Raw genomic sequence first — 115,343 nt, 5'->3', positions numbered from 1 at the left:
AATGTGGGAACCAATGTTCTTTTGGAATTCCCAGCGCATTCCTGATTTTTTCTCTTGCAGATTTTGCTGATTGAGCAGATTCATGATCTTAGATTAATTTAAAATCTTATTAAAAATATATTCATAATAACGAAATCTGCGTCATCTGCAAAATCTGCGAGAGAGTAAAAAATATTCAATAGAAGCGGGTTTTAACCCGCTTACAAAAAATAATCAAAATCCTTCGGCTTTAGCCAAAACATACCAATTCAAACATAATTTCAAGGAATGAAAAAAGTTCTAATCAAACTCTAATGTTGAACTAACCGAATTTTAATTTCCTTTACAATTCCCTCTAATATGAGGCAAATAGCTTTGTGGTCTTAAAATAAGAGACCTTGAAGAAGCTATTTTTTACACTATTTTATATTCATTGTTTCAGTTTCTTTTCAGCACAGATTTCAGATACCCTGAAAATTGGAAGAAAGGAAGCTGAAACTATCTTTTTGGCTAAAAACCTCGACCTCATTGCACAGAAGCTTGAAATTTCACAAGCCGAGGCAAGAGCTGTTCAGGCTAAATACTGGCCTAATCCTACATTAAGTATCAGCGAAGTTAATTTATGGAGAACTTATGACATAGAAGAACAGCCGGCATTGATCGGAAACTGGGGAAAAAACACCCAGATTTCTGCGGAGATAGAACAGGTGATTCAGACTGCAGGTAAAAGGCGAAAAAATATTGAACTCCAGAAAATAGAAGTGGAAGGAGAGAAGTATGAACTACAGGAAGTTTTACGTGAACTTAAGAAGACCCTCAGAAATACCATTACCGAAGTTCTTTACAATCAGGAACAGCAGAAAATCTATCAGGGGCAGATCACTTCCATTGAGAAATTAACAAAATCCTACAATAATCAATTAAACCTTGGTAATATCAGTAAAGCTGAGTACGTCCGCTTAAAAGCACAGGAAATTGAATTCAAGAAGAAGCTGATTTCATTAAAACAGGAAATCGAAGATCAGCAGGTAGAGCTTAAAGCCTTATTGATGCTGCCTTCTCAATCTTATCTGGTGATAACAGATTCATTTGTCATGCCTGAAAAACAACTTTCTGAGTTGGAAGTGAATCAATGGATAGACAAGGCAAAAGAAAACCGACCCGATATCATGATCTCGAAAAATAAAGAGAAACATGCTGCCAAAAATCTGGAAATTCAAAATGCCATGAAAACTCCTGATGTGGCGGTTTCTATAGGATATGACCGTGGAGGAAATATCATGAAAGACTTTATAGGATTAGGTGTTTCTATGGATCTTCCCATTTTCGACCGTAATAAAGGGAATATCCAGGAAGCAAGGCTTGAGATTGAGAAAAGCAAACTGGAAACCCGCAAAAACATGTTGAAATCTGAGAACGAAATTGTTTCTGTCTTTAGAAATTATATCAGAACACAGCAGGTTTCAGAAGAGATCGATGACAATTACGAGTCTACACTGGATGGTTTGCTGGTAAGCCATGAGAAAAATTTCAGACTAAGAAATATCAGCATGCTGGAGTACATGGATTTTCTGGATACCTACATTGGAAATAAAATGATCATCCTGGATACTAAAAAAGAATTGAATCAATACTACGAAAACCTGCAGTATGTTGTAGGACAAGATTTATAAGATATGAACAAAAATATTACTAAATACACTGCTGCAGCTTATCTGTCTGCCCTCATTATTTTTACAGGCTGTGCCGGAAAACAGGAAAATAAAGAAGCTGAAAAAAGTTATTGCATCAGCAAAGAGCTTAAAAAAGATATTAAACTGGCCAAAGCAGAACTGCTTCCCATAGAAGAAAGTATCACCCTTACCGGAGAAGTGGAAAGCAATTCTGATAAAACGGTTCCCTTTGTAAGTCTTGTAGACGGAGTGGTGATGGATACTTATTTCTCACTTGGTGATTATGTAAAAAAAGGGCAAACGTTGGCAAGCGTAAAGAGTACAGCTGTGAATGAAATGCAGGATGATACTCAAACTTTGCAGGCTCAGCTGGCTGTTGCGAAAAGAAAACTGTCTTCCGTAGAAGCCATGTATAAAGATGATATTGCCTCTCAGAAAGATTTGCAGGAAGCGCGTTCTGAAGTAGCCATACTGCAATCCAATATTTCCAAGACGCAGAAAAATATGCAGCTGTATTCAGCGGGAGGAAATACCATTCAGATAAAAGCTCCGGCAGACGGATATGTTATTTCAAAAAATATTTCTAAAGGAATGCCTGTTACTGCAGGAGGAGATCAACTGTTTACTATTTCCAATCTGGATAAAGTATGGGTAATGGCCAATGTATATGCTACCAACATGAGACATGTGTATGTAGACCAACCCGTAGTGGTCAAAACGCTTGCTTATCCGGATGATAGTTTTTCAGGGAAAATCAACAATATTTCTCAGGTTTTTAATGAAAATGAAAGAGTGCTTAAAGCCAAAATCATTATGGATAATAACGGGATGAAGCTGAGACCGGGAATGTCTGCAGATGTTGTATTACCGATCAATTCACAAAATAAATCCGCATTGGCGATTCCTGCAAAGGCTTTAATCTTTGATAACAACCAGAGCTATGTGGTTGTGTATAAAAAAGATTGTGAACTTGAGATCAGACCTGTAACGGAAATTGCTTCCAACAGCCAGTATATTTATGTAGAAGGTAATTTAAAACCAGGTGAAAATGTCATTGCTTCCAACGGACTGCTGATCTATGAAAACCTGAAAAACCAATTAAATAACTCCACGAAGTAATGCGAAAGTTTGTACAGAATATAGTTTCCTTCTCATTAAAAAATTCATTGATTGTTCTTTTGGGAACTTTTCTTTTGCTGGCCGGAGGAATCTATTCCTATATGCATACTCCTATTGAAGCATTTCCGGATGTTACCAATACAAGGGTGAGAGTGATTACCCAGTGGCCGGGGAGAAGTGCTGAGGAAATTGAAAAATTTGTCACTTTACCTATTTCCAAAGAAATGAATGCCATCCCGAATAAAACTTCGGTGCGTTCCATTTCCTTATTCGGATTGTCTGTGGTGACAGTTATTTTTGATGATCATGTGAATGATTTTTATGCACAGCAGTATGCTTCCAATAAACTCGGAAATGTAGAGCTGCCTGCCGGAGCAGAATATAGTATTGAGCCTCCTTCGGGAGCTACAGGTGAAATTTACAGATATATTATCAAGAGTAAACTTCCCATCAAAGAAGTAACCGCTATTCAGGATTGGGTGGTGGAAAGAGAATTGCTTGCCGTTCCCGGTGTGGCAGATGTGGTAAGCTTTGGTGGAGAAGAGAAAACCTATGAAATAAAAATTAATCCTACGGAATTACACAATTACGACCTTTCCCCCCTTGATGTGTATGAAGCGGTTTCGAAGAGTAATATCAATGTAGGAGGAGATGTGGTGGCAAAAGGTGATCAGGCTTATGTAGTGAGGGGGATTGGTCTTTTGGAGAAAAAAGAAGATATTGAAAACATTCAGATCGAGGTAAAAGGTTCTACGCCTATTCTGGTGAAACACGTAGCAGAAGTAAAAGTATCTGCAAAACCGAGATTGGGACAGGTAGGATACAACAAAGAAAATGATGTTGTAGAAGGAATTGTGATCATGCTTCGGGGTGAAAATCCAAGTGAAGTGATTGCCAGACTGAAAGACAGAATAGAAGAACTGAATGGGGGAGAACTTCCCGGTGATGTTCAGATTGTTCCCATCATTGACCGTACAGAACTTGTGAACACAACGGTTCATACCGTTTCCAAAAACCTTATTGAAGGAGTTATTCTGGTTTCCATCATTGTATTTATTTTCCTTTACAACTGGAGAACCACTTTTATTGTAGCATCAGTGATTCCTCTGGCTTTCCTGTTTGCTATTATTATGTTGAAAATTCAGGGTCTGCCGGCCAACCTGATTTCTATGGGAGCACTGGATTTTGGATTGCTTCTTGAAGGAACACTGGTTATTGTGGAACACGTCTTTGTCGCTCTCGAGCTTAAAGCGAAAAAGATTGGGCTGCGTAGATTCAATAAAATTTCAAAACTGGGAATCATCAAGAAAAGCGCAGGAAGTGTGGCAAGTTATATTTTCTTTGCCCTGTTGATTCTGATCGTTGCGTTGATGCCGATTTTCTCTTTCCAGAAAGTTGAAGGAAAAATGTTCTCACCATTAGCATTTACACTAGGGTATGCATTATTGGGATCACTGATCTTAAGTTTGACTTATGTTCCGGCAATGTGTAAACTGTTATTGACCAAAAATATTGAAGAGAAAGAAAACTTTATTTCAAGATTCTTCAGAGTTAATATCTATAGAATTTACGAATTCAGTGACCGTCACAAAAAAGGATTTATCATTGGTTTCGTTGCTTTGCTTGCTGTTTGCGGATGGAGATTCTCTAATTACGGATCCGAATTTTTACCCAAACTGAACGAAGGAGCCATCTACGTAAGGGCAACCCTTCCCAACAGTGTCAATCTGGATGAATCTGTACGATTGACCAAAGAGATGAAGGAGATTCTCATGAAGTATGATGAAGTAAAATTTGTTATGACCCAGACAGGTCGTCCGAATGACGGAACAGATCCCACCGGATTTTTTAATATCGAATTTAATATTCAGCTGAAGCCGGAAAATGAATGGAAGAAAAAAATATCCAAAGAAGAACTCCTTGAAGAAATGAGAGTTTCCCTTGAAAAATTTCCGGGTATCAATTTTGGATTCAGCCAGCCGATACAGGATAATGTGGAAGAATATGTGGCAGGAGTAAAAGCTCCGCTGGTGATTAAAATTTTTGGAAATGATCTTTTCGAACTTGAAAATTATGCCAATAAAGTAGCCAATTCTATCAGAACAGTTCCGGGAATATCCGATGTAAATGTTTTCAAAAATATCGGACTTCCGGAGTTGAGAATACAGCTTCACGATTCTAAAATGGCAAAATATGGTGTTTCTACAGCAGATGCACAGGCCGTCATCGAAATGACGATCGGAGGACAGGCAGCTACCAAGTTCTACGAAGAAGAAAGAATGTTTGATGTAATGCTTAGGTTTGAAAAAGATTACAGAGATACGCCTGAAAAGATGGGAAACATTCTCATCCCTACTCAGGACAATAAAAAAGTTCCGCTGAAAGAAATTGCAACCATTGATTATCATACCGGACCATCATTTATTTACCGTGAAGGAAACAGCAGATATATTGGAGTTGGATTCAATATTGAAGGTCGAGATTTAGGAAGTACCATTCAGGAAGCCAAAGCCAAAGTAGATAAGGAAGTAAAGCTTCCGAAAAATCATAAAATGACGTGGGCTGGAGAATTTGAAAGTAAAGAAAGAGCCGCAAAACAGCTGGCTATGGTTGTACCGATTTCTTTAGTTCTTATTCTGATGCTGTTGTATTTCAACTTCGGAAACATAAAAGACACGCTGATTTCTTCCATCACACTGGCATTTGCGTTTATCGGAGGATTCTTATCCCTTTGGTTTACGGGAACCATCTTCGGAATTTCAGCGGGAATCGGTTTCATTATCCTTTTCGGAGTGGCAACCATAGACGGTATCGTTCTGATCGGGGTCATGAAAGAAAACCTACAAAACAGGATGTCCCTCAAAGAATCCATAGCTGAAGGAGTGAAAAGCAGAATCCGTCCGGTGGTGATGATTGCCCTGATGGGATCTATGGGACTTCTTCCGGCAGCCATGTCAAACGGAATGGGCTCTGAAATTCAGAAACCTTTAGCCATTATGATTGTAGGCGGGTTGATCGTCTGTATGCTGCTTTCATTTACAATATTACCTATCATTTTCCATTATGCCTACCGTAAAAAGCATAAGGAAGCAATATAGTTTCTTTTATTTTGTTCATTATGAGGCCGGGATCCGTGAGGAAGATCCCGGCCTTTTTATTATGAGTTTTTTGTAGATTCTAAAATCTCAATATTCTTTACTACATCACTGCTTTCACATTTTTTTAATTCTTTTAAAAGAGCAGGAGTGAGGATTTTCGGGTTCAGAATTTGGGTAGCAACTTTAGCGGCTGCGTAATCTACAATACCAATCACCGATTCTCTAAGGAAATTCGGGGTGTTGGAGGTTATGACTGCCGTGGCCCATGAAGTATCTCTTGCTTTGGAAATGGCAAAATCCAATACAGCATTATCTTTTCCATTTGAGAGTTTGTCCACAAGATCCACAGGATAGCAGATTTTATTCAGAGAATCCTGAACGTTCTGATTAATGGAAGCAATGACATTATTAATGTTCTCAAAATCTTTTTTCAACAGATTTATTTTCCGGTAAGGCATAATAGAAGCGGCAGAAACACCGAGATCCAGATTGATGTGAGCATTCATCCCAAGGAATATATGCTGCAATATCAAAAGGTTTTTGTTTTTAGTGGCTTCAAAAGCAGTATACCAGGAATTGGTACATCTTTCTCCTTTGCTATAGCTTTCCCATGCCTGAAGATATCTTTGTGCAAAAGCAATATCAAGCAATGTCATTCTGGGATTATCTTCAAATTTTTTCTGCTGAATTCCTTTCAGAACCTGTGCGGTCATGATCCGGTAAGTACAGGCAAAATATCCTGCAGGACTCTTGTTTTCCTTACACCAGATAATAATTTCATCCAGTTTTTTCAGAACTTCCTCAATGGTTTTCATGATGGTTTTTGTTTACTTAAAGATACTAAAAAAGAGGCGTCTTAAAATTGTCATTCTGAACACAGACTAAAGTCTGCGAACGTAGTTCATCAATGCAGTGAAGAATCTCATGTAGTTGTTTATCAATAAGATTTTTCCTTCGTCAGAATGACAAAAGCCAATTGTTTGACTTTTGGAGACAGCCTCTTTATGTATTGTTTATTCTGATTCTGATTATGGGATGATGGTTATCGGATCAGTGGTGATAATCGGATCGGGAAAAGGTTCAAGAACAAGAGGTTTGCACATGGCTGCCGGTTGGCAGGTTCCTCCCATGCATATAAAGTTAGTCATTGTGGTAGTACCGTCAGGACATCTGATCATGCCTTCTCCAGGGCATCCTCCCGGACATTCCGCCGGATAGAGTGTTCCACCGAATACATCTTTCAGTTCTGTTCTCGAAAGTTTTGTAATGTTTAATTTTTTCATGAGTTTAATTTTTAATTATGGTATTGGTTTGTTGTAACCCGCTCGTCATTAATAGAGTGAGTTGCTATAAGCTAAAATAATTAAATTAATTCATTGATAAAAGAAATATATTTTAAATTTTTAATTCATTTTGTGTGTAATCTTTTGAAATAAAATTGGTTGTATTTTTAAATATGTATTTATTTCTATTTAAAGAGAGATAAATTATTGCGATTTTCTATTGTTAACGTTCTATTAATTCCCTTATTCATGATTTATGTCATTCTGGTTTTGAATGCAAAGAATTAAGTTTGTGCACTTAAAATAAAAATATGAAAAAACTAAGTTTCTTTTTTACCAGTATTGTTTTGCTGTTTTTAACATCTTGCTCTACTGAAGAATTTGAAAATTCTAACCAAAATGAAAACTCAAAAAAAAGTTCAGGGAGAAATTCGGCTAAATTTGCTGGTGATGGCGCTTATGACATCTTAGGATATGGTTATAACGCAACTGGAGAATATGCAAATTCAAACTCCTCAGGATATCAGGTAATTGATCTTGAAAAGTTCAAAAACGAACAGGCCGGAAGATTGATTACTGATAATGTATTTTCTCAGGAATATCTTGAAGAATACGGTGAAAATGCAGAAGCGTACTCAAAAATGGTATCTACGAAGGTAGGAGCAACAGCAGGATTCTCTTTATTTAAAAAGCTCATTTCTGTTACTTTTAGTTCTTCGGTGAGTAATACTACAACCAATAAATTTGATGCTAAATATATTTATGGAAGCTATAATCTTTTAATTAAACAAAGAAGATTCAGATTTAATGCTACTCCTGTTTTATTATCAGATTATCTGACTCCGGAGTTTACGAGTGATCTACAGAACAACAGCCCTGCACAGATTGTAAACGATTATGGAACCCACGTTGCGGTAGATATTTATACCGGTGCTAAGCTAGATGTAATGTTCCAATCTGAAACAACGAATCAAAGCCGTGAAAAGGCAGCCAGAGTGGGTGTTAAGGTGGGTGTAAAAAGTATTTTTGATGCCAATGTTGATAACGATGTAGATACTTCAGAATCCAATAAAAACTTTTCCAGAAAACTATCCTTTAAAACAAGAGGAGGAGATCCGTCTAAGAGTTTGGTAGGAGAGTTGGACCTAGATCAGGCGAATCCTAAAATTAATATTTCCAGCTGGCAGAACAGTTCAACACCAACGAATGCGGTATTGGTAGAGTTTGGAAGCAATGGTTTGGTTCCTCTTTATGAACTTATTAAAGATCCAGTGAAGAAAGCTCAATTGAAAGCTTATATCGATCAATATTTAATTGATAATCAGGTGAGATTAGATTATACCAATACGGCAAACCTTGTCAATGGTAATTTTGTTAGAAATCCTGCAACCAACCAGATCTTTTTTATGTTTGAAAACAAACTGAGATATATCCAAAGCCCTATGACTCTTTATGGATTATTTAATATTACCAGTGGTGAAATTGCTACGGTGAGCCCAAGCAATTTATCAACAGTAGAACGTGGAGCAGATTTAACGCCTGATAATGATCTTAAACAGGACAATTATACCAATAAGATTTATATGAGAGAAGGCAATACTTTAAGATATATTCCAAATATTGGTATTTATAATAAATATAGATTTAATAATAATGCAGTTAAAAAAATAAATGGTACAAATGGCTATACAATAGGTAGCGATATTTTTTAATTTAAAATGATAACTGTAAAAAGAGACTGTCACAAAAGACAGTCTCTTTTTTATTTCTCAAATGTTTGCAGATAATGATTTGAAATGTAGTGGATTTAAAAATAAATTGTATATTTATTTCCAGGTAAAGAGAAATAATAAAGAGGAATCCGAAAATCTTAAAGAGTAGGAAATTAAACTAAATTAATCATGAAAAATTTAAAAAGCTTAAACAGAAAAGAGTTGAAAACTGTTTTAGGTGGCGCAGCATTAGCTTGTGAAACACCTGTAGATGGAGGCTGCCCGGCAGGATATATATTCTGCAGCAATCCTTATTGCTGTTATCCACCAAGAAAACCCTATATCTGTTTTGATTAAGAAAAAAATCCCTCAACTGAGGGATTTCTTATTTATTAAGGATTTTCTTTTGAGATTTCATCGTGATGCTTTAGATACAAAGGTAGCGCTGCTGAACCATACCAAGGGAAAATTTCATAGCTGAAAACACCAGCCTGAACCGCAGGATCGGTTTTTACCCATTGTTCAGCTTCTTCCTTAGATTTGGTGTTGAAAATAAACATGCCGCGGTAGTTTTCTTTATTCTTTTCAAGAAAAGGTCCGGCAACAACAATTTTGCCTTCATCTGCCAGTTTCCCGATATTCATCATATGGCCTTTCATGAGTTCTCCCATTTTAGCTTTGTCTTCAATTTTAGCAGAACCTGATGTCAGCATGACAATCGTATAAGGTTTCATTCCATATTTGTCAGCTCCTAAAGAATTGGCCAGTTCCTGATTATATTTAGGCTTTTCCGTTTTCTTTTCCTGAGCAAAGGAAAAAGCTGATATGAGAAGACCTGCGAGTAGTAATGTTCTTGATTTCATCTTGTTTTATTTTGATAAATATAATAAATCCTTATAGATTTTTGAAAACTGAATTTTAAGTGATGATATAAAACAAAAAACCTCGATAACTTCGAGGTTTGTATCTAATTGTTCTGATGAGGTTACTAATCTTTAATTCTTAAAAATTCTTTCGCCAATTCAATCATCTTTGGATCTCCGGTATATTTACCATGTTCATCGGAAAGTTTTACCGTAGGAATCCATTCCTTATTGGGAGCCTGTACACCGATGAGTTTCATGACGATGTTCATTGGCTTCAATCCTACATCATTGGTAAGATTGGTTCCGATTCCGAATGAGATACCAATTTTTCCTCTGCAGTAATTGGTGATTTCCTCTACTTTTTCAAGATTTAAGGCATCAGAAAAAATAATATATTTAAACATCGGATTAATCCCGTTTCTTTGATAGTGGGCAATGGTCTTGTCAGCAAATTCCAAAGCATCACCACTGTCATGACGAACCCCATCGAAAAGCTTCGCAAATTTTTTGTCGAACTGTTGGAAGAAAACATCGGTAGTATAAGTATCAGACAAGGCCACTCCAAGATCACCTCTGTAAACGTCTACCCAGTGTTCCAGGGCCATTTCATTAGCCATCTTGAATCCATATTCGGCTGCGTGGAACATAAACCATTCGTGAGCATGCGTTCCGATTGGTTTTACGCCGTACTTCATTGCAAAATGAACGTTTGAACTTCCGATAAATGTAGATTCTTTTTTCTGAGTTAAAGCTTCCATTACAAGATTCTGTACCTTGTAAGAGTGTCTTCTTCTCGTTCCGAATTCTGCAAACGTTACTCCAAGTCTACCCAATGAGTCAGCCTTTTCGATTGTTTTGCTCATCACCACTTCGTTGGAATCTCTTTCCATGTGGTTCATTTCGTAATGCAGCTCACTGATCAGTGCCAGCAACGGAACTTCCCAAAGTATGGTTCTGTACCAAAGTCCTTCCACAATAACGGAAAGATCACCTCCTTCCTGATGAATTTTTACTTCAGATGGGTCATAATGGTAGCCTTCTAAAAAATCAAGATAGGGTAAATCTATATAAGGACATGTTCTTGCCATGAACTTTTTTTCATCCTTCGTAAGCTTAAGTTCAGCCATTTTATTCACAGCTTCTCTTAAAGCAGCATCAAACCCTTCTGGAAAGTGGTGCTTTCCCCTGTTGATAAATTCATATTTTACAATAGAACCCGGAAATAGCTTTACCACAGCATTCTGCATGGTTATTTTATAGAAATCATTATCAAGGATAGAGTTTAATCTCACGTCGTTCATAATATGTGTAATTTTAACGCAAATATAAAAATAAAAAATATAATTCCCTAAATGTAAGGCGATTTTTTGGAAATATTTCCATGCTTATGATGGAGTTACTTTCCAAGATAAGAATTGTACACCATACTTCTTTCTCCTGTTCGGTAATATAGTCGCTCATTTGAGAGTTTGACTTAAGTGTAATTTTACAACGGTATTCTGCATGGTCATGTTATGAAAATCTTTGTCGGGTATTGAGTTAAAGGTAATGCAGTCCTTTTTTTGTAATAAAATTTAATAATTTAATTTTGTTCTCCATATTTATTTAGACAGTAAAATGAAAAAATACGGATTTATAAGTGTTTTTGTTTTTCTATTAGGCTATTTTTTTTATTTAGTTTCGGAGATTCTTTCTTTGCCAAAAGGTGTAGGCTATTTTTATCCTGTTGATGATGTTTATATTCATTTGGAGGTAGCAAAAAATATAGCTGATCAGTTTTTATTTTCTATCAACTCCAATTCATTTGATCCGGCATCTTCATCTATATTATATAGTTTCTTTTTGAGCCTTTTAATAAAAGTTTTTGGGGATTCATCTTATTATCCTTTGTTTATTAATCTTACGTTTGGGGTTTTAACAAGTTTTTACGCAGCCAATTTTGTTGTCCTTCAATATGGAAAGAAGTTTGCTCTGTTTTTTATTTTTCTGTTGCAGCCATTGGCAATGATTTATCTTTCCTCTATATTAGGGATGGAGCATACTATTCATATATTCCTCATAGTTCTGTTTTTTATTTTTTATAATAAATTAGCTTCAGGAGATTTGAAGGCTTTCACCCATTTATTAATAGTCGTTTTTTTTCTCGGAGCAGTAAGATTTGAAAGTGTGTTCTTCATTTCTGCCGTTATTTTTGTTTTTGTAGGTCAGAAAAAATTTAGACAGGGCTTGTTGATTGGTTTTGTCGGTTTTTTCCCTATAATTATGTATGGATTATACTCTCTTCTTATGGGAGGTTTGTTTTTTCCAAATTCAGTACTTGTCAAAAGTAATTTTCATGTTTCAGATGCAGAAAGTTGTATAATAGTGTTGAAAAGCAAGTTTTTGAATGTGGATTATATCAAATATTTGTTTCCTTTCAGTATATTTTATTTAATGTATGCTTTTTCCAGATATAGAAATGTAAAACTTCCAAGAGTTCTTGAGATGGAAGCATTGCCAATCATCATTTTGCTTACTTCTTACGGGCAGCTCATGTTTGGAATAATGACATTCAGATATGAAAATTATTTGATGATTGCCTATCTTTTTATTGGAGTTAAAATTTGTGATTTTTATTTTAAAACTTCAGGTTTCTCTATTCCTAAGCTTTTTGCTTTTTTATTTGTAGGCTACTCGGTAGTTTTTGGACTATTCAAAATGTATTGGTATCATCCGGTTTTATATACTGATTCTAAAAATCTTTACTACAACCAATATAAGCTCGCACAATTTTTAAAAAAGTATTATGATTCTGAAACAATTGTAGCCAATGATATTGGGGCAATCACCTATTTTACGAATATTGAAGTTTTAGATATGTATGGATTGGGAAGTACAGATGTTGCAAAATACAAATATAAAAACCCTGAGGGGAATGATTTTTCGTATTTTATGGGAGAATTAAGTTACCGTAAAAATGCGCGAATTGCTGTAATATATCCAGAATGGTTTGTAGGTCAAATTCCCAAAAATTGGGTTTTGGTTGGAAAATGGAAAATGAGTGATTTTAGAAATCCTCATATAAGGTATGTCAATTTTTATGCTGTTACAAAAAGTGACATACCTTATTTAAGGAAAAATTTAAAAGAGTTTAAATATAATTACTTCCCAAGATAAGAGTTATACATCCAAACTTCTTTCTCCTGCTCGGTAATATAATCGCTCATTTGAGAATTGGTACCTTCATCTCCGGCTTCATCAGTAATATCTAAAAGTTCTCTCTGCAGATCAATCACCACTTTGAATGAACTTAGAATCTGCTCAACACTTTTGGTACCATCAGTTACTTCTTTACTTTCTTTAATGGTTGCCACCTTCAGGTAATCTGAATAGTTATGCGCAGGCGTAGCTCCTAACGTAAGGATTCTTTCTGCAATCTCGTCAATCTTTAATACAAGGCTGTTATACAATTCCTCAAACTTCGGGTGAAGAGTGAAAAACTGTTCTCCTTTAATATTCCAGTGAGAACCTCTTGTGTTCTGATAGAATACAGAATAGTTAGCCAATAAAATGTTTAATTTTTCTGAAATCTTTTTGCAATCGGCTTCTTTAAGGCCAATGATACTAGCATTTTTCATATGTATATATTTATTTTTTTAAGGTTAGATACAATCACTGCTTCCATTAAGTATGGGAAGAAGCTTTTTTGATGTGATTGATAGTTTATCATTTGTATACCTCAAATTTACGAAATATCGTGCCGAACTCTACTGATTATTAATAGATCATAACTATAAGAAAGTTTTTAAATATAGTTTGGAAGTATTAATATTGTGCTTATCTAAAACAGACCTCAGAAATTATAGACTATTATGCTTTTTGACACCCTTATTAATATCCCTGAAAATAAAGAAAGATCGCTGGTAAAATATTTCAGTATTGGAATTGTACTGATTTATATTGGTGTTTTTATCGCATTATATCTGAAAGCTGAAGAACCATTTTCTGCCTGGACAATTTCTGATTGGCTGATCAATTATACAGATGGCGGTTTCAAAAGAAGAGGTCTTTTGGGAGATGTATTTTTTTATATACAGGATATAACGGGATTGAAATTACAATTTCAGATCTTTATTCTTCAGATCGTGGGGTTGTCGGGAATTCTGTACTGGACGCTTTTATACCTGAAAAAATATAAGGTTGATCTTTTTTATCTGAGCATCATGGCCTCACCTTATATTCTTTTATTTCCTGCATTGACTGTGAGAAATGCCGGGAGAAGAGAAATCATCTTGATTCTTATAATGCTGTGGTATTCTTTTTCAAAAAAATCTAAGCTTAATGATACATTATTATGGATTTTTTATATCATTTTTCTTTTCATACACGAGGCTGGATTTTTTTTCCTTCCCTTTTTATTATGGATTAATTATTCCAAATGGCAGAAAATTAATAGTAAATACATGCTGTCTATAGCAGTAGCAGCTTTTGCCAGTATTGGTATTATCTATTTTTTAGGTGGAAATGTGAATCAGGGAGAAAGTTTATCGATCCTGAAAAGCAGAGGAGTGATTTTTCAGAAAGAGAATATTTTTGACCTGGAATATTATTTTGACTTTAACTATGTTCTTCAGTACAAATTATCATTTCTGGTTCATGCTATTGAGCTCCTTGTTATAGTATTTCAAATGGGACTTTATATTTATCTGTTTAAAAAAGAATCATTCTATAGCTACCTTTTCTGTAATATGATCTGCCTTATTTGGGTTGCTCCTTTATATTATCTTGGAATTGATTGGATGAGATGGAATTATATTTACTCCACATTATTATTTATTGTGTTTACATCGATGTTAAAAACAAATGATTCCGGAATGATATCATTCAATAATAACCCGGTGAAATCTTCATATCTTATTTTTTCCGGTGTTTTTTATTTATTGGTTCTCTTACATCTTCAGCATGATACCATGATTGAATGGATTCAAAACTATCTTATGTAGGAATAAATTTGAAATTTTAACTCTTCATAAGGATAAGAACATTTTTAAATACATCAGATCCTATATCCGGAATTAATTTTAAAAGAAAAAAATATTGAAAATCCGGAGTCGATAAATTTCATAATTATTTAATACTCATTTTTTAGGTTGTAAAATCCATTTCTTCCTGCTTGTTTTCCGCATGTATATTGTACTTCTATATTGATACTCATGAAATGTGTTTCATTTCCGATGTAAGTATTTGATTTTAATTTTTATATAAGAGTTTGCAGATTAAAAAAATATTACTATTTTTGCACCCTAAAATAAAAAGCAATTAAATGCCTACTATTCAACAATTAGTAAGAAAAGGAAGAGCCACGCTTGCCAAGAAGAGCAAATCGGCTGCCCTAGATTCTTGTCCACAAAGACGTGGTGTATGTACGAGAGTATATACAACTACACCTAAGAAACCTAACTCTGCACTTAGAAAAGTAGCAAGGGTAAGACTTTCTAACGGTAAAGAAGTTAACGCCTATATCCCGGGCGAAGGACACAATCTTCAGGAGCACTCGATAGTATTGGTTAGAGGCGGAAGGGTGAAAGACCTACCGGGAGTACGTTACCACATCGTAAGAGGTGCATTAGACACCGCTGGTGTAAATGGAAGAACTCAGAGAAGATCTAAGTACGGAGCTAAGAGACCTAAACCAGGACAAGCAGCTGCTGCTCCTGCAAAAGGAAAGAAAAAATAATCATTAAATAAGGTACAAAAGCAATGAGAAAGACAAAAGCGAAAAAAAGACCGTTGTTACCAGATCCGAAATTTAATGATCAATTGGTAACGAGATTCGTAAACAACTTAATGCTTGACGGTAAGAAGTCAATCGCATTCAAAATTTTCTATGATGCATTAGAGATCGTAGAAACTAAAAAAGGAGATAACGAAAAAACTGCACTTGAAATCTGGAAAGATGCACTTACAAATGTAATGCCTCACGTAGAAGTACGTTCTAGAAGAGTAGGTGGAGCTAACTTCCAAATCCCTATGCCAATCAGAGCTGATAGAAAGATTTCTATGGCAATGAAATGGTTAATCAAATATTCTAAAGCTAGAAATGATAAGTCTATGGCTTTGAAATTAGCTAACGAAGTTGTAGCTGCTTCAAGAGAAGAAGGTGCTGCTTTCAAAAAGAAATCTGATACTCACAAAATGGCGGAAGCTAACAAGGCTTTCTCACACTTCAAATTCTAATCTGAAATGGGAAGAGATCTTAAATTTACAAGAAATATTGGTATCGCTGCTCACATTGATGCAGGTAAGACTACCACTACAGAAAGGATTCTATTCTATACAGGGGTAAACCACAAAATTGGAGAGGTTCACGATGGTGCTTCTACAATGGACTGGATGGAGCAGGAAGCAGAAAGAGGTATTACTATTACTTCTGCAGCTACCACTTGTTCTTGGAACTTTCCAACAGATCAGGGAAAACCTCTAGCTGATACTAAGCCTTACCACTTCAACATCATTGATACACCGGGACACGTTGACTTCACAGTAGAGGTAAACAGATCTTTAAGAGTATTGGATGGATTGGTATTCTTATTCTCTGCAGTAGATGGAGTAGAGCCTCAGTCTGAAACAAACTGGAGACTTGCTGACAACTACAAAGTTGCAAGAATGGGATTCGTAAACAAAATGGACAGACAAGGTGCTGACTTCCTTAACGTGGTAAACCAGGTTAAAGAAATGTTAGGATCTAACGCAGTTCCAATCGTTTTACCAATCGGTGCTGAAGAAGATTTCAAAGGTGTTGTTGACTTAATTAAAAACAGAGCGATCATCTGGGATGAAGCAGGACAAGGAGCTACTTTTGAAGTAGTGCCAATTCCTGAAGATATGAAAGATGAAGTTCTTGAATATAGAGAGAAACTAGTAGAAGCTGTTTCTGAATATGACGAAACTTTGATGGAGAAATTCTTCGAAGATCCGGATTCAATTACAGAAGAAGAAATCAATGCTGCATTGAGAGCTGCTACTATCGATTTATCTATTATCCCAATGACTTGTGGTTCTTCATTCAAGAATAAAGGAGTACAGTTTATGTTGGATGCAGTATGTAAATACCTTCCTTCTCCATTGGATAAAGATGATATCAAAGGTACTGACCCAAGAACTGATGCTGAGATCACAAGAAAACCATCTGTAGATGAGCCTTTCTCTGCATTAGCATTTAAGATTGCTACTGACCCGTTCGTGGGAAGATTAGCATTCTTCAGAGCTTACTCTGGAAGACTAGATGCAGGTTCTTATATCTTGAACACTCGTTCAGGAGATAAAGAAAGAATCTCTAGAATCTATCAGATGCACGCTAACAAGCAAAATCCAGTAGAATATATTGAAGCTGGAGATATTGGTGCAGCAGTTGGATTCAAGTCTATCAAAACTGGTGATACTATGTGTGATGAGAAAAACCCGATCATTCTTGAATCGATGGTTTTCCCTGATCCGGTAATTGGTATCGCTGTTGAGCCTAAAACTAAAGCTGACCAGGATAAAATGGGTAACGCTCTAGCTAAATTGGCTGAAGAAGATCCTACGTTTACTGTTAGAACTGACGAAGCTTCTGGACAAACGATTATCTCTGGTATGGGTGAGCTTCACTTAGATATCATTGTTGACCGTATGAAGAGAGAGTTCAAAGTTGAAGTAAACCAAGGACAACCTCAGGTAGAGTACAAAGAAAACTTAACAAAAGTTGCTCAACACAGAGAAGTTTACAAAAAACAATCTGGTGGTAAAGGTAAATTTGCTGACATTGTATTTGAACTAGGACCTGCAGACGAAGGTAAAGTTGGTTTAGAATTCATCAATGAGATCAAAGGTGGTAACGTTCCTAGAGAATTTGTTCCTGCCATTGAAAAAGGATTTAAAGCTGCAATGAAGAACGGTCCATTGGCTGGTTTTGAAGTTGAAGGTATTAAAGTTACTCTTAAAGATGGATCTTTCCACGCAGTGGATTCTGATGCTCTTTCATTTGAAATGGCTGCTAAATTAGGATTTAAAGAAGCGGGACGTGCTGCTAAGCCAGTAATTATGGAGCCTATTATGAAACTGGAAGTTGTAACTCCGGAAGAATATATGGGTAACATCATTGGTGACCTTAACAAAAGAAGAGGTACTATCAGTGGTCAGGAAGAGAAAAACGGTGCTGTTGTAATCAAAGGTTCTGTTCCACTTTCTGAAATGTTTGGATACGTAACTACTCTAAGAACACTTTCATCAGGAAGAGCTACTTCTTCTATGGAATTAGAGAAGTACCAAGCTACTCCACAAAACGTTGCTGAAGATATCATAGCTAAAGCAAAAGGTTAATTTTTAAATTAAAGAAATGTCACAAAGAATCAGAATAAAACTAAAATCTTACGATTACAACTTGGTAGACAAGTCTGCTGAGAAAATCGTAAAAACGGTAAAGGCTACTGGTGCTGTTGTAAACGGTCCAATTCCATTGCCAACGAATAAGAGAATCTTCACAGTGTTGAGATCTCCGCACGTAAACAAGAAAGCAAGAGAGCAGTTCCAATTATCAGCTCACAAGAGACTAATGGATATCTACTCTTCTTCTTCTAAAACTGTTGATGCTCTAATGAAATTAGAACTTCCTTCAGGAGTAGACGTTGAAATTAAAGTGTGATAAATGCATACTTTGCAATGATTATACAATCCGTTCCTTTTTTAGGGACGGATTTTTTGCTTTAATAAGCTTCCATGAATCAATAATTTATTTATTCTTGTTTTTCTTAATCAAATCCAATTTTAGTATTAAAATCTTTTACCACTTTATGATATTTTAATTTCGATTAAAATTCAATTAAAAATTGATTGTAATAATTGACAGATTTAAAATCTAATTAAATTTGTTTCATAAACACAATAATTAATTTTAATACAAATGATCGAAAAAAAAGAGACATGGGGTTTAATACCTAATGTAAAAAAAGCTGTAGCATTGTTAGGACTTGTTCCTGTAATCTTAATGACTTCGTGCCAGAGCGATAAGGATGAAAGCTCTAATGAACTTACGGCTTATCCTTCCAGCCTTATCAGTACGCCTATTGTAACATCTAATTTCTCTGTAGCTATTGCAGAATCGCAGACTCCCGTCAATATTCAACCATCATCTGCAATTACCTTTCACAGCAGTGATCCTGCCATTCATTACGGAGCGATTACTCTGAACTCCGTTGTCAATTATGCAGGAGAATATCTTAAAATAAATGTTGCAGGAGCCGATAATCAAAACAATTATATTACGGTTGGCGGCAAAAAATACAATTTAGCAAGCTTTCATTTCCACCACAGCAGCGAACATACGATCGACGGTAAATACAGCACAATGGAAATTCATTTCGTAAATGTAGCTTCAGATAATTCATACGCTGTTTTAGGTGTCATGGTTGATCTCGGAAACGCAAATACATCACTTCAAAGTTTGTTTTCGCAATCTCCTGCTGTAAATAATGGGGTCAGTTCCTCGAATACTGTATTTAATATCGCCAGCTTATTACCAGACAATACGCGGGAATATTATACGTACAGCGGTTCTTTAACGACTCCTAATTTCGGATCACATTCTGCAATTACTAACGGCGGTCCTGTAACCTGGTTTGTTTTCAAAAACAAGCAGCAATTATCAACCGCTAACTTTAATAATTATAAATCGATCTACACAGAGCCTAATTTTAGGGCGATTCAACCTTTAAATGGAAGAAAGGTTTATGTAAATCCGGGATTTTAATATATTAATCAATGAAATAAGAAAAGCAGATTGGCAAACCGCAAATCTGCTTTTTTTTGAATTGTGTTTCCTGTAATCATAAAACACCTTGGAAGGATAACCCTTAATGATACTATGGATCTGTTTGGAGATTACAAGGGGTCGCTGGGTATGATTAATGATCTGATATTAATAGTTCTTTTTTGGGTGACATATGTCACTCTTGTTTATTTATTTAGAATGAATAAAAATAATAATTTTGCAAAAAATTATCAGATGAATAAAGTAGTATCCTTTTCTCTGCTATTATTGGGTGGGGTTCTTGCCAATGCGCAGAAAGTAAATGATTCAGTAAAACACAAGAAAATTGAAGAAGTAGAACTATTTGGTGAGAAAAAGAAACAACCGCAAGGTCTTGATGCCATTACAAGATTGCCTTTGAAAACCAGAGATCAGATTCAAAGTATTTCAATAATCTCCCATAAAGCTATCGAAGAATTAGGAGCACTTACAGTCACTGATGTTGCCAAAAACGTTCCAGGGGTAACCTTGTTTTCAAGTTATGGAGGAGGAAACGAAAGTATGTCCATCAGAGGATATCGTGGAGTTCCCGTATTGAAAAACGGTGTTCAGCTGGATTCAGATTTCCGTACTGCAGGGATGATCACAGATATGCAGGGTGTAGAAAGTATTCAGGTTATTAAAGGATCTGCTGCTATTGGCCAGGGAATTGGAAATGGCTTGGGATCTGCAGGAGGAGTTATTAATGTTGTAACAAAAAGGCCTCAGTTTATTGATCAGACTAATGTAGGTTTCCGTTATGGAAGTTGGGATTTTTACAGACCTACAGTAGATTTCCAGAGAGTATTGGATTCTCAGGGAAAAGTAGCAGTAAGATTCAACGGAGCATACCAGAATAATAATTCATTCAGAAGCAACGTACAAGGAGAAAGAATCTATGTAAATCCATCTATTGCTTTTCGTCCGGATGATAAGACATTAATCAATGTGGAAATGGATTATCTTCATGATAAAAGAACACCGGACAGAGGAACAATCAACCTTGCTCCGGGAACAGTTGAAGCATTATATCATATGCCAAAAGGGAAGTTTTTAGGATATGCATCTGATTATTCAAAAACAGAAACTTTCAACTTTGCTACTACAATTGTACGTAACCTTACAGATAAATTAAAAGTAAGAGCAGCTTTTGTTAATTCCGTAAGCAATACAGATTCTGAAGCTTCTTCTGTATCATTGCCTGCAGGGGAAACCAACTATAATATCAGACAGCGTACCATAGGAAAATCACAAGGTGAAGATATCAATAAAGTATTACAGTTAGACTTCATCGGAGAGCAGATAAAAACAGGATTTATTAACCATACCTTCCAGGTTGGTTTTGATTGGAGAGAAACAGAAACATCATCTACAACTTACGGAGCTTATAAAAATTCAATTGCACCCGGTAATTTAATTACTGCGCGTGATACAAAAATTGATAATATAACTTATGCAGCCAATCCACTGGATATTTTTGACGTAGTGAACGGAAGTATTCCCAATCAACTTCCTGTAAATGTTATTTATAAAAATCTTGGAAGATCAAACGCTGTTTTAACTCCAAGTATCGGGGCAATGGCTCAGGATGTAATGACGATCGGGAAATATGTGAAAGCTCATGTAGGACTTCGTTACAGCAGATTAAATGGTTCTACTAATGAATCTGTAGATACATGGAATCCTAATTTCGGATTAATTGTTTCTCCGCTTCCGAACGTGAACGTATTTGGATCATATACCACTACTACATCTTTAAGATCTTCTAACAATTTCCTTTTAGACGGTGGAAGAGTAGGGCCGTCTATGACTAAACAATGGGAAGCAGGTATTAAATCAGACTGGTTCAATGAGCGCCTAAGATTTAATGTAACAGTGTTTGATATTAAAACTGATCACCTTTCCTTCACAATTCTTGATGAAAACTATAACCCTGTCGTGATCAATAAGCAGACGATGTATGGCCTTGCGGGTAATCTTAGAAGAAAAGGAGTTGAAGTAGAATTGATCGGAAGAATCCTTCCAAACCTTCAGGTGATGTCAGGATGGGCTTATCTGGATGCTCAATATCAGGACAGTCCGGCTTATATGAATGGTTCAGCACCTATGAATGCTCCTAAACATACAGCAAACGGATGGTTGAATTATAAATTCAATAAAGGTACTTTATCAGGACTTGATGTCGGTGCAGGAATTTACTATGTAGGAAAAAGACCAGTTGATGAATGGACTCAGAAAACATTTACTGCAGGTCACCTGAACAGTGTGAAGCCTGGAGATAAGCCTTTTGATATGCCAGAATACACTACAGTAGATGCTCAGGTAGGATACGCAATGAAAAATGGAATGGGAATAAGAGTATTCTTTAATAATATTTTTGATAGTGTAGGGTACAGCTCTTATTTCAGAGGCGGGTACATTGATCAGATTCAGCCGAGAAACTTTGCTGTACAGGTAAACTATAAATTCTAACTCAAAAGATATTATGAAAATCACCAGAACAGTATTCTTATCATTGGTTGCCGTAGCTGGTTTAGCTTCATGTTCCGAAGAGCATTTGTCTGATGAAGAACTGAAAACAGCCAGAGAAAATATTGAAAAAAGTTACAATAATCCTAAAAGCATATACTCTTGGGGGAATATTTCTCCCTGGAAGGATCATGGGAATAACACATTTTATCCAAAACCTTTTTCATCTGCTCAAATCGGAAAGAGTATGATAGCAGAAGAAAAACAAAACCTTGAAAACCGTTTTTCAGGAAAAATCAAATAATATATTTCACACATTCATATCAATTTTAATTAGAAAACATTAAGACAGAGTATTGTCTTAATGTTTTTTGTTTGTATTTATTATTCCTGATTCCTGTTAATTTTATACATTTATTATTCTAAAAACAAAAGCTATGAGTCATAAAGATCATCATATTTTTGAGAAATTTTCAAACTGGGCTGTGAAATTTACTGGAAGTCCGTATGCTTTTATAGGAGCTTTTCTTATTGTAGTAGTATGGGCAGTTTCAGGACCTTTTTTTGACTATTCCGAAACCTGGCAGTTGGTAATCAATACTGGCACTACCATCATTACTTTTCTGATGGTATTCCTGATTCAGAAAGCTCAGAACAAAGATTCCAAAGCCATACAGATCAAACTCAATGAACTTATTGCGGCTCACGAAAAAGCAAGCAACCGTATTGTGGATATTGAAGACTTGACGGAAGCAGAATTGGACCAGCTTCACATCTATTATGAAAAACTGGGGCAGCTTGCCAAAAAGGATGCAGATATTCATACTTCTCATTCCATTGATGCAGCACAAAGAAATCAGGATTATAAGTACGAATTCTTTAAAAGAAAACATGAAGAATGGATACTGAAGCAGGAACAAAAAAAGGGATCGAATTGATCCCTTTTTATTGTTTTTAAAACTCTTATCTCATAAAATAGTTGAAATAACTACAGCTTCCCATTAAGTTTTTCGTTGTTTCAGTATCAGAATACTGAGCTTTCAACTGAGCAAAATAGGTTCTGTATTTCTGGTTTTTAAGATTGTCCATTTCCTTTTGTCTGGCATCTTCTTTTTCAGACCACTTCGGATCAGAATAATCGAAATCTTTTGGCGCTTTGGCTTCATACTGGTAATACTTGCCCTGTTCAGCACTTGCCATCTGGAATAAGATTCTTGCTTTTTCCTCTTTATTATTGGAAAGCTTAAGTGCTTTTTGATAATAGTTGATTGACAGGTCAAAATTATCAGGTTCAATATAAGAAGTATCAAGGAAGTTTTTGTAATAATACTTGTAAGGATTCTTTTGATTGGTATTCCAGAAGTCATATTTGCCTCCATTGGTGTTGTCGATATCCATAACAAACAATTGACGGTAATATCCTAAAATAGAAGTATTGTATAATAAGTTTCCGATCAGTTGATTGGCTTTTGCTGCTTTTTCACCGGTTCCGTTTCCAATCTTTTTCAGTTGAATCAATACATCTGCCAATTCAAGTTTGTCCATGCTTGTTTTAATGAAGGGGAAATCAGTATAGTTTTCTGCTTTCATACTTTCCGTATCAGGACTTCCGAAACTTTCCCACACATTATGTCCGAAGACAAGATTTGAAATATTTTTAAACCCGTTGTATTCTGCAGGAGCATATTGTTTTGGAGTAATGGTCTGACCATTCTTTTCTGTCCATTCATAATTTTGTCTAGGAATTCCGGCAAAGCTTTTTGCTTTTTCATAATAAGATTTCGCCTTTTCAAAGTCGGCAAGCCTCATTGCTCTGTCACCATAAATGGTACTGAAGAAGGCATCAATATTGCCTACGCTATCCATATTTTTGGCGATAATCTGCTGTTCAAACTGGGTTTTATTTGGCTTTCTGTAAAACTCTTCCACGCTTTTTACCAAACTGGAATTCGGGTTATATTGAAGATCCGAAAGTTTATTGTTCATCAGGAATGATTTTCCGTCCTCTCCCTGAAGGAAATAACGGTTTGCAATAACATCTTTAAGGAAGTCTGCAGTAGAAGGTACTTCACCATAATAATCGAAATTATCAGTAGTGGCTGTATCTTTTTCTACTTTTTTCTCTACAAAGTATTCTGCATAATCTTTCATCAGATGGTCTTCGTAGTCTGCATCAATTTTCGGCTGAGAAACAATGTCATTCAGAACTTTCATTCTTTTGATTTCCTCCAGATATTCCGGATTGGTAGTCTTGATGTCGTTCAGAATTTCAGAACTTTCTTTATAGTCTTTCTTTAAAAACTTAAGATAAGCATCTGCAATCTGCCAGTACTCATCTTTAGATTTTTCTTTTGTTTTGTCTGTGAATTTTTCCAGGTCATTAAGGAAATCCTGTGTCTTCTCATCGTAATAATAGCCCGTTCTGTTGTAGAATGGAATTCTGTCCGGATTGCTGAACAGCTCATCATCACTTTGATCAGCTTTAGCATTATCACCTGTTTTATCAGATTTGGAACCTCCGAAAAGATTTTTAAAGAACCTTACAATTTTCTGCCAGAAAGAAAGCTTTTCTTCCTTTACTTCCGTCTTTGTTTGATCTGTAGATTGAGCTTTTGCGGAATTATCCGTTGAATTTTCTTTTGCTTCTGCTTTTTGAGCCTCTGAAGTATAATAATAAGTAGGTAGATAGCTTCTTTCAAGCTCATTGATACTTCTGGCGGCCATTACCTTCAGAATCTCAGAATCAGGATTGATTTCATACATCTTTTCCATCATTGGAATAGGATTGTTGAAATCTTCATACCCTAAAAGAAAATAAGCCATATTCTTTTCCTCATTCGTATTGGCTCTTTTCATAATGTTGCTGAAAGAGGCAGTGTCTGAAAGCTTCATAGAAACAAATGCAGATTCCTTACGGTCTTTGCTGTTCATGAATACCTGGAAAAAATTCCAGTTGGCATCACTGTTCATTTCCATTCCTCTTTGTGCTCCTGCCAATTGGTCCAGAGACATGAAGTAGACTGTTCCTTTTAGTTTGATGGGAGCAACATATGTTTTGAAAGCCTGTACTGCAGAACCATAATTTCTTGTATAATGATTCAGACGTACCAGCTGATATCCGTAACGTTGTTTGATTTCAGGATTTCTCGCTGCGTTGTATAAAGAGGTTAAAGCAGCGATCGTTTTATTGTAATCAAGAGCAGTAGCATTTTTTCTGTTGGCATCTCTGTCGTAATAGAATGAGTTTTCACTTTCTATATAATTGATGCTCATATAAGGCTCAAGATATTTGGCTTCAATCAAATAATCAATGCCTTCCTTATATTTTTGGTAAAATCCTGTACCCAGTTTTTGTAAAAGAGGGTTGGTTGGATTTCCGTTCTTTAAAGCATTCAGATCGTTCATGCTGATCTTATACACGAGATTCTGAGTTTCAGAATAGCTCAGCTGATTGTTGAAGAACCTTTTCCAAGTTTCCACATTGTCATCAGGAATCAATGCTGAGTTATATCCTCCATAAAATCTGCTTGAATAATTATGTAGAAAAGGAAGGTAAGCCTTGTCCTTGATGATGGTTTGCGTAAAAAGGTTGAAGTAATCATAATCAGGATCTGACCACGCACAGGCGTCAGATTGTGTATAGAAAAGTGATACAACCGCAAGTGAAAGAATATACTTTTTCATAGGGTGTGTAGTGTTTTTTTAGTTTTAATATTGTATGATGGTTGGTTCAGGCAAGTATGCCTCTATCTTTAAAAGATTAAAATTTCCGGTCTAACACAAATTTACTATCTAATTGATAATAAATAATATTAAAATGCGGGATTTTTTTCTGTAAAAACGCAATGACATCGTTAAGCTGTTCTTCGGAGATTTCTTCTACCTTTATTTTAAAGCCTTTGTTTAAATAACTTCCAAAGTAGAATCCGTCTTTCATGACTTCAACTTCGTGATCTGAAATCTTTTTAAAATTGGAGTTTTCCAGATCTCTTTTTGATAAGGCATTAATGAGTTTATGTTTTCCTAAATGGTTGGTAACAATCCCCCACGAATAAATTGGAAGTGCCACTTCAACATTTTTGATAGGGTAATCTTCCATTTTTGAAAGATAGCTTTTCAGAATATTCACATCCAGAATAGAATTCTTATCAGATTTTTCCAGAGGTGATGAAGTGGAGTAGCACATCAGATATACCTTTTCCACAGGAGGAATTCCGGTCTGCTTTTTATCTTTCACCTGGTGAAGGCGAAGCGTACAGGTAATTTCTTTTCCTGAAACTTTTTTGAGCGCTTTCAGAAATTTAAAATAATCATTCCTTGTTCCGGCAGTCCAGTCACAATCGATTTGAATTTCATTATTGGTGTTAAGATGGTATTCTTCTGCTTTCTTTTGAATTAAAAGATGAATGCTTTCTGCCAGAAATCGGATCTCTTCTGCTGAGATACCCAACAAGGTCTGATTAGTAATGAAAACTGTAGGAACAATCTGTTTGTCTGTCTGAAAACTCTGATCCTTGGTGATTACTGCAACAGGTTGAAATTTCCCATTCACCTTATCTACATCAAAGAATCTGGTGTACAAATAAGGAATCGTAGCTTTATCCAGTGCTTTCCTTTCTGCATTGTCAAGCTTCAGTTTGGTTTTCCAGTAATAAAACGTGTAAGGATGATTCTCTTTTCTACTGCATGATACAGTAAGAAAGAGAAGAAATAGAAATAAAAATTTTAAATGCTTCATTGGTGTAAATCACCCTTCAAAATTAAAGATATTTTGGCAGAATATAAACCGTAAAATCCCGGTGATTGGAGATTAAAGGCAAGAAGCAAAAGAATATCGTATTTATGCATTATGATTTCTACAATTGTAGTAGATTGTATAACTATTCCCCTCCTCCGGAGGGGTGGCAAATTTATAATTTGACGGGGTGGTTCCCAACAACAAGAAAACCACCCCTGATGGAATGGCTTTCTCTATATATTATTGTACTACTTAAAAAATTCGCTTTCGCAGGTACAGGTTTCTTTTTTGATGCTGTCAGAAGATGAGCAGCAGCCTTCAAGATTCTTAACATTTCCTTTTTCATCGGTAAGGTAAATTTTTTCTTTATCGAATTTCACGAAAAACGTTTCTTCAAATTTTTTAAAAACTACTTTCATTACCTTATTGGGTGCGTATTTACCAACATTGATTTCTTCTGATGTTTCTTCTCCGCTGGCCTGATTCACCTGGACGTATCCAAAATGTACATCACCATTATTTTTGAGATCCAGATAATAATGAGGAGTACCTGTGCCACTATATCCTTTCATGATATCAAAAGCTCTGTATCCAATAAAAGGAAGCTCTGTCTGCTGTGCCCACGTAAAAATACTGATGCACAGGATCATTACACTGAAAAACTTTTTCATAGATATTTTTTTCAAAAGTAAAGATTTTTAAGCAAAACAGCTACCGTAAAAAAACGGTTATTGTATTTTAGAATAACTGTTGAATAATAAAATAGACTATCTTTTAATTATAGTATCATGACAAAGCCACCCCAAAAGGAGTGGCTTCTCTATAATTGAGTTAAAGTCGGATTAAAAAACAGTTGCTGCAAGCTGAATCCTTGCAAACTTATTGGATGGGTTCCACATCGCCATCATGGTTACAGGAAGACTGTAATGATCGGTAATCTTAACAACCTTTCCAGCTTTTACCCCTACATTTACGATGTCAAAGCTGTTTTGGCCATTGCCATACAAAAATGTTTTGTCGTTAAGAGCGAATCCGGCTCCTACAAATGCATCCAGATTGACTTTCTGTCCCTTAATAACAGGATAGCTTGCCTGTACATAGGTAGAATATCTGTTCTTTTTGTAACTTCCGTCAGCTTCCAGAATAACTTCTCCTGCATTGGCTCCTCCATAAAGCATAATGTCAGCTTCAATATTAATCGGGAAGGATGGTCCGAAAGTATAGTTGGTCCTTAAATCAATAATATGAGCAGTTCTTCTCTGTGAATAGCTGAAGATATCATCAGCAGCTACTGCAGTATTGATGTTTCGGGAGTTGTAAAGATCCCATAGCCCAATATAAAAACGTCCGTCAGAATATTGAATATAATAATTGATCTCTTTATAATGAGTGTTGTCTTTATCATCCGCCAGTGCAGATGCTCCCCAGATTCCTACCTTCCATTTTTTCTCAGCATCCAGGGCATACGACAGATTTCCCATTACCACAGGTTTATCGGTGATAATAAGTCCTCTCCATAAGTGATTATTCTGAATGTTAGCTGTAAAATCAAGTCTTCCTTCTTTGGGTTCCTTGGTTTCAGCAGTTTCCTGTGAAAATAGCTTTCCTGTTCCTAAAACAAGAAAGAAGATTCCTTTTAAGATTTTTCTCATCATGTGCCTTATTTTAAAAATCCATATAAAACAGCTGCGATAATAGCTCCTGTTACAGGACCTACTACAGGAATCCATGCATAGCTCCAGTCACTGCTGCCCTTTACAGGTAAGATTGCATGCATAATTCTTGGTGCAAGATCTCTTGCCGGGTTAATAGCATAGCCTGTAGTTCCACCAAGAGATAGGCCTATTGCCCACACTACAAACGTAACAGGAATTGCTCCAATAGAACCTAATCCTACTTTGGCTGTTGGATCTGCCTGTAAAGAAATACTTGGGTCTGCAAAATAGAATACACAGAATACCAGTACAAATGTTCCGATAATCTCACTGATCAGATTGGAAGATGTTTTTCTGATAGCCGGACCTGTACTGAAACATGCTAGTTTTGCTCCTTCATCTTCCGTAATGGCAAAATGATCTTTATGAAACAGCCATACTAAAAATGCACCTAACATTCCTCCAATCATTTGGGCTGCAATATAAGAGGGAACCAGGTCCCATGAAAATTTTCCTGCTGTCGCAAGACCAATGGTCACAGCCGGATTCAGATGGGCCCCACTTATTGGCCCTGCAACGGTTACTCCCACAAATACGGCCAATGCCCATGCGGTAGTAATAACAATCCATCCGGAATTATTTCCTTTCGTATCTTTCAAGACAACATTGGCTACAACACCGTTGCCTAACAATATAAGAAGCATCGTTCCGATAACTTCTGCAATAAATGGGGTCATATAAGTTTTTTTTGATGAGTGAGTTAATCTTCAATCCAGCTTTGAGCGCTTTTTACAGCTTTCTTCCAGAAGTGGGTCATTTTATCCACTTGTTCTCTGTTTAATTGAGGGTGGAAGTCTTTGTCTACAATCCATTGTTCCTGGATTTCGTCTATGCTTTTCCAGTATCCTACTGCAAGTCCTGCAAGGTAGGCTGCTCCAAGAGCGGTAGTTTCCAATGTCTTTGGTCTTGTTATTTTAAATCCAAATAAGTCAGACTGGATCTGCATCAAAAGATCACTTGCTGAAGCTCCACCGTCTACTCTTAATTCAAGACTTGCTCTTCCGGAATCGGCTTCCATTGCTTTTACAATATCATAAACCTGAAAAGCAATTCCTTCCAATGTTGCTCTTGCGATGTGTGCATCAGTAGTTCCTCTGGTGATGCCTACAATCGTTCCACGGGCATACTGATCCCAGTAAGGAGCACCAAGGCCAGTTAATGCAGGGACAAAATAAACACCTCCATTATCTTCTACAGAAGCAGCCAGTTCATTCACCTGATCGGAAGAATGAATAAGCTTAAGACCGTCTCTTAGCCATTGGATAGCAGCACCTCCTACGAATACACTTCCTTCCAGAGCATAGTTCACTTCTCCATTGATTTTCCAGGCTACTGTTGTAAGTAGGTTGTTCTTAGAAGAAACAGCTTCTGTTCCTGTGTTCATTAATAAGAAGCATCCTGTTCCGTAAGTGTTTTTTACCATTCCCGGAGTAGTACACATCTGTCCGAATAAGGCAGCCTGTTGGTCACCTGCAATCCCTGCGATTGGAATTTTGGTAGAGAATAGGGTAGTAGCCGTTTCTCCATATATTTCACTGCTTTGTTTAACTTCAGGAAGAATGTTTTTAGGAATGTCAAATAATTCTAATAAATCATTATCCCATTCTAAAGTATGAATATTAAGAAGCATTGTTCTGCTGGCGTTGGAAACATCAGTGATAAACATTTTCCCACGAGTCAGTTTCCATACAAGCCATGTATCAACAGTTCCGAAACATAATTTCCCTTCTTCGGCTTTCTGTCTTGCTCCTTCTACATGATCAAGAATCCATTTTAATTTAGTTGCTGAAAAGTAAGCATCCAGAACCAGTCCTGTTTTTTCTTTGATCGTTTCTGCATGTCCCTGATCTTTCAGTTCGTCGCAGTATTTTGAAGTTCTTCGGTCCTGCCATACAATAGCATTGTAAATAGGTTCGCCGGTTTCCTTATCCCAAACAATGGTAGTTTCACGTTGGTTGGTAATTCCGATAGCGGCAACTTCCAGCCCGGAGATTCCTGCCTTTGCTATAATTTCTGCAGCAACAGAGATCTGTGAAGACCAGATTTCATTTGGATCATGCTCTACCCAGCCTGGGGTAGGAAATATTTGTCTGAAATCTTTTTGAGATACATATTCTATTTCTCCACTATGGTTGAAGAGAATCGCTCTGGAGGAAGTTGTTCCCTGATCTAGAGCGAGGATAAGTTTTTCATTCATGTATATAGTGCTAATTTAGGTTGATAACTTTAGGTGAGTAAGGCGTTAATAAATACCCTTTTGCTAATTCAATGAATTCATTTTCCTGCTGCTGAGCCCATTCTTCAGAATATCCTTTTTCTTCAGCAATGATTCTTGCTACATTATGTGCGCTGTCTATAGCAGCTCTGGCATCCAGGAATAATAAACGTACTCTTCTTGCCAGAATATCTTCTATGGTTTCTGCCATTTCAGCTCTTACAGCCCATACGATCTCTGCTACAGTGAAAGGGTGATCCGGATGGATCTTCTGAGCGTAACGCGGATTGCTTTGTTGCAATGCTTTGATAGCAGGAATATCAGATCCGTAAACATATAGGTGGTTGGTTCTGTCTACCTGTTCCGGTTTTACATTTCCATGGATAGAAAGGTGTTCCGTTTTAGACGGGCTATTTCCCAACCTGTGAACTTTCATTGCTTCGTCTACAGTGTCTTCTGCCATTTTACGGTAGGTAGTCCATTTTCCTCCGATAATAGAAACTAATCCGGTTTCTGAAGTAATAACTTTATGGCTTCTGGAAACCTCTTTGGTACTTTTGCTTCCGTCTTTAGGAGCAGCAAGCGGACGAAGACCTGCGAAAACTGATTTTACATCTTCACGCGTTGGCTTTTTAGCCAGATATTGTCTTGCTGTATTTAAAACAAAACTGATTTCTTCTTCCAGTGCACGAGGCTCAAAACTTTCGTCCTTTAAAAGAGTATCGGTAGTTCCTACCAAGGCTCTGTCATGCCATGGAACAACAAATAAAACCCTGCCGTCTGATGTTTTCGGAATCATGATGGCATCATCGCTTTTCAGGAAGGATTTATCCAGAACAAGGTGAATTCCCTGGCTTGGTACCACCAATTTACCATGCTTAGGGTTGTTCATGTTAAGAATATCATTTGTAAATACACCAGTTGCGTTGATTACTACTTTACCGTGTATCTGATATTGCTGTTTGGAAAACTGGTCTTCTGCCACTACACCTATTACTTTATCAGAAGCATCTTTCAAAAGATTGATCACTTTTACATAGTTGACAGCACTTCCACCTTTCTCAATGATTGTTTGGGTAAGGTTAATGGCAAGTCTGGCGTCGTCAAACTGTCCGTCCTGGTAAACAACACCGCTCATTAAGTGATTTTGTTCAATAGTAGGAAGCTTTTCAACTGTTTTCGCTTTGCTGATGTATTTCGTTTTACCCAGGCTTAATTTTCCCGCAAGGAAATCATAAACAGATAAACCTATCTTATAGTAGATTCCTCCCCACCATGTGTAGTTCGGAATAATGAAAGACTGATTTTTTACGATATGAGCTGCGTTCTTTGCTAAGAGTCCTCTTTCCTTTAATGCTTCTTTTACCAATCCGACATCTCCCTGAGCGAGATATCTAACTCCGCCGTGTACCAATTTGGTACTTCTGCTGGATGTTGCTTTTGCGAAGTCATGAGATTCAAGCAATAAAGTTTTGAATCCTCTGCTTACCGCATCTAATGCTGAACCTAAACCACTGGCTCCTCCTCCTATGACAATAAAGTCCCATTCTTTTACATTGGTTAACTTACTGAGTTCTTCGTTTCGTTTCATAAATGTTTCGTTTATGTTTCGTTTTCAAATATATAAATTAAAAATGAAAGCAAAAAGAAAATAAATGAAATTTTAAGATGTCGAAAAAAAACGGTAATTTTGATGAAACGAATAAAATGGAAAAGCTATTGCCAAGGCAGGATGAAATACTTAAAGAGCTTGACGAGAAAGGACATGTACTTGTTCAGGATCTGTGTGAAAAGCTCAATGTTTCTTCAGTTACGATTCGAAAGGATCTGAACTATCTCGAAAGCCTGGGGCTTCTTTTTAGAAATCACGGAGGAGCGAGTAAGCAGGTAAGATATGCTTATGAAAAAAATGTTGGGGAGAAAGAAAGCATCAATGTGGAAGCGAAACAGGCTATTGCCAAAGCAGCATTGTCATTGATTCAGGAAAACGACTGTATTATACTGGCGTCCGGAACAACAATGCATTATCTTGCCAGGATGCTGGTGAATTTTGGGCCACTTACGGTATTGACATCTTCTTTACGGGTGGCTATTGAGCTTTGTAATAATCCTAACATTAATATTATACAGTTGGGAGGCGAGGTGCGAAAAAGTTCTACTTCTATAGTGGGTTCTATTTCTGAAGGAATTCTAAAACAGTTTTCATGCAATAAACTTTTTCTTGGAGTAGATGGGATTGATGCTGAGTTTGGAATCAGTACTTCCAATGCTGCAGAAGCTCACCTGAATCAGATTATGATGGAGTGTGCGGATCAGACAGTAATTCTTGCAGATTCTTCCAAATTAAATAAGAAAGGATTTGGGAAGATTGCGGCTTTGGATCAGGTGGATTATCTTATTACGGATAATGGTATTTGTGCTGAAGACAGGGCTGGAATGGAAGAAGTGGGTGTGAAGGTGATGACTCAGTAAAGTCTTCATCTTAATTTCTTTTTAAAAATCAAAATAAATCTTTGGGAAATTGGTTTTGAATTTTTTCAAAATCATCTAATTGATTAAAAATCAAAATATTTTAGTTGAAATATTTGCCAGTTACAAAATTATTCATACATTTGCACACTCATTTTAGGGGCGTAGTATGCCTATATCAAAAGTAGAAATTACTTCAGACTTCCGAAAAATGGGGATAAATAAAGGATAAATTTTATTATAATATAAACAATGTCAGGTATTATTGGTAAAAAAATCGGTATGACGTCTTTGTTTAACGAAGAAGGAAAAAACATTCCTTGTACAGTTATTCAAGCTGGTCCATGCTCGATTTTACAGGTCAGAACCTTAGAAAACGACGGTTATACAGCTGTTCAGTTAGGTTTCGATGACAAGAGTGAGAAGAACGTTGGTAAAGCGTTAGCTGGCCATTTTAAAAAGGCTGGTTCTGCTCCTAAAGCTAAATTAGTAGAATTCCACGTAGGATTTGCTGATGCTAAAATAGGAGAAGAAGTAAAAGTTGATCTATTCGCTGAAGGTGAATATGTTGACGTAACAGGAACTTCAAAAGGTAAAGGCTTCCAGGGTGTTGTTAAGAGACACGGATTTGGAGGTGTAATGCAGGCAACTCATGGTCAGCACAACAGACTTAGAGCTCCAGGTTCTATCGGTGCTGGTTCAGACCCTTCAAGAGTATTCAAAGGGATGAGAATGGCTGGAAGAATGGGAGGTAAGCAGGTAACTGTTCAAAACCTTCAAGTGTTAAAAGTTGATCAAGAACAAAATCTTTTAGTAGTAAAAGGTGCTGTTCCGGGAGCTAAAAATTCTTATGTAATTATCAGAAAATGGAACTAGTAGTATTAAATACATCAGGAAAAGAGACCGGAAGAAAAGTAACTCTAGACGAAACAGTATTCGGAATTGAGCCAAATCAGCACGCGGTTTACTTAGAAGTTAAGCAGTATCTTGCTGCTCAAAGACAAGGTACTCATAAAGCAAAAGAAAGAAGCGAAATTACTGCTTCTACTAAAAAGCTTAAGAAGCAAAAAGGATCAGGATCTGCTAGATACGGGGATATCAAATCTCCAGTATTCAGAGGTGGAGGTAGAGTATTCGGACCAAAACCAAGAGACTACAGATTCAAATTGAACAAAGCTCTTAAGAGATTAGCTAAGAAATCTGTTTTATCTCAAAAAATGAGAGACAACAGCATTAAAGTTTTAGAAGATGTGAGCTTTGACGCTCCTAAGACTAAAGATTTCATCAATGTATTAAATGCATTGGAACTTAACGGTAAAAAATCTTTATTCGTTCTTCCTGAAGCTAACAAGAATGTGTATTTATCTTCAAGAAACTTACCTAAAACTAAAGTAATGAACTTCAACGAGATCAGTTCTTACGATTTAGTAAACGCTGGTGAGATTATTTTCTTCGAAGGTGCAGTTGAAAAATTCCAGGAAAATTTAAAGAAATAAATCATGTCAGTTATTATTAAACCAGTTATTTCAGAAAAGGCTAATTACCTTACAGATTTAAGAGGTTCTTATTCTTTCTTAGTTAACCCTAAGGCGAATAAAATCGAGATCAAAAAAGCTGTTGAAGCAGCTTACGGTGTAAAAGTAGCAGACGTTAACACAATGATTTATGCTCCGAAGGTTTCTTCAAAGTACACTAAAAAAGGTCTTCAAGTAGGAAAGACAAATAAATTGAAAAAAGCGGTAATCAAACTTGCTGAAGGTGAGGTTATCGATATTTTTGCTGTAAATTAATTATTAATTATAAATAATAGTAATGTCTGTTAGAAAATTAAAACCTATCACCCCGGGACAGAGATTCAGAATTGTAAACAATTTTGAGGAAATTACTACCAACAAACCAGAGAAATCTCTAACAGTTGGTATTAAAAAGTCAGGTGGACGTAACCAAACAGGTAAAATGACCATGCGTTACACCGGAGGTGGACACAAAAAGAAATACAGAATTATTGACTTCAAAAGAAACAAAGCAAACGTTGAAGCAACTGTAAAATCTGTAGAATACGATCCAAACAGAACTGCATTTATCGCTTTATTAGAGTACGCAGACGGAGAGAAGAGATATATCATCGCTCCAAACGGTATCAAAGTTGATCAGAAAGTAGTGTCAGGAGAAAGCGTTGAACCAAACGTAGGTAACGCAATGAAATTGAAAAATATTCCATTGGGTACTGTAATCTCTTGTGTTGAAATGAAGCCTGGACAAGGTGCAATTTTAGCAAGAAGTGCTGGTTCTTCAGCTCAATTAACTTCTAGAGATGGTAAATATGCAATCATCAAGTTACCTTCAGGAGAATCAAGAATGATCCTTACTGAATGTATGGCAATGATTGGTTCAGTTTCCAACTCAGATCACCAATTAACTGTATCAGGTAAGGCTGGTAGAAGCAGATGGTTAGGTAGAAGACCAAGAACAAGAGCGGTTGTAATGAACCCAGTAGATCACCCAATGGGTGGTGGTGAAGGACGTTCTTCAGGAGGTCACCCAAGATCTAGAAACGGTATGCCGTCTAAAGGTTACAAAACTAGAAAGAAAAACAAAGTGTCTAACCGTTACATCGTATCTAAAAGAAAATAATTATGGCAAGATCACTTAAGAAAGGACCGTTCATTCATCATACTTTAGATAAGAAGGTTCAGGCAAATATAGAGTCTGGTAAGAAGACAGTTATCAAAACTTGGTCTAGAGCGTCAATGATCTCTCCGGACTTCGTAGGACAAACTATTGCAGTACATAACGGGAAATCTTTTATCCCAGTTTACGTTACAGAAAACATGGTTGGTCACAAGTTAGGCGAATTTTCTCCAACAAGATCTTTCAGAGGTCATGGTGGTAACAAAAACAAAGGAAGCAGATAATCATGGGATCAAGAAAAAGAGAAAGTGCATTAGCACGTAAATTGACAAACCAAGATGTAGTAAAAGCAATACACAATGATTGCCCATCTTCTCCAAGAAAAATGAGATTAGTTGCTGATATCATTAGAGGAGAGCAAGTTGACAAAGCTTTATACATTCTAAAATATTCTAAAAAAGACGCATCTAACAAGTTAGAAAAAGTATTGCTTTCAGCAATGGCTAACTGGCAAACTAAAAACGAAGGTGCTGATATTGAAGAAGCTAATCTTATCGTTAAAGAAATTTTTGTAGACAGTGCAAGACAATTGAAGAGACTAAGACCAGCTCCACAAGGTAGAGGGTATAGAATCAGAAAAAGATCAAACCACATTACATTAATCTTAGGTAAAAAAGAAAATTAATCAAGGTATGGGACAGAAGACAAATCCAATTGGTAATAGATTAGGTATCATCAGAGGATGGGATTCTAACTGGTTTGGTGGAAACGATTATGGAGACAGAATCGCTGAAGACTACAAAATCAGAAGATACCTTGAGGCTAGATTATCTAAAGGTGGTATTTCAAAAATTTATATCGAAAGAACACTTAAATTAGTAACAGTTACAATCACTACTGCTAGACCGGGACTTATCATCGGTAAAGGAGGTCAGGAAGTTGATAAATTGAAAGAAGAGTTGAAGAAACTTACAGGTAAGGATATTCAAATCAACATTTTCGAAATCAAAAGACCTGAATTAGATGCTGTACTAGTTGCTGATAGTATTTCTAAGCAAATTGAAAACAGAATTTCTTACAGAAGAGCTGTTAAAATGGCAATGGCAAGTACTATGAGAATGGGTGCTGAAGGTATCAAAGTTCAAATCTCTGGTAGATTAAACGGAGCTGAAATGGCAAGATCAGAATCTTTCAAAGAAGGAAGAATTCCATTGTCAACTTTCAGAGCTGATATTGATTACCACTGGGCAGAAGCTCACACTACTTACGGTAGACTAGGAGTTAAAGTTTGGATCATGAAAGGTGAAGTTTACGGTAAAAGAGAACTTTCTCCACTAGTGGGACAACAGAAAAAAGGAGGTCAGTCAGACAGAGGAAACAGAGGAGGAGACAGAGACAACAGAAGACCTAGAAAAAACAACAACAATAACAATAATAATTAAAATTTTAGATTAGAAATTTTGAATTTTAAATTACCGTTACTTTTTTAAAATTAAAAAAAATCTAAAATCTAAAATCTAAAATCTAAAATTTAGAAATTATGTTACAACCAAAAAGAACCAAATTCCGTAGAGTTCACAAGATGAAGATGAAGGGGAATGCCCAAAGAGGTAGTCAACTTGCTTACGGAACTTTTGGGATCAAAGCAACGGAAGGAGCTTGGATCACTGCAAGACAGATTGAAGCAGCTCGTATCGCTGCGACAAGATATATGAAGAGAGAAGGTCAACTATGGATCAAAATCTTCCCGGATAAGCCAATTACTAAGAAACCAGCGGAAGTACGTATGGGTAAAGGTAAGGGTGCTGTTGAATATTGGGTAGCTGTAGTAAAACCAGGTAAAATTATGTTCGAAGTTGGAGGAGTTCCTTACGAAATTGCGAAAGAAGCTCTTAGACTTGCTGCACAAAAATTACCAGTAGTTACTAAATTCATCGTTGCTAACGATTTTGTTAAACCTCTATAATCTTTGAATACAATGAAAAATGCTGATATTAAAAATTTAAGCGCGGGTGATATTCAAGCTCAATTAACTGAAGCAAAAGCTCAATATTCTAAATTGAAATTGGCTCATGCAATCAGCCCAATTGAAAACCCGATTCAAATCAGAGATTTGAGAAAAACAATCGCAAGACTAAACACTGAGTTAACTAACAAACAATAATTTCATTTTACAATGGATAGAAATTTAAGAAAAGAAAGAATCGGAGTGGTTTCCAGCAATAAAATGGAAAAAACTATTGTTGTTAGTGAAACTACAAGAGTAAAGCACCCGATGTACGGTAAATTCGTTTTGAAAACGAAAAAATATACTGCACACGATGAGAACAACGAATGCACAGAAGGTGATACAGTTTTGATCCAAGAAACTAGACCTTTGAGCAAGAGCAAGAGATGGAGATTAGTAAGAATCATTGAAAAAGCTAAGTAATAATGTTACAAACAGAATCAAGATTAAAAGTTGCTGATAACACAGGTGCTAAAGAAGTACTAGTTATCAGAGTTCTGGGAGGAACCAGAAGAAGATATGCTTCAGTTGGTGATAAAATCGTTGTTACGATCAAGGATTCTACACCATCTGGAAACGCTAAAAAAGGTCAGGTATCTAAAGCTGTAGTAGTAAGAACTAAAAAAGCAGTAAGAAGAAAAGATGGTTCATACATCAAATTCGACGACAATGCTTGTGTATTACTAAACGCAGCGGGAGAAATGAGAGGAACGCGTGTTTTCGGACCAGTTGCTCGTGAGTTGAGAGACAAAGAATATATGAAAATCATTTCATTAGCTCCTGAAGTACTTTAATTTTAAAAATTTTTAAAAGAAATGTCAAAGTTAAAAATAAAAAGAGGAGATAACGTAATCATTACTACTGGTAAGAAAGATATCAAAGGTAAGACTGGTGAAGTTATTGAAGTGATCAAGAAAGAAGGTAGAGACCCAAGAGTAATCGTTGCAGGACTTAACATCATTAAAAAACACGTTAAGCCTTCAGCTTCTAATCCTCAAGGAGGAATTACTGAGAAGGAAGCTTCTATTCATATCTCAAACGTAGCTTTAGTTGGTAAAGACGGAAAAGCTATCAAAATCGGTTACAAAATCGAAGGAGATAAGAAAGTAAGAATTAACAAAAAAACGGGTGAAACTTTATAATTTGAATTAACATGGAATATATAGCAAGACCCAAAAAAGCATATAAAGAGACAATTGTTCCTGCAATGATGGAAGAATTCGGGTATAAGTCAGTAATGCAAGTACCTAAATTAGAGAAAATCGTTGTATCACAAGGTTTAGGTGATGCTACTGCAGACAAAAAAATCATTGATTATGCTGTAGAAGAGCTTACAAATATCACAGGTCAAAAAGCTGTTGGTACAATCTCTAAGAAAGACGAAGCTGCTTTCAAATTGAGAAAAGGTATGCCTGTAGGTGCGAAAGTTACCCTAAGAGGAAACCAGATGTATGAATTCTTAGACAGACTTACTGCTTCTGCTTTACCTCGTATCAGAGATTTCTCTGGAATCAAAGCTGATGGTTTCGATGGTAGAGGTAACTACAACCTAGGTATTACTGAGCAGATTATCTTCCCTGAAATCGTAATCGACAAAGTGAAAAAAATCCAAGGGATGGACATCACTTTCGTTACTACTGCGAAAACAGATAAAGAAGCTAAAGCATTATTAACTCACTTCGGTTTACCATTTAAAAAGAACTAAGAAATGGCTAAAGAATCAATGAAAGCGCGTGAGCGCAAAAGAGAAGCACTAGTTGCTAAATACGCTGCTAAAAGACAAGCTCTTAAAGAAGCTGGTGATTACGAAGGACTTCAAAAATTGCCTAAAAATGCTTCTCCTGTAAGATTACACAACAGATGTAAACTAACAGGTAGACCAAGAGGATACATGAGAACGTTCGGTATTTCCAGAGTAACTTTCAGAGAAATGGCAAACAACGGTCTTATCCCAGGTGTAAGAAAAGCTAGTTGGTAATAATTACTAATTAAAAATCGGAACAATTAAGTTGTCGAGATACTAAAGATAAAAATATCAGACCGAAGATTTCTGAAGTCTGATATTTTACTCTTCAAGTCTTTTCAAAACTGATTGTTCTTTAACCAATAATTTATAAAAGAAAAATGGTAACAGATCCAATTTCAGATTTCCTAACTAGAGTAAGGAACGCACAAAGCGCAGGCCACAAAGTGGTGGAAATTCCTGCATCGAAAATCAAAAAGGAGATTACTAAGATCCTATTTGATCAAGGGTATATCTTAAACTACAAGTTTGAAGATAACGCTGTTCAAGGAGTGATCAAAATCGCTTTAAAGTACGATAAGCAAACCAACAAACCGGCTATCAAGTCTATCCAAAGAGCTTCTAGACCAGGTTTGAGACAGTACAAAGGTTCTACTGAACTTCCAAGAGTACTAAACGGTTTGGGTATTTCTATCATCTCTACTTCTAAAGGAGTAATGACTGACAAGAAAGCTAGAGAAGAGAAAGTAGGCGGTGAAGTAATCTGCTATGTTTATTAATTTTTAATCAGAGGAAAATGTCAAGAATTGGTAAAGCAATTATAACAATTCCAGCTGGAGTTACAATCACTGAAAATAACGGTGTAGTAACTGTAAAAGGAGCTAAAGGAGAACTTTCTCAAGAGCTTACAGCAGGAATTACTATAGAACAGAAAGATGGTGAACTTAACGTAAACAGACCATCTGATTCTAAACAACACAAAGCACTTCACGGTCTATACAGAGCGTTAATCAACAACATGATTGTTGGTGTAAGTGCAGGTTTCGAAAAGAAACTTGAACTAGTAGGAGTAGGATATAGAGCTTCACACGCAGGTCAAAAACTTGAGTTAGCTTTAGGATTCTCTCATGGTATCGTATTGGAACTTCCAGGTGAAGTAAAAGTTGATACATTGACTGAAAAAGGTAAAAACCCAATTATTACTTTAACGTCTCACGACAACCAACTTCTAGGAATGGTAGCTGCAAAGATCCGTTCTTTCAGAAAGCCTGAACCATACAAAGGAAAAGGTGTAAGATTCGTAGGAGAAATTGTTAGACGTAAAGCTGGTAAATCTGCTTAATAAATTATAAGTATTATGGCATTAAGTAAATTAGAAAAAAGAATAAGAATCAAAAGAAGAGTAAGAGGGAAAATCTCTGGATCTTCTGAATTGCCAAGATTATCTGTATATAAAAGTAATAAGGAAATTTACGCTCAGTTAATCGACGATAAAAATGGTAAAACTTTAGCATCAGCTTCTTCCAGAGAGAAAGGTGTAGACGCTAAAGGTACTAAGACTGAAGTTTCTGCTGCTGTTGGTAAAGCTATCGCTGCTAAAGCTATCGCTGCAGGAATCGAAAGTATTGTATTTGACAGAAACGGATTCGTATACCACGGTAGAGTAAAAGCTCTAGCTGATGGTGCAAGAGAAGGTGGACTTAAATTCTAATCATTAAATTTCGGAAATATGTTAGGACTAGATAATATAGAAAGAGTAAAACCGGGAGGATTAGAATTAAAAGATCGTCTCGTAGCTGTTAACAGAGTAACAAAAGTAACAAAAGGAGGTAGAGCTTTCGGATTTTCTGCTATTGTTGTAGTAGGTAACGAAGAAGGTGTTATCGGTTTCGGTTTAGGAAAATCTAAAGAGGTTGCTTCTGCAATTGCTAAAGCAGTTGAAGACGCTAAGAAAAACCTTGTTAAAGTTCCTGTAATGAACCATACTATCCCTCACCAAACTACTGCTAGATACGGTGGTGCAGATATCTTCTTAAGACCTGCTTCTCACGGTACAGGACTTATCGCCGGTGGTGCGGTAAGAGCGGTATTGGAATCTGCTGGTATTCACGATATCCTTTCAAAATCTAAAGGATCTTCTAACCCTCACAACGTAGTGAAAGCTACTTTCAAAGCGTTATTAGACATCAGAAGACCTGAAGAAATCGCTAGAATGAGAGGGATTTCTCTAAGTAAAGTGTTTAACGGTTAATAATTAAAGCAATGGCAACAATTAAAGTAAAGCAAGTAAGAAGCGCTATTGGTAGAACAAAAACCCAAAAGAGAACGCTTGAAGCATTAGGATTAAAAAAACTTCACCAAGTTGTAGAACATGAAGCTACTCCTTCCATCTTAGGAATGATCGCTGCTGTAGGACACTTACTTGAAGTTCAAAAATAATTTTATAAAAGAGAAATTAAAATGAATTTAAATAACATACAACCTGCTGCAGGATCTACTTTCAACTCAAAGAGAATTGGTAGAGGTCAAGGTAGCGGAAAAGGAGGTACTTCAACAAAAGGTCACAAAGGTCAGAAAGCTAGAGCTGGTTATTCTCAAAAAATCGGTTTCGAAGGTGGACAGATGCCTTTACAAAGAAGATTACCTAAATTCGGATTCAAAAACGTAAACAGAAAAGAGTTTAGAGGAGTTAACCTTGATACTATTCAAACTTTAATCGAGAACAAATCCATCACTGGAGATATCACGAAAGAAGTTTTAGTAGCAAACGGGATAGTTTCTAAAAACGAATTAGTGAAAATTATGGGTAGAGGAGAATTGAAATCTGCGGTTTCAATCTCTGCTGACAAATTCACTAAATCTGCTGAAGAGCTTATTGCTAAAGCAGGTGGAAAAGCAATTACCTTATAATACTTACTAATGAAAGAATTTATACAAACACTTAAAAATATTTGGAGTCTTAAAGAACTTAGAGATAAAATTCTCTTTACTTTAGGTATTATCCTTGTGTATAGATTCGCATCTTATATCTCGCTTCCTGCAATTAACCTTGCAGAGGTGGGAGATCTCTTAGAGCATTATAAAAATCAAGGCGGTAACAAGCAAGGAGCAGGTCTCCTTGGCTTGCTTTCGTCGTTTACGGGGGGAGCTTTCAGCCACGCTTCCGTAATGGCGTTAGGAATCATGCCTTATATTTCTGCTTCTATTATTGTTCAGTTGATGGGGATGGCTATTCCTTATCTTCAGAAGCTTCAGAAAGATGGAGAGTCAGGTAGAAATACATTGAACCAAATTACAAGATGGTTAACGATTGGAGTTTGTCTGGTACAGGCACCTTCTTACTTAACTTCTATTACTCAATTATTCTTACCATATGCTCAGTTCCAGTCTGCATATTATGTAGAGCCAAATTCAATCATGTTCTGGTTACCAAGTATTGTTATTTTGGTGGCCGGTTCAGTATTTGCAATGTGGCTAGGTGAAAAGATTACCGATAAAGGAATCGGAAATGGTATCTCTATCCTGATTATGGTGGGGATCCTTTCAAGATTACCTGAGGCATTCGTACAGGAGATGGCCGTGCAGAACGGAAAAGGAGGAATGGGATCTATCATGATCCTTATTGAAGTATTATTCTGGATGGTGGTTGTTCTTTTAGCAGTAATCTTATCAGTTGCTGTTAGAAAAATCCCGATTCAGTATGTAAGCAGAGCTCAAGCAAGAGGAGGTGTAAACAGAAATCTTATGCAGGGAGCAAGACAATGGATTCCATTGAAAGTAAATGCTGCTGGTGTAATGCCGATTATCTTTGCTCAGGCATTGATGTTCGTACCAGGATTATTAACAAAATTCGATGAGTCTAATACTTTTCTTGCAGGTTTCAAGAATGTTTTTAGCTGGCAGTACAACGTATTGTTTGCGCTATTAATTATTATCTTCTCATTTTTCTATACTGCGATTACAATTCCGGTAAACCAAATGGCTGATGATTTGAAGAGAAATGGAGGTTTAGTACCAAAAGTAAGACCAGGAAAAGAGACGGCTGATTATTTAGATGATATTTTATCAAAAATTACCTTGCCAGGTGCAATATTTTTGTCTATCTTTGCAATCCTTCCGGCAATTGTGCATGGAACCTTTGTTCAGACAGATGCGTTTGCCCTATTTTTTGGGGGAACGTCCCTATTAATTATGGTGGGTGTAATTTTAGATACAGTTCAACAGATTAATACATATCTGCTGAACCATCATTATGATGGCTTAATGCAGTCTAAATTATCAAGAACGACTGGATATTAATTTATGGCAAAACAAAAACATATTGAACAAGACGGCGTTATAACGGAAGCACTTTCGAACGCTCAGTTCCGTGTAGAACTAGAAAATGGGCATATTCTTATCGCTCATATTTCTGGTAAAATGAGAATGCATTATATTAAACTTTTACCTGGTGATAAGGTAAAACTAGAAATGTCTCCTTATGATTTATCAAAAGGGAGAATCACATTTAGATATTAAACAAACGCCAAATGGAATCTTCGGATCTCCATTTGGCTCTTGTTAAAAAATAAATACTATCAAAATGAAAGTAAGAGCATCAATTAAAAAAAGAAGCGCTGATTGCAAAATCGTACGCAGAAAAGGTGTACTGTTCGTAATCAACAAGAAGAACCCAAAATTTAAACAAAGACAAGGTTAATTAAATTATGGCGAGAATTGCAGGTATTGATTTACCAAAAAACAAAAGAGGAGTTATCGGTTTAACTTACATTTATGGTGTTGGAAGAAGTACTTCTTCTGAAATCCTTAAAGCTGCCGGTATCAGCGAAGACAAAAAAGTCAACGAATGGAATGACGATGAATTGGCTGCCATCAGAACTTACATCCTAGAAAACGTAAAAGTTGAAGGAGAATTAAGATCTGAAGTGCAATTGAACATCAAGAGATTGATGGACATAGGATGCCAACGAGGAATACGTCACAGACTTGGATTACCTTTAAGAGGCCAGAGAACGAAAAACAACTCTAGAACCAGAAAAGGAAAGAGAAAAACTGTTGCTAACAAGAAAAAAGCTAGTAAATAATCGTTAGGAATTATGGCAAAACAAACTAAAGTAGTTAAGAAGAGAAAAGTAAAAGTTGAAGCTATTGGAGAAGCGCATATTCAGGCTTCTTTCAATAACATCATCATTTCTTTAACAAATAAAAACGGAGAGGTTATCTCTTGGGCTTCTGCCGGTAAAATGGGTTTCAGAGGTTCTAAAAAGAATACTCCATTTGCTGCTCAGATGGCAGCTGAAAATTGCTCTGCTGTAGCTCACGAAGCTGGTTTAAGAAGAGTAAAGGTGTTTGTGAAAGGTCCAGGTGCAGGTAGAGAATCTGCTATCAGATCTATTCACAATTCAGGAATTGAAGTTAGCGAGATCGTTGATGTGACTCCAATGCCACACAACGGATGTAGACCACCAAAAAGAAGAAGAGTTTAATTTTTAGAATTTACCCATTATGGCAAGATATATTGGACCTAAAACTAAGATTGCTAGAAAGTTTGGTGCTGCAATCTACGGAGATGACAAAAACTTCGAAAAGAGAAAAAACCAACCGCCAGGACAACACGGTCCTAACAAAAGAAGAGGTGCTAAAAAATCAGAATATGCAGTTCAGTTAGCGGAAAAACAAAAAGCTAAATATACTTACGGTATTTTAGAAAGACAGTTTGCTAACTTATTTGACAAAGCACACAGAAGTAAAGGTGTAACAGGGGAAGTTCTATTACAACTTTGTGAATCAAGATTGGATAACGTAGTATTCAGATTAGGTTTTGCTAAAACTAGATCTGGAGCTAGACAATTAGTTTCTCACAGACACATCACTGTGAACGGAGAGATTCTTAATATCCCTTCTTACTTGGTAAAAGCTGGTGATGTAATCGCTGTAAGAGAAAAGTCTAAGTCTCTTGATGTTGTTACCAATGCATTGGCTTCTAAGTCAAACTATGAGTGGTTACAATTCAACGATGAGAAGAAAGAAGGTACCTTCATTTCTGCTCCTGAAAGAATCCAGATTCCGGAGGACATTAAGGAGAACCTTATCGTCGAACTTTACTCTAAATAATTTTTTAATCAAATTTTTGCTCAACCCAATAATATGGCAATTTTACAATTCATAAAACCCGATAAAGTAATTTTACTTAACTCTGATGAATTTAAAGGTCAATTTGAATTCAGACCTTTAGAACCAGGTTTCGGGCTTACAATCGGTAATGCTTTGAGAAGAGTGTTGCTTTCTTCTCTGGAAGGATACGCTATTTCATCTATCAAAATAGAAGGTGTAGAGCACGAATTTTCAACTATTCCAGGAGTAATCGAAGACGTTACCGAAATTATTCTTAACCTTAAGCAGGTGAGATTAAAAGCTGCAGCAGAAGGCCAGGCTAACGAGCAGGTTGTTGCTAAAGTTTCAGGTCAAACGGTTATTACTGCTGGTGATTTAGGAAAGTCTATCAATGGATTTGAGGTTCTGAACCCAGATTTATTGATCTGCAACCTAAACAGTGATGTAACTTTCGAAATTACTTTCAATATTGAAAAAGGAAGAGGGTATGTTCCTTCTGAACAAAATAAGTCAAACAATGCTCCTATTGGAACTATTGCTATTGACTCTATTTTCACGCCGATCAAGAAAGTACAATACAGCATTGAAAATTATCGTGTAGAGCAAAAAACAGACTACGAAAAACTTGTATTAGATATAGAAACTGACGGGTCTATCAGCCCTCAGAATGCTTTAACTGAAGCTTCTAAGATATTAATTTATCACTTCATGTTATTCTCCGATGAGAGAATCACTCTTGAAACTGAAGCCGTAAAAGCATCTATCCAGTACGATGAAGAAACTCTTCACACAAGACAACTTCTTAAGTCTAAATTAGCAGATATGGATCTTTCTGTAAGAGCCCTTAACTGTCTAAAAGCAGCTGAAGTAGAAACTCTTGGAGAACTGGTTTCTTACAGTAAGTCTGATTTGATGAAATTCAGAAATTTTGGTAAAAAATCTTTGACAGAACTAGAAGAATTAGTGCATTCAAAAGGTCTTAACTTCGGTTTCGACGTTGCAAAATATAAGTTAGACGCTGATAAATAATTAATAATGAGACACGGTAAAAAATTCAATCACTTAGGAAGAACAGCTTCTCACAGAAGTGCTTTACTTTCTAATATGGCTTGTTCTCTAATTGAGCATAAAAGAATCAACACTACTGTAGCTAAAGCTAAAGCTTTAAGAGTATATGTTGAGCCTCTATTAACAAAAGCAAAAGAAGATACTACACACAACAGAAGAGTAGTATTCTCTTACCTTCAAAATAAATTTGCGGTTGCTGAATTATTCAGAACTGTAGCTCCTAAAATCGCTGAAAGAAACGGTGGTTATACAAGAATCATCAAGACAGGATTCAGACCAGGTGATGCTGCTGATACTGCTCTTATCGAACTAGTAGATTTCAACGAGCTTTACAACCCTAATGCTGAAGAGAAAAAAGCTACAAGAAGAAGCAGAAGATCTACGCCAGCTAAAGCAGCAGTTGTTGCTGATGCTCCTGTAGTAGAAGAAAAAGTAGAAGAAGCTAAAGCTGATACTACTGAAGAAAAAACTGAAGAATAATATTCATTCAGATATATATAAAAACCATCCGTTTTCGGATGGTTTTTTTTGTAATACTTATAAAATAAGATGTCCCTCAATATTGAAGGACATTTTTTATTTAGATTTTTGTTCTTTTCAGCTCAATAATATTATTCCCTTGTTCAAGGTGAAGACTATCTCCTTTTACCCTTGCCGTCATATCATCTTTTTTGTAAATCGTTTCATCCCCTTTGGTTTCCGATTTAGGTAATGTGAATGTTTTCTTATTGCTGGTAATGGCTACTGTGCTTTCTTTTGGATCATTTTTAAATACTACTTTTACCAATGTTCCGTCTGTAGCTTTATAAACAAAATCGGTTTTCTCAATTTTCTTTCCGTTAACATCTACAGTCGAAGAACTTTGTGTTACCGAATCTATTTTTCCATTATCGTCTGTAACTACAGTTTCTGAACTGTCTGTTTTGATAACGACTTTGTTTCCGCTTTCACTTTTTTTACAGCTGACTACAGCTAATGCCAACACAGCGCCTAAGGCTAAGATACTTTTTTTCATGATTATATTATTTGATATTCAATATGATTTTATACTTTAATTTTACAAAAATCATGCCTTACAATATGAGAAATTTTAACCATTATTTATACATATTTCTTTTATTTCTCTCTTTGAATACTAGGCTTAGCAAAAAGAAAATTTTGAAATTAAAGAGAGGCAGTTCTTCTTATCAAATGAAAAAACTCCGGAAGATATTGGAATATTACATCTGGTCATCAGCAGGCATTTTACATGTCTGGAATATGGTTTAAGGAAGGTAAGAATCGGATTCAGATCTTTGAGTGAATCAAATTCATAATGCAGTAAGCCGTATTGATCAGTAAATTTTTAATCAGATTGTGAAATAATTGTTAATGTAAGGTGATTTTTTGTTTCTTATTTGTTTTTATTTTTAATTTATTGTGAAATATTTAGTCGTATATTGTTTTTGGAATCAAAAATTGATTAAATTTAGTAAAAACTAAAAGACTGAATCACAACTTCAAAATCAAACATAAATATTACACAAAGGTGTAATTGATTTCAAATTGTTTTCTGTTGAAATTTGCTTCAAACAAACAAAGTCATGAGCATTTCCATAGCCATAGTAGAAGACGAGAAAAACTACAACAATGCGTTGAAGAAGGTCATCGATTATCAGAAGGATATGAAAGTGATTGCTCAGTTCTTTGATGGTAATGATGCCATAACAAATCTACCCGATATTTCTCCTGACGTTGTGATGATGGATATCCAATTACAGGATATGCTCGGAATTGAAGTCATAGAAAAATTACGAAAAGAAATGCCCAATACACAGTTTATCATGTGTACCAGTTTTGATGATGATGAAAAGATTTTTAATTCTTTAAAGGCCGGAGCCATGGGATATCTTGTAAAAGGTGAAAGTATGGATAAGATTCTTTCTTCCATCCGCGATGTATACAACGGCGGTGCACCTATGAGTTTTTCTATTGCAAGAAGGGTATTGAAACATTTCGAGAAAAAACTTCCGGAAATAAAAGGCTTTGATGAACTTACAGAACGCGAAAAGGAAATCCTTGAACTTCTTTCTCAGGGACTTCTCTACAAAGAGATTGCAGACAAAAAATTCATCAGCATTGATACTGTGAAAAAACACGTCGGAAATATCTACAGAAAACTCCACGTAAACAATAAGGTGGAAGCAATCAATAAATTTAATCAATCAAAAAACTAAGAAATCATGGAGAATTTAAATCAAACAAATCAAGAAGTACTTGATGACAATTTATCTTACAGAGAAGGCCCAATCGGGAATAAACTTGAGCAATTAGTTGATGGGTCGGAAATGATGCCTATCAGTGAGATCCTGGCAAAAAGTTTTATTAGTAGTGCCCAAAAAGGCGTTCTGCAATTTATGGAAAATCAAGATGTGAATTTCAATGTTGGAGGTATTTATGCCGTAAAACATTCACTTTTGAAAGATATTTGCGAAATTATGAAAGAAATTAAGGCTACCTATTTAACATTCACTTTCGTACAGATAGATCCCCAGGATTACAGATTAAGACTTACACCGTATTCTGAAAACAGGATGATATATATGGTGGCCTCTTTGCAAACACAAGGTAAAAATACTATTGATGAGAATAATTACTTTATCATTAATGTAAATCAGGAACTTTCCCTCAGTGAGCTAAAAATTTCAAATGGAAGTTTAAAAGGGTTTACAGATTTTTATCTTGACAATGGACATAAAGTATTGACTAATTATTTAGGGCGAAACAATACATGGTATATTAGTTATCATATTGTTGATTTGATAAATACCTTGTCAAAAGATGTTTCTGATACATTTATCATCAACCTTTGCGAGATCAGTGATGTGAAGAAAGTAATTTTTGAAAATAATCTTGGGGATAGATTTCTGGAAGATCAATATAAAAAACACTTTGAAACACACGAAAAACAAATGACACTTGTTTTTAGCACTGAAAAAGGATATTACGATATGGGTTCATTATATCCGTAAAATGCTAATTCAAATAGTATATATTGCAGTACTCTTAGCAGCTACTGTAAAGTCCATAGTTTTAGCTGGAAAGAGAGGTCTTTCCAGCCAAAACTATTTTGCTGTTTTCTTATTCCTTTCACTTTGTCTGGAGCTATATGGACATTATAAAATATTTAATAAAGAATTTGACTTTGCTTATCTGTTTAATTATTACAGCATTTTTCTGATTATATTTTTTAATATATACTATGCTAAAATCTTCCCTCAAAAGCTTAAAGTATTTTTCCGGTGTGTTCTGATAGCCATACTTACATATATTATTCTGTTTGTAAAGTTTTATAGTGAAAACTATGAAAATATATTAGGAATTTTAGTTTGCTTTTATTTTATCATTAATGTGCTGGTTTGGTTTTATATCAGATTAAAAAACTTTGATGAAATAAAAATTATAAACGATCCACATTTTTGGGTTTCCTGTGGATTACTTTTTTGGAGTATTTTCTTTATTTTCAGGTCTATTCCAATGTTTTTCCTTCAAGATAATGATCCGGGACTTTTACAGATTTTAAAAGTTATGCAGTATTGTGTTAATATCATTATGTATGGAATGTTTTATATTGCTTTAAGGAAATTTGAAAATAAAAACACGATATGAAGCAACTTCCGGATACAATAAGATTGGCCTATATTATTGCGGTTATTTTGTTAATAACCTTTGTCATCTTTATTGTTTTAATAGTTGTTCTGTATAATAAAAGACAGCTTTTTTTTATTCAACAGCAACAACTCAAAGAATCCGAACATCAAAACCAGCTTCTTCAGAAAGAACTCGAAAAACAAAAAGTACTGGAGCAGGAACGGGAACGTATCTCCCACGATATGCATGATGATCTGGGAGCAGGAATTTCTGCATTGAAACTTCAGGCAGAATTTCTGAAACAGAAGGCTGAGAATGATGATCTGCAAAGCGATATTGATGAACTTCTGAAAACCTCTGAAGAAATGAATATCTCCATGAGAGAAATGCTATGGAGTCTGAATTCAGGAAATGACACCTTAGGAAGCTTTATCGATTATGCCATCCTTTACACTGGAAACTTTTTGAAAAAAACAAAAATAATGGTGTATTCAGAATGTGAAGATATCATAGCGGAAACAGCTCTCTCTACAGAAATGAGGCGTAATCTTTTTCTCTGCTTAAAAGAGGCTGTCAATAATGTGTACAAACACAGTCAGGCGAATACTGTGAAACTCTCATTCTCGCAGGAAGAAAATAACTTCTTTATGAAAATTACTGATAACGGAAACGGAATTCCCGATGGACAGAAAGAAGGTAATGGCCTTAGAAATATGAAACGAAGAATGAATGAACTATCTGGCGAATGTTCTATCATATCCGAAAACCCTGGAACCTGTCTTGTGTTTAAAATAGCACTATAAATAAATTACCCTTTTGTGTAATTGACTGGTCCGTTTTTTAGAGGGAAATTTGATATATAAAATTAAAAGCCATGAAAACTCTTATTAACGACAGTATTGGAGATTTGGAAGCTGCTTTAAAAAACAACACTGATCTTCAGGAGAAGTTCAAAACCAATCCGATAGAAGCTATTAAAAATGTAGAAATAAAGAACCCGAAAGACACAGACTATTGGATTTACAGAATCATTGTACTTATGCTGGGGTTGGCAGTCATAACCATTATAGCAGGACTTATCCTCATTGCTTACTGGAATGGTGGGGCTGCTAAAGATAATCAGCTGGTCACTATTTTTGCGACCATTTCTTCAGGTGCAATAGGAGCATTAGCCGGACTTTTATCACCTACACCGAGAAAATAAATAATAATAACTTAAAGACTAAATATCATGAAAGCTATAAAATCATCAAAAACCTTAAAATTTGACCTTACAGATAGCCAGGATGTATTTTTAGAAATCACTGTATCATCTACGGGGGCTTGTAGTACGCTAGTTACTATTCCCGGGATAAAAGAATTTGAATATGAAAAAAGAGAGAAAATAGGATTATTTAAAGATCTTAAGGGAAAAACTATTGAAATTAATCATGAGTTTTCTTTTGAAGGTATTCCAAAGAAAAATTTAGATAATGCTATCCAACAAACGCAGATTACTTACTCTGTACTTAATGTAATTGGCCCTTTACAGCCTTTTAAAAAAAGAACAAGCAAAGATTTGGATAGCGAGGAGAGGATTAGTTCTGTAAAATTTATAACCATTGAACATATTACCTTATGAAAAATTATATTTTAATCCTTATTTTCTTTCCTTTGGTCTTTTATGCACAGCAAAAAAAAGATATTAATATTGAGTTGAAAGAATTAGAAATTACAACAGCGCCTTCCGTTGTCCTTTTAGGAGTTTCTCCATCAGAGCTTGAAATTGTTAAATCAAAAAAAGCAATTGTCTTAAGTTTAGTAAATTCATTTAAAAAAAGTGAGGGAATTCCAGACAGTTATGCTTTTGAAGTGACACCATTCTGGCTATTACCATCAAGTAATATGAACTCCTCAAAATATGCTGGATATAGCACAGAGAAAGTTAATGAAAGTGAAGTGAAGCATAAATGGAATATTTTCAGCGAAGTCAAAAAAGCTTCACTTTCATTAGGGTTCGTGAGAGATCTATCATTAGGAACAGGGGATGAAATGAAAAATCCTTCATTTGCATTCAGTGTCAGAAGTACATTGATTAGAGTTCGGACAAAGAAAAATAAAGATTCCATACTTGCTCATGATGCAAGACTGAAAACAGTTTTAAGCAATATTAACAAGGATTGGGTACATTCAAACGAACATAAACTATTAAGTGATTCGTGTGATAAAGCGGGGGTTAAGGATGATGTGCGAGGTGAAATCTTTGAAAAAGGAAAAGCACGCTTCAAAAAGAAATTTGCTGAAAAGTATAAAAGTTCCAAAGAAGCCGACTATTATAGAAATCTTTTAGAAGCTCCACCTCTCATTTCCGCAGATTTTGCAGGAGGTTACAGTACTTTTTTCTCCGATAATAATTTTTCAAATAATCACTTTGGAAAATTAGGATTTTGGTTAACATTCAATACAGGGTTTGATTTTGCAAAAAGTGACGAACCTAATGTAGAAAAAAGGCTTAATTTCTATGGAATAGTAAGATATTTGGATGATGGAACAAATTTAGATGCCAATCAACAGTTTTTAAGAACAAAAAACTATGATATAGGAGGGAAAGCTGAGTTTACCTATAAAAGATTCTCTATTTCCTATGAGTATATCTATAGAATTAATGATATTGATAAAACATTTCGTTCTAGTGGTTTGATTGCCTATAAGGTTTCTGATAAAGTATACATTAATGCTGCCTTCGGGAAGAATTATGGAGAAAAAGATAACCTGATTTCCTTTTTAGGTCTTAATTGGGGACTAGATTCTGAAAAAAAGAGCATTTTTGTAGAGACTCCTAATGAGAAAAAGATTCAATAGCTACATCATAACTTAGAATAAAAACCTTTTTGAGTATTCTCTTCAAAAAGGTTTTTTTATTTCTTTTAAAGTTAGAATTATCATAATATAAATTAACTAAAATTTAACTCGGATTTATCTCAAAAAAATCCCTCGAAATACCCCTAAAAGTTAAATTTTGATTAAATTTGTCTAAACTAAAAAAAATAAAAAATGAGTGCAATTTCTTACATAGAAGCAAGACAGATTTTAGATTCCAGAGGAAATCCTACCATTGAAGTAGATGTATTTACAGAAAGCGGGGCAATGGGCCGTGCAGCTGTACCTTCAGGAGCATCTACAGGAGAACACGAAGCGGTAGAATTACGTGACGGTGGTTCAGAATATCAGGGAAAAGGAGTTCTGAAAGCTGTTGAAAATGTAAAAGAAGTAATTGCAGAGAATTTAGTTGGACAGCCGGTTTTCGAACAAAACTATATCGATCAGATTATGATTGATCTTGACGGAACGCCTAACAAAGGAAATCTTGGAGCTAATGCTATTCTTGGTGTTTCTCTAGCGGTAGCCAGAGCTGCTGCTGCTGAATTGGGAATGCCTCTTTATAAATATGTTGGTGGAGTAAATGCCAATATACTTCCGGTTCCAATGATGAATGTAATCAACGGTGGATCTCACTCAGATGCTCCTATCGCATTCCAGGAATTTATGATCATGCCGGTAAAAGCAGATTCTTTCTCTCACGCTTTGAGAAAAGGAACTGAAATTTTCCACAATTTAAAATCGATCCTTAAAGGAAGAGGTCTTTCTACAGCAGTAGGAGACGAAGGAGGTTTTGCTCCTACTTTCAACGGAACAGAAGATGCTTTGGATACTTTACTTCAGGCGATCGAAAAAGCAGGATACAAGCCTGGTGACGACATTATGTTGGCATTAGACTGTGCGGCTTCAGAATTCTACAAAGACGGAACTTACGATTACAGAAAATTCGAAGGAGACAAAGGTGCTCACAGATCAAGAGAAGAGCAGGTTTCTTACCTTGCAGAATTGGCTGCTAAATATCCGATCATCTCTATCGAAGACGGTATGCAGGAAGATGACTGGGAAGGATGGAAAATGCTTACAGATAAAATCGGTGACAGAGTACAGTTGGTAGGTGACGATTTATTCGTAACAAACGTAGACAGATTATCAAGAGGAGTAAAAGAAGGTATTGCCAACTCCATCCTTGTAAAAGTAAACCAGATTGGTTCTCTTTCTGAAACAATGGCTGCTGTACAAATGGCTCAGAATAACAAATTCACTTCAGTAATGTCTCACAGATCAGGAGAAACTGAAGATTCTACAATTGCTGATTTAGCCGTAGCAATGAACTGTGGACAGATCAAAACAGGTTCAGCTTCAAGATCAGACAGAATGGCAAAATACAACCAGTTATTGAGAATTGAAGAAGCTTTAGGTGAAACTGCAATTTTCCCAGGATTGGAAGCTTTTAAAATCAAAAGATAATTAATCGAATTTATAAATAACGGCAAGCGAAATTTTTAGTTTGCCGTATTTTATGGAAAGTGGTATATTTAAAAAAAATAAATAAATAATGTCAGACAACAAAGTAATATTGAATTACGACGGTAATTCATATGAATATCCAATCGTGGATAGTACTATCGGAGACAGAGGGATTGATATTTCAAAATTAAGAGACCAGACAGGTTTGATCACTCTGGATTTAGGTTACAAAAATACAGGGGCTACTATTAGCGACATCACTTACTTAGACGGAGATAAAGGAGAATTATTCTACAGAGGTTATCCAATCGAGCAGATTGCTGAGAAATCTAACTTCACTGAAGTAATGTATCTTTTATTACATGGAGAATTACCTACTCAGGATCAGTTTACTTCATTCGACAACAACATTAAAAAATATAACTTCATCGCAGACGAAATGAAAAAAATCATTGATGTTTTTCCTCGTTCTGCTCACCCTATGGGAGTTTTATCTTCTATGACGTCTGCTTTGACAGCTTTCAACCCGAAAGCAGTTAATGTAAACTCTAAAGAAGAAATGGATCATGCTGCTGAGCTTATGATCGCTAAGTTCTCTCACCTTTGTGCCTGGACTTACAGAAAAACTCAAGGTTTACCATTAAACCACGGTGATAACAACCTGAACTACGTAGAAAACTTCTACAAAATGGCATTCAGATTACCAAACGCTGATTTCGAAATCGATCCGGTAGTAGTAAATGCTTTAGATAAATTATTAATCCTTCACGCAGATCACGAACAAAACTGTTCTACTTCTACAGTAAGAATGGTAGGTTCTGCTCACACAGGTCTTTTCGCTTCTATCTCTGCTGGGGTATCTGCACTTTGGGGACCACTTCACGGTGGTGCTAACCAGGCAGTAATCGAAATGCTTGAATTGATCGAAAAAGATGGAGGTGACGTATCTAAATATGTTGCTAAAGCTAAAGATAAAGGAGATAGCTTCCGTCTAATGGGATTCGGACACAGAGTTTACAAAAACTTCGACCCAAGAGCGAAAATCATCAAGAAAGCTGCTGATGATATCCTTAAAGCATTAGGTATCCAGGATAAAGCTCTTGACATTGCAATGCAGTTAGAAAGAGTAGCTCTTGAAGACGAGTACTTCGTAGAAAGAAAACTATATCCAAACGTAGACTTCTACTCAGGTATCATCTACAGAGCATTAGGAATTCCTACAGAAATGTTTACCGTAATGTTTGCATTAGGAAGACTTCCAGGATGGATTTCTCAGTGGAAAGAAATGAGACTGAAAGGAGACCCGATCGGAAGACCAAGACAGGTTTACCAAGGTGCTCAGGAAAGAAACTACATCGACATCGCAAGCAGATAATATTTGCTTATACCATAAAAGAATCCCAAAGCTTGCTTTGGGATTCTTTGTTTTTAATGATTAGGAGCTATTTCCCGCTATCCACTCATACTCCTCACTCCTCCGCATTTCCGGCGCATGTTGCGGGGTAACCGTTTCTATCGGGGCTAGGATATAATCAATATCAATAGAAAAGGGCTTTAGCCCGTTACCCAATAGACAAAACTTCCATTGGCTTTAGCCCAAACCTAGAATCTCCCATATTAATTTTCAAGAAAACATCAATCTATCTGGAATTCAATCCAATAATTTATTAAATTTACTTTTGCATAATATAAGTTTCGGTTAAAACCAAATGATTGTTTTTTTTGATTAAACGGACTAAAGTCCGTTTCTATTGATCAGGAATTTGTGCTTTTGTGCGAATTATTTATGCAATTTGTATTTAAAATTAAAGCTAACAAATCATGACTTTCGGAGAACAGATGTTATTTTTCTTCAGTGCAGTAGGAGCATTCAACGGACTTTTGCTGGGCATTTATCTGCTGTTTGTTAAAAAACTGAAATACCTTCCCGATTTTTTCCTTGGAATTCTTCTCTTAATGCTAAGCTCAAGAGTAGCGATTTCTGTATGCTTTTATTTTTATCCCGATTTACCCAGAATTATCGCACATTTAGGGCTTTCAGCCTTATTTTTTACCGGGCCGGCTTTATATTATTATGTGAAATCTTCCTTCCGGCAGGATCAGTTTGATTGGAAGAGCTGTAAGAAATGGTTTGGAATACTAACCCTTATTTTAGGGGTTGTAGGTTTATTATATCTGGTATTTCCTATTACGTGGGATCACTATTTTGCTACTTTTATCTATACCGTTTGGTCTGTATTTATATTTCTTACGGTCTATCAGTATTTTATTTTACTTAAACAGAATCATAAAAGTCCGAACAATTTTGTACTTCCGATTCTGGTCAGCAATGTGATTATATTTTTGAGCTATCAGCTTATTTCGACAGGCTGGTTACAAATCTATTGTGCAGGAGGAAGTCTTGTGTTCTCGTTCGTGCTTTATGCCAATTTTTTAATTTTATTTAATAAAAAATACCAGCAGCTTCCGTCAAAAGAAACAGAAAAATATTCCAATAAAAAGATTTCCGGAGAACAGGCGGATAGTTTTGTATCGAAACTGGAAAGATTAATGGATACAGAAGAGCTTTATAAAAATCCGAATTTAAAATTGAGTGATCTGGCTTCAAGAATGAATATGTCTGCACATCAGCTTTCTCAATTGCTGAATGATAATCTGGGGAAAAGTTTTGCTACCTGCATCAATGAATACCGAATCAATGATGCCTGTGAAAAAATAGAAAATGGCTCTTATCTGAAAATTGAAGAGATAGGATATGAAGTTGGATTCAATTCCAAATCAACTTTCTTTTCCACATTTAAGAAAATAAAAAATACAACACCTCTTTTGTATAAACAATCTCAAACCATTACTGAGCCTAGGTTTCAGAGTTCAAATTTATAATTCAGTACTGCGGAATTTCAATTTCAAAACCGTATTGCTACCACAAGCCGATACTTTTGATTTCATAAAATTTAAAATTTATGATCATCAAATTATGGCTTTTACTGCTTATGCTATTTTTATCATTTTTTGGTAAAGCGCAAAAAAAGGTAAATGGAAAAGTTCCAGATTCTCTGGCTGAGGTAAAATCTTCCACAACGAATATTTCAGAAGTCATCATTCAATCCGCACCTCGAAAGATGAAATTGAATGAAGGCAATCTTGTACTATCTGTTGCCGGAAATAAAGATTTTAAAACGTCTACTCATCTTCTCGATGTCCTGAGAAAAACTCCTGGGGTTACCGTAGATCAGGAAGACGGAATTTTTATCGGCGGTAGGATTACTCCAGCTGTTCTTATTGATGGAAAACCTGTGGTGATGAGTAACCAGGAATTGCAGGCTTATTTACGGTCTTTATCCCCTGAAATGGTAGAATCTATAGAGGTAAATACCAATCCGTCTTCGAAATATGATGCAGAATTTAAAGGAATTATTGATATTAAGCTAAAAAAGAATATAAATCTCGGCTGGAAAGCTGCCTATAATGGAAATATATATATCAATAAATTCAACTATCGGGAAAATGCACTCAATGTATCTTATCATAAAGGAAAAGTAACGTACAGTGTTCAGGCTGGCTATAATGAAGGCGTTTCAACCTATCGTTATCATGCTTTACAGCATTTGGCGAATACTAATATTATGCGTACTCAGACGTATCAGGAAGACTTGGGAAAAGTGTACAGTCTGCAAGCCGGAATTGATTTCAGGCTGAATGATAAAAACAGGTTGGGTATCAATCTGAGAGGAAACTTCCGGAATAACAACCGTGCACGCAACGGATCACTGTATACAACAGATAAAAATGAAACTCAATTGGTACTGAATACAACCAGCGAAAACCCTACAGATTATTCACAGGATAACTATGGGATTACAACGGATTATTCTTTTCAGGACAAAGGATTTAAACTGAGTTTTTTAGGAAACTATCTTTCAGTTAAAAATAAACAGAATGATGATTTTATCAATAGAGATAAAGGTACATCGAAAGTACTGTCGTATTGGAAATCTGACCTGATTAATAAAATTACCATTTATACTGCGCAAATAGATGCTTCCCAAAAAATAAATAATGCCAATATTGAAGCAGGTGTGAAATACAGTCATTCTGATACCCATAATAATATCCGGTATGATACATTATCTGTGGGAAATCAGTTTGTATTTGACTCTACACGAAGTAATATATTCTCTTATAAAGAAAAAATATGGGCAGGTTATCTGGCTTATAAACAGAAAATAGGGGATTTTCAAATCAATGCAGGATTAAGATTTGAAAACACAAACAGTATTTCCAACGCTATTACCATGGATTCTGTTGTTTCCAGAAATTATCTGAAATGGCTGCCTTCTTTAAATGCAAGTTATACTTTTAATACATCCAGTGAATTTTCCCTTTCTTACAGCAGAAGAATCACCAGACCGGTTTTCTCTCAACTCAATCCCTTCAGGTTTTATTTCAGTCCGCTAAATTACTGGATTGGGAATCCTTATTTATTACCTTCCTTTACCAGTCAGATCAAAGTAACGTATCGATATAAAAACTGGATCACAAGCTTTACTGTCGGGAAAGAAAAAGATGTGATGACCCGCTATCCTCTTTATAATCCGGAAACCAATGTTCTGGAGTATTTAGGAACGAATCTTCCCTATCGGAATTTTGCTATTCTGGAGACCAGCTTTCCGGTCAGAATTACAAAATGGTGGAATATCACCAGCCAGATTGCAGGATATTACAATTATGAATTCAGACCCTATCTGGATGAGGTCTTTGCGTTGAATATTTATAATTATGAAATAAGATTGAATCAGGTATTTTCTCTTCCAAAAGGAATTACACTCAATCTATTCGGTAGTTATGAATCCAAAACTGGAAATAGCCTTTACATCATTCAACCAAGATATACCATAGATGTATCAATTCAGAAGTCATGGTTTGATAATAAATTGAACACGAAGATTGGTTTTAATAATCTATTGGATTCATACGAGCAGAGACTGGAATTCCGACATAAACAGATTATGGATAACCGTTTTACCCATTGGTGGGATAGCAGTAGGTTGATATTTTCACTCAGTTATACAATGGGAAGCTCAAAATATCAGGTCAAAGAAACCCAAAAGACAGAAGAAGAAAACAGAGCGAGATAAGAAAACCTGCTTTTTTAAGCAGGTTTTCGTTTTTTATTATGGGCATACACAATTACCACATGTCCAGATGGTGCAATTGCCTTCAGCATCCCACTCGCAGCAGTATCTTGGTCTTATTGCGATTCCGCCTATTACTGATTTTTGTTGCTCTCTTCCTAGTTTTTGTGCATGTTTCAGCACTTTAATGTTCTTGTTCATGACTTTGATTTTTGGTGTTAATAGTTAAGTTTTATGATCTATAATTTCGCGAAAATTATATCACTAATATAGGAAATTAAATAATATAATTATCTGTTTTTTTGTTCTTATGTAGATGGAAAATAGTAAGTTGTAGATGTTTTTGGGACTATTCACTGCAGTTAGCCAAACAGACAAGGAAATTTTGTTGAAGAGGGTTGATTTTAGAGATCAAATTTAATACATAAAATAATCCAAAAGTTTTATAGATAGAGACCTTTACTTATATTTGTAGTATTGCATAAATCTTTATGAGACTAAATATTAAAAACGAAACGGGTAGGCTGAAGTCAGTAGTTCTAGGCCAACCTAATTCATTGGGACCAGTTCCCACACTAGAGGAAAGTTATGACGCAAAGTCATATTACTCAATCGAACACAACATTTATCCTAAAGAAGAGGATATTATCAATGAAATGAACGCTTTTGAAGCGGTTTTAAAAAAGTATGACGTTGAAGTTTTGCGTCCTAGTATCATCCAAGACTACAATCAGGTTTTTTCGAGAGATGTAGCCTTTGTTATTGATGATAAAATGATCATTTCCAATGTGATTGCAGACAGAGCAGATGAGCAGGAAGCCTACAAAAGTGTTTTTGAAAAAGTAGCATGGAGAAAAATTATTAATCTTCCCGAAACCGCACATATTGAAGGAGGAGATGTAATCGTATGGAATGACTTTATCTTCATCGGAACCTGTTTCAGTGAAGATTACAGAAACTATAAAACGGCAAGAACCAACGAGTATGCCATTGAAATCCTGAAAGAATATTTTCCAAAGAAAAGAATCATCGATCTGGAATTGAAGAAAAATGATAAAGTTCCGTTTGAAGGAATTCTACATTTGGACTGCACATTTAATCCCGTAGGAGAAGACAAATGTATCATTTATAAAAACGGATTCGTAGACGAAAGTGATTACCGTTTAATCCTTGATATTTTCGGAGAAGAAAACTGTTTCCATATCAATGATGAAGAAATGTTTGAAATGTTCCCGAATATTTTCTCTATTTCTCCTGATGTAGTGGTTTCAGACAAAGCATTCACAAGAATGAATGACCATTTGAGAAACGAGTGGGGAATGACTGTTGAAGAAATTCCTTACAGAGAAATATCTAAAATGGGTGGTTTGTTGAGATGTTCTACAATGCCGCTTGTGAGAGAATAATGGAATGGGATAGTTTTAGTGTTTGAGAGCGGAAGAGTTTTAGAGTCTGAGCGTTAGAGTGTTGGTGAGTTTGAATATTTTTTTAATTTTAAAAAAAATATTTGGGTATGTCGACAATTAAATTTCATCAAGACTTAAAAGTTTATCAACAATCATTTGAAACAGCACAGTTGATTTATGAACTCTCAAAATTTTTTCCTAAAGAAGAGCTTTATTCACTTACAGATCAGATCGGAAGATCATCAAGATCGGTAACAGCAATTAGTGAGGCTTGGGGCAAAAGAAAATATGAAAAATCCTTCATCGCTAAGCTTACAGATTCAGAGGGTGAAGCAAGAGAAACCCAAACATGGCTCCAGTTTGTCTTTGCTTGCCATTATATGAATGAAGAGCAATACAATAATTTGCACAACAAGTATAACCAAATAATAGGGATGTTAGTTAATATGATGAGCCAGTCAGAAAAGTGGTGCTCATTTTCTTCGGCAAATAAAGGAGAGAATAATTTGTAAAACGCTGTTCAGACACTCAAACTCTAATACACTAACACCCTCAAACTTATAAAAAATGCAAACAACAGATACAGTATTAATGATAGAGCCGATTGCATTCGGTTACAACGCTGAAACAGCGAAAAATAATTATTTCCAGGTAGAACAGACAGGTTCTGATATCCAGTCAAAAGCTTTGGCTGAGTTCAATACTTTTGTCGGAAAACTGAGAGAAAGAGGAATCAATGTGATTACCATAAAAGATACTTTAGACCCTCATACTCCGGATTCTATTTTCCCGAATAACTGGGTAAGTTTTCATAAAGACGGAAAAGTAGTTTTATATCCGATGTTCGCATCCAACAGAAGAGTGGAAAGAAGAGATGATATTATTGAAAGTATCCAGGAACAGGGATTTGAAGTAGTTGAGGTGGATGACTGGTCTTTTTCTGAAACTCAGGGACATTTCCTGGAAGGAACAGGAAGCATGATTTTTGATCATGACAATAAAATTGCATATGGTTCTGTTTCTTTGAGACTGGATGAAAAACTGTTCAGAGAATTCTGTACAAAATACGGATTTACTCCTGTTGTTTTCCATTCATTCCAGACGGTAGGAACGGAAAGACTTCCAATCTATCACACCAATGTAATGATGTGTGTGGCGGATAAGTTTGTTGTAATCTGTCTTGACTGTATCGATGATGAGCTGGAAAGAGAAAAAGTAACAGAAACGATTAAAGGTTCAGGAAAAGAAATCATCGAAATTTCTGAAGAACAGATGCAGCAGTTTGCAGGAAATATGCTTCAGGTTCAGAACAAAGAAGGCGAGAAGTTTCTGGTAATGAGCCAGACAGCTTATCAGTCTTTATCTTCAGAACAGGTAGCTGCTATTGAAAAATACTGCGAAATTATTTATTCAGACCTGAATACCATTGAAGTAAATGGTGGAGGAAGCGCAAGATGTATGCTTGCTGAGGTTTTTCTTCCAAAAAAATAATATATTTACGAAAAAATTAATTGAACCCATTATCAAGTAAAGGTTTACATATTCTTCTGACTTTGGAAACAGAGTCAGAAGATTTGTTATTAGACAGCAAAGGTTTTCTGACGTTTACAGAAGAGATTCTGAAAACAAAGGATGTAGAAATTGTAGGAGTTACCAATCATATTTTTGAAAATGAGAGTTTTACTTCCGCAGTAATCCTGAAAGAGTCTCACCTTTGTATCCACACGTGGCCGGAATTTAAACAGCTTACTTTTGATGTTTTTCTTTGTAATTATACACAGGATAATACCACAAAAGTAGAGCAGATTGCAGATGATGTGGTTCAGTATTTTAAAGCTAATACCATTCAGAAACACAAAATTTACAGATAAAAAATGCATTATGTCTGCCCAGCATGCGAATCAGAAAATAAATTAGACCTCACTTTTCCTATTGAAGAATACGTTTGTATCACCTGCTCTCATCTCATTGATGTAGCCGGAAATAAAAAGATTAAACATTTGAAAGTACCGACAGAAAACGTTGTCTTGGACGTCGGACAGAAAGGAAAAATTGAAGGTGTAGAGTATACCGTTGTATCAATTGTTGTCAGAAAATACGGAAACAGTATTTTCTGGCGGGAATATTCTTTAAAAGACAGCAAAGGAAATGATGCTTTCCTGAGTGAGAGCGATGGGCATTGGGTTTTCCTGATCTCAATACATCCTGATGATTTTAAAGGTAAAGATTCAAAATTACCAACCTATCTTGGGAGAACTTACCGCTGGTATGAAAACACTCCATGTACTATCGATGCAGCAACAGGTTTTTTTGATGAACACCTGGATTTCAGCATTGCTACCTACAAAGAATATGTCAACGGAACCCGTATGATCTCTCAGGAAAAGACCGCTAAGAAAAGCCAGTATTTTTATGGAGTTCACATTTCAAAGCATGATGTAAAAAGAGCTTTTAAAATAGCTCACATGCCTTATTATACAGGAGTGGGGATCGTTCAGCCTTATTATTTTGATATCAAACAGATGGTCAACATCTTTTGTGTGGCTGCATTAATGATATGTCTGCTTCAGTTGTATGTTTATACTTCGAGAACCAACGAAACCGTTTTTGCGGAGACCATCAATTTTGCAGATGTACAGGACAAGGAAATGGTGAGCAAAAGTTTTACCCTTTCAGGAGGTTCAGCACCATTAAAGGTGAATGTATTTTCAGGTGTTGATAATTCCTGGGCAAATATCCAGCTGAGTCTTGTGAATGAAAAAACCAATGAAATCATCTATACCTCCAAAGATATCGAACAGTATCATGGTTACGAAGATGGAGAAAGTTGGTCTGAGGGAAGTCAGTCCGAAGAATTTAATCTGTGCGGAGTAAGCTCCGGACAATATCACTTTCTTATTTCTGCAGAGAAAGAAGGAGCTTTGCCAACATTTTCCAACCTTCAGTCTCCAGATTCAAAGGTGATGATATCACGGGATAAATCAGGAACTATAGAAATCACTGATCTGTTTAAGGCTCAAACTACAGCCTTTACAGACGGAAAGACTTTAGAAAAAGATACAACAGAATTGGGTAAACTGGTAAAAGCATCGTTCGGAACGTCAAAAATAGATTCTCTGATCAATGCTGAAGCACCTAAACTTACTACAGATCCCATTTCAAGCAATACTTATGTACAACTCAAGGCAACCTGGCTTCCCGTTTCATTCTGGAATTTTGGATTCATTTTATTCATAATGATTGCACTCTTTGTAGCGATGTGGATAGGAAGACATTTCTTTAATGTGAATAAATGGAAGAATAGTTCAAACACCCCATACGCCACATCATGATAACTAATATTTTACAATACATAAGACAAAACTGGATGCTCTGCCTGATTGGAGGGCTTTTCATGACCTGGTTTGTATATCTTACCTATCAGGGAAGTCAGGTCTGCGACTGTGCGAAAACGGAAACATACCGGGACGGAACCACAAGAAGTCATTCCAGAGTAGGATTCTACAGATACTATCACAAATAAAAATATAAAAACTATGGACAACATCAATTTCTTACCAATACTAAACTCGGTTCTTTATTCATTTTTAGGAATCGCTATTTTGCTGGTGTGCTATTTCGTTATTGAAAAGCTTACTCCGGAAAAAACATGGCACGAGATCGCTCAGAATAAAAATATAGCATTAGCTATTGTTTTCGGAGCATTTATCATCGGAATTTCAATGATTATAAGCGCAGCAATTCATGGATAAGAAGAGGATTCCTCTTGAGCTGCTTTTATTGTTTTCAGTATTCGTCATTGCTACATGTGGATTGATTTATGAGCTGGTGGCCGGAGCCCTGGCGAGCTATCTTTTAGGAGACTCTGTAAAGCAGTTTTCTTTCATTATCGGGGTATACCTCTTTTCAATGGGTGTAGGTTCCTATCTTGCGAAATTCATCAAAGGAAATCTTATTGATAAATTCATTGAGATCGAAATCCTGGTAGGAATCGTAGGCGGAATCAGCTCTGTAGTGCTGTTTATTCTGTTTAATACACTCGCACACTTTGAAAGCGTTTTATATCTTTTTGTCTTTTTCACGGGCTGTCTTGTAGGAGTGGAAATTCCGCTTCTGATGAATATTCTGAAAGACCGAGTAAAGTTTAAAGATTTAGTTTCAAATGTCTTTGCATTCGATTATATCGGAGCTTTACTGGCATCAATTCTTTTTCCATTGGTGTTGATTCCAAAGTTAGGAATCGTCAAAACACCTTTGTTTTTCGGATTGATCAATATTTCTATTGCGATATTCCTGTGCTATTATCTTACGAAAGAATTATCAAAACCGTTATCGTTAAAAGTAAAATCTATTGCAGCATTTGCATTTCTGTTAGGCCTTTTCTTTTTCTCGGATACGATTTTGTCTTATTCTGAAGAAAAGCTATATGGCGAAAATGTGGTTTATACCAAAAGTTCACCCTATCAAAGAATTGTTTTAACGAGAAATACACATGAGTTCCGTTTATATTTAAATAACAACTTACAGTTTTCATCCACCGATGAATACCGTTATCATGAAGCTTTAGTACATCCGGCGATGTCTATGGCAAAAAACATTGATAACGTTCTGATTCTTGGAGGTGGTGATGGTTTTGCAGCCAGAGAAGTATTGAAATACAAAGACGTTAAAAAAGTGACACTCGTAGATTTGGACGGTGAAATGACTCAGTTTTTCAAGACGAATGAAACCATGCGCAGGTTAAACCAAAATTCGTTTTCCAATCCGAAAGTAGAAATCATCAATAAAGATGCTTACATTTGGGTAAAAGACAGCAAAAAGAAATTTGACGTCATTATCATAGACTTTCCGGATCCGTCCAATTACAGCTTAGGAAAACTCTATTCCCTGCAGTTTTATAAAGAACTGGAGAAGCTGACCACACTTGATACCAAAATCGTGGTTCAGACCACTTCTCCTTATTTTGCTCCGAAATCTTTCTGGTGTATTGAGAAAACAATCAATCAGATTTTTCCTTTCACAGCAGCATATCACACCTATGTTCCGTCCTTTGGAGAATGGGGATTTTCTATGGCTTCCTTTGAGCCCATCAACAACAGAGTTTACAGAAAGCTTCCCGGCTTAAAATATTATGATTATAACTTTTCACAGATGTCTTATTTTAATAAAGATATGAAAGTGAAAGATGTAGAAGTTAACCGTCTGGATAACCAGATATTAGTCCGTTATTTCGATGAAGAGTGGGGGAAAGTACAGTAGAAAGGATTTTCTTAAAACTATATTTTTAGGTAGCCTTATGCTTCCCTTTTTGCAGTATTGTGGAAAGAAAGTAAAAGCGTTGCTGCTGAAAATTACAGGTACAAACCATGTTCTTGGACATAAGCTATGGGCAAAAGATTTTCCACAATTTTCAGAAGTTATCCACACAAAATATCTTATCGTAGGTGGTGGGATTTCCGGACTTTCCGCATGCAGATTCTTTAGTCAGAATAATGAGCAGGATTATCTTCTCCTTGAAATGGAAAACCATCTGGGAGGAAACTCTTCCAACGGGCAGAATTCATTTTCAAAATTCCCTTTAGGAGCTCATTATTTACCTTTACCTAATAAGGAAAACGTAGAAATAATAGATTTCCTGAAAGAGTGTAAAATCTGCCTGGGAACAGAAGAAAACGGTGAACCTATTCTTGATGAATACCAAATGACTTTTCCACAGCAGGAAAGACTTTTCTATAAAAACTCCTGGCAAAATGATATTGTGCCTCAGAGAGGTATTTCGGCAGAAACACAGCAGGAGCTTAACCGTTTTTTTAAGTTGATGGATGAGCTTCGTATCAGGAAAGATATCCAGGGAAAATATTGGTTCGCCATTCCCGTACATGATTCCAGTAGGGAAGATGAGGTTGTAAAACTTGAAAAAATCATTTTTAAAGATTGGCTTAAGGAAAATAACTACCAGTCGGAAGAACTTCTCTGGTTGCTGGATTATTCCTGCAGAGACGATTTCGGTTTAGGAATAGACTATGTTTCAGCTTGGGCAGGTATTCATTATTTTGCCGGAAGAAAAAACAACTGGAGTACGAAATATAAAGATCAGGTTTTCACATGGCCGGAAGGAAATGCAAGACTTGCCAAACATTTTTCAAAATACACAGAAGGAAAACACATACCAGAAAACTTAGTTTTTGATGTGAAAATCAAGGATAAAGTTGAGGTATTGAGTTTTGATAATGTCCAAAAGAAAACGAAAAAGATCATTGCGGATAAAGTACTGTTTGCATCACCTCAGTTTGTGAATGAAAGAATTTTTAATCAAAAAAGAGCATCCTCGTTCCATTATGTTCCCTGGCTTTTAACAACGATTACGCTGAAAAATGAATTTGGTGGAGATGAAGAACTGGCCTGGGATAATGTGATTTATGGTACTTCCGGATTGGGATATATTTTTGATCAACATCAGAATCTGAACCAGATTATAGGTGAAAAAGTAATTACCCATTACAAGAGTTTCTCAACGGCAGATGGCAAAAAAGCGAGGAAAAAACTTTATGCCCTGAAAGAATCTGAACTGAAAGATTTAGTTTTGGATGATCTGAAGAAAGCCCATCCATTGATAGAAGATTTCATCCTGGAAATGCAGTTTCATAAAATAGGACATGCGATGATAGCTCCCGTTCCCAACCAGATTTTTGGAGAAGAAACCCAAAAAGCGAAAGATTCCATAGAAGGAAAAATTTTCTTTGCCCACTCTGATCTTTCCGGAATATCTATTTTTGAAGAAGCCTTTTATCAGGGAATCCGAACTGCAGGACAAATGATACAATAATACAATGAAACAACCGTGGATACATAATGCAAAAACAGACTGGTGGTTTATTTTATCACCACCTTTTGTTGTATTGTTGATTATTTTTCTTTTTCAGAAACAGATTCAAGGGCTGGAAAATCATTATTCCTTTTACACATGGCTTTTCCTGATCGTTTTTGTGGATGTGGCTCATGTATATTCTACGCTGTTCAAAACGTATTTCGTAAAGGGAGAAATACAAAAAAATAAACTGCTTTATCTCGGAATTCCTGCGGTAAGCTGGATTTTAGGGATTATTCTGTTTCAATTCGGAAGTCTGACATTCTGGTCGGTACTGGCATTGATAGCCGTTTTTCATTTTATACGCCAGCAATATGGCTTTATGAGAATCTACGCCCGCTTTGAACCGAATAACTGGAGCAAAAGAATAGATGAGATTGCCGTTTATTCTGCTACTATTTTTCCGATGTTGTACTGGTTTAAAACTCCTCGTGCTTTCACATGGTTCGTCAACAACGAATTTGACTGGCTTCAAAATCTTCCGGATTACATTCCTTTTATTACGGTGATCTATTTTACAATTCTGATTATTTGGATTGTTAAAACGGCTTTTGAAGTTTTTAAAACAAAAAATATTAACATTCCTAAAACAGCACTGATCTCCGGGACTTTCCTTTCCTGGTATTTTGGGATTATCTATTTTAACAATGATCTTTTGTTTACTTTTCTGAATGTGGTTTCTCACGGAATTCCCTATATCGCATTGATCTACATCCGGGAAATACAACAAAAAGAAAATCATCAGATGAATTGGATGCTGATTTTTAAATCTTTTTCAGGAATCCTTTTGTTCATAGGAATTCTTTTAGGCTTTGCTTTCCTGGAAGAATTTTTGTGGGAAACTCTGGTATGGAATGAACATTTTTCCCTGAATGTGATGGTTTCTGAAAACTGGCTTCAGTTCCTGATTCCTTTATTGGTTGTTCCGCAACTCACTCACTATCTGCTGGATGGCTTTATTTGGAGAAAACCCAAAAAAGTTACCTAACTTTGTCTCAATCTTTAAAATCTAAAAATGAGACAATATTTTCTGTCACTGGCAATTTTTCTCGGAATTATTGTGGGTGCTCAGCAGAAAACGTTCTGCAATCCCATCAATATCGATTATGGTTATACCCCTTTTGAAGTTTTTTCCAAACAAGGGAAACACCGTGCTACAGCAGATCCGGTGATTGTTAATTTTAAAAATAAACTGTTTCTTTTTTCTACCAATCAGGAAGGATACTGGTACAGTGATGATATGCTGGACTGGAAATTTGTGAAAAGAAAGTTTTTAAGAGATAATAAATATACCCATGATCTTAATGCTCCGGCTGTCTGGGCAATGAAAGATACTCTATATGTGTATGGTTCTACCTGGGAACAGGATTTCCCCATCTGGAAAAGTACAAATCCTACCAAAGACGACTGGAAAATTGCCGTGGATACTTTGAAAGTAGGAGCGTGGGATCCGGCATTCCATTATGATGAAGATAAAAATAAACTCTATCTGTACTGGGGTTCAAGTAATGAATGGCCATTACTGGGAACAGAAGTGAAAGTAAAAAATCTTCAGTCCGAAGGTTTCGTTAAGCCAATTATTAAACTAAAGCCTGAAGATCACGGTTGGGAACGTTTCGGGGAATACAATGACAACGTTTTTCTTCAGCCTTTTGTAGAAGGAGCGTGGATGACAAAGCACAATGGAAAATATTATATGCAGTATGGTGCTCCGGCAACAGAATTCAGTGGATATTCCGATGGTGTATATGTCAGTAAAAATCCTTTGGAAGGTTTCGAATATCAGCAGCATAATCCATTCTCTTATAAACCGGGAGGTTTTGCCAGAGGAGCAGGTCACGGAGCAACGTTTGAAGACAATTATAAAAACTGGTGGCATATTTCCACCATTTTTATCTCTACCAAAAATAATTTTGAAAGAAGACTGGGAATATGGCCTGCAGGGTTTGATAAAGACGATGTGATGTACTGTAATACGGCTTATGGGGATTATCCTACTTACCTTCCGCAATTTGCACAGGGGAAAGATTTTACTAAAGGTCTTTTTGCCGGATGGATGCTGTTGAATTATAATAAACCGGTTCAGGTTTCATCTACTTTGGGAGGTTATCAGCCCAACTATGCTGTAGATGAAGATATCAAAACGTACTGGAGTGCCAAAACCGGAAATTCCGGAGAATGGTTTCAGACGGATTTGGGTGAGGTTTCCACGATCAATGCCATTCAGATCAATTATGCGGATCAGGATGCGGAGTTTATGGGGAAAACCTTTGGAAAAATGCATCAGTATAAAATCTATGGTTCTAACGATGGAAAGAAATGGAATGTAATTGTGGATAAAAGCAAAAACACAAAAGATGTTCCTCATGATTATGTAGAACTTGAACAACCTGCAAAAGCCCGTTTTCTTAAAATGGAAAATCTGAAAATGCCTACCGGAAAATTTGCATTAAGCGGTTTCAGAGTGTTTGGAAAAGGAGCAGGGAAACAGCCAGCAAAAGTAGAAGGTTTTGTGCCTTTACGAGCTGATCCGAAAAAGTATGGTGAAAGAAGAAGTATCTGGATGAAATGGCAACAGAATCCTGATGCGGATGGCTATGTGATTTATTTCGGAAAGACTCCCGATAAATTGTATGGAAGCATAATGGTCTACGGAAAGAATGAATATTTCTTTACCGGGGCAGACAGAACAGATGCCTACTATTTCCAGATTGAAGCTTTCAATGCCAACGGGGTTTCTGAAAAAACAGCCGTTGCAAAATCAGAATAAATTAAATTAAAATATAAAAAAATGACACGTTCTGAAAAATCAGGACGTGTTATTTTTTGCCTGTTTTCTTGAGAAATGTTTCTATTTTCTTGATAAGGAATTGATCATTCGGATGTTTATCCCAGTCCAGATGTCCACCATTGAATTGATAAGATTCATGGAGGATATGGTTTTTATTTAAAACAGAATCTAATATTTTCTCTTGTGAAGAAGGAATAACACGATCCGAATTTCCGTAATAGGATAAAGTAGGAGGAGAGTTTTCACTGATCCATTTCACAGGGCTTGCAAAATCTATTCTGGAAGTTCCTGATTCCACTACACGAGGATCTACAAGCCTTCTTTCCACAAAGGAATATTCCTGGTAATTTTTAAAACCCGGATCCGAAAGATCTGCAGGACCCACAATATTAATAACAGCTTTTATTTTTTTATCTGAATCAAACTTGTAGGCATACAACATTGATAAATGGGCTCCGGCACTGTTTCCTAATAATATCAACTTCGAACTGTAGCCGAGTTTCTTTTCTAAAAAAGCAGAAACATCTTTAATATCATTCATCTGATTGGGCAATCCATAATGAGTTTCTGATGTCAGTCTGTAATTCATATTGACAAAAATATGATCAGGAAATCTCTCCATCATAGAAAGGGTGAAAAAGGTAAGCTGTGATTTATTTCCACTACGCCAGCCTCCACCATGAATCATGATAAAAATATTCTTTTCTTTGATTGTTTTTGTATGTGGAATATAGAGATCCATTATTTGTTCAGAACTCTGTCCATAATGAACATTTTCCTCTTTATCAAAGCTGATATCTTTGCCCAGATTGATCTTTTTTTCTGTGCAGCTAGTCCAAAGAAAGGGAAGACTAAGGCAAATTAAAATAACTCGTATGTGTTTTTTCATAGCTATTAAATATAAAGAAATCCGCTGAAAAATAATCAGCGGATACCGTAAGAATAATTGAATATGAAGAAAGATAATTCTTTATCTGGTTCTACTTTTAATAGCATCTGAAGCACCTTCGATGTCTCTTACCTTTTTCACTTTCTGGTTTCCGAAATTATAGGTAAGACTTACTGTTAAGCTTCTGTTGTAACGGTTTTGGTGGACATAATTATAGTTCCCGTTTTCCTGAAAATCTTCAATTTTAACGATGTTGGTATTCAGTACATCATTTACATTCACTGCAAACGTCCAGTCGTTCCACATTTTCTTAAGGCTAAGATCTAAACTCATCAGGTTTTTCAATGAACCAAGCTCAATCTGCTGTTTGTCTACGAAGAAGTAATTAAGTCCGAAGAACCATGTTTTCTTTTTATCAAGACGAACAGTATTGTTGGTTTGAATCAGAAGACTGGTAGAATTGGTTTTATTGGTGTACGTAATAAATTTTCCATTGGGTCCTTTTTCATCTTTGAAGCGGTCTCCGGTTGTAGGATCAGTATCAAGGCTTCCATTGTTGATATTATGTTGTACCCCGATATTGAAATTGGTTGTCCAGTATTGCTTGAAAAATGATTTTTGAATACCTACCATTGCAGACATTTCCTGTTTATTCCCAAAATTGGTTCTGATATATCTCAATGCCGGGTTTTCTCCTTCCTTTCCGGCCGGTGATACCGGATATCCCTGAAGTGGTACCTGTGTGATCACATCCTGGATATAAGAGTGGTTTAAAATCAGGAAATACGAATTTTTGAACATATAAGTAAGCTCCTGATTATAGTTGGAAGACGCCTTTACAAATGGATCATTCTGAGTATAATTATCATCTGTAAGAATGTTCCTTACCGGATTAAGTTCCCAGAAACTCGGTCTTCTCATTCTGCTTGAAAAGGAATACGAAATATTGTTTTTGTCATTAATTGCATAATTCACGCTGAGATATGGAAGAAGGTTTTTATAATTTCTTTCAATTCTTCTAAGGGCTTCTGTGGGAGCGTTGTCAGAAGTTCCAAGACTGTTTGTGATCTCATATCGGGCACCTATTTTTCCGGAAAGTTTGTCGGAAATCTTTTTCTCAACGGTAATATACATTCCGTAGATGTTTTCATCATAGATAAAATGGTTGGGCCTTGAATCCGGTGCTTTTACAGGATTAAAAGAATAAGTTATGTTTTTAGAATCGTTATCTGTTTTGGTTTTATTATAATTTCCACCTATAGACACGGTCAGATCATTTTTAAACTTTTGATTATAATCTACCATTCCTGAGAAATTATTAATGATCTGAGGGAGATCCTGCAATACCTGTGTTTTTATTTTTCCTACTTCTCTGTTGATATCCGAAGCAAAAGTTTGGTTATCTGTGAACTGAAATCTTCTATAGTTGAGGTAAGCTGCGTTTACATTCAGTTTACTTCCTAATGAATCTGTTTTTAATTCATAATTTAAATTCACAGAATTGTTATAAGATCTTGAATCTTCACGGTTTTTAGACCATGTATATTCTGTCTTTGTTTTTTTAATGGTATTAAATAAATCTACCGTTGAATTATAACTTTTATTGGCCCATGTGTTCCATGATAATGCAAGATTGCTTTTATCATTTAGCTGATAATCAATATTCAGATAACCACCGATGTTTTTATTCGGATCATCCACATCTCCTACAGATTCATTAGAAGTTTTGGAAGTCCCATTTCTTAAAGTATAGGTTTGTGGCTCAATATTTTCACCCCCGCTAAGGCTGGCGCTTACTCCCAGTTTGTTTTTTCTGTAATTGGCTGAGAAACTCGCCTGACTTCCGTTATATTTATTGGTAGTGTTAGACATTCTCATATTTCCATTGAGACCATCACTCATTTTTTTCTTTAAAACGATATTGATGATTCCATCAGATGATTCCACCTGATACTCACTTCCCGGAACAGTAATGACTTCAATTTTCTGGATATTTTCTGCCGGAGTATTTTTCAGAAATTGAGCCAGAGACTCAGCGTCCATATTGCTTTTTCTGCCATTGATAAAGATCAGCGCATTATTTTTTCCTGCGATTTTCAATGTTTTATCATCTGTGGAAGATAATAACGGAGTCTGCTTTAATAGATCAAAAGTGGTATTTCCCTTCGCCACAGGAGATGCTGCTACATCATATACAAAACGGTCGCTTTGTTTTTTAAAAACCTGTTTTGTAATGGTAACTCCTTCTATATTTTTTGTTTTTGCCGTATCGGATTTCTTTTCCTGAGCAAATGCGCAAGTACCGAATATGATAGCCATTGACAAAATTATACGTTTCATGTTGTTTTTATTTAAGAGTGGTTTGAGTGTAAAGTTTTATAGATTAGGTTCTTGATTTTACAGCATCGTTAGCTGATTTCATTTCCCTTGCTTTTTTCAGTTTCTGATTTCCGAAATTATAAGTCACTCCGATGCTCATGAGCCTTGGATAATTGAAGTTGGTGATATTATTATATTTTCCATTAGGCTGTACTCCTTTAATGCTGTAGAAACTTTGATTGAATAAGTCGCTCACTTCCGCTACAATCGTCCAGTCTCCGGCAATTTTTTTCAGACTTAAATCGAAACTCTGTCTTGCTCCTATCATTCCTCCTTCCATTGCGGTCTGGCTGGCAAAGAAGTAATTAACCCCTAAGAACCAATCTTTTTTCGAAGAAAGTCTGATGACATTATTGAGGGTTGCAGACATATTGTAGTTTTTGACATCAATGATATAAGGATCTACCACTTCAGTTTCTCCCGGAACGGGCATAGAAGTAGGATCTTCAAATACTCCGCCTTTGTAGGTAACATATCCTAAATTGACAGAATAGTTGGTTGTCCATATGTCTTTGAACCAGGATTTGTTCATTCCAAGAGTTAGGGCAATCTCCCTATTTTTACCATAATTGGTTCTGATATATCTTAAGAATCTGGTAGTTTCCATAATTGGATTTCCTTTGATATCCTTTATGATTTTCCCCTCAGAATCTTTTTTAGGAGCTGTTACAGTTCCCTGCAATGGAATCAGGTCTGAGGCAGCTGCATCCTCCACCATATTAAAACTAAGGTTGGCATAGAATGCATTTTTGTACATATAATTGATCTCCTGATTATAATATTTGGAAGCCAGTATAAATGGATTGTTCTGCGTATAATTCGTAGGAGTAAAGTAGGTTCTTGAAGGATTCAGTTCCCAGAATCTTGGTCTTCTGATTCTGCTGGAAAAAGTATAGCTTACATTATGGTCTGAGTTGATTGCGTAATTTAAATTCAGATAAGGCAGAAGGTTATTGTAATTTCTTTCAAAACCTGTTTTGTCTACGATATCTCCTGTACTTCTGGTCATTTCATATCTTGCCCCTATTTTTCCGGATATTTTTTCAGTCAGCTTTCTTTCATAGTTCAGATAAATTCCGAGAATATTTTCTTTATAAATGAAGTGATTCGTTTGGTTCGGGTCTATTATAAATTCTCCTTTTGTCAATTTATCCTGTCTGGTATCATTATCTGTATTGGTGTGGTTATAGCTTATTCCCATCAACCATGTTGCTCCTTTAGCTGTTTTTTTCAGATAATCAATATTGGCAGCATAGTTGTTAATAATCTGTGGTACAGCTTGATGTAATGCTGAATATTTGTTGATTGTATCATTTGTTAAAGGAAAACTTTCATTGAAACTCACTTTATCTCTGTTGAACCACAGGTAAGAAACGTTGGATGTAAGCTTACTTCCCAGAGAATCTGTTTTCATCTCATAATTCAAATTGAAAGAATGATTTCTGGTCTGTGCATCCTCGTTATTAACCGTTCTGTTATTTAATACTCCGTTTTGCCAGTTGGTAATATCCAGTACAGAATTGAAACTTTTGTTGTATCTCATGTTGTAAGAGAATCCAAGACTGTGTTTTTTATTAATTTCATAATCAACATTGAAGCCTCCACCAAAATTTTTGTTAGGATCATCATTAAACCCAAATGATTCATTTTTGAAAGTAGGATCACCATTGGACAGCGTATATCTTTGTCTGTCTGTCCAGCTTCCCGTTCTGAAATTAGAGTTACCTGACCATTTCCCCTGTCTGAAATTAAAAGAAGCTCCTGCATTAGGATTATTGTAATAAGCCTGCTCGTTCTGCATTTTCAACGTTCCGTTGTAGCCGTTGTTTTTGCTTTTTTTCATCACAATATTGATGACACCTTCTTTCGATTCAACCTGGAATTCACTTCCGGGAACTGTGATGACTTCTATTTTCTGGATATCCTCAGAGGGAGTAGATTTCAGCATTTCAATCAATGCCTCAGAGTCCATATTGGTTTTCTTATTGTTGATATAAATCACGGCATCATTTTTTCCCAAAATCTTCAGCGTTTTTCCATCAATACTGGAAATCATCGGAGTTTGTTTTAAAAGATTAAAGGTGTTGGTTCCTTTAGCGATAGATGAAGAAGCTACATCATACACCAAACGGTCACCTTGCTTTTTGAAAACCTGCTTCTTGATATTCACTGCATCAATAGCATTTACTTTCATACTGTCTTTTTTCTGCTGGGCAGTGATAAGTCCACCGAAAAATAGTGCTGCAATAAGAATTTGAGTCTTCATGATTATTCTTTTTTAATTAATAGCTTGTATGGTTTGTTATTTTATATTGCAAAGATATGTAATAAATTTAGTATCATGCAATACAAAGTACTGAAAAATATTTTTAATTAAATTTAATTGATTGATTATCAGTTGATAAAAATTTAGTTAAAAATAATGATTGTTTGACCTTTCTGTATAATAAGACAAATAACAGATGTTAAATGTTACATGGAAGAAAGAAATTAATGAAGATTTTTAATTAAAAAAAAGAGAAAAATAATAAAATGTGCTGATGATATACTTTTATTATTAATTTAGTGAAAACTAAAAACTAATACCATATGCGAAAATTTTACCTATTATTTTTGTTGTCTATGTTGTTATTTTCATGTAAAGATGAATCTTTGCTAGAAATAGAAGACAACACATCCAATTCAACCTCCAATTATAATTTTGAAGCTACTACACAAAGAAATTTCCAGGGAGTCGTTCTTGATACAAACGGAATCCCGGTTTCCGGGGCAACAGTTACAATCGGAACAAGTACTGTTACCACCAATCTTAAAGGTTTCTTCACATTTAAAAATGCTTCGGTAAAAGAAAATTTTGCCCATGTAAAAGTGACAAAACCTGGCTTTGTAAATGCATCAAGAGTTTTAGTTCCTACTAACGGAATAAACAGAGTGAATATCATGATGATTCCGGCGACAACCACCTCTACAATTGCTACTGGTTCAACCTCTACAGTTTCACTACCCAACGGAACGAAAGTAAAATTCGATGGAAGCTTCAAAGATGCCAACGGAAATCCCTATTCAGGAAGTGTGAGCGTTGGAGTTTTTCACTTAACACCATCCAACCCATATCTTAATGAATTAATGCCGGGATCTTTTTTGGCAACCAACTTGGGAGGGAATGCCAGAATAATGGAAACTTTTGGAATGCTGCATGTACAATTAACAGGAAGTTCCGGACAGAATCTTCAGATTGCCAACGGCCATACTGCAGAAATTACAGTTCCAATAGATGCTGCACAAACTTCCAGCTCACCAGCCACAATCCCCTTATGGTCATATAATGAAGAGACCGGAATGTGGAAAGAAGAAGGTGCTGCAACAAAGATTGGAAATACCTATGTAGGAACAGTAAGCCATTTTTCGTGGTGGAATTGTGATGCACAGTTTCCACAGGCAACAATGAAAGTAACGGTGAAAAATTCCGCAGGACAGGTTTTACCTAATATTAAAGTAACTTTAAAGAGAAGCTCTCAATCCTACGAAACTTATGGAATCACAGATAATACAGGAACAGTGTCTGGAATTGTTCCTGCAGGGGAGATTCTTGCTTTAAATGTTTATGATGCCTGCAATAATGTAATGTATACTTCTAACGTTGGCCCATTTACGGCTGGAATCATAACAACGATTCAGGATATTACAGTAAATCCTTCTACATCTGTCAATTATACGATTCAGGGAAGTCTTAAAACCTGTGCGAATACTGATGTTACTGATGGCTATGTAATATTGAGATCTGCTTTAAACACTAACTATTTCCAGTATTTATCATTACCTGTAAACAGTACCGGAGGTTTTACATTCAACACGTATGCATGTACTGCAAATCCTCAGTTTACCTATGAAGGGTTTGATGCCATTAATTTACAAAGCACTAATGAAGTCACTTTCACAGCTCCATCTACAACAGTAAATTTGGGAAATATCATGGTTTGTAATTCTGTGAATGAGCTGATCAGTTATAAAATTGATAATCAGCCAACCGTTAATATAGTGGGACTGTTCAATGCACAATGGACAGGTCTTATACCTTCGCCTATTATATCACCTAAACAATTGAGAATAAGTTCACTGAATGCTGCAGGGCCATTTTTTTCTATGACTCAGAATAATATGTTGGGAGTTGCTGCAAGTTTTACTTCTAATTATGGGCTTGAATTTTCTGGAGGGGCTATTACAGCCAATAATGGAAACCTCGTTGTCAATGTAACTTCTTTTGGAGCGGTAGGAGACTATATTGATTTTACAGTTAATGGAACGTTCACCGATAGTTCAGGAAATCACACCTTCACGGCAACAGGGCATGTAAAACGGGATTTGTAATCACCATAAAAATAAAAAGGACCGAAATGGTCCTTTTTTTATGCAGTATATTTATTCTCTATCGAATCGTGCTAGCTTCTTATCTACCCAAACCGTTGCAAAAGGGAAGAATGCTGATAATAAAGCAAAAACAAAATCTTCGTCATCCCAGTTATAAATTTTTCTGGCAGGAAGGCATAACAAAAGGTAAAGTGTAAAAAATAATCCGTGTAAACTACCAATAACGCTGATGAAGATAATAGAATATAAATTTTCATCATACCGGATCCAGATCATCGCAACACAGTACAGCAAAAGACATGAAACAGCTTCGGCAAGACATATCTGCTTAAACCATTTGATAATTTTTTCCTGAGAATATTTTGAGAATATTTTTTCGATGAAGTCCATTTCTTAAATTATGAGGTGAGAGATAAAAGGTAAGAGTCTTTCTCCGGCTTTTAGTTTTAGCCTCTCATTTCTGATGTGCAAAATTACTTATAAAAACTACTACCATCCAAATATTCAAAAACTTCAGGCGGAAGCATAGGTCTTACATTTTTACCATTCTTAACCATATTACGGATTTCCGTAGCAGAAAGTTCTATTACCGGAGCCTTGATCAGAGAGATATTTTCATGTTGTAAATATTCGGAATCTTTTTTCTCTCCTTCAAATACTCTTGGATAGACAATGATATGATGATTTTTGATCAGCATATCAGAGTTTTTCCATTTGTGAAGACTCTTCAGATTATCTTCGCCCATGATCAGACTGAAAGAATAATCAGGATATTTTTCATGAAGATAAGTTAGCGTATCAATAGTATAACTTGGTTTCGGAAGAGAGAATTCTACATTGGAAGCTCTCATATTGGGATAGTTCTTTACCGCAAGTTGTACCATATCAAGTCTGTTATGGTCATTCAGTAAAGATTTTTTGTCTTTAAACGGGTTTTGTGGACTTACTACAAACCAAAGTTCATCCATGTCAGAATTTTCCAGAATATAATTAGCCAGAATAAGATGCCCGATATGAATAGGATTGAATGATCCGAAAAATAAACCGATTTTTTTCATTTTTTGTTAGCTAATAGGTAGCAGTAGTTTAGAATATCAATATTTTGATCAGAACTTTATATTTGTTCAGGCTTTTATTATGTGCAACCTAAATCCTGCAACCTTACTTACTCTCTAAATTTTACATCCTTAATATTAAGATAATGAGTTACATTGCCTTTCCAGTGATTTTCTTCCAGGGTAAAAGCAAGGTCGAAACTTTTATTTTTAAAATCCTCAACAAACTGTCCCAGTTTGAATCCGACACATTCAATATTTCGTCCTGTAGATTCCTGTCTGATATAAAACTTCAGGTGATTATTATCTTTTCCCATTGTTTTTACATACCCGGAAAGTTTCTGATCCGTTAACGTAAAAATAGGTTTCATATTATGAGGTCCAAATGGAGCCAGTTTTCTGTGGAAATTGATAAACTCTCTGTTGATTTCATCTACTTTAATCTCTGTATCAATCGTAATAGAAGGTTCTTTCTGATGATCCTTGATTTTTTCAGAAACAATTCTTTCAAATTTTTCCTTGAAAGCATCAAATTTATCCTTCTCCATCGAAAGTCCGGCCGCAGCATGATGTCCCCCGAATTTAAGGAAATATTCAGAACACAAATCAAGGGCTTCATGTACATCAAAATCAGAAACAGATCTTGCAGAAGCTACCATTTCCCCATTATTACCATCAGTAAATACAAGGGTAGGTTTATAATAGGTTTCAATAAGCCTTGAGGCAACAATACCAATTACACCTTTATTCCATTCAGGATGATAAACGATTGTAGTATGCTTGGTTTCCTGCTGGGATTCTATAATCTGATTTAAAGCAGAAAGTGTGGAATTCATATCCAGCTCACGCCTTTCATCGTTGAGATTCATGATATCATTTACAATCTGATTGGCATGTTTCAGATTGTCAGAAACCATAAGCTCTACAGCAGCTTTACCATGAGAAATTCTTCCGGCAGCATTAATTTTAGGAGCGATTTCAAAAACAATATTGGAAATTTCAAAATGAGAAAGTTTATCCTCAGGAATCAATAATCTTAAACCAAGATTTCTGGTCTTTCTGAGGGTTTTTAATCCCATTTTAGCCAGAACTCTGTTTTCTCCTGTCATGGAAACAATATCTGCTGCAATGGAGATTGCCAGAAGGTCTGTCAGTTCAAATAATTCTGCTTCCGGTAATTTATAAATGGTATTAAGTCCCTGGCAAAGCTTAAAACCAACACCACATCCTGAAAGTTCTTTGAAAGGATATCGGCAGTCATTCCTTTTTGGGTCAAGTACAGCTGCAGCATTAGGAATCTCTTCACCCGGAAGGTGATGGTCACAAATAATAAAATCGATATCCAGATTGCTGGCATAGTTGATCATATCAAGTGCTTTGATTCCACAGTCCAGAGCAATGATTAATGAAAAACCATTTTCTTTGGCAAAATCAATTCCTTCCGTGGAAATTCCATATCCTTCAGAATTTCTGTCAGGAATATAATAATCCAGATATTTTTTCTCAACAATTTTGCTGAGATAAAGGTACATCAAAGCAACAGCTGTGGTTCCGTCCACATCATAGTCACCATATACCAATATTTTTTCTCCATTTTCAATAGCGGTGGCAATACGCTCTACAGCTTTTTGCATGTCTGCCATTAAAAACGGATTGTGTATATCGTTAAGGTTGGGTTTGAAGAATTCTCTGGCCTTTTGATAATTGTCAATTCCCCTTAGAACGAGGATTTTAGATTCAAAAGTACCAAAACCAAGTGACGAACTTAGTCTGTCAACAACTTCCTCATCGGGTTCAGGCTTGTAAATCCATTTTTGACTCATTTCACAAAAATAGGGAAAAAAGTTCTAAAAGCGTCTTTAAAAATCAGCAAATTAGATTTTAAAATGGATGGCATAAGGATGAGCAAAATTTATACTTGTTAGTTAAATTGATCAGCGGAATTATATTCTTATTCATTTTAAAAATGATCTCTGCAGGAAAATTATACTCTTTCAAACTATATGTATCACGCATTTTTAGGATTATTTTGTTTAAAATAAAAGGCAAGAAATTTCGGATTTCTTTTCAATGATAAAAAAAATAACATTCAAGACAGATATAGGAGAATTTTTGACTTAATAATTGTTAAAAAATATTATCTTCGTGCTCCAAATTTTAAATGACTATGAAAAAAATTACGCTAAGCCTTATGTTATTTGGGGCAATGTATTCGATCAATGCACAGAAAATTAACCTCGGAAAAGCTGCCGGAATGGTTTCAAATGGTGCAAAAGCCTTAACATTTACCAACGAAGATGCTGTTAAATTATCCAAAGAATCAGTAGATTGGATGGATAAAAATAATCCTGTAGCAGGACCTAAAGACCCATACACTGTGAGACTGAACAAATTGTTTGGAAAACATAAATCTCAGGATGGTCTGAACCTGAATTATAAAGTTTATAAAGTAAAAGATATCAATGCGTTTGCCTGTGCAGACGGAAGTGTACGCGTATTCTCTTCATTAATGGATATTATGACTGATAATGAATTACTTGCTGTAATCGGCCACGAAATCGGCCACGTAAAGAATCAGGATACCAAAGATGCTATGAAATCAGCTTACCTGAAAGCGGCTGCATTAGATGCTGCATCATCAGCTTCGTCAGCTGTAGCTACCCTTAATGAAAGTCAGGTAGGAAAGATGGCGAATGCCTTTTTAGATGCTTCACACAGTAAAAAGCAGGAGTCTGAAGCAGATACTTATTCATATGACTTTATGAAAGCTAATAAATATGATGTTGTGGGTGCTTATACAGCTTTTAAAAAGTTAGCTTTACTTTCAGAAGGAAGTACACAGACTAATTTTGAAAAGATGTTCAATTCTCACCCCGACAGCAACAAAAGAGCAGAATCTATCAAAAAGAAAGCAGAGAAAGAAGGTTTATGGAAAGATCCGGGAACTGTAGCTTTACCCACTGCTAAATTGACGAAATAATTATTTTATTTATTGTTTAAACGAAAATACCTCAAAGCATTGCTTTGAGGTATTTTTATATAGATTTTAATGTTGTTCAGATTATGAATACATTTTTTCTCTTAATTCTTTTACCTTTTTATCAGCAAGGTATTCGTCATAAGTCATTTCTCTGTCGATGATTCCGGTAGGAGTCAGTTCAATGATTCTGTTACAGACTGTTGAAAGCATTTCGTGGTCATGAGATGCCAGTAAAAGATTTCCTTTGAAGTTAGATAAAGAGTTGTTCAAAGTGGTGATACTCTCAAGGTCTAAGTGGTTGGTAGGTTCATCTAATAAAAGAACGTTAGCTTTCTGAAGCATCATTCTACTGAACATACATCTCATTTTTTCACCTCCGGAAAGTACTTTACAAGATTTCAAAGCTTCATCTCCTGAGAATAGCATTCTTCCTAAGAATCCTCTTACGAATTCTTCGTGACGCTCTTCATCATTCTTTGTAAACTGTCTTAACCAGTCAACCAAGCTTAAGTCTTCCTGGAAGAAGTTGGTATTATCCAATGGCATGTGAGACTGATTGGTAGTAACTCCCCATGCAACTGTACCTTTGTCTGCTTCAACATTTCCAGCCAGAATTTCGAAGAATTCCGTAATGGCCAAAGAGTTTTTGGAAAGTACAGCTACTTTATCTCCTTTTTTAAGATTTAAATCAACATTAGAGAATAATAATTCTCCGTCTTTTGTTTTCTCAAGACCTTTTACATCAAGAATCTGATCTCCGGCTTCTCTCTCCATTTCGAAAATAATAGCAGGGTATCTTCTTGAAGAAGGCTTAATATCGTCAATATTTAATTTGTCGATCATTTTCTTTCTTGCCGTTGCCTGTTTTGCCTTAGCAACGTTAGAACTGAAACGTGCAATGAAGTCCTGAAGTTCTTTTTTCTTCTCTTCAGCTTTCTTGTTGGCCTGAGCTCTTTGTCTTGTTGCCAATTGAGAAGCCTGGTACCAGAAAGAGTAGTTACCTGTATATAGGTTAAGCTTAGAATAATCAAGGTCACCGATGTGGGTACAAACCGTATCAAGGAAGTGACGGTCGTGAGATACAACAATTACCGTGTTTTCATAATCAGCAAGGAAGTCTTCCAGCCATGAGATGGTGTCAATGTCAAGGTCGTTGGTAGGCTCATCCAGAATCAGTACATCAGGGTTCCCGAAAAGTGCCTGTGCCAAAAGAACTTTTACTTTGTCTTTGTTCTCAAGTTCACTCATCAACTGCCAGTGCATATCATCCGTGATTCCTACGTTAGAAAGCATAGTCTGAGCATCAGATTCTGCAGTCCAGCCACCCATCTCGTCATAAATTACACCTAATTCTCCGGCCTTAATACCGTCTTCGTCAGAGAAATCTTCTTTTGCGTATAACGCATCCATTTCCTCTTTTATCTCAAATAATTTCTTATTACCTCTTAAAACAGCTTCAAGAACAGTAAACTGATCATAAGCAAAGTGATCCTGCTCCAAAACTGACATTCTTTTCCCTGGTTCCAGAGATACATGCCCTGTTGTAGGATCCTGCTTTCCTGTTAGTATTTTCAGGAATGTAGACTTTCCCGCACCGTTTGCTCCGATGATCCCGTAGCAGTTTCCTTTGGTAAACATAATATTTACCTCGTCAAAAAGAACTCTTTTCCCGAATTGTAAAGATAAGTTAGATACTGTTAACATATAGTTTTGTAAATTTGGCGCAAAAATACGAAAAGAATTTGGGTATTTTGTAATAATATAATAGTCAAGTTTTTAAATGTATGGTATTTTTTATATATTTCATTAACGAAATTTTAAAATGATGAAGATTGAGAAAACAGTTAGCATATTAAATAAAAGAGCCCGTTTTGAATATGAAATTCTAGAAGAATACGAAGCCGGAATGGTTTTGACGGGTACGGAAATAAAATCTTTACGTTCTTCCAAAGCATCCATTACAGAATCCTTCTGTCAGTTTATTGATGGGGAATTGTACATCATCAACATGATGATTGATGAGTATAAATTGGGAACTTTTTACAATCACAAAACAAAAAGGGAACGGAAATTGCTCTTGCACAAAAAAGAATTACAAAAACTTGAAAAAAAGTTAAAGGATGCTGGGAACACCATAATACCTTTAAAATTATATATCACTGACCGAGGGAAAGCAAAGGTGCTGATAGCGCTTGGTAGAGGGAAAAAACTTTTCGATAAAAGAGAGGCGATAAAAGATAGAGAAAATAAACGGAACCTCGACAGAATATTAAAGAAAAGTTAAAAATCATTTGAAAAACTTTGTATATAAAGAAAAATTATATTTATTTTGCATTATCAATTATTTAATCATTTAATTCTATGAAAAATCTAAAATTAGGAATTTCAGCATTGGCGCTTACTGTTGCCTCTACTGTTTTCGCACAGACTACCAACAATCCGTGGTTAATCGGAGTTGGTGCTCATGCTGAAAACCACGTAGCAGCAAGAGGTACTTTCAGTAATACGTTCTCTGCTAACAATTTGACAAAGAACATGTTCAATGTGAACAACTTCTCTATTACACCTCCACTATCTAAGTTAACAGTTGCTAGAAACGTTGGTAAAGGTTTAGTAATTGACTGGCAAACTTCTGTTGGAAATGTTGAGAACAAAAGATTTAACATGGGGAAAGAATTTTTCCTAATGACAGGTCTTGGTTTCCAGGCTCACGCTGCAGGTCTTTTATGGAACGAAGAATCTTGGTTTGATCCATATTTAAGAGTTGGTGCTAACTATTTAAGACATGACTATACAGCTCTTACTTTCCCTAGAACAGCTGTTGATGCTAACGGTAATCCAATCGAAAACATTGTTAACGGTAAGGACGGTAACGAAAACGGTAAAGCGAATCACTTTACTGTAGCTACTGGTGCTGGTGCTAACTTCTGGGTAACTAAGAACTTCGGTCTTGGTATCCAAGGAGATTATGTATCAACTCCAGGTGACCACTCTACAGTGGCTAACTTCTGGCAAGCTTCTGCTTCTATCTTATTCAGATTCGGAAACAGAGATAGAGATAAGGATGGTATCCTAGATAAAGATGACCTTTGTCCAGATACTCCAGGTTTACCAGAATTCCAAGGATGTCCTGATACTGACGGTGACGGAGTTCCAGATAAAGACGATCAATGTCCAGAAGTGGCTGGTCCAGTTGAAAACAACGGATGCCCTTGGCCAGATACTGACGGTGATGGTGTAATCGACAAAGATGACGCTTGTCCTACAGTAGCAGGTCCTGCTGAAAACAACGGTTGTCCTTGGCCAGATACAGACGGTGACGGTATCCTAGATAAAGATGATGCTTGTCCTACTGTTCCAGGTCTTCCTGAATACAACGGATGTCCTAAACCAAAAGAAGTAACAGCTACTGACGTTGAGAAAAACCTTAAGAGCGTTTACTTCGATTTCAACAAAGCTACAATCAAGCCGGAATCTAAAGGAGCTCTAGATACTGCATCTGAAATCATTAAGAAAGATGGAGGTAGATTCCTATTAGTTGGTGAAACTGACAGAAAAGGAAGTGATGCTTACAACTTGAAATTATCTAAAGAAAGAGCTGCTTCTGTAGTTGCTGCTTTAGATGCAAGAGGTGTAGATGTTAACGCTTTAAAATCAGTAGGTATCGGAGAGCAAAATGCTAAAGTTGCAGAATCTGCATCTGATGCTGAAAGACAATCTGATAGAAAAGTAACTGTTAGATACATTGGTGATGACAGTGAATGGAACAAATATCAGAAATCTGATGTTGTTGCTCCAGCAAAAAAAGCTACTAAGAAAGCTACTAAAAAAGCTCCAGCTAAGAAAAAAGCTGCTGCTAAAAAGAAAAAATAATTAATTTTTCTAAATAATGAATACCTCCAATTTGATTGGAGGTATTTTTTTTTTGTTGACTTTTGAGTAATTTTGTTGGAAATTTAAAAATTAAAATGGGAAGAGCATTTGAATATAGAAAAGCTTCTAAAATGGCCAGATGGGATAAAATGGCCAAGACATTCTCTAAAATTGGAAAAGATATTGCATTAGCGGTAAAAGCTGGTGGAACAGATCCGGAATCCAATCCTGCATTGAGAAGATGTATCCAAAACGCAAAAGGGGCGAATATGCCTAAGGATAATGTTGAAAGAGCCATTAAGAAAGCGAGTGGTGCAGATGCAGAAAACTATGAAGAAATCACTTATGAAGGTTATGGACAAGGTGGTGTTGCTTTTTTTGTAGAATGTACTACAAACAATACAACAAGAACTGTAGCCAACGTAAGAGCTGTTTTCAATAAGTTTGACGGTAACCTTGGTAAAAATGGTGAGTTAGCATTTATCTTCGATAGAAAAGGAATTTTCACAATAGATTTAGCTCAGATTAAAATGGATTGGGATGATTTCGAAATGGAAATGATTGATGGTGGTGCAGAAGATGTGGAAAAGGATGAAGAGGAAGTAATGATTACTACAGCTTTTGAAGATTTCGGTTCTTTATCTCACAAATTGGACGCGCTTGGAATTGAAGCAAAAAGTGCAGAACTTCAAAGAATTCCAAACAATACAAAAGAAGTAAACGCAGAACAGTTCAAAGCTAATATGAAAATGCTTGAGCGTTTCGAAGAGGATGATGACGTGCAAAACGTTTACCACAATATGGAAATCACAGAAGAGCTGATGAACTCTTTATAAAAAATAACATAGCATTCATATACAGTTAATTTTCAATTAGTTTCTTTGTACAAAACTATGAAAAGAAACGTTGAATTAGTTGTTATATCGGATGTTCATTTGGGAACTTATGGATGTAAGGCTAAAGAATTGTTGAGATACCTCAATTCTATCCAGCCTAAAACGTTAGTTTTAAACGGTGATATTATTGATATCTGGCAGTTTAAAAAGTCTTACTTCCCTAAACCTCATTTGAAGGTAATCAGAAAGATTCTTTCACTGGCTACCAAAAACACAGATGTTTATTACATTACAGGCAATCATGACGAAATGTTCCGTAAGTTCACAGATTTTGAACTGGGAAAACTTAAAGTCTGTAATAAAATCTGTCTGAATATAGATGAGAAAAAAACCTGGATTTTTCATGGGGATGTTTTCGATGCATCCGTCCAGCACTCAAAATGGATCGCCAAACTCGGTGGAAAAGGTTACGACCTCCTGATTATTATCAATAATGTTGTAAATTGGTTCTTAGAAAAAATGGGTAAAGAGAAATACTCGTTTTCCAAAAAGATCAAAAACAATGTGAAAAAAGCAGTAAAATATATCGGTGATTTTGAACTTACGGCTTCCGAACTGGCCATTGACAATCATTATGATTATGTCGTTTGCGGGCATATCCATCAACCGCAGATCCGTGAGGTTGTTAATAAAAAAGGATCCTGTACTTATTTGAATTCCGGTGACTGGATTGAAAATCTGTCCGCTTTAGAATATCATGATAAAGAATGGAAGATTTTTTATTACGATGAGCATAAGCATTTGCTGAAAGATGATGAAGCTGAAGAAATTCCGGAAATGGATAATTCTGCTCTTTTAAAAATTGTAACCAACTTTTCCTAAATGAAGATTTTATATGCATTCCAGGGTACTGGAAACGGACATGTTGCCCGAGCACAGGAAATCATTCCTCTTCTCAAAAAACATGCATCTGTTGATACCTTGATCAGCGGTCATCAATCGCAATTGAAGGCTGATTTTGATATTAATTTTCAACACAGAGGTATTTCCCTTCTTTATAATAAAACAGGCGGTTTATCCTATCGAAAAACGTTTACTGAAAATAAATTTCTTGAAGCTGCTAAAACCATCAGAGAATTAGAGCTGTCACAGTATGATTTAATTATTAATGATTATGAACCCTTGACTGGTTGGGCTTCTAAACTGAAAAAACTTCCGATGATAGAACTCAGCCATCAGGCTTCCATGAGCTTTGCGGAAACACCAAAACCGAAGAAAAAAGACTTTCTGGGAGAAATGATTTTAAAATACTATGTTCCAAGTGAAAGGAAAATTGGGTTTCATTTTGAAAATTATCATCCTCAGATTAAAAAACCTGTAATCAGGAGAAAGATCAGAAATCTGAATCCTTACAAACAGGGATATTATCTTGTTTACCTGCCTAGTTTTGCAGATGAGAATATCATTAAAGTGTTAAGAAAAATTCCTGTGGAGTGGAAAGTGTTTTCAAAATACAGCAAAGTACAGGTAAAGGTAAAAAATGTAGAAGTATTTCCTATTGATGAAAGCCAGTATCTGAAATACTTTGAAGGTTGTGACGGAATTTTGTGCAATGCAGGTTTTGAAAGTCCGGCAGAAGCTCTGTTTATGGATAAAAAACTATTTGTAATTCCTATCCATAATCAATATGAACAGGAATGCAATGCATGTGCTCTTGACAAAATGGGAATCCCCAATTCCAAGGTTTTAAATCTTCAGGAAATTATGGAGTGGGTAGCTTCTGATCATCATCTCAGAGTAGATTATCCGGATGATATTGAAGATATCCTTCTCAATGAAGTTTTAATTCTTTAAAAAGATATCGTCCACATCATTCATTCTCATCATTACAGATCTTGCATAGGAACAATGCGGGTATACTTTCCAATTGTTTTCTCTGGCAAATTTAATGGCTTCTTCTACTAAAAATTTTCCCATTCCTCTGCCTTCAAATTCCGGGTGTACCAATACGAAAGAGATAATGAATTTATGATCTTCCGGGAAAATAGTATACGTAAGTCTTCCTACTTCTTTTGTTTCATTGTTTAACGTAAGAACTCCACCGTTTCCGGATTTATTGTTTTCAAATTTCATGATTCAGAACTTTATTCTTCAATATACAAAAATTGAACCGACCTTTGCATAAGCAATGAGCAATGAGCAATGAGCAATGAGCAATGAGCAATGAGCAATGAGCAATGAGTAATGAGTAATGAGCAATGAGCAACGCTATGAATTTTTCAACATTTTTAAATTGACCATTCACTTGCGAAGCAAAATTGACCATTGACTGTCCTAATTGTCTTTCCCCGTATAATAGTTGTAGTCTTTGATAATAACATTGATAAACTGCCTTTCCGTCATTTTCGTAGGATCTATTTCCAGTTTCAGAATGCTTTTGATTTTTTCGGATAATTTACTGATGATCTGGCGGTCATCTACTTTCAGAGCTTTGGTATAATTGTCTTTGATGATTCTCATGTCATTATCACTCAAAGCAATCACCTGAGGGAAAGAAGGAACATAATTTTCATGGATATTCTCCAGAATTGTATGAGAAATATTAATGTTGTTTTTTAAAGAAATAACAGCTGTTCCGGAAGCAATGTCACCTAAACGCTGGTTATTTTTAGAGACAATCATAGAAATAAGTCCTACCACTCCGGCAAAAGAAACATCTACGATTCTGAAAACCCAACGGATCATATAATCTGCAAAACTGGCCTGATAGCCATCAATTTTCACTACTTTTATCTTCATCAGTTTTTTACCGGGAGTCTGACCTTCCATCAGACTTTCCAATACAAGAGGATAAATATAGATGGGAAAAGTAAGAATAAGATATACTGCCCGTATAGACCAGTCATCAAGCCCGTCTAAAAGATATCCCAAATCGAAAATATTGAAGAAAAGATACAGGATAATTACCACATAAGCAATCCTGATCAGAAGATCAATAATGAAGGCAAGCATCCTTTCTCCTACGCCTGCAATATTAAAATTAATATTTACATTTTGTGAGGTATTTATCGCTATTTGAGACATATTTTTTATTATTTTAGCCTTAACAATTATGAGAGAAGTTTATTTCATTAAACAAAATAAAGAAAAATGGTTGGGAATAGAACAGGTTATTCAAGGGAAAATTAAAAAAAATCCTGATGACCTGTCTTCGCTATATATAAACCTGATCAACGATCTTTCTTTTGCCCAGACTTATTACCCCAAAAGTAACACCACCGTTTATCTGAATCATTTATCTGCCCAGATTTTTCAGAAGATCTATAAAACCAAAAGGGTAGAGGAAAACAGACTGGTTTACTTTTTTAAAACAGAAGTTCCGTTGTTGATGTATCATTACCGGAGATATCTGATGTATGCATTTCTCTTTTTCATTTTATTTACCTCAATCGGAGTGCTTTCTGCCATTTATGATAAAAATTTCGTGAATATTATTCTAGGTGAAGGATATGTGAATGAAACCGTTGAAAATATTAAAAATAATAATGCTGTAGGCGTTTATCAGAGTGGAAGTACCTGGGGAAGCACCATTGGAATTATCTTTAATAATATTCAGGTTGGAGCAAAATTATATATTTACGGAATTGCCGGAGGAGTGGGAACATTGTTTGCATTGCTATCCAATAGTGTGATGCTGGGAGCTTTTCAATATTTCTTCTATGATTATGGAGCATTGAAAGACAGTGCAAGAGGAATATGGCTTCACGGAGTTTTTGAAATTTTTGCTATGGTAGTGGAAGCGATGTGCGGATTGATTCTGGGCGCATCTATTTTATTTCCGAGAACGTTTTCAAGATTTAATTCGTTTAAAAAAGGATTTAAAGATTCATTTAAAATATTTTTAAGTACTGTTCCTTTCACCATTTGTGCAGGGATTATAGAAGGGTATGTCACCAGACATGCATTGAAGATGCCTTTAATTTTGAATCTGATCATTATTTTGGGTTCACTGGCCATCATTGGATTCTACTATTTTGTATATCCGTCTATTGTCTACAAAAAAACTAATCAACATATCCATGATACAATTTTATAAAAAAAGAGACTTTGGAACTTTTATCAGCGATAGTTTCAATTTTTTCAAATTATACGGAAAGAATTATTTTAAAAACTATATTCTGATCAACGGATTGCTTTTGATCTTAATGGTAACCGTTGTCATTTTCGGATATAAAGAACTCTTTTCACAAATATTCGGATCAAATCTTGGAGGGGAAACCTATTATTTTGAACAATATTTTTCTGAAAACTCAGGAATGCTGATTACGGTGGGATTATTGACCTTCCTGCTTTTCATGGTTCTGATGATTGTCAATTATCTGTATCCTGTTTTTTACTTAAAAAGAATTGCACAGGGTGCAGAAAAGATAAAAGCTGATGAAATTCTGAGTGATTTTAAGAACAATGCCGGAAGAATTGGAAAACTATGCCTGGGGATGATCTTTATTGTTACCCCTGCGATTTTATTTGTAGTAGGTTTTTCTTATATCCTGGTTCTTATTATTATCGGATTCTTTCTTATCCTGCTTCTTTATCCAACGATATTTAATTTCACTACATTTCTGATGTATGATTATTTTAATTCGGAGAGAGGTTTCTGGGGAAGCCTGAGCTATGCTTTGCGTTCTCAGTTTTCTTATCCGAATGGTAGCGAGAAATCACCGTTCTGGAAATATTGGGGATCTGCATTTGTGATGTTTATTATTATTTATATGATAACATCTATATTTACATTTATCCCGATGATGTTCTTTTACGGGTCGCTTCTTACCTCTACACCAGATGGAAATTTTGAACAAAATCCTTTTACCGGAGCTGCCGGAATTCTGTTTTTTGTATTTTATGGATTTTCCATGTTGCTTTCATTTTTTCTTTCAAACCTGATGTATGTAAATGCAGGACTGATGTATTATGACAGCAGAACAGATCTTCACCAGAAAGTTGAATTGGCAGAAATAGACACGATTGGAATCAATGAATAAAATTCTTTTTTTCATATTGCTTTTTTTCTCTCTTGGGCTGGTTAAAGCTCAGGACGATAATTCCGCTTCCGATGATCTGGTAGATTCATTGTATACTACCGGACATTACAGAAATATGCTGCGTGCAGATTCTGTGCTGATGAAATATCCGGTATCGGAGAATGAGGTGTATCCGAAAACATTTAAAGAAAATATTCCGTCAAGATATAAAGGAAATGAATTTGACTATTCTGTATCAAAACCGAGAGAATCTTTCTTTCAAAAGCTGATGCGAAAAATCAATCAGATTATACAGAGTATTTTTGGGGAAACAGCATTCACTAAGTCGGCAGAGCTTACTACTATTCTTATTCGTCTGTTTGCGATTATTCTTGTAGGTTTTCTGTTGTATTTCATTATTAAGTACATTATGGGAAAAGACGGGAATTTTATTTTTGGTAAAAAGAATAAAAAACTGGATCTTAATGTTCAGGAACTTCATGAGAATATCCATGAAATCAATTTCCCTGAAAGTATTGCAAAATTTGAACACGCAGGAGATTACCGTTCCGCAGTTCGTTACCAATTCCTGTTTGTTCTTAAAAAACTGAGTGACAAAAAACTGATCAACTGGAATCCGGAAAAAACAAATAAGGACTATGTCTCAGAGTTGAAATCTCCTCATCTGAAGGAAGATTTCTCTAATCTGTCTTATATTTTTGATTATGTCTGGTATGGAGAATTCAGTATTGAAGAAGAAAGCTATCAGAAATTTAAAAATCAATACCAGGCATTTAAACCCTAACAAATAGTAACCATGAATAAAACTTTCAAAACATATGCTGTAATTTTCGTCATTGTGATGATTATTCTGGCGTTGCTTGAAGTTAACAAAAAAGAAACGACAGACTGGCGGAAGAATTTTGATATCAATGAGAAGTCTCCGTTCGGATTATTTGTTTTTAATAATGAAGCTAAACATCTTTTTAAAAATAAACTGAAGAAGATTGAACAGGTTCCTTATGAATATTACAGCCAGCACAAAAAAGGAGATCACAATATTGTAGTCATTGAAAATAACCTTGACGGTGAGTCATGGAAAAAAATTCTGTCTCAGGTATCTGAAGGCTCAGATGCATTTCTGATGGTAACCCGTATGCCTAAAGAAATTTCAGACAGTATCGGATATTACGATTCCGAAATCTCTTTTGAAGAAGAAAATGTCCTGAAACTTACCGATAAAAAATTTCAGAATGATTTTATTAAATTAGATAAATTTCCATCGGGTAGAGGATTCTCATTCATTAAACCTAAAGTGGAAGTTCTTGGGAAAACAGTAGAGAAAAAGAATACGGATCAGGCCAATTTTATTAAAGTGAAGTTTGGGAAAGGATACATCTATGCACATACCGAACCTCTTTTCCTGACGAATTATTATCTTCTGAAACCCGGCAATGTAAAATATGCACAGGATGTGTTTTCATATCTTCAGGATAGAGAAACCCTTTGGTTTGTATCCAACAAAAGTTCTGAATCACGCTTTTTCATGAGATTTATATTGTCAAATCCACCTTTAAAATATGCATGGTGGGTATTTTTAGGAGGACTTGTTCTTTTTATCTTCTTTAATGCAAAAAGAAAACAGAGGATAGTTCCTGTAGAAGAGCCATTAAGAAATACTTCCCTGGATTTTGTGAAAAGCATTGGAAATCTGTATCTTCAGGAAGGCGATTTTCATGATATGATGGCCAAGAAGGCACAGTATTTTCTGAATAAAGTGAGAATGGACCTGTTGATAGATACTCAGAATTTAGATGAAGAATTTGCAAAAAAATTGCATCTGAAAACCGGGAAACCTATAGAAATGATCAGTGAAGCAATAGCACTTATCAAAAAAGCTCAGGATCCTTATGCCAGTGTAATGAAGGAAGATCTTGCAAGGATCAATAAGCTCCTTGATGAAATACTTAAATAATATAACAATAGAATAACCTAATGATATAAAGCCGATCAATGTTATAATCACTATTCACAGGAAGGGATACAATTATACATTATCGGGCAAGAATGATAAATTAATTTTATTATGGAAAACTTTGATAACCCCAATATAGAAAACCAAAGCACTATCAACCTTAATAAACAGGAAGAACAGTTTCAGTCGAGAATTGATATGATTGAACTTCGTGCAAGCTTAGAGAAAGTGAAATCTGAGATCGGAAAAGTAATTGTAGGGCAGGAGAAAATGATTGAACATCTTTTGGCTGCATTACTTTCCAACGGACACGTACTTATTGAAGGAGTGCCGGGAGTAGCGAAAACAATTACGGCAAAATTATTAGCCAAAACCATTGACGTAGGGTTTAGCAGAATTCAGTTTACTCCGGATCTGATGCCTTCCGATATTTTGGGAACTTCCGTATTCAATGTGAAAAATTCAGAATTTGAATTTAAAAAAGGACCTATCTTCTCCAACTTTATACTGATTGATGAGATCAACAGATCACCTGCCAAAACACAATCTGCATTATTTGAAGTAATGGAAGAAAGACAAATCACAATGGATGGCACGCGTTATACAATGGACGAACCTTTCCTTGTCATCGCTACACAGAACCCGATTGAACATGAGGGAACATACCGACTTCCGGAAGCTCAGCTGGACCGTTTTCTATTCAAAATCAATGTAGGATATCCTAACCTTGAGCAGGAAATAGCGATCATTAAAAATCAGCACGAAAGCAAAAAAGAAGATAAAACAGAAGGGATTAACCGTGTTATCAGTGCAGAACAGTTGAAAAACTATCAGCATCTGGTAAAAGAAATTATTGTGGAATCTCAATTGATGGAATATATTGCTAAGATTATCATCAATACCAGAGAAAACCAGTTCTTATATCTGGGAGCATCTCCGAGAGCTTCCCTAGCACTTCTTACAGCTTCAAAGGCATTTGCTGCTATAAGAGGACGAGATTTTGTAACCCCTGAGGATATTAAAGAAGCAAGCTATGCTGTTTTAAGACACAGAGTAATCGTATCTCCAGAAAGAGAAATGGAAGGTCTTACTGCAGATGAAATTATCCGTCAGATTTTAGAAGGAATAGAAATACCGAGATAGGTATTAGGTAGTTGATAATAGGTGGCAGGTAGCAGTTAATAGCGAGTGAATGCTTAAATAGCTACAAAATTATTATATATGGCAAATTTTAAAGAACTTTTAGTTTGGCAGAAGTCTATTGATTTTGTTACTGACATTTATAGGATTACTGAAACTTTTCCTAAAACCGAAATCTATGGATTAATATCACAAATAAGAAGGTCTGCTGTTTCTATACCCTCTAATATTGCTGAGGGAAACTCAAGACGAAGCAAACCTGATTATCTACAATTTTTAAAAATAGCAAGAGGCAGTTGTGCAGAAGTAGAAACACAATTAATCATTTCAAAAAATCTTGGTTTTTTAAATGAAGATGATTATTTAAAACTAAATCAGGAAATTATAGAAATAACCAAAATGCTGAACGGACTCATTAATTCCCTACAATAATATGATAGTGAAAAAGCTAATAAACGACCACCTAAAACCTTTCATCTGCAACCTGCAACCTAACCAATGAAAAACTTATACATCAATACACGTTTCTTTTTTACACTCATCGGAGTGGGGATTCTGTATGTTCTTGCATTTTTCTTTCCGGTGCTGATGTGGGCAGCCCATATTGTTCTCCTGATTTGCTTTCTGGCAGCAATGGTAGATTTTCTGCTGCTTTTTAATCAAAAGAATGCATTACAGGTTCAGAGAATTCTGCCGGAAAAGCTGTCGAACGGAGATGAGAATTTTGTGAAAATCGATATTAAAAATAATTATAGTTTTACCATACATACTAAGATTATTGACGAAATTCCGTTTCAGTTTCAAAAGAGAGATTTTTTGATTGAAAAACAAATCGCTTCCGGAGCAAATACATTTTTTCAATACACATTGGAGCCTAAAGAAAGAGGAGAATATCATTTCGGAGGTCTGAATGTGTATGCATCATCACCGTTGGGATTCATCTCAAAAAGATTTATTTTCCAGAAAGATGCGATGTTGCCTGCTTATCCCTCTTTTATTCATCTCAGAAAATATGAGCTGATGGCTATTCAGAGTGAATTTTTATTAGGAGGAATCAAGAAAGTCAGAAAACTGGGACACACTATGGAATTTGAGCAGATCAAAGAATATGTTCCCGGAGATGATATCAGAACGATCAACTGGAAAGCAACCTCCAAGACGAACCGTCTTATGGTAAACCAGTTTCAGGATGAAAAATCACAACGTATTTTTATGCTGATTGATAAAGGAAGAACCATGAAAATGCCTTTCAACGGGTTAAGTTTGCTGGATTATTCTATCAATGCTACGATGGCACTCTCTCATATCATTTTAAGAAAAGGAGACAGAGCCGGAATGATGACTTTTTCCAAGAAAGCCGAAAATAAAATTGCTGCCGATAATAAATCCGGACAACTGAAGAAAATCTCAGAAGCACTTTATAATATTAAAACAGATTTCTTTGAAAGCGACTTCAACCGTTTATACCAGGATGTAAAATATTCCATTAACCAAAGAAGTTTAATTCTGCTTTTTACCAACTTTGAAACGCTGGACGGACTGAACCGACAGTTAAAATATCTTCGTGGAATTGCGAAAAACCATTTGCTGGTTGTTGTATTCTTCAAAAACTCAGAACTGCAGACACTGATCAATAAAAATCCTGAAAATATGCAGGAAATTTATGATGAGATTATTGCTGAAAAATTTGAATTTGAAAAGAAACTGATCATTCAGGAACTCCGCAAATATGGAATTTATACGGTCTATACCCTTCCGGAAAATTTGAATATCGATGTTATCAATAAATATCTGGAGATAAAAGCGAGAGGAATTTTATAACTTTGTAGAAGCAATAAGCAAATAAACAATGAAAATTACACTTAACAGAATAAACGACGATTTTTTATTTGAATGTACCAACGCTCAGGGAAATTCCATTCTTTTGGATAACACTTCCCAGCCGGGAGCAAAAGGAGTTTCTCCCATGGAAAGTGTACTGATGGCAGTAGCAGGCTGCAGCGGAATTGATGTGGTTTCTATTCTGAAGAAGCAGCGTCAGGAAATCAAAAGTTTCCAGGCAGAAGTAGAAGGAGAAAGAGTACAGGTAGAAGATGCAAAACCTTTTAAATCCATTAACGTTAAGTTCCTTCTGGAAGGAGAAATTGATCCTAAAAAAGCATTAAAAGCTGCGGAACTTTCTTTTGAAAAATACTGTTCTGTATCAAAAACGTTAGAACCGAATGTAGAAATCGGATACGAAGTATATGTGAACGGAGAAAAAATTTAATCTCTTATTTAAAAAAATAGAAAAAGCCGGATAAATCATCCGGCTTTTTTATTACTCATTACCTATTACTGATTATTCATCTAGAAGGTAAGTCTTGGTTTGATCAGTTTTGCTACAGTGGCTGTCCATCCCGTTTGGTGGGAAGCACCTACACCACGGCCGTTATCTCCATGGAAATATTCAAAGAAAGTAATATAATCTCTGAAATGTTCATCATAATTGAATTTTGGATTACCTCCGTTGAAAGCTCTTTGTCCATGTTCATCCTTTAAAAACAGAGAGCAAAGTCTTTTGCTGATATTCTGAGCCACTTCATCAAGATTTCTTTTATCTCCACTTCCCGTTGGGAGTTCTACTTTCAGACTGTTTCCATAATAATAATGGAAACGCTGAAGGCTTTCCACAATCAGAAAATTGATTGGAAACCAAATTGGACCGCGCCAGTTGCTGTTTCCGCCAAACATACGGCTGTCACTTTCTGCAGGTGTATAGTAGACCATATTTTCAGATCCATGTACAGAGAAGACAAAAGGATTTTCTTCGTATACTTTAGACATGGCACGGATTCCGTAAGAACTAAGGAATTCATTTTCATCAAGCATTCTGGTCAGAACCTTTGTCAGTCTGTTTTTTCGGAGGATGCTCATCAGGTGTTTTCGGCCGTGTCCCTCCTCGTCCCAGTGAGAAACCAGTTTGGTCAACTCCGGCTTGTTCTTTAAGATCCATTCCATTCGGGTTCTGAAATTCGGCATCTTTTCCAGTAAGCGGTGGTCAACAATTTCAACGGCAAACATAGGAATCAAACCGACAATACTTCTTAATTTTAAAGAAACACTGTCTCCATTTCCAAGCTGTAGTACATCATAGAAGAATCCGTCTTCTTCATTCCAAAGACCTTTTGTGCCTTCACCCAGGTTTTCCATAGCTTCTGCGATATAAAGATAATGCTCAAAAAACTTGATCGCCATATCTTCATAAACCTGATAATACTGGGCAAGCTCCATTGCAATGCGCATCATATTCAGGGCATACATCGCCATCCAGCTTGTTCCGTCTGCCTGTTCAAGGTGTTGGCCGTCCTTTAATTCCATATTCCGGTCAAAAGCTCCGATATTATCGAGACCAAGGAAACCACCACCAAAGATGTTTTTCCCATTTTTATCTTTTCGGTTTACCCACCAGGTGAAATTAAGAAGCAGTTTCTGGAATACTTTTTCTAAGAATAATAAATCCGGTTTTCCATTAGTTTTTTCATCAATTTTGAAAACACGGAAGCATGACCACGCATGTACGGGCGGATTCACATCACTCATATTCCATTCATAGGCTGGAAGCTGTCCGTTAGGATGCATATACCATTCTTTCGTAAGCAGCAAAAGCTGTCCCTTGGCAAATTCAGCATCGATGATAGAAAATGGTACACAGTGAAATGCCAGATCCCACGTTGCATACCATGGATACTCCCATTTATCGGGCATGGAAATAATATCCTTATTGTGGAGATGATTCCATTCCGTATTTCTTACATATTCGTTGAAATTTCTTGGAGCTTCAAAGTTGGGATCACCTTTCAGCCATTTTCCGATATTGTAATGATAGAACTGTTTGTTCCAGAGAAGTCCGGCAAAAGCCTGTCTCTGCACATTTCTTTCATCTTCGTTGACGGTGTCATTCTGAATTTCTTTATAAAACTCTTCAGCTTCAGCCTCTCGTATATTGAATATTTCATCAAACTTTTCAAAAGGTTCATCAGCTTCATCCGGACATAGTCTGAATTCAAAAACTTTGGATTCCCCAGCACCAATAAGCTCATCAATCAGAAAAGAAGCTTTTGTTCCCTTTTTTTCAGGATTTACCGTATTGGTTTTATGAGTAATGAAATTATTGATCCCATCTTTGAAATAAGTATTTTCAGCTGCAGGAGCTCCGTAAAGCTTAGAATTATTGGTTTCGTTATCACAAAATACGCTTTGTGCATTGGTATTTCGGGAATAAAGTTTTTTGATTGAAATACTGTCATGGCCAATATTGATACTTCCGTCATGAGAAGCATTGATTTCTGCTTTATACGTATTATATCCCCATTTCCAGTTGTTTCTGAACCATACCGTAGGCGCTACCAGAATAGGGGCTTCATGCTGACTTCGGTTACAGACCGTTACTCTGGCAAGAATATCATTGTGATCGGCTTTGCAATATTCTATAAAAATATCAAAATACTCATCATTATCAAAAATTCCGGTATCGAAAATCTCATATTCCGGTTCCTTTTTACTGCGTCTCCCGTTTTCTGCAACAAGGTCATCGTAAGGAAATTCATTGATCGGATATTTATACACCATTTTCATATAGCTATGAGTAGGTGTATTATCCAGATAATAAAAGATTTCTTTGATGTCTTCCCCATGATTTCCCTGAGGATTGCTCAATCCAAAGAATCTTTCCTTTACCATTTTGTCTTTCTTGTTCCAAAACGAAAAAGCAAAACATAAAAGTTGCTTTACATCAGAAATTCCGGCAATTCCTTCTTCACCCCATCGGTAGGCATAGCTTTCTGCATTATTATGGTTGGTAAAATTCCAGGCATTCCCGTTCGGGCTATAATCTTCGCGTACATTTCCCCACTGCCGGTTGCTTACATAAGGTCCCCAGTTTTTCCATTTGGTATCTTGTAATCTATCTTTTTCGGCGGTCATATCTCATCATTTTTCCATACGAAGTTAGTTTTTTTGAGAAGTAATTCCAATTTTTTTCATCTGAATAATTATTAATATACTCTTGAAATACTTGTATTTAAGGGCTTTTTTAAATATTAAAATAATTTTTTTTTGAAATTAAAAGAAAAGAACTACCTTTGCATCATTCGTTCATTCAAATATTGAAAATGTTATCAAGAAAGGTTGAGGGATTAGACCCTATGAAACCTTAGCAACCCTTTGCGCAAGCAAAGAAGGTGCTACGTTCTACCAAATAATTTTGGACAGATAACTTACTGAAGTTCTTTTCAGCCATTTCCTGTGGCATTTTCAATTGTATTAAAATTTAATAGAATTGAAAACAGAACTAAACTATATTAATCTTACGTATCAAACTTATTCCCAAAAGGAATACCATATCCCGCTAAGCTATCAGCTTTTTGGGAAAGATCTGTTTACAGCCCCTATCATTTTAATCAACCATGCTCTTACCGGAAATTCAAACGTATCCGGAGAAAAAGGCTGGTGGAAACAATTGGTAGGAGAAAATCAGATTGTTGATACCGATAAATATACTGTTCTGTGTTTTAATATACCCGGAAACGGATACGACGATTTTTTAATTGAAGACTATGAAGACTTCACACCTTCGGATATCGCTGCGATATTTCTGAAAGGACTTGAAGCTTTACATATCAAAAATTTATATGCCATTATCGGAGGCTCTCTGGGAGGAGGGATTGCCTGGGAAATGCTTGCCAAGCAGCCGGATCTCGCAGAAATATTTATTCCTATTGCCTGTGATTACAGAACGCACGACTGGCTTCATGCACAATGTCTGGTTCAGAAATTTTTATTGAATGATAAAGAGGAACCATTACAGAAAGCAAGAATTCATGCTATGTTGTGTTATAGAACTCCACAGTCACTCAATGATAGATTTCAAAACCAATATAACCAGGAAAAAAAACGCCTGGAATCAGAAGACTGGCTGGTTTATCATGGTAATGCACTAAACGAAAGGTTTAGTTTAAAAGCATACAAGCTGATGAACCATCTCCTGATGAATATAAACGTTGCTGAAGAAGCACTGGAGAACATACAGGCACGAATGCACATGATCTCCGTAGATACAGACTTATTCTTTCCGGCTTCTGAAATCCGAATGTGTTTTGAAAACTTAAAAGAGAAAAATAAGGATGTTTCTTATCACGAGATCCAATCTATACACGGGCATGATGCCTTCCTAATGGAATATCAACAATTAAATAATATCATTAAAAACATTTTATAGAAGTAATGAAAAATGCTAACGAAATAAAATTTTTGAAGAACAGATCAATCGTCAAATTTGAAGGAGAAGATTTCCTGGGAGAAATCGGGATTGACGGACGAATTTTTAAAGCGCTTACTTTGGCGCGTATCAGTGTAGGCGTAATTTCTCAGCAAGCCATAGAAAACGGAATTTCAATTCTGGTTCATGAAAATGATGCGGAGAAAGCTGTGGCTTGTCTTATTGATGAATTCGAAACAGAAAGAAAATCAGGAAAAGTTTCCCAAATTTATAGTATTAATAATGTCTCTGTGATTGGTTTTGTTGCAGAAGACTTCAATAAAGTCTTTGCAGAACTGGCAAGAAACAATGTTTTCCCATTGCTTTTGAATCAGGTAGCAGGAGAAAACAGAGTCAATATCGTAGTGACTTCTTCTCAGGATGAAAAAACAAGAAACATCATAGAATCTGAAATTTTCAAAAAGCCGAAGACCGTTCATCTGGCTATCATTGGCCACGGAAATGTAGGAAAAACATTGATTCAACAGGTTTTGGAATCTGCAGAAGAAATTAAAAAACGTAAAAAAATAGATCTTAAAGTAGTTGCAGTAGCCAACTCTAAGAAAATTGCCTTCAACAAAAAAGGATTTGATGCCAATTGGAATGATGAGGTTTTGACAGCTGAACATCCATCAAATGTTGAAGAATTAATCAACTTCTCTAAGGAAAATCAACTGGAGAATCTGATTGTTGTGGATAACACAGCAAGCAAAGATTTTGTGAAAAACTATCATGCTTTGGCAGAAAACGGATTCGATCTGGTGTCTTCCAACAAGATTTTCAATACCCTTCCGATAGAAGAATACAGAAAACTAAGATATACGTTGAGTAAAAACAACAGACGTTATCTGTATGAAACCAATGTGGGGGCTGGTTTACCGTTAATTGATACCATCAAGTTATTACACCTTTCAGGAGAAAATATCACCAGAATCAAAGGAGTGTTCTCAGGAACATTAAGCTATGTGTTCAACAATTTTTCTTTGAGAGATGATAAATTCTCAACCATCATCAATGAAGCTTTGGAAAAAGGATATACAGAACCGGATCCTAGAGAAGACTTATCAGGAAATGATGTAGCAAGAAAATTATTGATTCTGGCGAGAGAATTAGACTTAATCAATGAATTCGGAGATATCAATATTCAGAATCTTGTTCCGGAAAGCCTTCTTGAAGTTTCAAAATCAGAATTCCTTTCAAGATTGGAAGAGCTGGACGAAGAATATCAGAAAATAAAAGAAAACCAGGAACCCGGACATGTATTGAGATATGTAGGTGATCTACATGGTGACTTACAGAAAGATAAAGGCGAACTGGATGTAAAACTGGTTTCTGTTCCTGCAACTTCCGCACTGGGACAGCTGAAAGGCTCAGATTCCATCTTTGAAATTTATACAGAAAGCTATGGAGAAAATCCAATTGTGATTATGGGAGCCGGAGCTGGCGCACAGGTAACAGCAAGAGGTGTATTCGGAGATATTTTAAGAGTAAGTGAAACGAAATAAATTAATGTAACAATCTACCAATCTGGCAGTGTAACCATTATTGCAATTGTATTCTGAGCATAGCGAAGAATCTAATGGTTACCCTGCTGAATTGACAAATTAAAACTATATGGAAAATTTTGAAACATCAGCAATAAGAACCCAAACAGAAAGATCTCAGTTTGATGAGCATTCTACGCCGCTCTATCTTACTTCCAGCTTTATATTTCAGGATGCGGAAGATATGAGAGCAAGCTTTGCAGAAGAAAAACCTAAAAATTTATACAGCCGTTTCTCTAATCCAAACGTAACCGAATTTACAGATAAGATTGCTAAAATGGAAGGGGCAGAAGCTGGATATGCCTTTGCAACAGGAATGGCAGCCATCTATTCTACATTTGCTGCATTACTGAATGCCGGAGATCATATCGTAAGCTGCCAGTCAGTATTTGGATCTACTCATACTTTGTTTACCAAATATTTCCCGAAATGGAATATTGAAACCTCTTACTTCAAAGCAGAAGATGCAGCGAATGTAGAGCAATACATTAAGCCTAATACAAAGATCTTATATCTTGAAACACCTACTAATCCGGCTATTGAAATCCTGGATCTTGAGTTTTTCGGTCAGATCGCTAAAAAGCATAACCTTATCTTTATTGTAGATAACTGTTTTGCAACACCTTATCTTCAGCAGCCTATCAAATATGGTGCAGATATTGTGGTACACTCAGCTACAAAACTGATTGACGGGCAGGGAAGAGTTTTAGGTGGAATAGCAGTAGGAAAAGAAGACCTGATCAGAGAAATTTATCTTTTCGCAAGAAATACAGGACCTGCATTATCTCCTTTTAATGCATGGGTATTATCAAAAAGCCTTGAAACATTGGCTATCCGTGTAGAAAAACACTGTGAGAATGCATTGAAGGTAGCCGAGTTTTTAGAGAGTCATCCTAATGTAGAATTGGTAAAATATCCATTTCTGAAATCTCATCCGAGTTATGAAATTGCCAAAAAGCAGATGAAACTTGGAGGAAATATCGTAGCCTTTGAAATAAAAGGTGGAATAGAAGGTGGAAGAAACTTTTTAGATAAGATCCAAATGTGTTCACTGTCTGCTAATTTAGGTGATACAAGAACGATCGTTACGCATCCGGCATCTACTACACACTCCAAATTATCAGACGAAGAAAGAAATGAAGTAGGTATTACTGCAGGGCTGGTACGTTGTTCAGTAGGGTTGGAAAATGTGGATGACATTATTGCTGATCTGAAGCAGGCTTTAGATTAATTCAACTAGCAACTGGTTTTAGCCAAAATAGATTAAAATGAAAAATTCAGAACAATTATATAAAGCTTTATCCGAAAGAATTTTAATTCTTGACGGTGCCATGGGAACTATGCTTCAGAGATACAAATTCGAAGAAGAAGATTACCGTGGAGAACGTTTCAAAGACTGGGAACATCCGGTAAAAGGAAACAATGACCTGCTTTCTCTGACACAGCCCCAGGCGATTGAGGAAGTTCATAAGAAATACCTGGAAGCCAAAGCTGATATCATTGAAACCAATACCTTTTCAGGAACTACCATTGCGATGGCAGATTATCACATGGAAGATCTGGTATACGACCTGAACTATGAGTCAGCAAAAATTGCCAGAAAAGCCTGTGACGAGTATACTGCGAAAAATCCGGATAAACCAAGATTCGTAGCGGGATCTATCGGACCTACAAACAGAACAGCTAGTTTGAGTCCTGATGTTAATGATCCAGGGTACAGAGCCATCACTTTTGAAGAATTGAGAGTCGCTTACAAACAGCAGTGTGAAGCTTTGCTGGATGGAGGTTCAGACATCCTTCTGGTAGAAACCATCTTTGATACCCTGAATGCAAAAGCAGCTTTATTTGCTATTGATGAATTACAGGATGAAAGAGGAATTAAGATCCCGATCATGGTTTCAGGAACCATTACCGATGCTTCAGGAAGAACATTGAGCGGACAGACTGCGGAAGCTTTCCTGATCTCAGTTTCTCACCTGAATTTACTAAGCGTAGGTTTCAATTGTGCATTGGGAGCAGATCAGCTGACCCCTTATCTTGAAACACTGGCTCATAATTCAGAATTCTACGTTTCAGCATATCCGAATGCCGGTTTGCCGAATGCTTTTGGAAAATATGATGAAACTCCGGAAGATATGGCGAGACAGATCAAAGAATATGTTGAGAAAGGATTAATCAATATTATAGGAGGATGTTGTGGTACAACGCCTGAGCATATTAAAGCGATTGCAGACCTTGTAGAAAAATATGAGCCAAGGAAATTGAAGAAATTTGTGTGATTTGATAGATTTTTTTAATTAAAATCAAAGATGAAGGCTGGATTATAAATGTTAACTTTAAGTAAACCACAAAGTTAAACATATGGAAAAGCCAATTTACTTAAAAGATTCCGAGGATGTCAGATTATTTAATGAGCTGAGAAAGAAAGTGAACCAAAGGGTAGAAACCATTTCTGAGAACAGAGATATCTACATTAAGATCAAAGCGGTACTTCTTCCACTGGTCTATATTGGTTTATATTTTCTGGCTCTTTTGAATGCCGAAAAGCATTGGATCTACATTCTGAGCTTTGTTTTAATGGGAATTTCTTTGGTTTTGATTTATTTAAACTTAATCCACGAAGCAGCCCATAACAATATTTATAAAAGTAAAAGATTAAACGGGCTGGTTCTTCACATTTTTGATTTTATAGGAGCTAATTCCTATATCTGGAAAAAAAGACATATCGCAAGCCATCACGCCTATCCTAACGTAGATGGATGGGACACGGATATCGAACAGAGTGGGCTGCTTTTAATCGTACCGTGGATTAAAGCGAAAGGAGTACAGAAGTATCAGGATAAGTTTTTCTTTTTAGTATATCCGTTGTATTTGTTCAACTGGATGTTTATAAGAGACTTCAGAGACTTCTTTGATAAGGAAAGGGTGATTTTAAAAACCCAGGGAAAGATACCCGCCATTGAAAAAGTAAAAATGATAAGTTATAAGCTGTTCTATTTCTTTTATCAGATTGTGGTTCCTGTAATGTTCTTTAAAGTATCAATAGGATTGGCTTTAGGAGCGTGGTTTTTACAGGTGATATCAGCAAGTATTTTTGCATTGTTTGTTTTACTGCCTTTGCATCCGCTTCCTGATAATGCTTTTCCAAAATTAAATAAAGAAAAAGGTCTGCCATTCAGTTGGCTTCGTCACCAGTTTGAAGTGACCAATGATTTAAAAGAAAATAACTGGTTAGTAAGAAATGTGTTGGGAAATTTCAATTTTCATGTTGCCCATCATCTTTTTCCCAATTACAGTTATATGTATTACAATGAAATTACAGAGGAGATTGAGGAGTTTGCTAAAGAGCATGATTTAGCATATAAAAGATTTCCATTGATTACAGCTTTAAGTAAGCATAGGGATTTATTGAAGCAGAATGCCAATAATGCCTACTATATTTTAGAAGAATAAAATGAAATATTTAAGATTATCAGGCCTCGAGCCTCTTATCATAACCCCGGAGAGTAATTTCATCAACGTTGGTGAAAGGACGAATGTTGCCGGTTCCAAAAAGTTTTTAAGGCTGATCAAAGAGGAGAAATTCTCTGAAGCCTTAGATATTGCCCGCCATCAGGTAGAAGGAGGTGCACAGATTCTGGACGTTAATTTTGATGATGGATTGATCGATGGTAAAGCATCGATGATCAAATTCCTGAACTTAATTGCCTCAGAACCGGATATCGCAAGAATCCCGATCATGGTAGACTCTTCCAAATGGGAAATCCTGGAAGCAGGTCTTCAGGTAGCACAGGGAAAATGTGTGGTGAATTCTATCAGCTTAAAAGAAGGTGAAGAAGAATTTATCAAACATGCCAAAGCCATTAAAAGATATGGAGCGGCAGTCATTGTGATGGCATTTGATGAGGTAGGGCAGGCAGACAGTTTTGAACGAAGAATTGAAATCTCAAAACGTTCCTATGATATCATGGTAAATCAGATTGGTTTCCCGGCAGAAGATATCATTTTCGACTTAAATATCTTTCCGGTGGCAACAGGAATGGATGAGCACAGAAGAAATGCAATCGATTTTATTGAAGCTACACGCTGGGTAAGACAAAACCTTCCCTATGCATCAGTAAGTGGAGGAGTAAGTAATGTTTCTTTCTCTTTCCGTGGAAATGATACCGTAAGAGAAGCGATGCACTCCGTATTCCTTTACCATGCGATTCAGGCAGGAATGAACATTGGTATCGTGAATCCAACTATGCTTGAGGTTTATGATGAGATCAATAAAGAATTACTGGAGCTTGTAGAAGATGTAATTCTGGATAAAAGAGAAGATGCTACAGAAAGACTTCTTGATTATTCTGAAAAGCATAAATCAGTTAAGAAAGAAAAAACTGAAGACTTAGAATGGAGAAACAATCCTTTGCAGGAAAGAATTACTTATGCTCTGGTAAAAGGAATTGACCGTTTCATTGAAGAAGACGTAGAAGAAGCAAGGCAACTGGCAGCAAGACCACTTCATGTCATCGAAATTAATCTGATGACCGGAATGGGAGTCGTGGGGGATTTGTTCGGAAGCGGAAAAATGTTCCTTCCTCAGGTCGTGAAGTCGGCAAGGGTAATGAAAAAGGCGGTAGCATATTTACAGCCTTTCATTGAAGCGGAAAAAGACGGATCAAGACCTGCTAATGGTAAAATCTTAATGGCAACAGTAAAAGGAGATGTCCATGATATTGGTAAAAATATTGTAAGCGTTGTTCTGGGCTGTAACAATTATGAAATTGTTGACCTCGGTGTGATGGTTCCTGCTGAAAAGATTATCCAGACCGCTATAGAGGAAAAAGTAGACGTTATTGGTTTAAGTGGACTGATTACGCCAAGTTTGGATGAAATGGTCTATATCGCTTCAGAATTAGAAAGACAAAACTTAGATTTTCCATTATTGATCGGTGGTGCTACCACATCAAAGGCACACACGGCAGTGAAAATCGATTTAAAATATAAAAATGCAGTTGTTCACGTAAATGATGCCTCAAGAGCTGTAAATGTTGTGAGTTCATTATTAGGTGACAGAAATAAAGAATACGTTTCGGATTTAAAGAATGACTATTCCGATTTCAGAGAAAAGTTTCTGAACAGACAGGTAGATAAAGATTATGTCTCCATTGAAGAAGCAAGAGAAAATCATTTTAAAATTGATTGGGAAAATGAAGAGATCTTCACTCCGAATACAATAGGAATAAAAATAATCGAGAATCAGGATTTAAGAGAACTTCTTCCTTTCATCGACTGGTCTCCGTTTTTCAGAAGCTGGGATCTTCACGGAAAATATCCGAATATCTTAGAAGATGAGGTTGTAGGTGCTCAGGCGAAAGAATTATTCAAAGATGCTCAGGTTATTCTGAAAAGAATTCTGGATGAGAAACTGTTAACGGCAAAAGCTATCTTCGGAATCTTTAAAGCCAATTCCAATGAATCTGATGATATCTTGATTTTTGATGAAGATAATAATGAGCAGGCGAAGTTTTTAACCCTTAGACAGCAGGCTCAGAGATCAAAAGGAAAAGATTATCTGGCTCTAAGTGATTTCATTGCTCCTCAAAGCTCTGGAAAAACTGATTACGTGGGAGCATTCTGCGTAACCACCGGATTTGGAACTGATGAACTGTCTGCAGAATACGAAAAAGCCAATGATGACTACAATTCCATCATGGTAAAAGCTCTGGCAGACCGTTTTGCAGAGGCCTATGCAGAATTTTTACATAAAAAAGTACGAACAGAGTATTGGGGATATGCCAATCAGGAAACTTTAAGCAACGAAGAATTGATTGCCGAAAAATACAAAGGAATCCGTCCGGCTCCAGGTTATCCGGCTTGCCCTGATCATTTGGAAAAGAAAACCATCTGGGATCTTTTAAAAGTAGAAGAAAATACAGGCGTTTTCCTTACAGAAAGCCTTGCTATGTTCCCAACAGCATCTGTTTCCGGATATTATTTCGGAAGCCCGCATGCCAAATATTTCGGATTAGGAAAAATTACAGAAGACCAGCTTGAAGATTATGCAGCAAGAAGAGGTTGTAGCATCCAGGAAGCGAGAAAATGGTTGTCACCAAATTTAGCAGATTAACATTGACATGAAGATAACAGAACACATTAAAAATGCAAATGGAAAAACTTTATTCTCCTTAGAAGTTGTTCCGCCACAGAAAGGAATCGGGATTGAAGATCTTTATACAAATATAGATCCGTTGATGGAGTTCAAACCACCTTTCATTGACGTGACCACATCCAGAGAAGAATACATTTATCTGGACAAAGGAAATGGCTTGATGGAACGCCGTATTACAAGAATGCGTCCGGGAACACTGGGGATTTGTGCTGCAATCCAGCATAAATACAATGTTGATACAGTACCACATCTTCTTTGTGGAGGTTTTACCAAGGAAGAAACAGAATATCTGTTGGTAGACTGTATGTACCTTGGAATTGATAATGTAATGGCTTTAAGAGGAGATGCCATGAAAGGACATCAATATTTTGAACCTACTCAGGGAGGCCATGCCAGTGCGATGGATTTGGTGAATCAGATTAACAATCTGGGAAGAGGAAAATACCTTCATAACGAGGAGCAGGTTTGTGATGAATTGAACAAATTCTGCATCGGTGTAGCCGGATATCCTGAAAAACACATGGAAGCCCCTTCTATGAATTATGACCTCAAGTGGCTGAAGCAAAAAGTAGACGCCGGAGCAGATTATATCGTTACCCAAATGTTTTTTGACAATAAAAAGTATATAGAATTCGTTCAGAAAGCAAGAGAAATGGGAATCACGGTTCCAATCATTCCGGGAATTAAACCGATTGCAACAAAGAAACACTTGAAAATCCTGCCACAGGTATTCAAAATAGATCTTCCCGAAGAACTGATCAATGAAGTAGAAAATGCAAAGAATAATGAAGCTGTAAAACAAATCGGAATAGAATGGTCCATTGCTCAATGCAAAGAATTACTGGATTTCGGAGTTCCTGTTCTGCACTTCTACTCAATGGGGAAGAGTGATAATATTAAAAAAGTAGCCGGTGAGCTATTCTAATAAAAGTACCAAAATGAAGGAACCCCTGTGAAATTTCACAGGGGTTTATTTTTTATTGATTTAAGAATTTAACCAGTTTGATGAGGTCCGCTTCTTTATTAATTTTGATATTATTAGATTTTACGAACTTTTCAATCTCATCTTTTTTTGATGGGAAAGCTTCTGCTATCTCTTTTATTTTTTTTGGATTCTTAATAAATCCTGATTCTGTTTTGATATAGTAAATAGGATCCTTTGCATTAAAGCTCGCAGGTCTGTCTATTTCATATGAATTTTTCGCAGAAACAGCATTCTTAAACTCTGTTTTTACTTTTTTTAAAAGCGCATTTTTACCTCCTGCAAGTTCAAAAAAGTACCCCTTTAGATCATCACCAGTATCAATTTTTACTAATATTTCTTTTGTTCTGGTAAATTCAATTCTTGTAAAAGGACTGTCCGGAACTAAAGAATACGTTTCTTCATCTTTTTTAAATTCAACTTCGTCGAAATAAGTATTATAACGTGCTACAGCAGATTCTTCTCTGTTGCCTGCGATAAATTTAGCGGGGGAAAATGCTTTTTCATAGTAAGGGCTGCCTTGGATGTCGTCATAGCTTATTCCTTTACTGTTAGAATCTCCGTTTTGATAGAAGGTATGATTTAGTAAACGTGATCCGTCATAGCTCAATGTATTCATCTGCTGTGCAGACAGAGGAATAGCTGATATAAATAAGATGTTTATAATTATTTTTCTCATTGTACATAGTTTTAGTTAGTTTGTTCAATAAAATATTTTCAAAATTACAACTATTCCATCAATTTATGTGAAAAGAAATAATTGTTCTCGAGTTATAAATTCGGATGTCTCTCAAACTCCTTACTCCTGTCAAATAAATATCTATAAGTAGCCAACTTCCGGGTAACCGTAGTTTCAAGAGCCTCTGCAATCTTAATCATTTTAGGATTAAAATCACCAATCCACTGTAGTTCCGTAGTCGTAAAATCCGTATGTTTTCTCAAATGTTGAGTCCCTTCCCAGATCATATACCCGTCAATGCCTTTCTTTTGCCATTCGGGAACAACTCCAAAAACAAGTCCCACCATTTTTTCATTCTTTTTAAAACGCTTTAAAAACAAAAATTTTAGCTTTTCAAAAATCCCGAATTTCCCATTCAGATATTTAAACCACTGGTTGAGGTCTGGCATATTAATCCACATCGCAATAGGGGTCTCATTTTCATATACAAACCATGAAATATGCTCATTGATAATAGGTTTCATAGTGTTGAACATCTTCAGAACTTTTGCTTCTTCAAGATGTTTTCCTTCCCCATGCGAAGCCCATGCTTTATTATAAACTTCTGTAAAGTCCCTGGCAAACTTGGGCAGATTATTCTTTTTCATAGGTTGAGCTGAGATTGCAGGGTTTCTTCTGTTTTTTTCATGTGCAATGGTAAAGATCCTCGAAACTTCCGCAAAAACAGGTCTGGTAAAACAAAGCTGTTCAAAGTAAATCTGAAAACCATAATTCTCAAACAGATCTTTGTAATAAGGAAAGTTGTAATTCATTCCAAACAAAGGCTCAGCAAAACCTTCAATCAAAAGACCCCAGAATTTATCCCGCTCTCCAAAATTGATAGGTCCATCCATCGCCTCAATTCCTTTTTCCTGAAGCCAGTTTTTACAATGGTTAAAAATAAAATTGGCAGTTTCCTGATCATCAATACAGTCGAAAAAGCCAATTCCTCCCGTAGGCTGCTTTTGTTCATAGCAGCCGTTGACAAAAACAGCTACTTTGCCAACAGTATTGTTATCCTTTTTAAACAGAAACCTCTTACATTCTCCGTTTTTAAAGAATTTATTTTTTTCAGGATCAAAAATTTCCTCAATATGTTTATCTAAAGGACGGATATAATTTTTGTCGTGTTCATAAAGGCGGGCCGGGAATTCCAGAAATTCCCTTTTATGGAGTTGGTTTTGTACTTCTTCGACAATAATCATATGTTTTTTTATAAGAAATGGCTATAAAAGATAATGTTTTTCATCTTATTTGAAATAGACAAAAAGATATTATCCGTATTTTTGCTGCAAATTAAATAAAAATGGTTGATTTTACTGATAACGACGATGATATTTTCACTGGAAAAGAACATACGCCTATAAGGGAAGATGCTTTTGATAAATCGCCACAGGAAAAAATTGAAAAAATTACTGAGCTTTTTGGCGAGATTATGGAAACGTTGGGAATGGATATGACAGATGATTCTCTCAAAGACTCTCCAAGACGTGTTGCCAAAATGTATGTGAACGAGATTTTCGGAGGACTTCTTCCTGAAAACAAACCAGGAATCTCCACGTTCTCCAACAAATACAAATACCGCCAGATGTTGGTAGAGAAGGATATCACCGTATATTCTTTCTGCGAACACCACTTTTTACCCATCATAGGAAGAGCACATGTTGCTTATATTTCTAATGGGGAAGTAATCGGCCTTTCAAAAATTAACAGAATTGTAGATTACTATGCGAAAAGACCACAGGTTCAGGAAAGACTTACCATGCAGATTGTAGATGCTTTGAAAGAAGCTTTGGGAACAAAAGACGTAGCGTGTATTATTGATGCAAAACACCTTTGTGTAAACTGCAGAGGAATAAAAGATACGGCAAGTTCTACCATTACTGCAGAACTAAGTGGTATTTTCAGAACAAACCCTATTACAAGACAGGAATTTTTACATTACGTAGGAAGCCATGCAAAACTGGATTAAGAAATAATGAATTACCAGATTCTTCGAAATATTATCGATGCCGAGCTTCAGAGATTTCAAAATATCACTGAAGAAGAATGGTCACGTAAGGGTTCTTCAGAAAAATGGTCCAAAAAAGAAATTATTGGTCATCTTTGTGACAGCGCTTTTACAAATATCCGTAGATTTGTTGTGACACAATATAAAGAAAACGAAAATATTGTATACGACCAGAATTTTTGGGTAAAAGCTCAGAACTATCAGAATGTTCCTACCTCAGATCTTATTGACCTGTGGAAATCTTTGAACTACCAGATTGTTCATATCGTAGAAAATATCCCGCATGAAGCATTACAGAGAACCTGTGATACTACCAAAACAGAACCACGGGTCTATACATTGGAGTTTATTATCGATGATTATGTAGATCATTTACAGCATCATTTAAAAGCGATTTAATTATGATAAAATTTAAAAAAGTTTCAGATAAGATTTTTATCACAACGATTATTTGTTGTGACAGATGTAATTTTTAACTCAATTTTGAATCTTTAAAATCATTAAATCTTTTAACTTAAAAATAAATGCAATTAAAAATATATAACTCGCTTACAGCAGAAAAAGAAATATTCAAACCTATCTTAGAAGGAAATGTCGGAATGTATGTCTGCGGACCTACCGTGTACAGCAATGTGCATTTGGGAAATGTAAGAACTTTCCTTTCTTTTGACTTTATCTACCGTACCCTGATGCATTTGGGGTATAAAGTAAGATATGTAAGAAATATTACTGATGCAGGTCACCTTACCGATGATGGAAATGTTGATAACGACAGATTCGTAAAACAAACCAGACTTGAAAAGCTGGAGCCTATGGAAATTGTACAGAAATACACCGTAGATTTCCACAAAGTGCTGGATATGTTTAACTTACTCCCTCCAAATATCGAGCCTACCGCTACAGGACATATTGTAGAGCAGATCGAATTAACTCAAAAACTAATTGAAAGAGGCTTTGCTTACGAAAGCAACGGCTCAGTATATTTTGATGTATTAGAATACAACAAGAGAGGACTGAACTATGGTGAACTTTCAAAACGTAATATAGAAGAGCTTTTCGCCAATACCAGAGACCTTGACGGTCAGGGAGAAAAGAAAAACCCACAGGATTTTGCATTGTGGAAAAAAGCATCCCCAGCTCACATCATGAGATGGAATTCCCCTTGGGGAGAAGGTTTCCCGGGATGGCACCTTGAATGTACTGCGATGAGTACTAAATATCTGGGTGAAACATTCGATATCCATGGAGGAGGAATGGACCTTAAATTCCCCCACCACGAATGTGAAATTGCACAAGGGAAAGCTTGCAACGATGCCGCACCGGTTAATTACTGGATGCATGCCAATATGCTGACGATGAATTCTCAGCGTATGAGCAAATCTACAGGGAACTATATCCTTCCGATGCAGTTAGTGACAGGAGATAATGACTTCTTTGAAAAACCATTCCATCCTTCAATTGTACGTTTCTGCTTCCTGCAGGCACACTACAGAAGTGTTCTGGATATTTCAAACGATGCCATGATAGCCAGCGAAAAAGGATTTATCAGATTAATGGAAGCGGTGAAAGTATTGAATTCTATTACTCCTGATGACACAAAACAATCCGGTTTCAGCCTGAAAGAATGGAAAGATAAAGCCTATGATGCATTAACAGACGATTTCAATTCACCAATCCTGATTGCTCACCTGTTTGAAGCAGTGAAATACATCTTTGCTTTAAATGATGGTAAGGAAACAATCTCAACAGAAGATCTTGAAGATTTGAAAACTACTCTCAATGCCTTTATCTTTGATGTTTTAGGATTGCAGACTGTAGAAGAGAATAACAATGAAAAGCTGGATCAGACCCTAAAAGTTTTGATCGAATTGAGAAATCAGGCAAGAAAATCCAAAAACTTTGAACTTTCAGACCAGATCAGAGATAAACTGCTTGCAGAAGGTATCGAATTAAAAGATGGAAGAGACGGAACATCATACGTTCTGAACTAAAAATATAAACTTCGTTTTATCCACATTCCGTAGGAGTCCCACATATTTAGGATTCTTACGGAATGTTTTTTTATTACCCCTCAAAAAGCATTGGCATTTCACCCTCCCTTATTTCAATTCCCCACCTTTTTCTATAACTCTCAAACCCTCAAACTCTCCAACTCTCCAACTCTCAAACTTTATTAGGAGCTTCATCCTGCTATCCATTCATACTCCTCGCGCCAGCGCTCTCCCACGCTGTCACCCTGAGCGAAGCCGAAGGGT

The 115,343-nt window shown here is 35.9% G+C and carries 116 protein-coding genes and 1 riboswitch (1 of these 117 running past the window's edge); of the genes, 92 read left to right on the top strand and 24 right to left on the bottom strand.

Going from position 1 to position 115,343, the window contains the following annotated elements; translation table 11 throughout:
• The 4 genes from NK356_RS04590 to NK356_RS04575 form a co-directional block, all read left to right on the top strand.
• A protein-coding gene (locus NK356_RS04590; RefSeq protein WP_253316339.1) for a HAMP domain-containing sensor histidine kinase crosses the window boundary here: on the top strand, positions 1-45 show its final stretch. The gene continues 1,320 nt to the left of window position 1, outside the view; only the last 45 of its 1,365 coding nucleotides appear in the window; the start codon falls outside the window, past its left edge; its stop codon occupies positions 43-45.
• 332 nt (positions 46-377) lie between these two features.
• Positions 378-1,652 carry a TolC family protein gene (locus tag NK356_RS04585; RefSeq protein WP_253316338.1) on the top strand — a complete coding sequence of 425 codons (1,275 nt, stop codon included), beginning with the start codon at positions 378-380 and terminating at the stop codon, positions 1,650-1,652.
• A gap of 3 nt (positions 1,653-1,655) precedes the next feature.
• On the top strand, positions 1,656-2,771 hold the full coding sequence (locus NK356_RS04580; RefSeq protein WP_253316337.1) for an efflux RND transporter periplasmic adaptor subunit: 1,116 nt from the start codon (positions 1,656-1,658) through the stop codon (positions 2,769-2,771).
• Positions 2,771-5,869, top strand: a complete 3,099-nt coding sequence (locus NK356_RS04575; protein WP_253316336.1) for an efflux RND transporter permease subunit — start codon at positions 2,771-2,773, stop codon at positions 5,867-5,869. Before NK356_RS04580 ends, NK356_RS04575 begins: the two co-directional genes overlap by 1 nt.
• Before the next feature lie 59 nt (positions 5,870-5,928).
• Here NK356_RS04575 and NK356_RS04570 read toward each other — a convergent pair whose 3' ends face one another.
• A complete protein-coding gene (locus NK356_RS04570) occupies positions 5,929-6,684 on the bottom strand; it encodes a DUF5995 family protein (protein WP_253316335.1) in 756 nt (251 codons plus the stop codon).
• Positions 6,685-6,897: 213 nt separating this feature from the next.
• Complete coding sequence (locus tag NK356_RS04565) at positions 6,898-7,152, bottom strand: hypothetical protein (protein WP_253316334.1); 255 nt, start codon at positions 7,150-7,152, stop codon at positions 6,898-6,900.
• Between the two features lie 311 nt (positions 7,153-7,463).
• Here NK356_RS04565 and NK356_RS04560 point away from each other — a divergent pair, with 311 nt between their 5' ends.
• The gene (locus NK356_RS04560; protein WP_253316333.1) at positions 7,464-8,864 is read left to right on the top strand and encodes an MAC/perforin domain-containing protein; all 1,401 of its coding nucleotides are present in this window, start codon (positions 7,464-7,466) and stop codon (positions 8,862-8,864) included.
• A 189-nt stretch (positions 8,865-9,053) separates the two neighbouring features.
• Positions 9,054-9,221 (top strand): hypothetical protein, encoded by a 168-nt coding sequence (locus tag NK356_RS04555; protein ID WP_156106412.1) that lies wholly within the window; start codon positions 9,054-9,056, stop codon positions 9,219-9,221.
• Positions 9,222-9,256: 35 nt separating this feature from the next.
• Here NK356_RS04555 and NK356_RS04550 read toward each other — a convergent pair whose 3' ends face one another.
• Complete coding sequence (locus tag NK356_RS04550; RefSeq protein ID WP_034694645.1) at positions 9,257-9,727, bottom strand: YciI family protein; 471 nt, start codon at positions 9,725-9,727, stop codon at positions 9,257-9,259.
• A gap of 125 nt (positions 9,728-9,852) precedes the next feature.
• Positions 9,853-11,031 (bottom strand): nicotinate phosphoribosyltransferase, encoded by a 1,179-nt coding sequence (gene pncB / locus NK356_RS04545; protein ID WP_034694646.1) that lies wholly within the window; start codon positions 11,029-11,031, stop codon positions 9,853-9,855.
• A 703-nt stretch (positions 11,032-11,734) separates the two neighbouring features.
• On the opposite strand from pncB, the gene NK356_RS04540 reads away from it, so the two are divergent.
• Positions 11,735-12,886, top strand: a complete 1,152-nt coding sequence (locus NK356_RS04540; RefSeq protein ID WP_253316332.1) for a hypothetical protein — start codon at positions 11,735-11,737, stop codon at positions 12,884-12,886.
• Here the strand turns inward: NK356_RS04540 and NK356_RS04535 are convergent.
• Positions 12,871-13,347, bottom strand: coding sequence for a Dps family protein (locus tag NK356_RS04535; protein WP_034694650.1), 477 nt, complete (start codon positions 13,345-13,347; stop codon positions 12,871-12,873). The two genes, NK356_RS04540 and NK356_RS04535, sit on opposite strands and share 16 nt — an antisense overlap.
• Positions 13,348-13,581: 234 nt before the next feature.
• Here NK356_RS04535 and NK356_RS04530 point away from each other — a divergent pair, with 234 nt between their 5' ends.
• The 10 genes from NK356_RS04530 (at position 13,582) to NK356_RS24235 (ending at position 23,404) form a co-directional block, all read left to right on the top strand.
• The gene (locus NK356_RS04530; protein WP_253316331.1) at positions 13,582-14,712 is read left to right on the top strand and encodes a hypothetical protein; all 1,131 of its coding nucleotides are present in this window, start codon (positions 13,582-13,584) and stop codon (positions 14,710-14,712) included.
• Between the two features lie 320 nt (positions 14,713-15,032).
• Positions 15,033-15,446, top strand: coding sequence for a 30S ribosomal protein S12 (gene rpsL / locus NK356_RS04525; protein ID WP_002983146.1), 414 nt, complete (start codon positions 15,033-15,035; stop codon positions 15,444-15,446).
• 23 nt (positions 15,447-15,469) lie between these two features.
• A complete protein-coding gene (gene rpsG, locus NK356_RS04520) occupies positions 15,470-15,946 on the top strand; it encodes a 30S ribosomal protein S7 (RefSeq protein WP_034694654.1) in 477 nt (158 codons plus the stop codon).
• Between the two features lie 6 nt (positions 15,947-15,952).
• The gene (fusA, locus tag NK356_RS04515; protein ID WP_253316330.1) at positions 15,953-18,070 is read left to right on the top strand and encodes an elongation factor G; all 2,118 of its coding nucleotides are present in this window, start codon (positions 15,953-15,955) and stop codon (positions 18,068-18,070) included.
• Positions 18,071-18,086: 16 nt separating this feature from the next.
• Complete coding sequence (gene rpsJ / locus NK356_RS04510; RefSeq protein ID WP_002661363.1) at positions 18,087-18,392, top strand: 30S ribosomal protein S10; 306 nt, start codon at positions 18,087-18,089, stop codon at positions 18,390-18,392.
• 258 nt (positions 18,393-18,650) lie between these two features.
• Entirely contained in the window at positions 18,651-19,496 is an 846-nt protein-coding gene (locus tag NK356_RS04505) for a carbonic anhydrase family protein (RefSeq protein ID WP_034694657.1), read from the top strand.
• Positions 19,497-19,751: 255 nt separating this feature from the next.
• Positions 19,752-22,007 carry a TonB-dependent siderophore receptor gene (locus NK356_RS04500; RefSeq protein WP_034694831.1) on the top strand — a complete coding sequence of 752 codons (2,256 nt, stop codon included), beginning with the start codon at positions 19,752-19,754 and terminating at the stop codon, positions 22,005-22,007.
• 13 nt (positions 22,008-22,020) lie between these two features.
• A complete protein-coding gene (locus NK356_RS04495) occupies positions 22,021-22,308 on the top strand; it encodes a hypothetical protein (RefSeq protein ID WP_034694658.1) in 288 nt (95 codons plus the stop codon).
• A gap of 133 nt (positions 22,309-22,441) precedes the next feature.
• Positions 22,442-22,942 (top strand): low affinity iron permease family protein, encoded by a 501-nt coding sequence (locus NK356_RS04490; RefSeq protein ID WP_034694659.1) that lies wholly within the window; start codon positions 22,442-22,444, stop codon positions 22,940-22,942.
• Positions 22,943-23,272: 330 nt separating this feature from the next.
• Positions 23,273-23,404 carry a hypothetical protein gene (locus tag NK356_RS24235; RefSeq protein ID WP_156106415.1) on the top strand — a complete coding sequence of 44 codons (132 nt, stop codon included), beginning with the start codon at positions 23,273-23,275 and terminating at the stop codon, positions 23,402-23,404.
• Positions 23,405-25,764: 2,360 nt separating this feature from the next.
• On the opposite strand, the gene NK356_RS04480 is transcribed toward NK356_RS24235, so the two are convergent.
• From NK356_RS04480 to NK356_RS04455, 6 genes are all read right to left on the bottom strand, one after another.
• On the bottom strand, positions 25,765-26,742 hold the full coding sequence (locus NK356_RS04480; protein ID WP_034694661.1) for a hypothetical protein: 978 nt from the start codon (positions 26,740-26,742) through the stop codon (positions 25,765-25,767).
• A 248-nt stretch (positions 26,743-26,990) separates the two neighbouring features.
• Complete coding sequence (locus NK356_RS04475; RefSeq protein ID WP_034694664.1) at positions 26,991-27,413, bottom strand: hypothetical protein; 423 nt, start codon at positions 27,411-27,413, stop codon at positions 26,991-26,993.
• A gap of 171 nt (positions 27,414-27,584) precedes the next feature.
• Entirely contained in the window at positions 27,585-28,397 is an 813-nt protein-coding gene (locus NK356_RS04470) for a hypothetical protein (RefSeq protein WP_034694666.1), read from the bottom strand.
• A gap of 5 nt (positions 28,398-28,402) precedes the next feature.
• Entirely contained in the window at positions 28,403-29,134 is a 732-nt protein-coding gene (locus NK356_RS04465; protein WP_034694667.1) for an MIP/aquaporin family protein, read from the bottom strand.
• A 23-nt stretch (positions 29,135-29,157) separates the two neighbouring features.
• Complete coding sequence (gene glpK, locus NK356_RS04460; RefSeq protein WP_034694668.1) at positions 29,158-30,654, bottom strand: glycerol kinase GlpK; 1,497 nt, start codon at positions 30,652-30,654, stop codon at positions 29,158-29,160.
• Positions 30,655-30,664: 10 nt separating this feature from the next.
• A complete protein-coding gene (locus NK356_RS04455; RefSeq protein WP_034694669.1) occupies positions 30,665-32,263 on the bottom strand; it encodes a glycerol-3-phosphate dehydrogenase/oxidase in 1,599 nt (532 codons plus the stop codon).
• A gap of 116 nt (positions 32,264-32,379) precedes the next feature.
• On the opposite strand from NK356_RS04455, the gene NK356_RS04450 reads away from it, so the two are divergent.
• The 29 genes from NK356_RS04450 to rplQ all read left to right on the top strand — a co-directional run bounded on the left by NK356_RS04450 (position 32,380) and on the right by rplQ (position 47,186).
• Positions 32,380-33,144 carry a DeoR/GlpR family DNA-binding transcription regulator gene (locus tag NK356_RS04450; protein WP_034694834.1) on the top strand — a complete coding sequence of 255 codons (765 nt, stop codon included), beginning with the start codon at positions 32,380-32,382 and terminating at the stop codon, positions 33,142-33,144.
• 249 nt (positions 33,145-33,393) lie between these two features.
• Complete coding sequence (gene rplC / locus NK356_RS04445; RefSeq protein ID WP_034694671.1) at positions 33,394-34,017, top strand: 50S ribosomal protein L3; 624 nt, start codon at positions 33,394-33,396, stop codon at positions 34,015-34,017.
• Positions 34,008-34,637 carry a 50S ribosomal protein L4 gene (gene rplD, locus NK356_RS04440; RefSeq protein WP_034694672.1) on the top strand — a complete coding sequence of 210 codons (630 nt, stop codon included), beginning with the start codon at positions 34,008-34,010 and terminating at the stop codon, positions 34,635-34,637. Before rplC ends, rplD begins: the two co-directional genes overlap by 10 nt.
• A 3-nt stretch (positions 34,638-34,640) precedes the next feature.
• Positions 34,641-34,931: a 50S ribosomal protein L23 gene (rplW, locus tag NK356_RS04435; protein ID WP_002983204.1), complete on the top strand. Its 291-nt coding sequence runs from the start codon at positions 34,641-34,643 to the stop codon at positions 34,929-34,931.
• Positions 34,932-34,953: 22 nt separating this feature from the next.
• On the top strand, positions 34,954-35,775 hold the full coding sequence (gene rplB, locus NK356_RS04430; protein WP_034678013.1) for a 50S ribosomal protein L2: 822 nt from the start codon (positions 34,954-34,956) through the stop codon (positions 35,773-35,775).
• Positions 35,776-35,777: 2 nt separating this feature from the next.
• Positions 35,778-36,056, top strand: a complete 279-nt coding sequence (gene rpsS, locus NK356_RS04425) for a 30S ribosomal protein S19 (protein ID WP_002983209.1) — start codon at positions 35,778-35,780, stop codon at positions 36,054-36,056.
• A 2-nt stretch (positions 36,057-36,058) separates the two neighbouring features.
• The gene (gene rplV, locus NK356_RS04420; RefSeq protein WP_034694674.1) at positions 36,059-36,457 is read left to right on the top strand and encodes a 50S ribosomal protein L22; all 399 of its coding nucleotides are present in this window, start codon (positions 36,059-36,061) and stop codon (positions 36,455-36,457) included.
• 7 nt (positions 36,458-36,464) lie between these two features.
• Entirely contained in the window at positions 36,465-37,214 is a 750-nt protein-coding gene (rpsC, locus tag NK356_RS04415) for a 30S ribosomal protein S3 (RefSeq protein ID WP_034694675.1), read from the top strand.
• A 98-nt stretch (positions 37,215-37,312) separates the two neighbouring features.
• Positions 37,313-37,738 (top strand): 50S ribosomal protein L16, encoded by a 426-nt coding sequence (gene rplP, locus NK356_RS04410; protein WP_034694677.1) that lies wholly within the window; start codon positions 37,313-37,315, stop codon positions 37,736-37,738.
• 12 nt (positions 37,739-37,750) lie between these two features.
• Positions 37,751-37,936 carry a 50S ribosomal protein L29 gene (gene rpmC, locus NK356_RS04405; RefSeq protein WP_034694678.1) on the top strand — a complete coding sequence of 62 codons (186 nt, stop codon included), beginning with the start codon at positions 37,751-37,753 and terminating at the stop codon, positions 37,934-37,936.
• A gap of 12 nt (positions 37,937-37,948) precedes the next feature.
• Positions 37,949-38,203, top strand: coding sequence for a 30S ribosomal protein S17 (gene rpsQ, locus NK356_RS04400; RefSeq protein ID WP_027371715.1), 255 nt, complete (start codon positions 37,949-37,951; stop codon positions 38,201-38,203).
• Positions 38,204-38,205: 2 nt separating this feature from the next.
• Positions 38,206-38,574: a 50S ribosomal protein L14 gene (rplN, locus tag NK356_RS04395; protein WP_002983226.1), complete on the top strand. Its 369-nt coding sequence runs from the start codon at positions 38,206-38,208 to the stop codon at positions 38,572-38,574.
• Between the two features lie 21 nt (positions 38,575-38,595).
• Positions 38,596-38,922, top strand: a complete 327-nt coding sequence (gene rplX / locus NK356_RS04390; protein ID WP_034694681.1) for a 50S ribosomal protein L24 — start codon at positions 38,596-38,598, stop codon at positions 38,920-38,922.
• 11 nt (positions 38,923-38,933) lie between these two features.
• Positions 38,934-39,485, top strand: a complete 552-nt coding sequence (rplE, locus tag NK356_RS04385; RefSeq protein WP_034694682.1) for a 50S ribosomal protein L5 — start codon at positions 38,934-38,936, stop codon at positions 39,483-39,485.
• Between the two features lie 3 nt (positions 39,486-39,488).
• Entirely contained in the window at positions 39,489-39,758 is a 270-nt protein-coding gene (gene rpsN, locus NK356_RS04380; protein WP_002983233.1) for a 30S ribosomal protein S14, read from the top strand.
• 146 nt (positions 39,759-39,904) lie between these two features.
• Positions 39,905-40,303 carry a 30S ribosomal protein S8 gene (gene rpsH, locus NK356_RS04375; RefSeq protein ID WP_034694686.1) on the top strand — a complete coding sequence of 133 codons (399 nt, stop codon included), beginning with the start codon at positions 39,905-39,907 and terminating at the stop codon, positions 40,301-40,303.
• Positions 40,304-40,320: 17 nt separating this feature from the next.
• A complete protein-coding gene (gene rplF / locus NK356_RS04370; RefSeq protein ID WP_034694687.1) occupies positions 40,321-40,866 on the top strand; it encodes a 50S ribosomal protein L6 in 546 nt (181 codons plus the stop codon).
• A 15-nt stretch (positions 40,867-40,881) separates the two neighbouring features.
• Entirely contained in the window at positions 40,882-41,235 is a 354-nt protein-coding gene (gene rplR, locus NK356_RS04365) for a 50S ribosomal protein L18 (RefSeq protein ID WP_034694689.1), read from the top strand.
• Between the two features lie 18 nt (positions 41,236-41,253).
• Positions 41,254-41,775 carry a 30S ribosomal protein S5 gene (gene rpsE / locus NK356_RS04360; RefSeq protein ID WP_002983245.1) on the top strand — a complete coding sequence of 174 codons (522 nt, stop codon included), beginning with the start codon at positions 41,254-41,256 and terminating at the stop codon, positions 41,773-41,775.
• Between the two features lie 11 nt (positions 41,776-41,786).
• Entirely contained in the window at positions 41,787-41,963 is a 177-nt protein-coding gene (gene rpmD, locus NK356_RS04355) for a 50S ribosomal protein L30 (RefSeq protein ID WP_027371710.1), read from the top strand.
• 21 nt (positions 41,964-41,984) lie between these two features.
• Positions 41,985-42,434 carry a 50S ribosomal protein L15 gene (gene rplO, locus NK356_RS04350; RefSeq protein ID WP_034694692.1) on the top strand — a complete coding sequence of 150 codons (450 nt, stop codon included), beginning with the start codon at positions 41,985-41,987 and terminating at the stop codon, positions 42,432-42,434.
• 9 nt (positions 42,435-42,443) lie between these two features.
• A complete protein-coding gene (gene secY / locus NK356_RS04345) occupies positions 42,444-43,823 on the top strand; it encodes a preprotein translocase subunit SecY (RefSeq protein WP_034694694.1) in 1,380 nt (459 codons plus the stop codon).
• A 3-nt stretch (positions 43,824-43,826) separates the two neighbouring features.
• Complete coding sequence (infA, locus tag NK356_RS04340) at positions 43,827-44,042, top strand: translation initiation factor IF-1 (RefSeq protein ID WP_027381317.1); 216 nt, start codon at positions 43,827-43,829, stop codon at positions 44,040-44,042.
• 64 nt (positions 44,043-44,106) lie between these two features.
• A complete protein-coding gene (gene rpmJ / locus NK356_RS04335) occupies positions 44,107-44,223 on the top strand; it encodes a 50S ribosomal protein L36 (RefSeq protein WP_007839480.1) in 117 nt (38 codons plus the stop codon).
• Positions 44,224-44,230: 7 nt separating this feature from the next.
• Positions 44,231-44,608 (top strand): 30S ribosomal protein S13, encoded by a 378-nt coding sequence (rpsM, locus tag NK356_RS04330; RefSeq protein ID WP_034694696.1) that lies wholly within the window; start codon positions 44,231-44,233, stop codon positions 44,606-44,608.
• Positions 44,609-44,620: 12 nt separating this feature from the next.
• Positions 44,621-45,010, top strand: a complete 390-nt coding sequence (gene rpsK, locus NK356_RS04325) for a 30S ribosomal protein S11 (RefSeq protein ID WP_034694697.1) — start codon at positions 44,621-44,623, stop codon at positions 45,008-45,010.
• Positions 45,011-45,029: 19 nt separating this feature from the next.
• Positions 45,030-45,638, top strand: coding sequence for a 30S ribosomal protein S4 (rpsD, locus tag NK356_RS04320; RefSeq protein ID WP_034694698.1), 609 nt, complete (start codon positions 45,030-45,032; stop codon positions 45,636-45,638).
• 33 nt (positions 45,639-45,671) lie between these two features.
• Entirely contained in the window at positions 45,672-46,667 is a 996-nt protein-coding gene (locus NK356_RS04315) for a DNA-directed RNA polymerase subunit alpha (RefSeq protein ID WP_034694699.1), read from the top strand.
• A gap of 6 nt (positions 46,668-46,673) precedes the next feature.
• Positions 46,674-47,186, top strand: coding sequence for a 50S ribosomal protein L17 (gene rplQ / locus NK356_RS04310; RefSeq protein ID WP_034694700.1), 513 nt, complete (start codon positions 46,674-46,676; stop codon positions 47,184-47,186).
• A gap of 100 nt (positions 47,187-47,286) precedes the next feature.
• Here the strand turns inward: rplQ and NK356_RS04305 are convergent, their stop codons facing one another.
• Complete coding sequence (locus tag NK356_RS04305; RefSeq protein ID WP_253316328.1) at positions 47,287-47,721, bottom strand: hypothetical protein; 435 nt, start codon at positions 47,719-47,721, stop codon at positions 47,287-47,289.
• 568 nt (positions 47,722-48,289) lie between these two features.
• On the opposite strand from NK356_RS04305, the gene NK356_RS04300 reads away from it, so the two are divergent.
• The 21 genes from NK356_RS04300 (at position 48,290) to NK356_RS04200 (ending at position 70,841) form a co-directional block, all read left to right on the top strand.
• Positions 48,290-48,922 carry a response regulator transcription factor gene (locus NK356_RS04300; protein WP_034694702.1) on the top strand — a complete coding sequence of 211 codons (633 nt, stop codon included), beginning with the start codon at positions 48,290-48,292 and terminating at the stop codon, positions 48,920-48,922.
• Between the two features lie 6 nt (positions 48,923-48,928).
• Positions 48,929-49,717: a hypothetical protein gene (locus tag NK356_RS04295; protein ID WP_034694703.1), complete on the top strand. Its 789-nt coding sequence runs from the start codon at positions 48,929-48,931 to the stop codon at positions 49,715-49,717.
• Positions 49,718-50,350: 633 nt separating this feature from the next.
• Positions 50,351-51,139: a sensor histidine kinase gene (locus NK356_RS04290; RefSeq protein ID WP_253316327.1), complete on the top strand. Its 789-nt coding sequence runs from the start codon at positions 50,351-50,353 to the stop codon at positions 51,137-51,139.
• A 71-nt stretch (positions 51,140-51,210) separates the two neighbouring features.
• Positions 51,211-51,540, top strand: a complete 330-nt coding sequence (locus NK356_RS04285; protein WP_034694709.1) for a hypothetical protein — start codon at positions 51,211-51,213, stop codon at positions 51,538-51,540.
• A 27-nt stretch (positions 51,541-51,567) separates the two neighbouring features.
• Positions 51,568-51,957 (top strand): hypothetical protein, encoded by a 390-nt coding sequence (locus tag NK356_RS04280; protein ID WP_034694710.1) that lies wholly within the window; start codon positions 51,568-51,570, stop codon positions 51,955-51,957.
• On the top strand, positions 51,954-53,177 hold the full coding sequence (locus NK356_RS04275; RefSeq protein ID WP_253316326.1) for a hypothetical protein: 1,224 nt from the start codon (positions 51,954-51,956) through the stop codon (positions 53,175-53,177). Before NK356_RS04280 ends, NK356_RS04275 begins: the two co-directional genes overlap by 4 nt.
• Before the next feature lie 192 nt (positions 53,178-53,369).
• On the top strand, positions 53,370-54,662 hold the full coding sequence (gene eno, locus NK356_RS04270; protein WP_253316325.1) for a phosphopyruvate hydratase: 1,293 nt from the start codon (positions 53,370-53,372) through the stop codon (positions 54,660-54,662).
• An 88-nt stretch (positions 54,663-54,750) separates the two neighbouring features.
• Positions 54,751-56,037 (top strand): citrate synthase, encoded by a 1,287-nt coding sequence (locus NK356_RS04265; protein WP_034694713.1) that lies wholly within the window; start codon positions 54,751-54,753, stop codon positions 56,035-56,037.
• A 446-nt stretch (positions 56,038-56,483) separates the two neighbouring features.
• Complete coding sequence (locus tag NK356_RS04260; protein ID WP_253316324.1) at positions 56,484-57,545, top strand: AraC family transcriptional regulator; 1,062 nt, start codon at positions 56,484-56,486, stop codon at positions 57,543-57,545.
• 80 nt (positions 57,546-57,625) lie between these two features.
• Positions 57,626-59,800 carry a TonB-dependent receptor gene (locus tag NK356_RS04255; RefSeq protein ID WP_253316323.1) on the top strand — a complete coding sequence of 725 codons (2,175 nt, stop codon included), beginning with the start codon at positions 57,626-57,628 and terminating at the stop codon, positions 59,798-59,800.
• 488 nt (positions 59,801-60,288) lie between these two features.
• Positions 60,289-61,203, top strand: coding sequence for a dimethylarginine dimethylaminohydrolase family protein (locus NK356_RS04250; RefSeq protein ID WP_253316322.1), 915 nt, complete (start codon positions 60,289-60,291; stop codon positions 61,201-61,203).
• Positions 61,204-61,310: 107 nt separating this feature from the next.
• The gene (locus NK356_RS04245) at positions 61,311-61,715 is read left to right on the top strand and encodes a four helix bundle protein (RefSeq protein WP_253316321.1); all 405 of its coding nucleotides are present in this window, start codon (positions 61,311-61,313) and stop codon (positions 61,713-61,715) included.
• 55 nt (positions 61,716-61,770) lie between these two features.
• Positions 61,771-62,694 (top strand): citrulline utilization hydrolase CtlX, encoded by a 924-nt coding sequence (ctlX, locus tag NK356_RS04240; RefSeq protein WP_034694722.1) that lies wholly within the window; start codon positions 61,771-61,773, stop codon positions 62,692-62,694.
• Positions 62,695-62,714: 20 nt separating this feature from the next.
• Positions 62,715-63,074 carry an S-adenosylmethionine decarboxylase family protein gene (locus tag NK356_RS04235; protein WP_253316320.1) on the top strand — a complete coding sequence of 120 codons (360 nt, stop codon included), beginning with the start codon at positions 62,715-62,717 and terminating at the stop codon, positions 63,072-63,074.
• 3 nt (positions 63,075-63,077) lie between these two features.
• Positions 63,078-64,535, top strand: a complete 1,458-nt coding sequence (locus NK356_RS04230) for a DUF4178 domain-containing protein (RefSeq protein WP_253316319.1) — start codon at positions 63,078-63,080, stop codon at positions 64,533-64,535.
• Positions 64,532-64,726, top strand: a complete 195-nt coding sequence (locus NK356_RS04225) for a hypothetical protein (RefSeq protein ID WP_253316318.1) — start codon at positions 64,532-64,534, stop codon at positions 64,724-64,726. The genes NK356_RS04230 and NK356_RS04225 overlap by 4 nt, the downstream gene beginning before the upstream one ends.
• A gap of 13 nt (positions 64,727-64,739) precedes the next feature.
• Positions 64,740-64,955 carry a DUF350 domain-containing protein gene (locus NK356_RS04220; RefSeq protein WP_062673653.1) on the top strand — a complete coding sequence of 72 codons (216 nt, stop codon included), beginning with the start codon at positions 64,740-64,742 and terminating at the stop codon, positions 64,953-64,955.
• Positions 64,948-66,462 carry a polyamine aminopropyltransferase gene (locus tag NK356_RS04215; RefSeq protein ID WP_034694734.1) on the top strand — a complete coding sequence of 505 codons (1,515 nt, stop codon included), beginning with the start codon at positions 64,948-64,950 and terminating at the stop codon, positions 66,460-66,462. The genes NK356_RS04220 and NK356_RS04215 overlap by 8 nt, the downstream gene beginning before the upstream one ends.
• Positions 66,463-66,499: 37 nt before the next feature.
• Entirely contained in the window at positions 66,500-68,029 is a 1,530-nt protein-coding gene (locus tag NK356_RS04210) for an FAD/NAD(P)-binding protein (RefSeq protein WP_034694736.1), read from the top strand.
• A gap of 4 nt (positions 68,030-68,033) precedes the next feature.
• Entirely contained in the window at positions 68,034-69,059 is a 1,026-nt protein-coding gene (locus tag NK356_RS04205) for a hypothetical protein (RefSeq protein ID WP_034694738.1), read from the top strand.
• A 27-nt stretch (positions 69,060-69,086) separates the two neighbouring features.
• Positions 69,087-70,841 carry a discoidin domain-containing protein gene (locus tag NK356_RS04200; RefSeq protein WP_253316317.1) on the top strand — a complete coding sequence of 585 codons (1,755 nt, stop codon included), beginning with the start codon at positions 69,087-69,089 and terminating at the stop codon, positions 70,839-70,841.
• A gap of 49 nt (positions 70,842-70,890) precedes the next feature.
• Here NK356_RS04200 and NK356_RS04195 read toward each other — a convergent pair whose 3' ends face one another.
• The 3 genes from NK356_RS04195 to NK356_RS04185 all read right to left on the bottom strand — a co-directional run bounded on the left by NK356_RS04195 (position 70,891) and on the right by NK356_RS04185 (position 76,396).
• Positions 70,891-71,751 (bottom strand): alpha/beta hydrolase, encoded by an 861-nt coding sequence (locus NK356_RS04195; protein WP_253316316.1) that lies wholly within the window; start codon positions 71,749-71,751, stop codon positions 70,891-70,893.
• Between the two features lie 81 nt (positions 71,752-71,832).
• Positions 71,833-74,091, bottom strand: a complete 2,259-nt coding sequence (locus NK356_RS04190) for a TonB-dependent receptor (protein WP_034694742.1) — start codon at positions 74,089-74,091, stop codon at positions 71,833-71,835.
• Between the two features lie 43 nt (positions 74,092-74,134).
• Positions 74,135-76,396 (bottom strand): outer membrane beta-barrel family protein, encoded by a 2,262-nt coding sequence (locus NK356_RS04185; protein ID WP_253316315.1) that lies wholly within the window; start codon positions 76,394-76,396, stop codon positions 74,135-74,137.
• A gap of 323 nt (positions 76,397-76,719) precedes the next feature.
• Between NK356_RS04185 and NK356_RS04180 the strand changes: the two genes are divergently transcribed.
• Positions 76,720-78,498, top strand: coding sequence for a carboxypeptidase-like regulatory domain-containing protein (locus tag NK356_RS04180; RefSeq protein WP_253316314.1), 1,779 nt, complete (start codon positions 76,720-76,722; stop codon positions 78,496-78,498).
• Between the two features lie 51 nt (positions 78,499-78,549).
• Here NK356_RS04180 and NK356_RS04175 read toward each other — a convergent pair whose 3' ends face one another.
• From NK356_RS04175 to recJ, 3 genes are all read right to left on the bottom strand, one after another.
• Entirely contained in the window at positions 78,550-78,888 is a 339-nt protein-coding gene (locus NK356_RS04175) for a DUF3817 domain-containing protein (RefSeq protein WP_253316313.1), read from the bottom strand.
• A gap of 83 nt (positions 78,889-78,971) precedes the next feature.
• Entirely contained in the window at positions 78,972-79,556 is a 585-nt protein-coding gene (gene nadD, locus NK356_RS04170; protein WP_034694748.1) for a nicotinate (nicotinamide) nucleotide adenylyltransferase, read from the bottom strand.
• 107 nt (positions 79,557-79,663) lie between these two features.
• Positions 79,664-81,376 (bottom strand): single-stranded-DNA-specific exonuclease RecJ, encoded by a 1,713-nt coding sequence (recJ, locus tag NK356_RS04165; RefSeq protein ID WP_034694749.1) that lies wholly within the window; start codon positions 81,374-81,376, stop codon positions 79,664-79,666.
• Between the two features lie 344 nt (positions 81,377-81,720).
• On the opposite strand from recJ, the gene NK356_RS04160 reads away from it, so the two are divergent.
• On the top strand, positions 81,721-82,533 hold the full coding sequence (locus tag NK356_RS04160; RefSeq protein WP_034694837.1) for a M48 family metallopeptidase: 813 nt from the start codon (positions 81,721-81,723) through the stop codon (positions 82,531-82,533).
• 81 nt (positions 82,534-82,614) lie between these two features.
• Here the strand turns inward: NK356_RS04160 and NK356_RS04155 are convergent, their stop codons facing one another.
• Positions 82,615-84,237: an ABC-F family ATP-binding cassette domain-containing protein gene (locus NK356_RS04155; protein WP_034694751.1), complete on the bottom strand. Its 1,623-nt coding sequence runs from the start codon at positions 84,235-84,237 to the stop codon at positions 82,615-82,617.
• A gap of 121 nt (positions 84,238-84,358) precedes the next feature.
• Between NK356_RS04155 and smpB the strand changes: the two genes are divergently transcribed.
• The 5 genes from smpB (at position 84,359) to NK356_RS04130 (ending at position 89,096) form a co-directional block, all read left to right on the top strand.
• The gene (gene smpB, locus NK356_RS04150) at positions 84,359-84,817 is read left to right on the top strand and encodes an SsrA-binding protein SmpB (RefSeq protein WP_034694839.1); all 459 of its coding nucleotides are present in this window, start codon (positions 84,359-84,361) and stop codon (positions 84,815-84,817) included.
• Positions 84,818-84,894: 77 nt separating this feature from the next.
• Positions 84,895-86,406 carry an OmpA family protein gene (locus tag NK356_RS04145; protein ID WP_034694754.1) on the top strand — a complete coding sequence of 504 codons (1,512 nt, stop codon included), beginning with the start codon at positions 84,895-84,897 and terminating at the stop codon, positions 86,404-86,406.
• Positions 86,407-86,501: 95 nt separating this feature from the next.
• On the top strand, positions 86,502-87,242 hold the full coding sequence (locus tag NK356_RS04140) for a YebC/PmpR family DNA-binding transcriptional regulator (RefSeq protein ID WP_034694756.1): 741 nt from the start codon (positions 86,502-86,504) through the stop codon (positions 87,240-87,242).
• A 57-nt stretch (positions 87,243-87,299) separates the two neighbouring features.
• Positions 87,300-88,124: a UDP-2,3-diacylglucosamine diphosphatase gene (locus NK356_RS04135; protein ID WP_034694759.1), complete on the top strand. Its 825-nt coding sequence runs from the start codon at positions 87,300-87,302 to the stop codon at positions 88,122-88,124.
• Positions 88,125-89,096 (top strand): glycosyltransferase family protein, encoded by a 972-nt coding sequence (locus NK356_RS04130; RefSeq protein WP_034694761.1) that lies wholly within the window; start codon positions 88,125-88,127, stop codon positions 89,094-89,096.
• Here the strand turns inward: NK356_RS04130 and NK356_RS04125 are convergent.
• Positions 89,085-89,375, bottom strand: coding sequence for a GNAT family N-acetyltransferase (locus NK356_RS04125; protein WP_034694765.1), 291 nt, complete (start codon positions 89,373-89,375; stop codon positions 89,085-89,087). The two genes, NK356_RS04130 and NK356_RS04125, sit on opposite strands and share 12 nt — an antisense overlap.
• 201 nt (positions 89,376-89,576) lie before the next feature.
• Positions 89,577-90,326, bottom strand: coding sequence for an RDD family protein (locus NK356_RS04120; RefSeq protein WP_034694767.1), 750 nt, complete (start codon positions 90,324-90,326; stop codon positions 89,577-89,579).
• Positions 90,327-90,354: 28 nt separating this feature from the next.
• Here NK356_RS04120 and NK356_RS04115 point away from each other — a divergent pair, with 28 nt between their 5' ends.
• From NK356_RS04115 to NK356_RS04080, 8 genes are all read left to right on the top strand, one after another.
• Positions 90,355-91,338 carry a stage II sporulation protein M gene (locus NK356_RS04115; RefSeq protein ID WP_034694769.1) on the top strand — a complete coding sequence of 328 codons (984 nt, stop codon included), beginning with the start codon at positions 90,355-90,357 and terminating at the stop codon, positions 91,336-91,338.
• Complete coding sequence (locus NK356_RS04110; RefSeq protein ID WP_034694770.1) at positions 91,322-92,284, top strand: DUF4013 domain-containing protein; 963 nt, start codon at positions 91,322-91,324, stop codon at positions 92,282-92,284. Before NK356_RS04115 ends, NK356_RS04110 begins: the two co-directional genes overlap by 17 nt.
• Positions 92,277-93,068, top strand: coding sequence for a DUF4129 domain-containing protein (locus NK356_RS04105; RefSeq protein ID WP_034694772.1), 792 nt, complete (start codon positions 92,277-92,279; stop codon positions 93,066-93,068). Before NK356_RS04110 ends, NK356_RS04105 begins: the two co-directional genes overlap by 8 nt.
• A gap of 12 nt (positions 93,069-93,080) precedes the next feature.
• Positions 93,081-94,238 (top strand): hypothetical protein, encoded by a 1,158-nt coding sequence (locus NK356_RS04100; RefSeq protein WP_034694774.1) that lies wholly within the window; start codon positions 93,081-93,083, stop codon positions 94,236-94,238.
• Positions 94,239-94,349: 111 nt separating this feature from the next.
• Positions 94,350-95,381 (top strand): MoxR family ATPase, encoded by a 1,032-nt coding sequence (locus NK356_RS04095; protein ID WP_253316312.1) that lies wholly within the window; start codon positions 94,350-94,352, stop codon positions 95,379-95,381.
• A 78-nt stretch (positions 95,382-95,459) separates the two neighbouring features.
• Positions 95,460-95,810 carry a four helix bundle protein gene (locus tag NK356_RS04090; RefSeq protein WP_253316311.1) on the top strand — a complete coding sequence of 117 codons (351 nt, stop codon included), beginning with the start codon at positions 95,460-95,462 and terminating at the stop codon, positions 95,808-95,810.
• A 66-nt stretch (positions 95,811-95,876) separates the two neighbouring features.
• Complete coding sequence (locus NK356_RS04085; RefSeq protein ID WP_253316310.1) at positions 95,877-97,199, top strand: DUF58 domain-containing protein; 1,323 nt, start codon at positions 95,877-95,879, stop codon at positions 97,197-97,199.
• A gap of 28 nt (positions 97,200-97,227) precedes the next feature.
• Complete coding sequence (locus NK356_RS04080) at positions 97,228-97,647, top strand: OsmC family protein (RefSeq protein ID WP_002983375.1); 420 nt, start codon at positions 97,228-97,230, stop codon at positions 97,645-97,647.
• An 80-nt stretch (positions 97,648-97,727) separates the two neighbouring features.
• On the opposite strand, the gene NK356_RS04075 is transcribed toward NK356_RS04080, so the two are convergent.
• Entirely contained in the window at positions 97,728-100,343 is a 2,616-nt protein-coding gene (locus tag NK356_RS04075; protein WP_034694783.1) for a glucosidase, read from the bottom strand.
• A gap of 188 nt (positions 100,344-100,531) precedes the next feature.
• Positions 100,532-100,638: riboswitch (SAM riboswitch) on the top strand.
• Between the two features lie 60 nt (positions 100,639-100,698).
• On the opposite strand from NK356_RS04075, the gene NK356_RS04070 reads away from it, so the two are divergent.
• The 7 genes from NK356_RS04070 to metF all read left to right on the top strand — a co-directional run bounded on the left by NK356_RS04070 (position 100,699) and on the right by metF (position 110,302).
• Entirely contained in the window at positions 100,699-101,637 is a 939-nt protein-coding gene (locus tag NK356_RS04070) for an alpha/beta fold hydrolase (protein ID WP_253316309.1), read from the top strand.
• A 5-nt stretch (positions 101,638-101,642) separates the two neighbouring features.
• Positions 101,643-103,181 carry a homoserine dehydrogenase gene (locus NK356_RS04065; protein ID WP_253316308.1) on the top strand — a complete coding sequence of 513 codons (1,539 nt, stop codon included), beginning with the start codon at positions 101,643-101,645 and terminating at the stop codon, positions 103,179-103,181.
• Positions 103,182-103,290: 109 nt separating this feature from the next.
• Positions 103,291-104,451 carry an O-succinylhomoserine sulfhydrylase gene (locus NK356_RS04060; protein WP_253316307.1) on the top strand — a complete coding sequence of 387 codons (1,161 nt, stop codon included), beginning with the start codon at positions 103,291-103,293 and terminating at the stop codon, positions 104,449-104,451.
• Positions 104,452-104,488: 37 nt separating this feature from the next.
• On the top strand, positions 104,489-105,499 hold the full coding sequence (locus NK356_RS04055) for a homocysteine S-methyltransferase family protein (protein WP_034694795.1): 1,011 nt from the start codon (positions 104,489-104,491) through the stop codon (positions 105,497-105,499).
• 82 nt (positions 105,500-105,581) lie between these two features.
• Positions 105,582-106,673 carry a fatty acid desaturase gene (locus NK356_RS04050; protein WP_034694797.1) on the top strand — a complete coding sequence of 364 codons (1,092 nt, stop codon included), beginning with the start codon at positions 105,582-105,584 and terminating at the stop codon, positions 106,671-106,673.
• 1 nt (position 106,674) lies between these two features.
• Entirely contained in the window at positions 106,675-109,335 is a 2,661-nt protein-coding gene (gene metH, locus NK356_RS04045) for a methionine synthase (protein WP_253316306.1), read from the top strand.
• A gap of 7 nt (positions 109,336-109,342) precedes the next feature.
• Positions 109,343-110,302, top strand: a complete 960-nt coding sequence (metF, locus tag NK356_RS04040; RefSeq protein WP_034694800.1) for a methylenetetrahydrofolate reductase [NAD(P)H] — start codon at positions 109,343-109,345, stop codon at positions 110,300-110,302.
• A gap of 52 nt (positions 110,303-110,354) precedes the next feature.
• Here the strand turns inward: metF and NK356_RS04035 are convergent, their stop codons facing one another.
• Complete coding sequence (locus NK356_RS04035; RefSeq protein WP_034694802.1) at positions 110,355-111,038, bottom strand: hypothetical protein; 684 nt, start codon at positions 111,036-111,038, stop codon at positions 110,355-110,357.
• Between the two features lie 92 nt (positions 111,039-111,130).
• Complete coding sequence (locus NK356_RS04030; protein WP_253316305.1) at positions 111,131-112,282, bottom strand: hypothetical protein; 1,152 nt, start codon at positions 112,280-112,282, stop codon at positions 111,131-111,133.
• 101 nt (positions 112,283-112,383) lie between these two features.
• On the opposite strand from NK356_RS04030, the gene folE reads away from it, so the two are divergent.
• The 3 genes from folE (at position 112,384) to cysS (ending at position 115,079) form a co-directional block, all read left to right on the top strand.
• Positions 112,384-113,049 carry a GTP cyclohydrolase I FolE gene (folE, locus tag NK356_RS04025; RefSeq protein ID WP_034694807.1) on the top strand — a complete coding sequence of 222 codons (666 nt, stop codon included), beginning with the start codon at positions 112,384-112,386 and terminating at the stop codon, positions 113,047-113,049.
• Positions 113,050-113,055: 6 nt separating this feature from the next.
• On the top strand, positions 113,056-113,487 hold the full coding sequence (locus tag NK356_RS04020; protein ID WP_253316304.1) for a DinB family protein: 432 nt from the start codon (positions 113,056-113,058) through the stop codon (positions 113,485-113,487).
• Positions 113,488-113,612: 125 nt separating this feature from the next.
• On the top strand, positions 113,613-115,079 hold the full coding sequence (cysS, locus tag NK356_RS04015) for a cysteine--tRNA ligase (protein ID WP_253316303.1): 1,467 nt from the start codon (positions 113,613-113,615) through the stop codon (positions 115,077-115,079).
• Positions 115,080-115,343 lie beyond the last annotated feature (264 nt).

The organism is Chryseobacterium sp. S0630 (assembly GCF_024158915.1).
Lineage (GTDB): Bacteria > Bacteroidota > Bacteroidia > Flavobacteriales > Weeksellaceae > Chryseobacterium.
Note: the sequence above shows the minus strand (reverse complement) of the source record. Positions and strands in the feature narration are given on the sequence as shown.

Excerpts from the sequence above, each read along its gene's own strand:
- NK356_RS04580 (WP_253316337.1), top strand. The coding sequence starts at position 1,656 with ATGAACAAAAATATTACTAAATACACTGCTGCAGCTTATCTGTCTGCC.
- NK356_RS04575 (WP_253316336.1), top strand. The coding sequence starts at position 2,771 with ATGCGAAAGTTTGTACAGAATATAGTTTCCTTCTCATTAAAAAATTCA.
- NK356_RS04570 (WP_253316335.1), bottom strand. The coding sequence starts at position 6,684 with ATGAAAACCATTGAGGAAGTTCTGAAAAAACTGGATGAAATTATTATC.
- NK356_RS04565 (WP_253316334.1), bottom strand. The coding sequence starts at position 7,152 with ATGAAAAAATTAAACATTACAAAACTTTCGAGAACAGAACTGAAAGAT.
- NK356_RS04560 (WP_253316333.1), top strand. The coding sequence starts at position 7,464 with ATGAAAAAACTAAGTTTCTTTTTTACCAGTATTGTTTTGCTGTTTTTA.
- NK356_RS04555 (WP_156106412.1), top strand. The coding sequence starts at position 9,054 with ATGAAAAATTTAAAAAGCTTAAACAGAAAAGAGTTGAAAACTGTTTTA.
- NK356_RS04550 (WP_034694645.1), bottom strand. The coding sequence starts at position 9,727 with ATGAAATCAAGAACATTACTACTCGCAGGTCTTCTCATATCAGCTTTT.
- pncB (WP_034694646.1), bottom strand. The coding sequence starts at position 11,031 with ATGAACGACGTGAGATTAAACTCTATCCTTGATAATGATTTCTATAAA.
- NK356_RS04540 (WP_253316332.1), top strand. The coding sequence starts at position 11,735 with ATGATTTATCTTTCCTCTATATTAGGGATGGAGCATACTATTCATATA.
- NK356_RS04535 (WP_034694650.1), bottom strand. The coding sequence starts at position 13,347 with ATGAAAAATGCTAGTATCATTGGCCTTAAAGAAGCCGATTGCAAAAAG.
- NK356_RS04530 (WP_253316331.1), top strand. The coding sequence starts at position 13,582 with ATGCTTTTTGACACCCTTATTAATATCCCTGAAAATAAAGAAAGATCG.
- rpsL (WP_002983146.1), top strand. The coding sequence starts at position 15,033 with ATGCCTACTATTCAACAATTAGTAAGAAAAGGAAGAGCCACGCTTGCC.
- rpsG (WP_034694654.1), top strand. The coding sequence starts at position 15,470 with ATGAGAAAGACAAAAGCGAAAAAAAGACCGTTGTTACCAGATCCGAAA.
- fusA (WP_253316330.1), top strand. The coding sequence starts at position 15,953 with ATGGGAAGAGATCTTAAATTTACAAGAAATATTGGTATCGCTGCTCAC.
- rpsJ (WP_002661363.1), top strand. The coding sequence starts at position 18,087 with ATGTCACAAAGAATCAGAATAAAACTAAAATCTTACGATTACAACTTG.
- NK356_RS04505 (WP_034694657.1), top strand. The coding sequence starts at position 18,651 with ATGATCGAAAAAAAAGAGACATGGGGTTTAATACCTAATGTAAAAAAA.
- NK356_RS04500 (WP_034694831.1), top strand. The coding sequence starts at position 19,752 with ATGAATAAAGTAGTATCCTTTTCTCTGCTATTATTGGGTGGGGTTCTT.
- NK356_RS04495 (WP_034694658.1), top strand. The coding sequence starts at position 22,021 with ATGAAAATCACCAGAACAGTATTCTTATCATTGGTTGCCGTAGCTGGT.
- NK356_RS04490 (WP_034694659.1), top strand. The coding sequence starts at position 22,442 with ATGAGTCATAAAGATCATCATATTTTTGAGAAATTTTCAAACTGGGCT.
- NK356_RS04480 (WP_034694661.1), bottom strand. The coding sequence starts at position 26,742 with ATGAAGCATTTAAAATTTTTATTTCTATTTCTTCTCTTTCTTACTGTA.
- NK356_RS04475 (WP_034694664.1), bottom strand. The coding sequence starts at position 27,413 with ATGAAAAAGTTTTTCAGTGTAATGATCCTGTGCATCAGTATTTTTACG.
- NK356_RS04470 (WP_034694666.1), bottom strand. The coding sequence starts at position 28,397 with ATGATGAGAAAAATCTTAAAAGGAATCTTCTTTCTTGTTTTAGGAACA.
- NK356_RS04465 (WP_034694667.1), bottom strand. The coding sequence starts at position 29,134 with ATGACCCCATTTATTGCAGAAGTTATCGGAACGATGCTTCTTATATTG.
- glpK (WP_034694668.1), bottom strand. The coding sequence starts at position 30,654 with ATGAATGAAAAACTTATCCTCGCTCTAGATCAGGGAACAACTTCCTCC.
- NK356_RS04455 (WP_034694669.1), bottom strand. The coding sequence starts at position 32,263 with ATGAAACGAAACGAAGAACTCAGTAAGTTAACCAATGTAAAAGAATGG.
- NK356_RS04450 (WP_034694834.1), top strand. The coding sequence starts at position 32,380 with ATGGAAAAGCTATTGCCAAGGCAGGATGAAATACTTAAAGAGCTTGAC.
- rplC (WP_034694671.1), top strand. The coding sequence starts at position 33,394 with ATGTCAGGTATTATTGGTAAAAAAATCGGTATGACGTCTTTGTTTAAC.
- rplD (WP_034694672.1), top strand. The coding sequence starts at position 34,008 with ATGGAACTAGTAGTATTAAATACATCAGGAAAAGAGACCGGAAGAAAA.
- rplW (WP_002983204.1), top strand. The coding sequence starts at position 34,641 with ATGTCAGTTATTATTAAACCAGTTATTTCAGAAAAGGCTAATTACCTT.
- rplB (WP_034678013.1), top strand. The coding sequence starts at position 34,954 with ATGTCTGTTAGAAAATTAAAACCTATCACCCCGGGACAGAGATTCAGA.
- rpsS (WP_002983209.1), top strand. The coding sequence starts at position 35,778 with ATGGCAAGATCACTTAAGAAAGGACCGTTCATTCATCATACTTTAGAT.
- rplV (WP_034694674.1), top strand. The coding sequence starts at position 36,059 with ATGGGATCAAGAAAAAGAGAAAGTGCATTAGCACGTAAATTGACAAAC.
- rpsC (WP_034694675.1), top strand. The coding sequence starts at position 36,465 with ATGGGACAGAAGACAAATCCAATTGGTAATAGATTAGGTATCATCAGA.
- rplP (WP_034694677.1), top strand. The coding sequence starts at position 37,313 with ATGTTACAACCAAAAAGAACCAAATTCCGTAGAGTTCACAAGATGAAG.
- rpmC (WP_034694678.1), top strand. The coding sequence starts at position 37,751 with ATGAAAAATGCTGATATTAAAAATTTAAGCGCGGGTGATATTCAAGCT.
- rpsQ (WP_027371715.1), top strand. The coding sequence starts at position 37,949 with ATGGATAGAAATTTAAGAAAAGAAAGAATCGGAGTGGTTTCCAGCAAT.
- rplN (WP_002983226.1), top strand. The coding sequence starts at position 38,206 with ATGTTACAAACAGAATCAAGATTAAAAGTTGCTGATAACACAGGTGCT.
- rplX (WP_034694681.1), top strand. The coding sequence starts at position 38,596 with ATGTCAAAGTTAAAAATAAAAAGAGGAGATAACGTAATCATTACTACT.
- rplE (WP_034694682.1), top strand. The coding sequence starts at position 38,934 with ATGGAATATATAGCAAGACCCAAAAAAGCATATAAAGAGACAATTGTT.
- rpsN (WP_002983233.1), top strand. The coding sequence starts at position 39,489 with ATGGCTAAAGAATCAATGAAAGCGCGTGAGCGCAAAAGAGAAGCACTA.
- rpsH (WP_034694686.1), top strand. The coding sequence starts at position 39,905 with ATGGTAACAGATCCAATTTCAGATTTCCTAACTAGAGTAAGGAACGCA.
- rplF (WP_034694687.1), top strand. The coding sequence starts at position 40,321 with ATGTCAAGAATTGGTAAAGCAATTATAACAATTCCAGCTGGAGTTACA.
- rplR (WP_034694689.1), top strand. The coding sequence starts at position 40,882 with ATGGCATTAAGTAAATTAGAAAAAAGAATAAGAATCAAAAGAAGAGTA.
- rpsE (WP_002983245.1), top strand. The coding sequence starts at position 41,254 with ATGTTAGGACTAGATAATATAGAAAGAGTAAAACCGGGAGGATTAGAA.
- rpmD (WP_027371710.1), top strand. The coding sequence starts at position 41,787 with ATGGCAACAATTAAAGTAAAGCAAGTAAGAAGCGCTATTGGTAGAACA.
- rplO (WP_034694692.1), top strand. The coding sequence starts at position 41,985 with ATGAATTTAAATAACATACAACCTGCTGCAGGATCTACTTTCAACTCA.
- secY (WP_034694694.1), top strand. The coding sequence starts at position 42,444 with ATGAAAGAATTTATACAAACACTTAAAAATATTTGGAGTCTTAAAGAA.
- infA (WP_027381317.1), top strand. The coding sequence starts at position 43,827 with ATGGCAAAACAAAAACATATTGAACAAGACGGCGTTATAACGGAAGCA.
- rpmJ (WP_007839480.1), top strand. The coding sequence starts at position 44,107 with ATGAAAGTAAGAGCATCAATTAAAAAAAGAAGCGCTGATTGCAAAATC.
- rpsM (WP_034694696.1), top strand. The coding sequence starts at position 44,231 with ATGGCGAGAATTGCAGGTATTGATTTACCAAAAAACAAAAGAGGAGTT.
- rpsK (WP_034694697.1), top strand. The coding sequence starts at position 44,621 with ATGGCAAAACAAACTAAAGTAGTTAAGAAGAGAAAAGTAAAAGTTGAA.
- rpsD (WP_034694698.1), top strand. The coding sequence starts at position 45,030 with ATGGCAAGATATATTGGACCTAAAACTAAGATTGCTAGAAAGTTTGGT.
- NK356_RS04315 (WP_034694699.1), top strand. The coding sequence starts at position 45,672 with ATGGCAATTTTACAATTCATAAAACCCGATAAAGTAATTTTACTTAAC.
- rplQ (WP_034694700.1), top strand. The coding sequence starts at position 46,674 with ATGAGACACGGTAAAAAATTCAATCACTTAGGAAGAACAGCTTCTCAC.
- NK356_RS04305 (WP_253316328.1), bottom strand. The coding sequence starts at position 47,721 with ATGAAAAAAAGTATCTTAGCCTTAGGCGCTGTGTTGGCATTAGCTGTA.
- NK356_RS04300 (WP_034694702.1), top strand. The coding sequence starts at position 48,290 with ATGAGCATTTCCATAGCCATAGTAGAAGACGAGAAAAACTACAACAAT.
- NK356_RS04295 (WP_034694703.1), top strand. The coding sequence starts at position 48,929 with ATGGAGAATTTAAATCAAACAAATCAAGAAGTACTTGATGACAATTTA.
- NK356_RS04290 (WP_253316327.1), top strand. The coding sequence starts at position 50,351 with ATGAAGCAACTTCCGGATACAATAAGATTGGCCTATATTATTGCGGTT.
- NK356_RS04285 (WP_034694709.1), top strand. The coding sequence starts at position 51,211 with ATGAAAACTCTTATTAACGACAGTATTGGAGATTTGGAAGCTGCTTTA.
- NK356_RS04280 (WP_034694710.1), top strand. The coding sequence starts at position 51,568 with ATGAAAGCTATAAAATCATCAAAAACCTTAAAATTTGACCTTACAGAT.
- NK356_RS04275 (WP_253316326.1), top strand. The coding sequence starts at position 51,954 with ATGAAAAATTATATTTTAATCCTTATTTTCTTTCCTTTGGTCTTTTAT.
- eno (WP_253316325.1), top strand. The coding sequence starts at position 53,370 with ATGAGTGCAATTTCTTACATAGAAGCAAGACAGATTTTAGATTCCAGA.
- NK356_RS04265 (WP_034694713.1), top strand. The coding sequence starts at position 54,751 with ATGTCAGACAACAAAGTAATATTGAATTACGACGGTAATTCATATGAA.
- NK356_RS04260 (WP_253316324.1), top strand. The coding sequence starts at position 56,484 with ATGACTTTCGGAGAACAGATGTTATTTTTCTTCAGTGCAGTAGGAGCA.
- NK356_RS04255 (WP_253316323.1), top strand. The coding sequence starts at position 57,626 with ATGATCATCAAATTATGGCTTTTACTGCTTATGCTATTTTTATCATTT.
- NK356_RS04250 (WP_253316322.1), top strand. The coding sequence starts at position 60,289 with ATGAGACTAAATATTAAAAACGAAACGGGTAGGCTGAAGTCAGTAGTT.
- NK356_RS04245 (WP_253316321.1), top strand. The coding sequence starts at position 61,311 with ATGTCGACAATTAAATTTCATCAAGACTTAAAAGTTTATCAACAATCA.
- ctlX (WP_034694722.1), top strand. The coding sequence starts at position 61,771 with ATGCAAACAACAGATACAGTATTAATGATAGAGCCGATTGCATTCGGT.
- NK356_RS04230 (WP_253316319.1), top strand. The coding sequence starts at position 63,078 with ATGCATTATGTCTGCCCAGCATGCGAATCAGAAAATAAATTAGACCTC.
- NK356_RS04225 (WP_253316318.1), top strand. The coding sequence starts at position 64,532 with ATGATAACTAATATTTTACAATACATAAGACAAAACTGGATGCTCTGC.
- NK356_RS04220 (WP_062673653.1), top strand. The coding sequence starts at position 64,740 with ATGGACAACATCAATTTCTTACCAATACTAAACTCGGTTCTTTATTCA.
- NK356_RS04215 (WP_034694734.1), top strand. The coding sequence starts at position 64,948 with ATGGATAAGAAGAGGATTCCTCTTGAGCTGCTTTTATTGTTTTCAGTA.
- NK356_RS04210 (WP_034694736.1), top strand. The coding sequence starts at position 66,500 with ATGCTTCCCTTTTTGCAGTATTGTGGAAAGAAAGTAAAAGCGTTGCTG.
- NK356_RS04205 (WP_034694738.1), top strand. The coding sequence starts at position 68,034 with ATGAAACAACCGTGGATACATAATGCAAAAACAGACTGGTGGTTTATT.
- NK356_RS04200 (WP_253316317.1), top strand. The coding sequence starts at position 69,087 with ATGAGACAATATTTTCTGTCACTGGCAATTTTTCTCGGAATTATTGTG.
- NK356_RS04195 (WP_253316316.1), bottom strand. The coding sequence starts at position 71,751 with ATGAAAAAACACATACGAGTTATTTTAATTTGCCTTAGTCTTCCCTTT.
- NK356_RS04190 (WP_034694742.1), bottom strand. The coding sequence starts at position 74,091 with ATGAAACGTATAATTTTGTCAATGGCTATCATATTCGGTACTTGCGCA.
- NK356_RS04185 (WP_253316315.1), bottom strand. The coding sequence starts at position 76,396 with ATGAAGACTCAAATTCTTATTGCAGCACTATTTTTCGGTGGACTTATC.
- NK356_RS04180 (WP_253316314.1), top strand. The coding sequence starts at position 76,720 with ATGCGAAAATTTTACCTATTATTTTTGTTGTCTATGTTGTTATTTTCA.
- NK356_RS04175 (WP_253316313.1), bottom strand. The coding sequence starts at position 78,888 with ATGGACTTCATCGAAAAAATATTCTCAAAATATTCTCAGGAAAAAATT.
- nadD (WP_034694748.1), bottom strand. The coding sequence starts at position 79,556 with ATGAAAAAAATCGGTTTATTTTTCGGATCATTCAATCCTATTCATATC.
- recJ (WP_034694749.1), bottom strand. The coding sequence starts at position 81,376 with ATGAGTCAAAAATGGATTTACAAGCCTGAACCCGATGAGGAAGTTGTT.
- NK356_RS04160 (WP_034694837.1), top strand. The coding sequence starts at position 81,721 with ATGAAAAAAATTACGCTAAGCCTTATGTTATTTGGGGCAATGTATTCG.
- NK356_RS04155 (WP_034694751.1), bottom strand. The coding sequence starts at position 84,237 with ATGTTAACAGTATCTAACTTATCTTTACAATTCGGGAAAAGAGTTCTT.
- smpB (WP_034694839.1), top strand. The coding sequence starts at position 84,359 with ATGAAGATTGAGAAAACAGTTAGCATATTAAATAAAAGAGCCCGTTTT.
- NK356_RS04145 (WP_034694754.1), top strand. The coding sequence starts at position 84,895 with ATGAAAAATCTAAAATTAGGAATTTCAGCATTGGCGCTTACTGTTGCC.
- NK356_RS04140 (WP_034694756.1), top strand. The coding sequence starts at position 86,502 with ATGGGAAGAGCATTTGAATATAGAAAAGCTTCTAAAATGGCCAGATGG.
- NK356_RS04135 (WP_034694759.1), top strand. The coding sequence starts at position 87,300 with ATGAAAAGAAACGTTGAATTAGTTGTTATATCGGATGTTCATTTGGGA.
- NK356_RS04130 (WP_034694761.1), top strand. The coding sequence starts at position 88,125 with ATGAAGATTTTATATGCATTCCAGGGTACTGGAAACGGACATGTTGCC.
- NK356_RS04125 (WP_034694765.1), bottom strand. The coding sequence starts at position 89,375 with ATGAAATTTGAAAACAATAAATCCGGAAACGGTGGAGTTCTTACGTTA.
- NK356_RS04120 (WP_034694767.1), bottom strand. The coding sequence starts at position 90,326 with ATGTCTCAAATAGCGATAAATACCTCACAAAATGTAAATATTAATTTT.
- NK356_RS04115 (WP_034694769.1), top strand. The coding sequence starts at position 90,355 with ATGAGAGAAGTTTATTTCATTAAACAAAATAAAGAAAAATGGTTGGGA.
- NK356_RS04110 (WP_034694770.1), top strand. The coding sequence starts at position 91,322 with ATGATACAATTTTATAAAAAAAGAGACTTTGGAACTTTTATCAGCGAT.
- NK356_RS04105 (WP_034694772.1), top strand. The coding sequence starts at position 92,277 with ATGAATAAAATTCTTTTTTTCATATTGCTTTTTTTCTCTCTTGGGCTG.
- NK356_RS04100 (WP_034694774.1), top strand. The coding sequence starts at position 93,081 with ATGAATAAAACTTTCAAAACATATGCTGTAATTTTCGTCATTGTGATG.
- NK356_RS04095 (WP_253316312.1), top strand. The coding sequence starts at position 94,350 with ATGGAAAACTTTGATAACCCCAATATAGAAAACCAAAGCACTATCAAC.
- NK356_RS04090 (WP_253316311.1), top strand. The coding sequence starts at position 95,460 with ATGGCAAATTTTAAAGAACTTTTAGTTTGGCAGAAGTCTATTGATTTT.
- NK356_RS04085 (WP_253316310.1), top strand. The coding sequence starts at position 95,877 with ATGAAAAACTTATACATCAATACACGTTTCTTTTTTACACTCATCGGA.
- NK356_RS04080 (WP_002983375.1), top strand. The coding sequence starts at position 97,228 with ATGAAAATTACACTTAACAGAATAAACGACGATTTTTTATTTGAATGT.
- NK356_RS04075 (WP_034694783.1), bottom strand. The coding sequence starts at position 100,343 with ATGACCGCCGAAAAAGATAGATTACAAGATACCAAATGGAAAAACTGG.
- NK356_RS04065 (WP_253316308.1), top strand. The coding sequence starts at position 101,643 with ATGAAAAATGCTAACGAAATAAAATTTTTGAAGAACAGATCAATCGTC.
- NK356_RS04060 (WP_253316307.1), top strand. The coding sequence starts at position 103,291 with ATGGAAAATTTTGAAACATCAGCAATAAGAACCCAAACAGAAAGATCT.
- NK356_RS04055 (WP_034694795.1), top strand. The coding sequence starts at position 104,489 with ATGAAAAATTCAGAACAATTATATAAAGCTTTATCCGAAAGAATTTTA.
- NK356_RS04050 (WP_034694797.1), top strand. The coding sequence starts at position 105,582 with ATGGAAAAGCCAATTTACTTAAAAGATTCCGAGGATGTCAGATTATTT.
- metH (WP_253316306.1), top strand. The coding sequence starts at position 106,675 with ATGAAATATTTAAGATTATCAGGCCTCGAGCCTCTTATCATAACCCCG.
- metF (WP_034694800.1), top strand. The coding sequence starts at position 109,343 with ATGAAGATAACAGAACACATTAAAAATGCAAATGGAAAAACTTTATTC.
- NK356_RS04035 (WP_034694802.1), bottom strand. The coding sequence starts at position 111,038 with ATGAGAAAAATAATTATAAACATCTTATTTATATCAGCTATTCCTCTG.
- NK356_RS04030 (WP_253316305.1), bottom strand. The coding sequence starts at position 112,282 with ATGATTATTGTCGAAGAAGTACAAAACCAACTCCATAAAAGGGAATTT.
- folE (WP_034694807.1), top strand. The coding sequence starts at position 112,384 with ATGGTTGATTTTACTGATAACGACGATGATATTTTCACTGGAAAAGAA.
- NK356_RS04020 (WP_253316304.1), top strand. The coding sequence starts at position 113,056 with ATGAATTACCAGATTCTTCGAAATATTATCGATGCCGAGCTTCAGAGA.
- cysS (WP_253316303.1), top strand. The coding sequence starts at position 113,613 with ATGCAATTAAAAATATATAACTCGCTTACAGCAGAAAAAGAAATATTC.